Consider the following 112944-nt stretch of genomic DNA (forward strand, 5'->3'; position numbering starts at 1 on the left):
CTTGAATTCAAGTGAGTGAGTGCGGCGAATGAGAGTTTTGGGATGCATAGGTGTCCACCAAATTTAAGTGGACACCATCGTCTGGCCAAATAGATTTAACTTCAATATGGGATAACTGGACGCTCACACCGATCAAGGCAAAAAGTAACTTTACTAAATGCAGTCGAAGCCACCATCGATGTCGGTAAAAAGTCAAAACTGATTGGAATTCCGCTGAAGCATATTTCACTTTGCCGGATGCGCGCGCTTTCTCGAGGCTAGGGCCTATTGTCTGTAGATATAGAACGCAGCCAGATGTGTCCATCATGCAATACACCAAATAGGCAAGGGAGAAAGCTTTGATATTTGGTACCAGATATGCCATTACGGCCATTGCTCCCGAAATAAAAACGGGAAGTACAAGCTGAGACATATCTGGTGCCGGAATTAGTTCCTTCCAGTATTGCCGCGCCCAAAGTAGTTCTGAGAGTGCCGCAATCAAATACGCAATCGCTAGAGTAACTATCGCACCAAAGAGAACAAGTGCCGGAACTTCTTCGCCCTCGACAAGTAAACGCTGCAGCGGAGTAAATAGGGCCGAATTAGATAGAAATGTCGCTACGCCAATTGCTGAAAGTACGCCAGAAATAGGAAAAAAATGTGGGGGCGGAATTTGTTTCCTTGCTGCCTCAAACAAGAGTTTCCAAAAGCTTTTTTCTAGATTACTCATCAATTGGTCTCGTGTGACTGCACTGGGTTCAGTTTGGACGCCTAACGAGCTAAGCTGCCGTAGCAAGTCAGATTGAGTGACTGGTTAGGAATTAACGCGCTCGGAGATCAGCCGTGCAATCTTCTTTGTGGACAAGGGTGGGTCTTTGCGATGAAGCATCGCATGGCAATTTGGGCATACCGGACGGAGATCCCTTATTGGATCGACTAAATACTCTCTGCTGATTGACGACAGTGGCACAAGATGATGAACATGGATGAAGCCGCGACCGAGACGGCCGTAGGTCTCCTCGAAGGAGAAGTTGCAGACGAAGCAAATCGCCCCGTAGTGCTCCATGCAAGCAATGCGTGCGTCTGGATTGCGTTCATACTTTGAGGTGACTACGGAGTGCAGTGCGCCCTCCATCAAGGCTGCGCCTTCTCTGAGAGATCTTCTAGAAAGGGGGTAATCAAAGTTTTTGTCTACTGGAGTAAGTGCTTCAGAGTGCAACCATGTTTCCCCATTTGCGTTCGTCTTCACATACCCATCGACAACAAGTGGGAGCCAGCCCTTGGTGCCTCCATGCTTGGATGCCTGACCTTTAGCAACTGGCAATATTGCTTGCGGGGTGCGCTTGTCATTTATTACCAAGTCAACATGAGTTTGACACTTCATGTGGCCAGGACTGGTATGGGAATTCACGTGGTTGTAATGCGCGTCATTTGTTCGGAGAGGGTACTTCACAAGGTCTCCTTGCGAATTTCGCTCCCAGAGATGACTCCAAGTGTTGAAAATGATTACCTCGCCCATGTCGTGTGACCACGAGCTTCTTGGCACTGCTGTTGTGTGCCCGATGGCTTTCAACAGTTCCCTTCTAGGTATGACTCGATTCTTCATCATGACGCCTAAGGTAATGTAGACCGCAGAACCTGGCTGATACATCCAGCTCAGATCGATGCAGGTGGTATCAAAAATCCCAGCCACCCACTTGTTAAACCAAGTTCGTGAGCGAATTCGATATGTGCACTATAGCGTTAAAAAATGAGGCGACTGCCGGCCTCTACGCACCATCCTCAGGCCAGCTCAGCAATCAATTCAATTTCCACGCAGGCACCCATGGGCAGTTGGGCCACGCCAAATGCGCTGCGCGCGTGGGCACCTTTGTCGCCAAAGACTTCGCCAATCAGCTCGCTGCAACCGTTGGTCACCAGGTGTTGTTCGGTGTAGTCGGGTGTGGAGTTGACCAAGCTCATGACTTTCACAATGCGTTGCACTTTGTTCAAGTCACCCACGGCCGCGTGCAAGGTGCCCAGCAAGTCGATGGCCACTGCGCGTGCGGCGGCTTTGGCTTGTTCGGTGGTCATGTTGCGACCGAGTTGGCCCACCCAGGCTTTGCCGTCTTGCTTGGCGATGTGGCCGCTCAAGAACACCATGTTGCCGCTTTGCACAAACGGTACATAGGCTGCCGCAGGCACAGCCACGGGGGGCAGGGTGATGTGGAGGGCTTGCAGGCGGTCGTAAATGTTCACGGTGTGGTCCTAAAAAAATTTCAAGTCGAAATTTTAGAAGGCTCAGACAGCAGCGGGGCCGATTCGATGGCAAGACCGTCGATGGGGAACACGGTGACGCCCACTTCCAGGGTGTGGCTGGCGCCACCGTGGATCACGCCACGTACGGGGGAGACATCGCCAAAGTCGCGTCCGAACGCCAGGCTGACATAGTCTTCGCCCGGTGAGTTCAAGCCCCAGCGGTCGTTGGTGGGGTCGAGGTCAAACCATTGGCCTTGGGTGGTCAGTGTGTCATCCACCACATCGGGCACATAGACAGACACCCAGGCATGCGAGGCATCACTGCCAATCAGGCGGGGTTGTCCTGCGGGTGGCTCGGTCAGCAAATAACCGCTCACATAACGCGCAGCCAAGCCTTGGGTGCGCAAGCAGCACAGCAGAATGTGCGCAAAGTCTTGGCAGACGCCCTGGCGCTTGGCCAAGGCTTCGCGTGCGGGGGTGTTGACGTCGGTGCTGGCGCTGGCGTATTCAAACTCTTGATGAATGCGCGTCATCAAATCGCAGGCCGCAGCCAACACCGGTCGCTGGGGGGTGAAGCTGGCGCGTGCAAATTCAGCGAACTCGGCATGCGGGGTGACGTAGGGCGAAGCGAACACAAATTCGTTGGCAGCAACCCAAGCTGCGCCTGCGTGATAGACAAAGTGGTCTCGCACTTTTTCCCAGCTGGGCGTTTGTGCCACTTGGTTCAAGTCAAACGGTGTGGCGTGGGTTTGCACCAAGCTGCTGGCTTCCATGTGCAGTGTGCTGTGTGCCACGGGCAATGAAAAGAAGCTGCGCAGGTTGCCAAACACATCGGTGTGATCGCTGCGTGCGGCAGGCGCTGGCGCAATTTGCAAGGCCGCATTGCGTACCGTTTGCGAGGGAAGGTTGCGCGGCAACAAATGCGCCATGTGCTGGGCGGTTTCTACTTGCGGTGCGTAGTGGTAGGTGGTGGTGTGTAGGACGTGCAAAAACATGGTCAAGCTCCCACACTGTCGCTGTCTTGGGTGTGGCTGAAGTACTGCCCTGAGATGGCATCAGACACTTGCCAGGCAGCTTGCACGCAACCCAACAAGCAGGCGCGAAGTTGAGGCAACTCACCTTGTGCATCGCGTTCACACAACGCGTCGAGCTCGGTGTGTTGCACGTCGGGGACCAGCCGTGCCAAGGCATCGGGTTGCCCCATGGGCGTGCCGGCCAATTTGGACAAGCGCGCACGCAGTGAGCGTGTCACCCAAGCGAGGGAACGTGGGTTGTCGTTGTCTTGCATCAACAGCTCGACCAAGGGCGCGAGTTCACGGCTTTGCTGGTACTGGGATTGGAAGGTGATGGTGCTGTCAAACAAAGCCAGCAACGCGGTGAAGTGTGAGCTGTTGTCTAGGGTGGTGCTGAGCAAGGGGCCCGTGGCCGTGTCTTCTTTGGGCAGATCAAAAGCGCCCACCTCAACCGCCAAATCAAGGGCCGCGGCCAAGAAGCCCAAGCGCTCTACGTGCCTGCCGATACTGAGCAGCTGCCAACCATCGTCGCGTGTCATGCGGTCGGTTTGTGCACCTGTGATGGCGGCCAGCGTGGCGCTGGCGGCTTCGAGCGCCTGCAAGGCCTGGATGGCTGAAAACTCGGGCCGAGACAGGGTGTGTTTGCAGTCGGCACTGAATTGTTCGACGCAATGCACGATGGCATTCCAGTGTTCGGGGGACAAGCGTTCACGCAGCGAGGACGCGGCTTGATGCACAGCGCGCAAGTTGTAACCCACGCTGGTGGTGTGTTCGTCTTGGTCCAGGCAGGCGATCAAGGTGCGTTCGAAAACGCGCCGCCGTGTGGCCATGTTGGGTGTTGATGCACTGGCGTCGTCGGCGGTGCCGGTGGGGGCGGACGGAACGCCCACAGGGATCAAGCCCTGACGCTGGGTGAGCAGATGCAACCAGGACCACAGACTGCGTGAGGTGGGGTCTTCACCGTTCAATGCTTCCAGGCACAAGCGCACCAAGCGCACCATGTTCTCACTGCGCTCGGTGTAGCGGCCTAACCAATACAGGTTTTCTGCGGCGCGGCTGGTGACCACGCGTGGCCGATGCGTGAAGTTCACGGAGCTGGTGCTCTTGACCAGCAAGGTACTGCGATCCACATCGGCATCGGTTTGTACCCAGACATCCGCACTGCTGCCCCCGCGCTGCATGGACGCAATTTCGGCATGCGGTGCCGCAATGCGCGCCAAACCACCGGGCAAGACACGCCAGCTGTCGGGGCCGCTGCGCAGCGCAAAGACGCGCAGCATGACCGAGCGGGCGACGATGCCCTCTTGTGCGTTTTTCCAAGTCGGCATTTGCGACAGGGGCACATACGCTTGCAGGGTGTGACGATCCGGCTGGCGCGTGATGCGGCCCACCCATTCGTCACGCTGAGATTCGGTGAGTGAGCGCCCCAGGGTCGCGTCAAAACTGCCATGACTCTCAGACCCAGGGTAGGTGGGCTTGATGACCATTTGGTCGAGTTGCGGCAGCACCGACGACAAGGCAGCGCGTTCGCCGCACCACCAGGTGTCCAAGGCCGGCAGTTGCAGGGTTTCGCCGAGCAGGGTTTGGCTCAAGGCGGGCAAAAAGCCCATCAGCGCGGGTGACTCCAAGAAGGCTGAGCCGGGTGTGTTGGCCACGACCACATGGCCTGCACGCACGGCCTGTAGCAAACCCGGAATGCCCAAGGTGGAGTCGGCACGCAATTCGAGCGGATCTAAAAATTCGTCGTCCAGGCGTTTGAGCAACACATGCACGGGCTCTAAGCCACGCAAGGTGCGCAGGTACAAGCGCTCGTCGCGCACGGTCAAGTCACTGCCTTCGACCAAGGTCAGGCCCAAGTAGCGCGCCAGGTAGGCATGTTCGAAATAGGTTTCGTTGTAAGGCCCGGGGGTGAGCAGTGCCACATGGGCTTGGGCACCTGCGGGACTGTGTTGCTTGAGGGACTCGATCCACACCCGGTACGTGGCCGCTAAGCGCTGCACGTTCATGGTTTCAAACGCTTGCGGAAATTGGCGTGAAATGAGCAAGCGGTTTTCCAGCAAATAGCCCAGCCCCGAAGGCGCTTGCGTGCGCTGCGACACCACGGCCCATTGACCGTCGGGCCCGCGCGCCAAGTCAAACGCGGCAATGTGCAGGTGCGTGCCACCGACCGGTTGGATGCCATGCATGGCGCGCAAATAGCCGGGGTGACCTTGCACCAGAGCGGGCGGGATCATGGCTTGGCGAATCAGTTGCTGCGGGCCGTACACGTCGGCCATCACACGCTCCAACAGGCGTGCGCGTTGCTGAACACCGGTGTCAATCTGCTGCCAGCTTTGTGGCGTGAGGATGAGTGGGAACAGGTCAACGGCCCATGGCCGCTGAGGACCGCCTTGGTTGGCGTAAACGTTGTAAGTGATGCCGTTGTCGCGCACCTGGCGGGCCAGCGTTTGCGTGCGTCGGTCGAGGTCGTCTAGGCCGACTTGCCCCAAGTGGTCGAAGAATGTTCGCCAGGGTGCTGCCAATGCTTGAGAGGGCTGAGGCAGGGTGGCCGCAGGGGTGCTGATACCTCGACCAAGGAGAGGGCTGAGTGACTGGGACTGCGATTGCGACTGCGACTGCGACTGCGACTGAAATTGCCCCGCTGCGTGGGCCAGGGATGACGTTGGGGTTTGCGTTTGCGAGACAGGGGGCGCGGGTTCTTGGACAGATTGACTGCTCGTGCCCAGCAGCTCGTCGAAGTGCCCCTGGTCTGCGTGGTGTGACAAAGCGCTCACCACATCAGCCAAGGCTGTTGGGGGTGAGGGCTTGGCGGTTTGCGTTTGGGGTGTCTCCACAGTGGACACATTGTCTCACCGGCGCAGGCTCATCGGCGCAAGTCCAGCGTGAACGGAAACTCTTTGCTGGCAGCGACACCCACGGTGGCAGGGCCAATGTCGAGTTTGCCGGGTGTGTGTCCAAGCGGGAAGAAGCGCGACAGGCGACGGCTTTCGGCCTCGTTGGCATTGACAGGCAAGGTCTCGTAACTGAGCCCACCTGGGTGAGCCACGTGGTATTGGCAACCTCCCACGGACCGTTTCATCCAGGTGTCCACGATGTCAAAAATCAGTGGCACATGCACACCAATGGTCGGGTGCAAGGCCGATGACGGAGCCCATGCGCGGTAGCGCACACCGGCCACGTATTCGCCCACGGTACCGGTGGGTTGCAGGGGCAGGGCGCGGCCATTGACGGTGACGGTGTGGCGGCTGGGGTTCAAACCGGTGACGTGCACTTCGATGCGTTCAAGAGACGAGTCCACATAGCGCACAGTGCCGCCGCTCGACCCCTCTTCGCCCATGACGTGCCAAGGTTCCAAGGCGTTGCGCAGGGTCAAGGAGATGCCCAAGGTGTTGAGCCCCCCCGCACGTGGGAAGCGGAACTCAAAGTGGGGTGCAAACCACGCCGGGTCGAAATGAAACCCGGTGTCGCCCAGCTCGGTGAGCACATCGTCAAAGTCGGCTTTGACAAAGTGAGGCAGCAAGAAGCGGTCGTGTAGCTCGGTGCCCCAGCGTGTGGCCGGAGCTTCGTAGGGTTGCTCCCAAAAACGAGCCACCAGGGCGCGCAGCAGCAACTGCTGCACCACGCTCATGCGGGCATGGGGGGGCATCTCAAAGGCACGCAACTCCAGCAAGCCCAAGCGTCCGGTGGACGAGTCGGGTGAGTAGAGCTTGTCGATGCAAAACTCTGAGCGGTGGGTGTTGCCCGTGACGTCAATCAGCAAATTGCGCAAGCTGCGGTCGACCAACCAGGGTGGCAAGTCGACGCCGTATTTGGCGCGGTTGTTGCGGATTTCGGTCAACGCAATTTCGAGTTCGTAAATTTGGTCGTTGCGCGCTTCGTCCACGCGGGGTGCCTGGCTGGTGGGGCCAATGAACATGCCGCTGAACAAATAGCTCAGGGACGGGTGGTTGTGCCAATACAAAATCAAACTGGCCAGCAGTTCGGGTTTGCGCAAGAACGGACTGTCAGCTGGCGTGGCACCCCCCATAACCACGTGATTGCCGCCGCCTGTGCCGGTGTGGCGGCCATCGGTCATGAATTTTTCGGCAGACAGACGCGACTCGAAAGAGGCTTGGTACAAGAACTCGGTGTGCTCCACGATTTCTTGCCAGTTGTGGGCCGGGTGGATGTTGACCTCGATCACGCCGGGGTCGGGTGTGACGGCCAAAACTTTCAGGCGTGGATCGCGCGGTGGGCCATAGCCCTCCAGCACGATGCGCATATTGAGTTCTTGGGCGGTGGCCTCGATAGCGCTGAGGAGTTCCAAGTAATCTTCCAACCGCGTCAAGGGCGGCATGAAGACATACATCAAGCTCTGCGCTGCGCTGCCTGCCTTGCCTGCCAATTCGACGTTGGGGCCGTTGGCCCGAGCCGGGTCGCGGACTTCGACGCAGATGGCGGTGCGGGTGATCCACGCTGCCGACTGAAATTTGGTGGGTGGAGTGTTGGGGTCAATGGTGCCTTGCACAGGGGGGGCTTTGCCACTGCCGGCAGGGGCCATGCCTTTGACAGCAACCAAGTTCTCGGCATAGTGGTTGGCACCCAATGCCACGGTGCCGCCCTCGGCAAAGCCGCCACCCGTCACGTGGGCGTTGTAGTGGGTGAAGCGGGCGTGGTGCGCGTACTGTGCTTTCAAGGCCGCAGCATGCGGCAGTGGTTGACGCTCGGCGTAGTGGTCTTGCGTGATGGGATAAGGGTAGTCGGCTGCGGTGACCCAAGGCAATGAGTCCAGCGGCAGTCGATAGCCCATGGGAGAGTCACCTGGCACCAGGTACATGCGCTCGTCGCGCAAGAACCAAGAGCCACTGCTCCAGCGCGGGCCAGGCAGCTCAGGTTCGTTGGCTTTGAGGGGGAGCACATAGCCCACGACTTGTTTGAGTCCTTGGGTAAAGACTCGGTGCAGTCGGGCACGCTCCATCTCGTCTTCTAGACGCGAGTCAAACGGATCGACGTTGCCGGGCAGGCGGCGTTCGCGCCAGAGGTAGTACCAGGTGTCTTCAAAACCGGGGGTGATGTGTTGACCGTCCAGCCCTAGTTTGCGGGCCAAGGTGTGGGTGAATTTTTCAGCGTCTTCGCTGGTGTAGTGGCTGGGCACGCGTTCGTCGGCAAACAAGTCGGGGTTGTGCCAGCAAGGCTGCCCGTCAGCGCGCCAGTAAATGCCCAGTGCCCAGCGAGGCAACTGCTCGCCGGGGTACCACTTGCCTTGGCCAAAGTGCAGAAAGCCACCTTGGCCGTATTCGTCGCGCAGCTTGTGCACCAATTCGGTGGCAAATGCACGTTTGGTGGGCCCCAGGGCGTCGGTATTCCATTCCGGTGCGTCACGGTCATTAACGGCCACAAAGGTGGGTTCGCCACCCATGGTCAGGCGCACATCACCCTCGGTGAGGCGGCGGTCCACTTCGTCACCCAGGGCCAGCACTTCCATCCACTGGTCTTCTGTGTAGGGTTTGGTCACACGGGGGGACTCAAGCACCCGAGTGACTGTCATTTCATGGCTGAACTCAACCTCGGCTTCATCCACCAAGCCTTCAATGGGCGCAGCACTGGAAGGTTGGGGCGTGCAGGCCAAGGGAATGTGTCCTTCTCCCGCAAACAGGCCGGAGGTGGGGTCTAAGCCAATCCAGCCAGCACCGGGCAGGTAGACCTCGCACCAAGCGTGTAAGTCGGTGAAGTCGACTTCGGTGCCGCTGGGGCCATCGAGTGACTTGACGTCGGGCACCAGCTGAATCAAGTACCCCGATACAAAGCGGGCCGCCAAGCCGCATTGGCGCAACAGCTGCACCATCAGCCAAGCACTGTCACGGCATGAGCCGCTGCCCAGGGTGAGGGTTTCTTCAGGCGTTTGCACGCCGGGTTCCATGCGGATCAGGTAGTCGACGTCTTGGTGCAGTTTTTGGTTGATCTGAACCAAGAAGTCGATGGTGCGAATGGGGTCGCGTTGGAGCGCTTCCATGTCAACCGACTGGCAGTAGGCCTGAAATTGAGGTGTCAGGGGGAGCTTGTCCAAGTAGGGGGCCAGCTCCAGGGACGTGGCTTTGTCGTAGCTGAAAGGAAATTTTTCGGCGGTGGGCTCAAGGAAGAAGTCAAACGGGTTGTAGACCGCCATTTCAACCACCAAGTCGACGGTGACCTTGAATTCCGTGGTCTTTTCATGAAAAACCAAGCGCGCCTGGTAATTGGCAAAGGGGTCTTGTTGCCAGTTGATGAAGTGTGCGGGCTCTACTTTGAGCGAGTACGACACCACATGGCTGCGGCAATGCGGGGCAGGTCGCAAACGGATGACTTGTGGGCCCAGTTCTACCAGCCTGTCATAGCTGTAATGGGTGACGTGGTGGAGTGCAGCATGGATAGACATACCTCCATTAAAGCAAAACATGCGCCAAGCAGGCTGCGTCATGCTGGTGCGCTCAAGCTTTTTGTGTAGCCGCCGATACGGGAGACATGCGTACATTCCATCTCATTGCTGCTTTATCTGTTTGGGTTCTCGGGCTGTGTGGCTCGAACACTGCCTTTGCTGAGTGGAGCGAAATTGCCAAAGACGAAGACGTGGCCTATTACTTCGACAAGGATGCGGTGATGCCGGTCCATGTGTCGCGTTACGCCTGGACTTTGGTGGACTTTCCCAAGGGCGAAAAGACGTCCAACGGCGAGAGCTACAAGTCGGTGATGACACGTTGGCGCATGTTTTGTAAAACCGACATGGTGGTGCGCTTGTCGGTGAGCTATTTCGAAAAACCCATGGGCAAGGGCAAAGAGGTCGCGGCAGAGGATGCGCCTGAGTTTCGCTTGCGCGAAGCACCGATTCGCCCCAACACCTATTTGGCCGCATTGAAAAAAGAAATTTGTAGCGCTAAGCCTGCGGCTTGAGACTTGCCGCAAGTACTGCTACGCCGCATGCTTGGGGCCAGAGAACAAGCTTTTGAGCAGGCAGGTGAGTTTGTAAGCGCGCCTTGCACTGCGCCCTTATGTCTTGGCTAGATTACGAGACCTTGATGCCCCAAGGTCCACTCTGTGTTTTCTTTTCTTTCTCCCTTTTGCGTGGGTTGGTTTGTCGGCACGGCTTGGCAATTACAGGAACGCGACCTCATGGCCTGGTGGTGTTACGCCCGCTGCTGTGTGGCTGGGCTGCTGCTCTGGTGCGCCTGTTTAGGAATCAAGCCTTCTGCCCAAGCGTCTCGGAGGCATTGGCTGGCAGGCGCGCTTTGTGTGGGCGCGTTGGCGTTGGCGTTTGGTCAATCGGGTTGGCGTGCAGCCCACCACCTGCAACAAACACTGGCCCCAGACTTGGAGGGGCGCACGCTGTCGCTGGTGGGGGTGGTGTCCGCCATGCCTCAGCGCCTGGGGGACAGCTGGCGTTTTCGCTTCGATGTGGAAGACGGACCCGTGGGGGTGCCACCGCGGTTGTTGTTGGGTTGGTATGGCAACAACACCTGGGGCATAGCAACCGCAGGCACGACGCAACCACCGCCTGATTTACGTGCCGGTGACCGTTGGCGTTTTGATGTGCGACTCAAAGCACCCCATGGGCACATCAACCCGCATGGCTTTGACTACGAGTTATGGCTGTGGGAACAAAGCCTCCAAGCTACAGGCTATGTGCGCACAGGCAACAAAGACAACGCGCCTGAATGGTTGGGCCGCACGCAGAGACATTGGATTGAGCGTGCGCGACAAGGGGTGCGCGAGTCGATCGATGCCCAGGTCAGTGACCGACAGATGGCAGGCCTTGTTGCTGCGCTGTTGGTGGGCGATCAAGCGGCCATTGAACGGGCCGATTGGGATGTGTTTCGTGCCACAGGCGTGGCGCATTTGATGGCAATTTCTGGCTTGCACATCACGGGCTTGGCATGGATGGCGGCCTTGTTCATGGGGGTGTTGTGGCGGCATAGTGACCGATGGTCACCGAGCCAGCCCTGGAGCTTGTGGTTGCCCGCGCCACAGGCGGCGCATCTTTTTGGGTGTGCTGTTGCGTTGACTTATGCGCTCTTTACTGGTTGGGGTGTTCCTGCGCAACGCACGGTGTGGATGCTGGTGACGGTGAGCCTGTTGCGCTGGCAGGGGCGTCGTTGGCCGTGGCCGCACACTTGGGGCGTGGTCTGTGTGGTGGTGCTGGCGTTGGACCCTTGGGCCATGATGCAAGCTGGTTTTTGGTTGAGTTTTGTGGCCGTGGGCGTACTGTTTGCCTCTGGCAGTCCAGCGTGGGTTGAGACAGAAACGCTGAGGCAGCGTGTTTGGCAACGGGTGTTGGGTGTGCTGCGCGAACAATGGTTGATGAGTGTTTGCTTGGCTCCGTTGAGCTTGTTGCTGTTTCATCAGGTGTCAGTGGTCGGTTGGTTGGCCAACTTGGTGGCTGTACCTTGGGTGACGTTGGCGGTGACGCCTTTGTGTTTGTTGGGCTTGCTGTATGCCCCGTTGTGGTCGCTGGCGGTTTGGTTTTTGCAAGTCTTGATGGCTTGCCTGAGCTGGATGGCCGCTTGGTCTTGGGCCACCTGGTCTGCTCCTGCGGCACCTGGGTGGGTGGCGATGGCAGCCATGCTGGGCATGGGGCTGTGGGCGCTGCGTTTGCCGGGGTGGATGCGCTTAGGGGGCGTGTCTTTGGTGTTACCCCTGTTGTTTTGGCAAGCCCCTCGCCCTGAGCCAGGTACGTTCGAGTTGATTGCAGCAGACATGGGGCAGGGCCATGCGGTGCTGCTGCGTACAGCGTCACACGCTTTGTTGTACGACACCGGCCCGCGCTATTCGGCTGAAACCGATGCCGGACAGCGTGTGTTGGTGCCACTGTTGCGCAGCTTGGGGGAGCGCTTGGATGCGGTGATCATCAGCCATCAAGACAGCGATCACAGCGGTGGCGCGATGTCTGTGTTGGCCATGCAGCCACAGGCTCGGGTCTGGACGTCTATGCCTGAAAGTCACCCCCTACAAGCCCTTTACCCTATGGAACGCTGCGAGCGTGGCCAGCATTGGCGTTGGGATGACGTGCAGTTTGAAGTTTTGCACCCGGACCCAGAGGACTATGCCCGTCGTGCCAAACCCAACGCCATGAGTTGTGTGTTGCGTGTGCAAAGCGCGAGCGGTTCTTCTGCGTTGTTGGTGGGGGATATTGAAGCGCCGCAGGAGATGCGGTTGATCCAGCAAGCCTCAAGTTTGCAAGCTGACTGGTTGTTGGTGCCACATCACGGCAGTGCCACCTCCTCGACGGCTGAGTTTTTGAGCGTGGTGCAGCCTCAGGTGGCGGTGGTGCAGTCGGGTTACCGCAACCGATTTGGTCATCCACGGCCTGAGGTACTGGCACGTTATGACGCACGAGGGGTACTCGTGGTGCAGAGCGCCCGTTGTGGTGCGTCAACTTGGCACAGTGATGGCCCTATGTTGGTGCGTTGTGAGCGTGAGCAGCAACAACGCTATTGGCACCACCATTTACCATAGTCTCAAATATGGCATTTAATTTGCTAAGGTATGGGCAGGAGTTCCAAGATGCACAAGTTCGATGAAATGTATGCCCAGCTGCCCTACATACCGGAGCAGGTCAGGCCCCACTACAAAAGCTACTTGGACTGGTTAAGCCGGCAAGACCCTCAGGCGATGCGCGGACGCCGTGAGGAAGCCGAGATGATTTTTCGTCGCGTGGGCATCACCTTTGCGGTGTATGGTGACAAAGACGAAGAAGGTGCCGGCACTGAGCGCCTGATTCCGTTTGACCTGATCCCGCGTGTGATTCCGGCCCATGAGTGGCGTGACATGCAAAAGGGGCTGGTGCAACGTGTGACCGCGTTGAACCGCTTCATCTATGACATCTACCACGGGCAAGAGATCCTCAAGGCGGGTGTGATACCGACCGAGCAAATTCTCCACAACGCCCAGTTTCGCCCCGAAATGATGGGGGTGGATGTGCCACACAACGTGTATTCCAGCATCAGTGGTATCGACATCGTGCGAGCCCCTAATGCACAAGGCGAGGGCGAGTACTACGTGCTCGAAGATAACCTGCGGGTGCCCAGTGGGGTGAGCTATATGTTGGAAGACCGCAAGATGATGATGCGGCTGTTTCCCGAGTTGTTCAGTCAGCACCGTGTGGCCCCTGTGGCCCATTACCCCGATTTGTTGCTAGAGACCTTGCGCGCCAGTTGCCCTGCGACCACCGACAACCCCACGGTGGTGGTGTTGACACCGGGCATGTACAACAGCGCTTATTTTGAACATGCGTTTTTGGCGCAGCAAATGGGCGTGGAGTTGGTTGAAGGTCAAGACCTGTTTGTGAAAGACAACTTCGTGTACATGCGCACCACGCGCGGCCCCAAACGGGTGGATGTGATTTACCGGCGCGTGGACGACGACTTTTTGGACCCCAAGGTGTTTCGCTCGACATCGACCTTGGGCTGTGAAGGCTTGATGGATGTGTACCGAGCCGGACATGTGAGCATTTGCAATGCCGTAGGCACAGGCATTGCTGACGACAAGTCGATCTACCCTTATGTGCCGCAAATGATCGAGTTCTACTTGGGCGAGAAACCCATCTTGAACAATGTGCCAACTTTTCAATGCCGTAAGAAAGACGACTTGCAATACACGCTCGATCACTTGAGCGAATTGGTGGTGAAAGAAGTGCACGGCGCAGGCGGCTATGGCATGTTGGTAGGGCCCGCAGCCACCAAGGCTGAGATTGAAGACTTTCGACGCGTTTTGATGGCCAAGCCCGATGGCTACATTTCACAGCCGACCTTGAGCTTATCGAGCTGCCCGACCTATGTAGAGAGTGGCATTGCGCCGCGTCACATCGATTTACGCCCCTTCGTGCTCAGTGGAAAAACCGTGCAAATGGTGCCTGGCGGTTTGACCCGCGTCGCATTGAAAGAAGGCTCACTGGTGGTGAACTCGTCGCAAGGCGGGGGCACCAAAGACACATGGATTCTTGAGGTTTAACTATGCTGAGCCGCACCGCTGACCACCTGTTTTGGATGTCCCGCTATACCGAGCGGGCCGAAAACACTGCACGTTTGTTGGACGTGAATTACCAAACCTCGCTGTTGCCGCAATCGGCTGCTGTGGCCCAAATGGGTTGGCAGGGATTGCTCTCCATCAGTGAGTTGTTGCCTGCCTATGAGGCTTTGTATGCCGAGATCACACCTGAAAACGTGATGGCTTTCATGGTGAAAAACGAGGACAACCCGTCATCGATTATTTCTTGTCTTAAAGCCGCGCGTGAGAACGCGCGTGCAGTGCGCGGTAGCTTGACCACCGAAGTTTGGGAAACACAAAACCAAACCTGGTTGGAGATGCTGCGCAAAATCAAAGAGGGCGAGTTCGAGCGTGACCCTGGTCAGTTTTTCGAATGGGTGAAATTTCGCTCGCACCTGTCGCGCGGCGTGACGGTGGGCACCATGTTGATGGACGAGGCCTTGCACTTCATGCGTTTGGGCACATTCCTGGAACGCGCTGACAACACGGCACGTTTGGTGGATGTGAAGTTTCATGCGGTCGAGAGCGATTTTTTTGGCGCTGCCAATGCGCAAGATCAAGAATACGACTTCTACCACTGGAGTGCGATTTTGCGCAGCGTGTCGGGCTTTGAGATTTACCGCAAGGTCTACCGCGATGTGATTCAACCCGAGCGCGTGGCAGAGCTGTTGGTATTGCGCGCTGACATGCCACGCTCTTTGCATGCGTGCTTGAACGAGGTGGTGAGTAACTTGGCCATGGTGTCGTCTGACTCAGCCATTGAGAGTCGCCGTCGTTCGGGCAAGTTGTTGGCAGAGTTGCAGTACGGCAAGATTGAAGAGATCTTGGCCAATGGGCTGCATGCTTATCTGACCCAGTTCTTGGACCGAGTGAACGACATTGGCGCGAGCATCAGCCGAGAGTTTTTGGTCCCGACTTGAGCGATTGCATCGTGACCCTGACATGAGAAAAGGGCGTATGCGGTTCACCGCACACGCCCTTTGTTCTGAGGGGTGAAGCCTTAGCCGCCGCGACGCATCAGGTCGAAGAAATCCACGTTCGATTTGGTGGCTTTCATGTTTTTCAACATCAATTCCATCGACTCGATCTCGTCCATGTTGTACATGAACTGACGCAGGATGCGGGTCTTTTGCAAGATCTCAGGAGCCAGTAGCAGCTCTTCGCGACGGGTACCGCTGCGGTTGAGTTGAATGGCAGGGAACACGCGCTTTTCATACAAGCGACGATCCAAATGAATTTCACAGTTGCCGGTGCCTTTGAATTCTTCAAAGATCACCTCGTCCATGCGACTGCCGGTGTCGATCAAGGCTGTGGCAATGATGGTGAGTGAACCACCTTCTTCGACCTTGCGTGCTGCACCAAAGAATCGTTTGGGGCGCTGCAAAGCGTTGGAGTCGACACCCCCTGTCAGTACTTTGCCAGAGGAGGGCACCACGTTGTTGTAGGCGCGGGCCAGACGGGTGATGGAGTCGAGCAAGATGACCACGTCTTTTTTGAGTTCAACCAAGCGCTTGGCGCGCTCAATCACCATCTCGGCCACGTGCACGTGACGGGCGGCAGGTTCATCAAAGGTGGATGCAATCACCTCTGCTTTGACCGAACGCTGCATTTCGGTCACTTCTTCAGGGCGCTCATCTACCAACAGGACCATCATGTGGCTGTCTGGGTAGTTGGCGGCGATGGCGTGGGCAATGTGCTGCATCATCACCGTCTTGCCGCTCTTGGGCGGCGCGACCAGCAACGCACGTTGACCTTTGCCGATAGGCGCAATGATGTCGATGATGCGACCCGTGATGTTTTCTTCGCCTTTGATCTCTTGTTCGAGCTTCATCTGCTCGCGTGGGAACAGAGGGGTCAAGTTCTCGAACATGACCTTGTGTTTGTTGTTCTCAGGCAAGTCGCCGTTGACTTGGTCAAGCTTGGTCAGTGCAAAGTAGCGCTCGCCGTCTTTAGGAATACGCACTTCGCCTTCGATCATGTCGCCAGTGTGCAGGTTGAAGCGGCGCACCTGACTCGGGCTGATGTAAATGTCGTCGGTGCTGGCGGTGTAGCTGGTGTCAGGGCTGCGCAAGAAGCCAAAGCCATCGGGCAAGATTTCAAGCACGCCATCGGCAAATACTTGTTCACCTGCGCGGGCGCGTTTTTTGATGATGGCAAACATCAGCTCTTGCTTGCGCATGCGGCCGGTGTTTTCGATTTCGAGTTCTTCGGCTTGTTTCAGCACTTCAGACACGTGCAGTGCCTTGAGTTCGTTCAGATGCATCAGGTGACTCCAAGGGGAGTTCGTTAAATAAATTGGGGGGAGGTCAAAAAGTAGGCGGAAGGTGCCTCACAGACCAGAACTCGAGACCGGGATGGTATCCGTTGACCTCATGGGCGAACGGTTAGTTCAGAATTGATTATGACAGGAAAAAAGCCCACGATTTTTGCAATCAGCGGGCTTATATGGCAGATTTGAAAATCAGGCCGTGGATTCAGGCCAATTGTTGATCGATAAAGGCCGTCAGTTGTGCTTTGCTCATGGCCCCGACTTTGGTCGCTGCCAGTTGGCCGCCTTTGAACAACATCAGTGTGGGAATGCCACGGATGCCAAATTTAGCTGGGATGTCACGGTTCTCGTCCACGTTCATCTTGGCGATTTGGAGTTTGCCGGCGTAGGCGGTGGAGACTTCGTCCAGGATGGGGGCGATCATCTTGCAAGGGCCGCACCATTCTGCCCAGTAGTCCACGAGCACGGGCTTGTCCGCTTGCAAGACGTCTGCTTCAAAGGTGGTGTCGGTGATGTGTTTGATCAGATCGCTAGCCATTGTGATTCCCTCTCTAAGTTGGCGATAACGCTACAGTTGAGGCATTGTGGCAGAAAGCAAGTAACCTCATGAAAACTTTGAACATTGATGTGATCTCTGATGTGGTGTGTCCCTGGTGTTTTGTGGGCAAGCGTCGCTTGGAAGGTGCGCTGGCCTTGTGGGCCGCCGAGTATCCGGATGTGCTGCCTCAGGTGCGCTGGCACACGTTTCAGCTCAACCCCGAGATGAGTCCACAAGGCATTGATCGCGAGACCTATGTGCGTACTAAGTTTGGTGACCGTGCCGACTCTGTGTATGACCGTGTGACAGGTGTTGGCCATGAGGTAGGCATTGCGTTTGAGTTTGACCGCATTGCACGTCAACCCAACACCATCGTGCCGCACAGCCTGATTGCAGCCTCCGAGCCTGGCGCCGAACAAGAGCGCATGGTGGAGGCTTTGTTTCAGAGTTACTTTATTGACGGACGTGACTTGACCGATCCCGACGAGTTGCAATCCATTGCGAATGCTGCGGGGTTAGACCCTGAGGTGGCACAACAAGCCATTCACGACCCTGCTGTACATGCACAAACTGTAGCTTGTGACAAAGAAGCCCGCGACATGGGGGTGAGTGGTGTGCCGTTCTTTATCTTCAATGGCCGTGTGGGTGTGTCGGGGGCGCATGAGAGCCAAAGCTTGTTGCAGGCCATGCGCGAATCCTTGCAAGAGAAGGTTTGATCTCAGGCTGACCGATAGGGCGAGCGCTCGGCCAAGTGCTCCATGTAACCGTCAACACCTGCTGTTTCGCGCTCCAAGAACCTTGCCACGGCATCAGAGAACGCAGGGTGCGCCAACCAATGGGCGCTGTAAGTCGTGACAGGCATGAGCGCACGAGCCATTTTGTGTTCGCCTTGCGCTCCACCTTCAAAGCGACCCACACCATGGTTGATACACCAATTCAGGGGTTGGTAATAACAGGCCTCAAAGTGCAAGCAGTCCACACGCTCGAGTGCGCCCCAGTAGCGCCCGTAAGCCACAGCTTCGGGAGTACCCAAACCTTGCAGCGCGATCAAGCTGCTGGCAATGGGGCGTTGCTCGCGCTCAGCGATGAACAACAGCCAGTTGTCGGGCATGTCGCGCTGCATGCTGGCAAAGAACTCACGGCTGAGGTAGGGGGCATTGCCATGTTCGAGGTACGTGCGTTCATAACACTGGTAGAAAAAATCCCAGTCCTGAGTTTGAATGTCCGCGCCTTGTAGGCTGCGAAATGTGACGCCTGCGTCTGCGACGCGACGACGTTCTTGCTTGATCTTTTTGCGTTTTTCTTGGTTGAGACTGGTTAAGAACGCATCAAAGTTTGCAAAGCCTAGGTTGTGCCAATGAAACTGCACGGTCTGGCGTTGCAGCAAGCCCTGTGACCCACATGCAGTGCGGTCAGCGGGGCTTGTGAAGAGTAAATGTAAAGATGACAGATGTTGGCTTTGGCAGAGCGCCACACACGCTTTCAGCAAGGCGAGTCGGGCAAGTGCATCGCTGGCTAACAGGCGTGACCCAGGAACTGGCGTGAAGGGCACTGCGGCCAGGGCTTTGGGGTAGTAGTTCAGTCCGTGATCGGCATAAGCTTTGGCCCATGCCCAGTCGAAGACGTATTCGCCGTAAGAGTGGTCTTTGAGGTAGAGGGCGCAGCCAGCGACCAAGTTGCCATCCAACCACAGGGTGATGAATTGCGGGTGCCAGCCCGTGTCTGGTGTGGCGCTACCACTGGTGTGCAGTGCCGCCAAGTAGGCGTGTTGCATGAAGGGCGAGGGCGTGTCTTGTTGCGCACAGAGCGCATCCCAGTCTTGCTGTGCGATCTCTAGCGGGTTATCAAACACGCGAATGACATAATCACTCTGCTGTTTTGCGCTGTTTTCTGTGGACTGTGTGTCTGTTTCCATGAACCTCAAACTCTGTGTCGCTCAGTTAAATTTTGTCGTTGGTGACATGGCTGGGAATGCCCAAAAAATCATTGCGTGTGCTCAGGATGCCTATGCCCAAGGCGTGCGTTTGGTGCTGACGCCTGAACTTTCGCTGTGCGGTTATGCCGCAGAAGATTTGTTTTTGCGTCCTTCGTTCATTGCAGCGTGTGATGATGCCTTGAAAGCGGTGTCCCAGGCATTGGCCGGGTTAAAGGGCTTGCATGTGGTGGTAGGGCATCCGCATGGCGACGACCAACGTACCCGCTCGGTGTCAGTGCAACGACGCTTCAACATGGCCAGCGTGGTCTGCGAAGGAGAGGTGGTTGCACGTTATGCCAAGCGTGAACTACCCAATTACCAAGTGTTTGATGAACGGCGTTACTTCACGCCGGGCAAAGAGGCTTGTGTGTTTGAGGTGAAGGGTGTTCGTGTTGGGCTGCTGATTTGCGAAGACGCTTGGTTTGAGGCACCTGCGTTAGACGCCAAGGCTGCCGGGGCAGAGTTGTTGGCGGTGATCAATGCTTCACCTTTCCATGTGGGCAAAGGCGATGAACGTGAGCAGGCCATGCGTGTGCGTGTGCAAGCCACAGGCTTGCCTTTGGTGTATGCCCATTTGGTCGGAGGCCAAGATGAGGTGGTGTTTGAGGGGCGCTCGTTTGCCTTGAATGCCGATGGGGGCGTAGCGGCACGTGGCAAAAGTTTTCACGAAGAGCGTCTGGTGTTGACGGCGTCAGCCGGTGAGCCTTTGCGTCTTGATGGCCCGGTTGCTGCAGAAGGTTCTTTCGAGTCTGACTTGTGGCACGCCCTGGTTTTGGGGGTGCGCGACTATGTGGGTAAGAACGGTTTTCCGGGAGCATTGTTGGGCCTCTCCGGCGGTATCGATTCGGCTTTGGTGGTGGCGATTGCAGTTGACGCCCTCGGGGCCGACAAAGTACGCGCTGTGATGATGCCGTCTCCCTATACCGCCGAGATCAGCTGGGTGGACGCGCGCGATATGGCGCATCGCTTGGGGGTGCGATACGACGAGCTGTCGATCGTGCCGGAGTTTGAAGCATTTTTGAGTTCACTCCAAGCCGACTTTGAAGGCACAAGCCTTGATGCAACGGAAGAAAACATCCAGGCACGTATTCGCGGTACCTTGTTGATGGCCTTGTCCAACAAGTTTGGCGCCATCGTTTTGACGACGGGTAATAAAAGCGAAATGGCCACGGGTTATTGCACGCTGTACGGTGATATGGCGGGTGGTTTTGCCGTCATCAAAGATGTGGCCAAAACTTTGGTGTTTAAGCTCGCTCGGTGGCGCAATGCAAACGATCCATACGGAACAGGCGTTCAACCTATTCCTGAGCGCATCATCACACGTCCACCGAGTGCCGAGCTACGCCCTGACCAGAAAGACCAAGACAGTCTGCCACCCTACGAGGTGTTGGATGAGATCGTCTCGCGTTTTATGGAAAACGACCAAAGCTCAGCCGACATTGTGGCTGCGGGTTTTGCGGCCTCCGATGTGGACAAGGTGACACGCTTGATCCGCCTGAACGAATACAAACGTCGTCAATCGCCAGTCGGCATTCGCGTGACGCACCGCAGTTTCGGTAAAGATTGGCGTTATCCTATTACTAACAAGTTTCGCGCCTGAGCGCACGCTGTTTCTCGAATCTCCAAGGACTGACCATGAAGCAAATTACTGCCGTTATCAAACCATTCAAACTTGAAGAAGTCCGCGAAGCTTTGGCCGAGTGTGGTGTGACAGGTTTGACGGTGACCGAAGTCAAAGGCTTCGGGCGTCAAAAAGGACATACCGAGTTGTACCGCGGCGCGGAGTATGTGGTGGACTTTTTACCCAAGGTCAAGGTTGAGGTGGTGGTGAAGTCCACCGATGTTGATCTGTGTGTGGATGCGATCGTGCGTGCTGCGCGCACCGGCAAGATTGGCGACGGCAAGATCTTCATCACTTCGGTTGAACGCGTGGTGCGTATTCGCACGGGCGAACTCGACGAAACCGCGATTTAATTCAAAGCGCTGCGAGTTTGGCTTCGGGGGCGAAGCCAGCAGCTTGCACCAGCTCGCGCAGTAGTTCGCTTGCCACCGTACCGGTACGAATCAAATCCATTTGCCAATCACTCAAAAAGCCTTGTGTGACGCTGTTGCTGGCGAATTGCAATAAGCCGTCGTAATAGCCTTCGGTGTTGAGCAATCCAACGGGCTTGTCGTGGTAGCCCAATTGCCGCCAAGTCCAAACTTCAAAGAATTCTTCGAAAGTGCCAATCCCACCGGGTAAGGCTAAGAAGACATCAGCACGTTCAGCCATCATGTGTTTGCGTTCATGCATGGTGTCGACCACATGAAGTTCTGTGCAGGCCGTGCGTGTGTTCTCTTTGCTTTGTAGTGCTTTGGGAATGATGCCGACTACCCGCCCGCCGGCATCTGCGGTTGCTTGTGCTACCAAACCCATCAAGCCATTGTTCCCCCCGCCATACACCAACTGGCCTTGATGACGCCCAATCCAGTGACCAACTTCCTTGGCTACCTGTGCGTAAGCCGGTACCACGCCAGCGCGTGAACCACAGTAAACACAGACGGAAAAAGCAGGGGAGGATGTCATTTGAAAAAGTGTGTGTAGAGGGCTGCAGCCCAAACGCCGCTGCACAGTAACAAGCTGAGCAAGACGGCGGCGCTGCCCATGTCTTTGGCACGTTTTGAGAGTTCATGCCATTCGGGCCCCATGCGATCAATGGCCGACTCAATGCCTGTATTGAGCAATTCCACCACCATGACCAAGATCACGGTGCCAACGAGCAGCGTTGTTTCTACCCATGACTGCCCCAGCCAAAAAGCCAAAGGAATTAAGAGGAAGGATGCCAAGGCTTCTTGCTGAAAGGCTTTCTCATCCCAAGCTGCACGTAAGCCGCTGAGCGAGTAGCCCAAAGCGTGCCAGACACGATTCAGTCCGGTTCTATTTTTCTGCGGATTACTTTCTTCCATGGGCGAGACTTTAACGGCTCGCGGGGGGCTCGTTGACCAAACGTGTGCCTGCCCAGATGTCATGCCAAAACTGGCCTTGTGCTTGAAAGCGGCTGGTCAATGCCCACACCATGATCCAGCCGACGCAAATGACCAAAGTTTCTGAACCTGTGAGTTCATAAGGAGCAACGACTGCCAACGGTGGCAAGAACCAAATCCAGCTCAGCACATAACGACATAAGGCGCGTGTTTGCGTGACAGGATTTCCTGATGCACTGACCAGGCGGATGTGCCAGGTTTTCATCGCCAAGGTTTGGCCTTTGTGTCCGAACCACGTGAAGTAGATTGCAAAGACCAAAAACAAGAAAGCCTGCAATCCATGGCGGTTGTCCAAAGCATGCCGTGTCTGGCTCAAGGTGCTGAACAAATAACCCGAAATGAAAACGACACCAAACAGCAACAAACCTTCGTAAAGCCAACAGGCCATGCGTCGTAAAAGACGAGGGGCTTGCATCGACCCACGGTCGATGAACTCGGTTGACTCGCTCATTGTGCGGTGACCGAACTGTCGGGTGGGTTATTTGAGGGCGTGCTTGATGTTGCCGCTGCAGTACTTGGCAGTGGTGGCAGCAGCGTTGTGGGGGCTGCTTGTTGGGTGTCGATGCGGGGCAGGGGCTTGGTGCTTGAGCCCGTGGTGGGAGGCGCTGCCAGTTTGTTTGCAGAAATAGGTCTGACGGCTGGTGCCGCACCCAATGTGGCGTTGGGTTGTTGGGTTGCCAGTTTTTGTTTGGCTTCCGGGCTCAAGGCTTGGTAGGCCTCCCACTTGGTGCGCTTTTCGTCTTGTGGTAACTGTTTGACGTCTGCGAAATTCAAGCGTGCCAGGGTGCGTTGCTGGGGGCTGAGTGCGGCCCACTCGCGCATGCGTCCTTGGACGATGGATTTTTCATCGCTGGAGAGTTGCGCGAAATTTTGAGAGATCGCCAGCCACTTGCGTTTATGCGGCTCGGTCATGGTGGGCCACAGTTGCGCCAGTGGTGTCAACGCTTGTTGTTGTGCCGCTGTCAAATCTTGCCAAAGAGGCCGTGCACTGGCATTCGAGGTTGCTGTTTGCGTGTTGGTTGTCTGTGCCTGGACAGTCCAATGACCGTACGTCACCACAAACATCGCCAGTAACTGTGCGGTTAGTAAGAGCGTGGTTTTGGTGATGAAACGCATGCGATACGGCTCGTAGGTGACGTTATTCTTGCCGCTCGGTCGTGAGCGGCGTCTTTAAGAACTGAAGAAAGCCCGGATCGGCATAGGCCGTAGGAGGCAGATCGTCACTGAGCATGGCAGAGTCAACCTCAGCCAACTCACTCGCGCGGTTGTCGTCCAAAATATTTTGAATCAGCGCCAAACCTGCAATCAAGGCGATCAGTGGCAGCAAAGCAGCCAGGCGACTCCATAAATTGAGTCCTTCATCGCCAAAATGGAGCATGCCAACGCCGCCTTGAACAGTCACTTGCTGGCTGGTTTGTAGACGACTTTGCGTGGTCAAACGAGCAGCCACTGCACGGGTTCTGGCCGCACGCAGTCGTTCTGTGATGTCATGGGCCAGATCCATGCTCGCCGCATCCAGTCGAGCGGCGACGGCAAACCCAAATTGGTCTTGTGAATGAGGGGTTGTTGTAGATGTGGTCATGGTCGTAGCCCTTTGGCGGTGAGTGCTTTGCTGAGGGATTGGATAGCACGAGAACAGTGCGTTTTCACACTGCCCTCTGAACAACCCATGGCAGTAGCCGTCTCAGAAACGTCTAAGTCCTCCCAGTAACGCAGTAGGAAGGCTTCCCGTTGACGTGCTGGGAGATTTTGTATTTCTTCTTCTATTTCTCGCACATTGGCCGTGCTGGCGAAATTGTCTTCGGCGCTTTGGGTCAATTGCGAGTCGTTTTCGGTACTCAAAGACTCCAATAAATCGAAATCACCGTCTTCTTTACCTGAGTCAAAGTCGCTAAAGTTGCTAAACAGCGCACGGCGGGTTTTGTTACGTCGAAACCAATCCAACGTGGTGTTGGAGAGAATGCGCTGAAACAACATGGGGAGTTCACTGGCTGGCTTGTCGCCGTAGTGCTCAGCCAGTTTCATCATGCTGTCTTGAACGATGTCCAGTGCGGCCTCATCGTCCCGCACGTGGTAAACCGACCTCTTGAAGGCCCGTTTTTCAACACTTTGCAGAAAGTCTGAGAGTTCTTTTTCTGAAGCCACTAGCGCGCAGGATGAATGAATGAGCCGCGATTATGGCATTCACGTGCGGATAATTGACCCATGCTGTTCGGCTTGGCCCTTGCTTGATGCCATAATCGAAGGTTGCAATTCGACAAAAATAAGGCAAACGGGTCTCAGTTCGGCGCGAACACTCATAGGCGCTCATGGCTGATGGTCCAAAGTTTCGACGCTACCCCACAAGGGTGGGCGAAGAAGCACCCCGGGTTTTTCGTTGACGAAATTCACTAAGGTTGATCATGGAAATCAAAAACGCGCAAGCAAATTTTCCCGCTATTGCAGACGGGAAATCTCACGAATTGATGGGTGCCGAAATCCTTGTGAAGGCACTTCAAGCTGAAAACGTTCAGTACATCTGGGGTTACCCAGGTGGGTCAGTTCTCTATATTTACGACGCCTTGTACAAACAAGACACCATGCAGCACGTGTTGGTGCGGCATGAGCAGGCCGCCGTGCATGCCGCGGATGGCTACGCGCGTGCAACCGGGGAGGTCGGTGTTGCACTGGTAACGTCTGGACCCGGTGTGACCAATGCTGTGACAGGTATTGCAACAGCCTACATGGACAGCATCCCCATGGTGATCATCACCGGTCAAGTGCCCACCGCGGCGATTGGCTTGGATGCCTTCCAAGAGTGCGATACCGTGGGCATCACACGCCCAATCGTGAAACACAACTTTCTTGTCAAAGATGTTCGCGATTTGGCCGTTACCCTGAAAAAGGCCTTCCACATTGCACGCAGCGGCCGACCAGGCCCCGTGGTGGTGGATATTCCTAAGGATGTCTCGTTCAAGAAAACGACGTATGAAGGGTATCCGGCGGATGTGCAAATGCGCTCCTATAACCCTGTGCGTAAAGGCCATGGCGGGCAAATCCGCAAGGCCTTGCAATTGTTGATGGCCGCCAAGCGGCCCTACATCTACACCGGTGGTGGCGTGTTGCTGAGCAATGCTTCGGCAGAGTTGCGCAGCTTGGTCGATATGTTGGGTTACCCATGTACCAATACATTGATGGGTTTGGGGGCTTATCCGGCCAGTGATCCCAAGTTCCTGGGTATGTTGGGAATGCACGGCACCATCGAGGCCAACAATGCCATGCAGCATTGCGATGTCTTGTTGGCTGTTGGCGCACGTTTTGATGACCGTGTGATTGGCAATCCAAAGCACTTTGCTCAAAACGAGCGAAAGATTATCCATATCGACATTGATCCATCCAGCATTTCCAAACGTGTCAAAGTCGACATTCCTATTGTTGGGGATGTCAAAGACGTGTTGACCGAGATGATTGAGATGGTCAAAGAGTCGGGTCTCAAACCCGATGGGAATGCGTTGGGCGCATGGTGGGAAACCATTGATGGTTGGCGCAAACGTGATTGTTTGAAGTACGACCGCACCAACACCAGTGTCATCAAACCCCAGTACGTGATTGAAACCTTGCATCGCATGACCAAGGGAACAGACACCTACATTACCTCCGATGTTGGGCAACATCAAATGTGGGCTGCGCAATATTATGGGTTTGATGAGCCACGTCGTTGGATCAACTCAGGTGGGTTGGGCACGATGGGTGTGGGCATTCCATACGCGATGGGTATCAAGCTTGCCAAGCCCGATAGCGAGGTGTTTTGTGTCACGGGTGAAGGTTCGGTGCAGATGTGCATTCAGGAGTTATCGACCTGCCTGCAATACAACACCCCGATCAAGATCATGGCGCTAAACAACCGCTATTTGGGGATGGTGCGTCAGTGGCAAGAAATTGAATACTCTGGTCGCTACAGCAGCAGCTACATGGACGCCTTGCCTGATTTTGTCAAGCTGGCAGAGGCTTATGGCCATGTGGGAATGCTGATAGAGCGCCCCGAAGATGTTGAACCAGCTTTGCGCGAAGCGCGCAAACTCAAGGATCGCACGGTGTTCATGGACTTCAGAACAGACCCCACTGAAAACGTGTTTCCAATGGTTCAAGCTGGCAAAGGCATTACCGAAATGCTGCTTGGCAGCGAAGACCTGTGATCAGGGAGAAAAAGACATGAAACACATCATTTCCCTGATGCTCGAAAACGAACCCGGTGCTTTGTCGCGCGTGGTCGGTTTGTTCTCGGCACGTGGCTACAACATTGAATCCCTGACCGTGGCACCCACGGAAGACGCCAGCCTGTCTCGCATGACCATCCAGACCCATGGTTCAGACGATGTGATCGAGCAAATCACCAAGCACTTGAACCGCCTGATTGAAGTGGTCAAGGTCGTAGACCTGACCGAAGGTGCTTATACCGAGCGAGAGCTGATGTTGGTCAAAGTGCGTGCGGTAGGCAAAGAGCGCGAAGAAATGAAGCGCATGGCTGACATCTTTCGCGGTCGCATCATTGATGTGACGGAGAAGAGCTACACCATTGAGTTGACGGGTGATCAATCCAAGAACGATGCATTCTTGGAAGGCATTGACCGCAGTGCAATTCTTGAAACTGTTCGTACAGGTGCGTGCGGCATTGGCCGCGGTGAACGCATTTTGCGTGTTTGATTTCTAACCATTCCAAAAATTTTTTAGGAGAGACCATGAAGGTTTATTACGACAAAGACTGTGACCTGAGCCTGATCAAAGGCAAAACTGTAGCCATCATTGGTTACGGTTCCCAAGGACATGCCCATGCACAAAATTTGAATGACAGCGGCGTCAAAGTCGTTGTTGGCTTGCGCAAAGGTGGCGCTTCATGGGACAAAGTTGGCAAAGCCGGCTTGACCGTGATGGAAGTCAACGATGCAGTCAAAGCCGCTGACGTGGTGATGATCTTGTTGCCTGACGAGCAAATCGGCGAGGTCTACACCAACAACGTTGCTCCCAACATCAAACAAGGTGCTTCGCTGGCATTTGCCCACGGCTTTAACGTCCACTACAACCAAGTGATGCCACGTGCTGACTTGGATGTTTGGATGGTGGCTCCAAAGGCGCCCGGCCACACCGTGCGTAATACCTACACACAAGGTGGCGGTGTTCCGCATTTGGTGGCTGTGCATCAAGACAAAAGCGGAAAAGCCCGTGATTTGGCTTTGAGCTACGCCATGGCTAACGGTGGTGGCAAGGCCGGCATCATTGAGACCAACTTCAAAGAAGAAACCGAAACTGACTTGTTTGGTGAGCAAGCCGTGTTGTGCGGTGGTGCGGTTGAGTTGTTGAAGATGGGTTTTGAGACTTTGGTTGAAGCTGGCTATGCGCCTGAGATGGCCTACTTTGAGTGCTTGCACGAATTGAAGTTGATCGTTGATTTGATTTATGAGGGCGGTATCGCCAACATGAACTACTCCATCTCGAACAACGCCGAATTCGGTGAGTACGTGACGGGCCCTGAAGTGATCAACGAAGAGTCACGCAAAGCCATGCGTCACGCTTTGAAGCGCATTCAAAACGGTGACTATGCCAAGATGTTCATTCAAGAAGGCCGCTTGAACTATCCAAGCATGACCGCACGCCGCCGCAACACAGCCGACCATCAAATCGAGGTGGTCGGTAGCCAACTGCGCGCCATGATGCCTTGGATCGCCAAGAACAAGCTGGTCGATCAGACCCGCAACTGATCTTTTCGTTCCTCAACAACAAAGGCCACCTCGGTGGCCTTTGTTGTTCTTGCTGGGCAGTGCCAGCCTTTACACTCAACGTCTACTTTTCGGAGCCAGACCTATGTCGGACTTACACGATCACGCAGAGGAATACGTGCCTCGCAAACCCAGTAAGGGCATTTATGTGTTGCCCAATCTATTCACGTTAGCCGCCTTGTTTGGTGGTTTCTATGCCATCGTGATGGCGATGAATAACCATTTTGAAATGGCTGCCATCGGTGTTTTTTGTGCCATGGTGCTCGACAGCTTGGATGGTCGGGTGGCGCGCATGACCAATACACAGAGCGCGTTTGGCGAACAAATGGACTCGTTGGCAGACATGGTTTCATTTGGCGCGGCACCCGCATTGATTTCTTACGAATGGGCCCTCAAAGGGGTAGGCCGTTGGGGGTGGGTGGCCGCGTTTGTCTACATTTCATGCGCCGCGTTGCGCCTGGCACGCTTCAATGTCAACACAGCCGTTGTTGATCGTCGCTTTTTCCAGGGTTTGCCATCACCTGCTGCCGCTGCGCTGGTGATGGGCTTCATATGGTTAATGAACGACATGGGATATCAGGGGGCTGACGTGGTGTGGCCTATGTTTGTGATGTGTTTGTATTCCGGCTTGACCATGGTCACGAACGTGCCCTTTTACAGCTTCAAAGATGTTCAGATGAAGCGTAGTGTTCCGTTTGCAGTGATTGTGTTGTTGGCGCTGGTCATCGCCGTGATCAATATCCATCCGCCGATAGTGTTGTTCGCATTGTTCATGTTGTACGGTTTGAGTGGTTACGCCTTGTACGCATGGCGTCGTACCAAGGGCTTGCAAACCAGCGTCATCAGCACATCCACCGACGAGCCTGATGAGCAAGGTCTGCACAAGTGACAGGGTCGCGACTGAACAATTCTTTTTTGTGCTAAATTCAATACATGCAAAATTTTTCGCTGGCCCTACGACTGCTAACCCCCAACGGGCGGAGTTGGTAGCGCACGCGCGAACCCAAACAAGGCCCGTATGCACCTGCAGCGGGCCTTTTGCTTTGGGGTCGAGACACACGTTGTAGGTTTTCTGAGATTCAAGGAGTTCTGACCATGGCTGACAAGCTCATCATTTTTGACACCACTTTGCGTGACGGCGAGCAATCGCCTGGCGCTTCTATGACGCGTGACGAAAAGCTGCGCATCGCACGTCAGTTGGAACGTCTGAAAGTCGATGTCATCGAAGCAGGGTTTGCAGCCAGCTCGAACGGTGATTTTGAAGCTGTGCAAGCCATTGCCAACGCGATCAAAGACTCAACCATTTGCTCTTTGTCCCGCGCCAATGACCGAGACATCAGTCGTGCTGCTGAAGCTCTCAAAGGAGCCAACAGTGCACGCATTCATACATTCATTGCAACCTCGCCGTTGCACATGGAAAAGAAGCTGCGCATGTCACCCGAGCAAGTCCTTGAACAAGCCAAGCAAGCTGTGCGTTTTGCCCGTAATTTGGTGGGAGATATTGAGTTCAGTCCCGAAGACGGCTATCGCAGTGAGATGGACTTTTTGTGTCGTGTGATTGAAACCGTCATTGCAGAAGGGGCAACTACCATCAACGTGCCAGACACCGTGGGGTATGCCGTGCCTGAGTTGTATGGAAACTTCATCAAGACCTTGCGTGAGCGTGTACCCAACAGCGACAAAGCCATCTGGTCTGTCCATTGTCACAATGACTTGGGAATGGCCGTGGCAAACTCTTTGGCTGGCGTAAAAATTGGCGGTGCACGCCAAGTGGAATGCACGATCAATGGCTTGGGTGAGCGCGCTGGCAATTGTTCATTGGAAGAAGTTGTCATGGCTGTTAAAACACGCAAGGACTACTTCAACTTGGAGTTGGGCATTGACACACGTCAAATTGTTGCAGCCAGCCGTATGGTGAGCCAAACCACGGGCTTTGTAGTGCAACCTAACAAGGCCGTGGTTGGAGCCAATGCCTTTGCGCACGCTTCAGGCATTCATCAAGATGGCGTGCTCAAAGCCCGTGACACTTACGAAATCATGCGAGCGGAAGATGTAGGCTGGAGTGCCAACAAAATTGTTTTGGGCAAACTCAGTGGTCGCAATGCTTTCAAGCAGCGCCTGCAAGAGTTGGGTGTAGAGATGCAAAGTGAAAGTGAAATAAACACCGCGTTTGCCAAATTCAAAGAACTTGCTGATCGTAAAAGTGAAATCTTTGACGAAGACATCCTGGCATTGGTCAGTGAAGAGAGTGTTCACAACGACAAGGAGCAGTTTGCGTTTGTATCGTTGTCACAACACAGCGAAACCGGTGAACGACCACAAGCCAGTGTGGTTTTCACTGTGGGCGGTAAAGAGGTACGCGGTGAGTCTGACGGTAACGGCCCGGTCGATGCGTCACTCAAAGCAATTGAATCCCATGTCAAAAGTGGTGCCGAGATGGTGCTCTATTCCGTGAACGCCATCAGCGGCTCCACGGAGAGCCAAGGCGAGGTGACCGTGCGCCTGCAAAACAGTGGTCGCGTGGTCAACGGCGTTGGTTCTGATCCTGACATTGTGGTGGCTTCTGCCAAAGCTTATTTGGCCGCGTTGAACAAGCTGCAAAGCAAGGCTGACCGGGTGGCTGCGCAAGGTTGATTCAACGACGAGTACCTTTACTGGTTTGATCAAAAAAATCACGCAAGTCTTTGATCTTGCGTGATTTTTTATTTTTGGTAAACTGATAGCTACTTTGCATTTCAAGAACAAGGAACGACACTTGAAACAACTGCTCATCGCCACATCTTTCAGTTTTTTAGGAGCTTTGTTTGCTGTTTCGGCCCAGGCTGCAACACCGAATAAAACCAAAGCAGAAAAGTCCAAGCCGGCAGTTGTCAAGGTGCACATGCGTCGCAAGGCCGAGAAGGTCATTGCTGCAAAACCTTCGTTTGGTCAAATAGCAGGCCTGCATGCCACATCTGATCATTTGGATTTGAAATCTAGCGTGGCGTACGTCATTGACCAAGATACCCAAGAAGTTCTCTTGAGCAAAAACGACCAGGCTGTCTTGCCTATTGCATCCATTACCAAGTTGATGACAGGCGTGCTGATCAGCGAAGCCAAGCTGCCTTTAGATGAATCCATCACCATCACACAAGATGATGTTGACACGGAGAAGGGCAGTAGTTCACGCCTGCGCGTCGGAACCACATTGACACGCGGCGAGTTATTGCACCTCGCGTTGATGGCCAGTGAAAACCGTGCGGCACATGCTCTGGGCCGTACCTATCCAGGTGGGTTGTCTGTTTTTGTCAATTTGATGAACGCCAAGGCAGCCCAGCTAGGAATGCGTGATACCCGTTATGTCGAGCCCACAGGATTGTCCAGTCACAATCAGTCAAGCGCGAAAGACTTGGCAACATTGGTTGGCTCCGCGTACAACGACCCGATGCTGCGTGAACTCTCCACCTCCCCAAGCTATCAAGTTGAGGTTGGTAATCACACCTTGCAGTACAGAACGACCAATCGTTTGGTGAAAAATCCTAACTGGGATATCGGCTTACAAAAAACAGGTTATATCTCCGAAGCAGGCCAATGTTTGGTGATGCAAGCCAAAGTGGCCGGACGCAAGCTCATCATGGTGTTCTTGGACTCTGCGGGCAAACTGAGCCGTATTGCCGATGCGGAGCGCGTACGCAAATGGGTTGAAATCAACCATGCAGGTCGCCCACAAACCTGATACTGATTCAACCGTTACTCAAAAGCCGGCAGTACTGCTGGCTTTTTTACTTTCAAGCATGGCTGTCTTTGTAGCCCAGTGCGTATGAAATGGCCTGAGTGGTCATTTGTAGTTTGGGTAACCAGGTTTCATCCAGACGATCTGCCGGAGCAGAGATGGACAGGCCTGCCACCAATTTGCCTTGATCGTCGTAAATGCCAGAGGCCATGCAACGCACGCCCAACTCCAGTTCCTCGTTATCACGTGCCACTCCGTATTGACGCACTTTAGACAGTTCGCGCTCCAGTACGGGTAATTGCGTGATGCTGTTGCGGGTCTGACCACTCAAGCCCGTGCGCGTGGAGTACGCGCGCACGCGCTGCGGATCATCCATGGCTAAAAAAAGCTTGCCCACAGAGGTCAGGTGCAGTGGTGCACGTCCACCGATGGCTCTGACCACCTGCATTCCAGAACGTTCGCTGAACGCGCGTTCAACATAAACGATTTCATCGCCCTGTCGCACACTCAAATTGACCGGTTGCTGAATAAGCTTGTGCAGTTCTCGCATGGGTTGTACGGCCGCGTCTCGTACATTTAGGCGGTCCTTGACTAAATTACCCAATTCCAGCAACCGCATGCCCAGTCGATAATTTCCTGCTTCAGGCCTGTCCACAAAGCGTCCAACAGCCAGATCGTTCAAGATCCGATGAGTTGTCGATGGGTGTAAGCCCGTTCGTTCGCTGATTTCTTTGAGCGAGATGGCTTCTTCTCGTGATGCCAAGACATCAATGAGTGAAAAAATTCGCTCAATAACTTGAATGTTTGGCGTTGCAGGAACACTGGATTTACGCATCCGGTTATCTTACCTTGTGAAATCAGCAGTCTGTCCAATCACCCGCGATCAGACACTGATGCGGTTTGAAATTGGCTTTGTAGCGCATCTTGGGGCTGTCTTCTATCCAATAACCTAAGTAGGCGTAACGCAGTCCCAATTGGCGCACCTGTTCAATTTGCCACATCACGTTGTAAGTCCCATAACTGGCGCCTGCTTGTGGGTCGTAGAAGGTGTAGACAGCAGATAAGCCATCGTCAAGCAAATCCAGCACAGACACCATTCTGAGCTCACCCAACGTTTCATTTCCACTGGGCTCGCGAAACTCGACCAAGCGTGAATTGACACGGCTTTGCAAAAGAAACTGGGTGAATTGATCCACGTTATCTTGGTCCATGCCACCGCCTGCATGCCGCTGTGCTTGGTAACGTTGGTACAAAGCGTAGTGCTCTGGGATGTAGCCTAGGTTAAGGATGCGAGCTTCCAAATGTTCGTGTTGACGCCAAGCTCTGCGCTGGCTTCGGGTGGGGACATAGTCTTGTGCTTTGACACGCAAGGGCACGCATGCACGACAGCTGTCGCAATAAGGTCGGTAGGTGAACAAACCACTGCGGCGAAACCCTTGCTTGACCAAGTCCGAATAAACATCACTTTGGATCAAATGACTCGGCGTTGCGACTTGAGAGCGCGCAAATCGATTGGGTAAGTAACTGCAAGGGTAGGGCGCCGTGGCATAAAACTGCAACGCTTGAAAGGGTAAGTCTTGGAGGTGTGTCAATCGAGACCTCGTGGCAGCATCACTGTGTTCCAGTATATCGACCGATATTGCCACGCCATTGGGGGGGCTTCGCGCGCTTGAATCACGTCGTGAATGAATTGTTTGCGTGAGATCTCACGCGCGCCCAACGATCCCAAATGCTTGGTATTTTGCTGACAGTCAATCCAATGTGCGCCTTGGGCACGGGCAAACGCAACCAGAGCAGCCAAAGCGACTTTGGATGCATTGGGTTGCAAAGCGAACATGGACTCGCCAAAAATGCAACGTCCGATCGAGACGCAATACAAACCGCCGATCAACTCATCGTTAACCCAAGTCTCTACGCTGTGTGCAAATCCTGCTTTGTGCAGCGCTTCATAAGCTTGCACCATGTCATCCACAATCCATGTGCCGTTTTGACCCGGTCTTACTGCATTGGCGCAGTGGCGTATCACGCGAGAAAATGCGGTGTCGAACTTGACGTTGCAGCAGGGGTCTTGAATAAAAGCTTGCAGCGTTTTACGCATGGATCTGTGTAACTTGAAAGCTTCCACTTGGAGCACCATGCGAGGGTCAGGTGACCACCACAGCACAGGTTGTGTTTCGTTGAACCATGGAAACATGCCCTGGCTGTAGGCCTCATGAAGACGTGCGACAGACAAACCACCTCCCGCAGCAACCAACCCGGCAAGCCCTGAATCTGCTTTCAAGGCTGTATCTGCAGCAGGCAAGGGGGTTTCAGCTTCCAGCCAGGGAATCAATGGTCTATTGCGGTTCATGGGGACATTTTGAATCAAGCGATTTGAAAGCATTTTTAACCATATAGGGTCATATTTTTACGAAACATAGCCCCTTGTGTTTCATCTGCTTTGTTATCTTGGAAAACCATAGGCCAGTTGCAAATTCAACTCCCTACAATGACAAGCTTTGTGCCATCCAGCGATGGGCAACATGCTTTCAGAATCCGGAGTTTCTTATGCAACTGATGTGGGTGTCAGGGCCCACCGCCGCGGTGCGGACCATTTCTATCACCACCCGTAAGGTGATGGTTGGTGCATGTGTGTCTGCATTTTTCTTGGTGTCTTTTGGCGTTTTATTGCATTTCATTGGTTTTCGAATTGCCATTGAATTTAGCCCCAGTTTGGCCAGAAGTTTGGGTGGTGTTACCACAGAGGCTGAGCAACAACGTGTTGAGTCGGTCTATAGGGAGCGACTTGAAAAAATGCGCCAAAACCTGAGCGCCACGGTTCAAGAAATTAGGCAGCTTGAAACACTCAAAAATCGTTTCATGGATATCGCAACCCCCATCAACCTGCGCGACAAGATGGGGAAAAAAGAAGATGCACGTGGTGGCCCCTGGGTAGCGCCGCGCTTGCAAAGCAACAGCTCCAATGTTTTGAGTCAGGACCTGAGTGTTGCAGTCGATGAGTTTTCGCAGACCCAGATAGCGGTGAAAAATCTGAGTCAAAGTTGGGCGACACAACTTAATTGGCTGCATGCGCTGCCCACCGGTGTGCCGGTTGACAAAGATTTTCGCGTGACCAGTGGATTTGGTATTCGCAATGATCCTTTCACAGGTCAGTTGGCCATGCATGAGGGGCTGGATTTTGTGGCCGCAATGGGCGCCCCCGTGCTGTCCACAGCCGCAGGCACCGTCACACGCTCGGCCTGGGACGCTTCTTATGGCAATGTGGTAGAGGTCAGTCACATTGAAGGCTTCATCACCCGTTATGCTCATCTGAGCAAACGTATGGCGCAGGAAGGTCAACAAGTTCGCCGTGGTGAGGTTTTAGGGCAACTCGGTAGCACAGGGCGTTCTACAGGACCACATCTGCACTACGAAATCATGCGTCATGACCGGGTCATGAACCCAACGCAAATGCTGATTCAAATCAACGCCCAATGAGTCGCGCACCGTCAAAAAGGTCCAGCATGTTTGAAAAACTCAAAGACAAATCGTTGTCACCTTCCCAGGAGCGCTTTGACACCATCATTGGACGCACGACACAGATTTATGGTCGCTTGGTCTTGCTCGACAGCGTGCGCATCGATGGCAAAGTTGTGGGCAATATCGAAACCACGAAAGACAACAAAGTCACCGTTGCAATAGGTCTGACGGGCGAGGTTTCGGGCGACATCACGGCACACCGTGTCATGGTCGCTGGGCGCGTCGAAGGCAATATTTACGCCGCAGAGCGTGTTGAGTTCCACAAAGAGTCTGTCGTACAAGGTGATATTTCTTATGGCTCGATCGCTGTGGAACACGGTGCACGTTTGTTGGGATTGGTGATTCAAAATCCCAGCAGCGCTGCAGCAGCCAACAGCAACACCGATGCAAAAAATGTGATTCGCAAGGCCCAGGAATCAAGTGGCTGATGCGGTGTCAGGAGAGGATCGTTCCATCGACGAGTTAAGTTTGAATGGGTGTTTAACAAGCAAATATGAAACGATTTTTTGCGACATCGCTAGCGATTCTTTTGCTATGGACCCGTTTGGGGCATGCGCAAGACTGGCCGAACAAACCGATCAAATTGATCGTGCCTTTTCCTGCTGGTGGACCGACCGATATGGTCGGACGTGAGGCCGCCAACATCTTGCGTGACGAGTTCAAACAACCTGTTGTGGTGGAGAACCGTCCTGGCGGTAATGGGGGTCACGGGCCACGGCGTCTTGGCTAAAGCTGCGCCTGATGGTTACACGATAGGTCTGATGGTCATCACAGTCGCCATTGCCCCGCATGTGGGCGAAGTGCCCTTTGACACCTTCAAAGACTTCACACCCATCACCAACTTTGTGTCGATGACGCCGATCTTGATCGCGAATAAAGACACACCTTTCAATCATTTGTCTGATGTGGTCAGAGCCGCCAAGTCCCAGCCTGCTAAATATGCTTACGGAACGCCAGGACTCGCCACGGTGCCGCATTTGGCCGCTGAACTGTTGCAGCAACAAGCGGGCATATCGTTTCTTCACGTGCCGTACAAAGGTGCGACGCAACAAATTCAAGACTTGATCGGTGGCTCGACACAGCTTGACTTTCAAAGCTCTCTGGTCGTTGCCTTGCCGCAAATTAAAGCCGGAAAAGTCAAACCAATTGCGGTTTTTTCCGCCAAACGATCTGCTCAATTGCCCGATGTCCCGACTGTTGCAGAGTCGGGCTATCCCCAGCTCGTGGTCCAGCCTTGGTTTGGCATCGGTGCGCCTGCAGGTGTGCCGCCGGCAATCGTTCAAAAACTGCACGCCACTTTGGTGAAGGGCATGAACCAACCCGAGGTGTTGGAGCGTTTTGCCAGCATCGGTGCGACGGTCCAGCCTAGCGTCACACCGACAGATTTTGGCAACTTCATTCGCAAAGAACATGAACGTTGGGGCAAGGTCATTCGAGATGCCAACATTCGCACTGAATAAATAGAGCTAAATATTCGATCACCCATCTACTCATCCGTGAGTCTAAAAAAACTAGGAGACATGTCATGCAATTCACCCTCAAAGCTTCGCTGCTCAGTGCCATCACGCTGGCTCTTGTTGCCAGCGTGGCTACTGTTTCAGCGCAGAGTTTCCCCACCAAACCGGTTCGTGCCGTCGTGCCATTTTCTGCAGGTAGTGGCCCTGATTCTGTGGTCCGCATGGTGGGTGAAAAACTCAACCGTGAATTGGGTCAGCAATTGGTGGTGGATAACAAACCGGGCGCCAATGGCTGGTTGACGATTGGCGAGGTCAAACGCACCCCCGCCGATGGCTACAACCTGATGTTGGTGGATGCCACGCATATGTCCTTGCAGCAGCATCTCTACAAACAAATGCCATTTGATCCAGTGAAAGACTTTGATCTTGTGGCGCCTCTCTACACCACCAATTTTTTCATTGTGGTCAGCGCCAATTCACCCTGGAAAAGCGTGAGTGATTTGATTGCTGCGGCAAAAGCCAAAGACAACGAAATCACGTATGGCAACTGGGGCATCGGTAGCGTGGCCCATGTGGGCACCGCCATGCTGGAGAGCGCCACGGGCACCCAAATGCGCCACATTCCATTCAAAGAGTTGCCACAGCTCTACACCGCAGTCTCGACAGGTGAAGTGGACTGGGCTTTTGGCACGGCAGCTTCAGCTGGACCGCTGTACAAAGCCAAAAAAGTGAAGTTCTTGGCCTATGCGGGTACCAAGCGTTTAGCGGGTTACACCGATGTGCCAACCGTGGGTGAGGCAGGTGGCCCCAATAATTTTGAATTGAACACCTGGGTCGCTTTTTATGCACCCAAAGGCGTGCCCAAAGCAACCGTGGATCGCCTCTACAGCAGCACCCAAAAAGCCATGGCGGAGCCGGATGTGAAGGAGCGTTTGAACGCCGTAGGATTTGAGCCTTGGATGGTCGCACCCGCTGACGCCACCAAAGTTGCAGAAGCAGACCGACTGCGTTTTGCCGAAGTGGTCAAGAAGGCCAAAATTTCCGTGGATTAAGTCAACAAAATTTTGAATTGATCTCAAGCCTCTGCCGATGCAGGAGCTTTTTTTATGGGCTCCACGCCGCCATCACATGGCCGAAATAGCGTCCACCATCAATTTGATGGAGATGATGAACAAACCAATTTGAATCAATCGGAAGAACCAGGCATCGGCGATCTTTTTAGTGAGGTAGGCACCCAAGACCGTACCAATCAACGCCATGGGAATCAGAAACATGGCACTCATCAGATCTTCCATCGTGTAAGGACGTAGTTGCTGATAAGGCAAAATTTTTGCAGCATTGATGACTGCAAACACCAAGGTGGCTGTGCCCGCAAACTCGGCCTTCGGTAGGCGCTGAGGCAGCATGTACACCTGAAATGGCGGTGCACCTGCATGCGAGATGAAACTCGTGAAGCCAGCCAACGACCCCCAGAACAGACCTTTGCCCACATGGGCGGGCTGCGTGGCTTGGTTGGCTTGTTTTCTCAGCCATGTGTTCAAACAAAAGCCAATACCTATCACCCCCAACAGCAGTTTGATGGCGATATCGGAGATGTAAGACGCCGTGAGCCAGCCAATGACCACGCCCAGCACACCGGCTGGAATCAAAATCTTGAGGTTGGGCAGGCTGAAATTTTTACGGTACAGCCAAACGCCCACCACGTCAGAGATTACATAGATGGGCAGCAACAGCACCGCTGCCTTCATGGGGGAAATGACCAATGAGAGGATAGGCACCGCCAGCATGCCAATGGAGGGTAGGCCACCTTTGGATAGACCAATCAACAACGCCCCCAAATTGGTGATTAAAAAAAACTCATCAATGATCATGTGGGCCTTTGTTGAAAGTGCCTTACAACAAAAAAAGCCCCTGCGTCTCAGGGGCTTCAGTGCGTACGGCGTGACGTGCTGGAGTTCTAATTTTAGTCAAACGCCCGGCAGGGTGTGTCTTCTTGGTGCCACGCAGGTCGCTTCGATCACAATGCAGCAAAGGACTCGCGCATGACTGACACACCAAGCTCCTTGCCAACGCCCAAGCCAACACCAGGCGCGTTGAGCATGCTCTTACCCTTTCTGCGGCCCTATCGGCTGCGCCTCACCCTGGCTGGACTCTTCTTGCTGCTGGCAGCAGGCACTACCTTGGCGTTTCCCTGGGCACTTCGAATGCTGATTGATCAAGGCTTGGCTAGCCCTGATGCCAGCGATCAACTGGTCGTCCACTTTGTTGAACTCTTTTTGGTGGCGGCTGCTTTGGCTGTGTTTTCAGCCTTGCGGTTTTACTTCGTCACATGGCTGGGCGAACGTGTGACCGCAGACATTCGCAATGCGGTGTATGCGCATGTGCTCAGACAAAGTCCATCTTTCTTTGAAACGACCCAGACGGGGGAAGTCCTGTCTCGATTGACCAATGACACCACCTTGATTCAAACCGTGGTGGGATCGTCCTTGTCGATGGGGCTGCGTAACCTCATCATGGGTCTAGGCGCTTTGGCCATGTTGATTTGGACCAATCCGTTCTTGATGCTGCAAGTGCTGGCCGTGCTGGTGTTGGTGGTGTGGCCCAGCGTGATGTTGGGGCGTCGTGTCAGACGTTTGTCACGTGCCAGCCAAGACCGCGTGGCCGATGCCAGCGCCATTGCATCTGAAGTGCTCAATGCCATTCCTGTGGTGCAAAGCTACAACGCCCAAGCCAAAGAAACCCAGCGGTTCAAGATGTCCACGCAGCAAGCGGTAGGCACCGCACTCAAGCGTGCCAAAGCCCGTTCTTTGCTGGTTGGCTTCATCATCTTGACCACCAGCGCGGCCTTGTTGTGGGGGCTCTACCAAGGCACGTTGGCGGTTCAACACGGCACCACCACTGCTGGCGAGCTGGGGCAGACCGTGGTGTACGTGATTTTGTTGGCCAGTGCCTTTGCCGTGTTGGGTGAGGTGTACGGTGACCTGCTCAGAGCGGCAGGTGCTGCTGAACGTTTGATGGAGTTGCTCCATGCTGAATCTGACTTGTTGTTACCACGGCATCCTCAGCATCCGGCATGGCCTGCAGCAGGGTCGTCGGTCGTCTTGCATGCGGTCACATTCCGTTACCCATCGAGGCCTGAGCTGCCTGCCGTGAAAGACTTTGCGGCACAGGTTGATGCGGGACAAACGGTGGCAATTGTTGGCCCCAGTGGTGCGGGAAAAAGCACCATCTTCAACTTGCTGTTGCGTTTTCATGACCCTGACCAAGGCGAAATTTTGCTTGACGGTGTTGCGTTGCCCAAGATGGACTTGCATGATTTGCGCCAACGCATCGGCATCGTCCCGCAAGATGCTGTGATCTTCTCTGGGACTGCATACGACAACATTCTGTATGGTCAGCCCGATGCATCACGCGAACAGGTGTTGGCTGCAGCGAAGGCTGCATTTGCTGATGAATTCATTGAAAAGTTGCCACAAGGCTATGACACCTTTTTGGGCGAGCGAGGTGTTCGTCTGTCGGGCGGGCAGCGTCAGCGTATCTCCATCGCGCGCGCCATTTTGAAAAATCCGCCTTTGTTGTTGTTGGACGAAGCCACCAGCGCTTTAGACACACACAGCGAGCGCATGGTGCAAGCGGCGCTGAGCATGGCGATGAAAGGGCGCACTACCCTCGTGATTGCCCACCGCTTGTCCACCGTCCAGCGTGCCGATGTGATTTGGGTCATGGAGCATGGTGCGTTGGTAGAGGTTGGAAACCACGCGCAACTGCTGGAGCGCGCTGGCTTGTATGCCAATTTGGCAGCATTGCAATTTGGCAATTGAATGAAAAAAAGCCCCGGTCCTAAGACAGGGGCTTTGATTTTTCTGGCGGAGCAGGCGGGATTCGAACCCGCGGTGGGCTATTAACCCACACACGCTTTCCAGGCGTGCGACTTAAACCACTCATCCACCGCTCCGAAGCTCGGCATTGTAGCAGTGGGCGAGTACACTTCGCCGCTGTTGTTTTGTCAAAGTCCGTACTGCCCGGAGTCCCGCATGAAATTTCGCTTTCCCATCGTCATCATCGACGAGGATTTTCGTTCCGAGAACACCTCGGGTTTGGGTATCCGTGCCTTGGCCGAAGCCATTGAAGGCGAAGGCTACGAGGTCATGGGGGCCACCAGCTATGGCGACCTGAGCCAGTTCGCGCAACAACAGTCGCGTGCCAGTGCCTTCATTTTGTCGATTGACGACGAAGAATTCACACCGGGTCCCGACTTAGATCCTGCCGTACTCAATTTGCGCAACTTCATTGAAGAAGTGCGGCGCAAAAACGCCGATGTGCCGATCTATGTGTACGGTGAAACCAAAACCTCGCGTCACTTGCCCAACGACATCTTGCGCGAATTGCATGGCTTCATCCACATGTTCGAAGACACGCCTGAATTTGTGGCGCGCCACATCATCCGTGAAGCCAAGAGCTATTTGGAGAGCGTGCAACCCCCGTTCTTCAAAGCCTTGCTCGACTACGCAGAAGACGGCTCTTACTCTTGGCACTGTCCAGGCCACTCGGGTGGCGTGGCCTTTTTGAAGAGCCCCGTCGGCCAGATGTACCACCAGTTCTATGGTGAAAACATGTTGCGTGCCGACGTGTGCAACGCGGTGGAAGAGTTGGGTCAATTGCTCGACCACAACGGCGCCATTGGTGAGAGCGAGCGCAACGCGGCGCGTATCTTCAACGCAGACCATTGCTTCTTTGTCACCAACGGCACCAGCACCTCCAACAAAATCGTCTGGCACCACACCGTGGCTCCTGGTGATGTGGTGGTGGTGGATCGCAACTGTCACAAGTCGGTGCTGCACGCCATCATCATGACCGGTGCTGTGCCCGTGTTCTTGAAGCCCACACGCAACCACTACGGCATCATTGGACCCATCCCCAAAAGTGAGTTTGAACCTGCTGCCATTCAAGCCAAGATCAAAGCCAACCCTTTGCTCAAAGGCGTGGACGCCAAAAAGGTCAAACCCCGTGTGTTGACCCTCACGCAGTCCACCTACGACGGCGTGCTCTACAACACCGAGACCATCAAGAAAATGCTTGACGGCTATGTGGCCAATCTGCACTTTGACGAAGCTTGGTTGCCGCATGCTGCCTTCAACCCGTTCTACGGCACCTACCACGCCATGGGCAAAAAGCGTGAACGCCCCATGCATTCGGTGGTGTATGCCACGCAGTCCATCCACAAGTTGCTGGCGGGTATCAGCCAGGCCAGTCATGTGCTGGTGCAAGACTCGCAAAAGACCAAGTTGGACCGTCACCTGTTCAACGAAGCCTATTTGATGCACACCAGCACCAGTCCGCAGTACAGCATCATTGCTAGCTGTGACGTGGCAGCGGCCATGATGGAGCCACCCGGCGGCACCGCCTTGGTGGAAGAAAGCATTGCCGAAGCTCTGGATTTCCGCCGTGCCATGCGCAAAGTCGACGAAGAGTACGGCAAAGACTGGTGGTTCAAAGTCTGGGGCCCCGATGAGCTGGTGGACGACGGCATTGGCCGCGCTGAGAGCTGGATCATCAAAGGCACGGGCAAGTCGTCCAAATGGCACGGCTTTGGCAAATTGGCTGACGGCTTCAACATGCTTGACCCCATCAAGGCCACCATCGTGACGCCAGGGTTAGACCTGAACGGCAAGTTTGACAAGAGCGGTATTCCCGCCAGCATCGTCACCAAGTTTTTGGCAGAGCACGGTGTGATCGTTGAAAAGACGGGCCTGTACAGCTTCTTCATCATGTTCACCATCGGCATCACCAAGGGCCGTTGGAACTCTTTGTTGACAGCGTTGCAGCAGTTCAAAGATGACTACGACCGCAATCAGCCCATGTGGCGTATCCTGCCCGAGTTCTGTCAAAAGCACCGTGCGTATGAACGCATGGGCTTGCGTGACTTGTGCCAGCACGTCCACACCTTGTATGCCAAGTACGACATTGCACGGTTAACCACAGACATGTATTTGTCGGACTTGACCCCGGCCATGAAACCCAGTGACGCGTACGCACAAATTGCGCACCGCAACACCGAGCGCGTGCCCGTGGATGAGTTGCTGGGGCGCATCACGACCAGCTTGGTCACGCCTTATCCTCCCGGTATTCCTTTGCTCATTCCGGGTGAGGTGTTCAATAAGAAAATCGTGGACTATCTCAAGTTTGCACGCGAATTCAACTTGCAATGCCCTGGCTTTGAAACCGACATCCATGGCTTGGTCGAAGAGGTCGCTCCAGACGGCAAGAGGTCTTACTTTGCCGACTGTGTGAAGCAATAAAAAAGAGCGCCTCGGCGCTCTTTTTTGTGATCTGAGGTGCTGGATTTATTCGCCAGTAGGTTCGGCAATACCGCCCACCACTTGGCTGAAGCCCCCGTCCACATAGGTGATTTCAGCCGTCATACCGGCAGCCAGGTCGCTCATCAAAAATGCCGCCACATTGCCCACATCGTCAATCGTCACGTTGCGACGAATGGGGGAAGCCTCGGCGACCACACTCAAAATTTTGCCGAAGCCCTTGATGCCGCTGGCTGCCAAGGTTTTGATGGGACCTGCGCTGATGCCGTTGGCGCGCAAGCCACGACCTTTGGCACCCAAAGACTCAGCCAGATATCGCACCGAAGCTTCCAGCGAAGCTTTGGCTAAACCCATGGTGTTGTAGTTGGGGACCGTGCGAATCGCACCTAGGTAGCTCAAGGTCAACACGGCTGCGTTGTCGTTGAGGTAGGGCAGGGCTGCTTTGGCCATGGCAGGGAAACTGTAGGCGCTGATGTCGTGTGCGATTTTGAAACCTTCGCGGCTCAGGCCGTCCAAGAAATCTCCCGCGATGGCTTCGCGCGGTGCGTAACCGATGCTGTGCACAAAGCCATCAAAGGTGGGCCAATGGGTCGACAGGTCTTTGAATAACTGATCAATTTGGGCGTCATCGCCTACGTCGCAATCAAAAATCAACTTCGAGTCAAAGTCTGCGGCAAATTCGGTGATGCGGTCTTTGAAGCGCTCGCCTACATAGCTAAAAGCCAACTCAGCACCTTGGCGATGACAGGCTTTGGCGATGCCATAAGCGATGGAACGGTTGGACAACACGCCGGTGATGAGTAGTTTTTTACCAGCGAGAAAACCTGTGTGTGCAGTCATGAATGGAGCTCCGAAAAAATCTTGCAGAATTGTCGCATGCGAGGTTTGCTGTATTTGTTGCTTTTATGGGCTTGTGTGCCGTCCTGGGCCGGGCATGCCTACGCACAATTTGGCGATGTCAAATACCCCGGCACCTTTCATCACTTTGACTATGTCAACCCCGACGCGCCCAAGGGTGGGGAGCTGGTGTTGGTCTCGCCCACACGGTTGTCAAGCTTTGACAAATACAACCCGTTCACACTCAAAGGCAATGCTGCGCCTGGTTTGTCAGGCTTGGTGTTTGAAACGCTGCTGACCGGCACCCTGGATGAGCCCACCACCGCCTATGGTTTGCTGGCAGAAGATGTCAGCGTGTCGAGTGACAAACGCTCCGTCACCTTTCGCTTGCGCGCTCAGGCGCGCTTCAACAACGGTGATACCGTGTTGGCCAGTGACGTGAAGTACTCGTTCGACAAACTCACCAGCAAAGAAGCTGCACCACAGTTTCGAACCTTGTATGCAGAAGTCATCGATGCCAAAGTGATCGATGCCCGCACGGTGCGCTTTGACTTTGCACGTGCCAATCCTGAGTTGCCTTTGATCGTTGGCAACTTGCCTGTGTTCAGTCAGAAATGGGGCATGAAAGAAGGTGTGTCTCAACCGCTGGACAAAATCGTCACAAATCTGCCGATTGGCAGTGGTCCTTACAAAATCGGGCGCGTGGTGTTTGGCCGCGACATCAGCTATGACCGAGATCCAAACTATTGGGCGCGCGATGTGAACGTACGGCGTGGGCTGTTCAATTTTGATCGCATCACCTACCGACTCTACAAAGACAACACGGCTCAGTTGGAAGGTTTCAAGGCCGGGGAGTTTGATTTCATCCAATCGTTCGTCGCACGCGAATGGGCCCGCGCCTATGCTGGCAAAGCTTTCAACACGGGCCAGCTCATCAAACGCGAACTCAAACACGGCAATGCCGGCGACTTTCAGGGCTTTCTGTTCAATACCCGCTTGCCCAAATTCCAAGATGTGCGTGTGCGCGAAGCGATTGGGTTGGCGATGGACTTTGAGTGGATGAATCGCCAACTGTTCTACAACGCTTACCAGCGCGTGCGTGGCTACTTTGTGGCCAGTGATTTCGAAGCCACGGGCTTACCTGACGCCGCCGAGTTGGCTTTGCTCACGCCTTTGCGTGCACAGCTTGCGCCTGAGGTGTTCAGTGCACCTGTGCCGATGCCGCCACGCACCGAAATCGACCCTGCGTCGGGCCAGACGTTGCGCGACCATTTGCGCCAAGCCAAAGCGTTGTTGGCGCAGGCTGGGTGGACCTACCGAGAGGGTGCTTTGCGCAACGCACAAGGTGAGCCGTTTACCTTGGAGTTTTTGGACAATTCCGGTGCGATGGGGCGTGTGGTCACACCGTTTGCCAAAAACTTGGAGAAGCTGGGCTTTGTGGTGAATTACAAAGTCATCGACTTTGCGGTCTTGCAAAAGCGTTTGGACGTGTTTGATTTTGAAATCATCAGCAACCGCAATGTGGGCAGTGAATCGCCGGGGACCGAACTGATGGAACGCTTTGGCTCCAAAGCAGCAGGCACTGAGGGCTCTGGCAATTTCATGGGCATCCAGGATTCCGCCGTAGACGCTTTGCTCGAGAAGGTGATTTCATCCAAGACCAGGCCACAACTCATCACGGCTGTGCGTGCCCTAGACCGCGTGTTGCGCCACGGTCATTACGCTGTTCCCCATTGGTATGGCGGTGTGCATCGTGTGGCCTGGCGCAATGGGCGCTTCGAACAACCTGCGGTCACCCCTCGTTATTACCAGCCCGAGGCTTGGGCTGTGTCTACCTGGTGGGCCACGCGTGATAACCAAGCCACATTAGCGGCTGAAACAAGAGGACAACCCTGACATGCTCAGCTACATCCTCAAACGTTTATTGCTCATGGTGCCTACTTTGTTTGGTGTGTTGCTGATGACGTTTGCCGTCATCCAATTCGTCCCTGGTGGACCGGTGGAGCAAATGGTGTCTCAGCTGCAAGGTCGTGACAGCGGAGGCGAGGGCGCTGCTGCCAGTGGCGCTGGATACCGAGGGCGTCAGGGCGTTGACGCGGCACGGATTCAAGAAATCAAACAGCTCTATGGCTTTGACAAACCAGCCCCTGAGCGCTTTTGGCAAATGTTGCAACAGTTTGCGCGTTTTGATTTGGGTAAAAGTTTTTTCTATCCCAAAGATGTGTGGGATCTGGTGCGTGAAAAGCTGCCGGTCTCCATCAGCTTGGGACTGTGGACCTTCTTTTTGAGTTACCTCATCTCGGTTCCCTTGGGCATTGCCAAAGCCGTGCGCGCGGGCTCTCACTTTGACATGCTCACCAGTTTGCTTGTGCTGACGGGCTATGCCATTCCAGGCTTTGTGCTTGGGGTCGCCTTGCTGGTCGTGTTCGGCGGTCAATTGCAGTGGTTTCCACTGCGAGGCTTGACCTCGGCCAACTGGGAGCAACTCCATTGGGGGGCGCGCATCGTGGACTACCTCTGGCACATCGTGTTGCCTGTCACCTCCAGCGTGTTGGGCGCGTTTGCTGTCACCACCATGCTGACAAAAAACGCTTTTCTGGAAGAAATTCGCAAGCAATACGTCCTGACTGCACGTGCCAAAGGCCTGTCCGAGCGTCGCGTGTTGTGGCGCCATGTGTTTCGTAATGCTTTGATCCCCTTGGTCACGGGTTTTCCGGCGGCTTTCATTGGCGCTTTTTTCACTGGATCGTTGTTGATCGAGACCTTGTTCTCGCTCGATGGTTTGGGCCTGTTGAGCTACGAGAGCGTGATGCGCCGTGATTACCCCGTGGTGCTGGGGACTTTGTATCTGTTCACATTGATTGGCTTGTTCACCAAGCTCATCAGTGACCTTTGTTATGTCTGGGTGGACCCACGTGTCAAATTCGACTAACACCCCTCAATCACCCAGCCAACGTGCTTGGCAACGCTTTCTCCGCAACCGTTTGGGTTTTTACAGCCTGTGTTTGTTCGTCTTCATCTTCGTGTTGAGCCTCTTTGCCGAGCTGTTGTCGAACGACAAACCATTGATCGCGCGCTACCAAGGCCGCTGGTATGCCCCCATCGTTCAAACCTTGCCAGAAACCACGTTTGGCGGTGATTTTTCCACCCCGACCGATTTTTTAGACCCCTTCATCCAAAGACAATTTGCGCAACCTGGCAACTGGGCACTGTACCCACCCAACCCTTACCACCACAGCACCCTGAACTACTTTGCGAAAGAGCCCAATCCTGCTGCACCGTCGCGTGACAACTGGCTGGGCACGGATGACCGTGGCCGCGACGTGGTGGCGCGCTTGCTGTACGGCTTTCGCATCTCGGTGTTGTTTGCCTTGGCGTTGACCTTGTTTGGCACGGTGCTCGGGGTGTTGACAGGGGCCTTGCAAGGCTTCTTTGGGGGCAAAACAGACTTGGCCATGCAACGCTTCATCGAAATCTGGAGTGCCATGCCGGAGCTGTATTTGCTCATCATCTTCTCGGCCGTGTTTGACCCCAGCATCACCTTGCTGTTGGTCTTGCTGGGGCTGTTTGGTTGGATGGGCTTGTCGGACTATGTGCGAGCTGAGTTCTTGCGCAATCGCCAGCTCGACTATGTGCGTGCCGCACGCGCTCTGGGGTTATCCAACCGCCAAATCATTTGGCGTCACGTGCTGCCCAACAGCTTGACACCTGTGGTGACCTTTTTGCCGTTTCGCATGAGTGCAGCCATCTTGGCGCTGACCTCGCTTGACTTTTTGGGCTTGGGCGTTCCTCCGGGCACACCCAGCCTGGGTGAGCTGTTGGCCCAAGGCAAGAACAACATCGATGCGTGGTGGATTTCGCTCTCCACCTTTGCCGTGTTGGTGGTGACCTTGATGCTGTTGACCTTCATGGGCGATGGTTTGCGCGATGCGCTCGACCCCAGAAAGGCCGAGCGATGAGACTGCCCTTGCTTCAAGTACGCGATTTGCACATTGCATTCGGTGCCACCGAGGTGGTGCACGGCATCAGCTTCAACATCGAACATGGCGAGAAGTTGGCCCTGGTCGGGGAGTCCGGGTCTGGCAAAAGCCTCACGGCGCTCAGTCTGGTTCGTCTGGTGGAAGGTGCGGCCTTGTCTGGGCGCTGCTTGTGGACACCGCAAGATGCGGCAAGCTTGGCAGCCGTGTCTACGGACGAGATTCAAACCCGTGACTTGTTGAAACTCAAAGCACGTGAACTCGAAGCCATTCGCGGCCAAGACATTGCTTTCGTATTTCAAGAGCCCATGACCGCCTTGAATCCGTTGTTCACGGTCGGCGATCAAATTGCCGAAGTGCTGCAACTCAAGCGCGGCATGTTGCGTGATGAGACCTGGTTTGAGGTGATTCGCCTGCTCTCAGACACTGGCATTTCAGAGCCTCAGCGACGTGCGCACAACTACCCGCATCAGCTCTCAGGTGGGCAACGCCAGCGCGTCATGATTGCCATGGCCTTGGCGTGTCGTCCGCGTCTATTGGTGGCCGACGAACCCACCACGGCGCTGGACGTGTCATTGCGTGGCCAGATTTTGGATCTGCTCGATAGTTTGCAACAGCGCTACGGCATGTCGGTCTTGCTGATCACCCACGATTTGCAAGCCGTACGACGTTTTGCTGACCGCGTCTTGATCATGGAAAAAGGACAGGTGGTGGAGTCAGGGCCGGTGTCGGAGGTTCTCGAACGTCCCCAACACCCTTACACGCAACGCCTGATCGACAGCCACGCACCACGGGACGTGTTGGCTGCACGTGACGATGCGCCTGTGTGCATGCAAGCAAACAACTTGCGCGTGACCTACCCGGTGACCCGTGGTGGCTGGCGAGGTTGGCTGGGGCGCGGCGAGTTTGTGGCGGTTCATGGCCTTGATTTTGTGCTGCGTGCTGGCCAAACCTTGGGCGTGATGGGCGAGTCTGGTTCGGGCAAATCCAGCTTGGCGTTGGCTGCCTTAGGGCTGTTGCCTAGCGAAGGCACGCTGACCATTGACGGTCAGGCATGGTCAGGGCGTGCTCGTCAAGACTTGGCCTTGCGACGCAAAGTTCAAGTGGTATTTCAAGACCCGTTCTCGTCTTTGTCTCCACGCATGAATGTGCAGGAGCTGGTGTCCGAGGGCCTGCGCTTGCACAACCCACAACTCGATGAGCTGGGCTGTTTGCGCCGCCTGCTCATTACCCTGGCTGCCGTGGGTTTGACCGAGTCGGAGTTTCCGGGCTTGTTGCAACGCTATCCGCATGAGTTCTCAGGCGGCCAGCGCCAGCGCTTGGCCATCGCGCGAGCTCTGGTGGTCGATCCTGAGGTGCTGGTGTTGGACGAGCCGACCAGTGCCTTGGATGTGGCCATTCAAAAACAAGTGCTTGAGTTGCTGCAACGTTTACAGCGTGAACGTGGATTGAGCTATTTGCTCATCACGCACGACGTGACCGTGGTGCGTGCCATGGCGCATCAGGTGCTGGTCATGCAAGGCGGGCAAGTGGTGGAGTCTGGCACGGTCGACGCGGTATTGAATCAGCCTCAACATGCCTACACACGCGTGTTGGTGGCGGCTGCGCGTTAGCGCAGGGGTGGCACAGGCAACAAAGCGCCCTCTAAAGTACCGCTTTTGACCAGTTCGTTGTAGAGCAGCGCTTGATAGCGGCGGTTGAAATATGGCGTGGTCGAGTGATAAGCGGCAACACCAAACCATGTGTTGCCATACTTGGCGATGTTTTTTTTCAAATGCCAAGCAGCCACATAACTTGCGACGCATGCATCCAACAAATGTTCGGGCGCTACACCATGCTTGGCAAGTTCAGGAAAATTGCTTGAGTTCATGCCCCCCATACCCACGTCAAGGGTGCCGTTGGTGTTGCGCGTCACGGTACCTGGATTCAAACGAGTTTCCACCCGCAAAATGGCACGCAACACGTCATGGTTCACTTGGTGAAACTGTGCGGCAGGAACAATGCAGCGTTCTTGTTCGGTGCTGAACGCCCGTGGTGCCTGTGGCGCTTGGCTATGGGCGAGATCCATGACCCACAGCAGCAAGATCCATGTGATCAGGCGAGTAAGCGATAACGGGGAATGCGTGCGCATGGTGTGGGGGCAAAGCGGCGGGCAGGCCTCTGGATTGAATGCTAATAGATGCATTGTCTATGAGCCCGATGGTTTTTATCCACGTCCGGCGATCAGAGGCGTTTGGGCGCCTCGCTTGCATTGGGATTGTGTGTTGGCGGTTCTTTTCTAACAATCTCTTTGCAAATCAAGCATTTAGACGTTACAATGAGCGCTTCACGACCAAACGGGCGGGTAATTACCGCCCGTTTTTTTTGGTCGATTGTTTTTTGATCCTTTGAACTTAGGGCTTTTGTCGACGTGGCTTTGCAGCAAATAGTAGAACAAACTGTGACAGGTTTAGGTTACGACCTGGTAGAGATTGAACGCTCTGCCGGGGGGCTGTTGCGCATCACGATTGACTTGCCTTGGACGCCAGAAACGCCAGTTCAATTTGTCAACGTCGAGGATTGCGAGCGCGTGACCCGTCAGTTGCAGTTTGCACTGGAAGTGGATGGGGTGGAGTACCAGCGCTTGGAAGTGTCCTCGCCGGGCATTGATCGGCCTTTGCGTCACCAGGCGGACTTTGAGCGCTTTGTCGGCGAAGAAGTTGACCTCACGCTCAAAGCACCTATGGGCGTTGCTGCTGCCGGTCAGGTGGCAGCCAATCGCAAAAAATTCCGTGGCACCTTGGAGCGTACGGACGACGGCCTTGGCTGGCAAATCACTTGGCGTGACGCGCCCAAAGCCAAGCCCGGTCAAAAGATCAGTCAAAAAAGAGCCGAGACCCCGCTGCATGCGTTGGGTTTCACGTTGGACGAGTTGCGTGAAGCACGTCTGGCACCGATTGTGGATTTCAAGGGCAAAAAGCCCCGTTGAACTTTGGTCTTGAGAAGGAGTAGTCGTCATGAACCGCGAAATGTTGATGTTGGTTGAAGCCATCTCGCGCGAGAAAAACGTCGAGCGCGATGTGGTGTTTGGTGCAGTTGAATCTGCATTGGCACAAGCCACCAAAAAGCTCTACGAGGGTGAGGTGGACATTCGTGTGGCCATGGACCGCGACACGGGCGATTACGAAACTTTCCGCCGCTGGTTGGTGGTGCCTGACGCTGCCGGTTTGCAAAACCCAGAAGCCGAAGAACTGCTGATGGATGCACGCGAGCGTGTGCCTGATGCGGAGGAGGGTGAGTACATCGAAGAGTCGATCGAGTCCTTGCCCATTGGCCGCATTGGCGCCATGGCGGCCAAGCAAGTTATTTTGCAAAAGATCCGCGATGCAGAGCGCGAGATGCTGCTCAGCGACTTCATGTCACGTGGCGACAAAATCTTTGTCGGTGCCGTCAAGCGCATGGACAAGGGCGACATCATTGTTGAATCCGGCCGTGTCGAAGGCCGCTTGCGTCGCAGCGAGATGATCCCCAAAGAAAACCTGCGCAATGGCGACCGCGTACGCGCCATGATCATGGATGTGGACCTGACTTTGCGTGGCGCACCCATCATCTTGTCGCGCTCGGCACCTGAATTCATGGTGGAGCTGTTCCGCCAAGAAGTGCCTGAAATTGAGCAAGGCTTGCTCGAAATCAAATCGTGCGCCCGCGACCCTGGCTCGCGCGCCAAAATCGCTGTGGTGTCACACGACAAACGTGTGGACCCCATCGGCACTTGCGTTGGCGTGCGCGGCACCCGCGTGAATGCGGTCACCACCGAGCTCGCTGGCGAGCGCGTGGACATCGTGTTGTGGAGTGAGGATCCTGCACAGTTTGTGATCGGTGCCTTGGCCCCTGCCAACGTCAGCTCCATTGTGGTGGACGAAGAAAAGCACGCCATGGACGTGGTGGTGGACGAAGAAAACCTAGCCATCGCGATTGGCCGTGGCGGTCAAAACGTGCGCCTGGCCTCTGACCTGACCGGTTGGAAGATCAACATCATGGACGCTGCCGAGTCGGCACAAAAACAAGCCGACGAAACACATGGCATGCGTGCCTTGTTCATGGCCAAGTTGGACGTGGACCAAGAGGTGGCTGACATCCTGATTGAAGAGGGCTTCACCAGCTTGGAAGAGGTGGCTTATGTGCCTCTGCAAGAGATGCTCGAAATCGAGAGCTTCGATGAAGACACCGTCAATGAGCTGCGCGCACGTGCTAAAGATGCGTTGCTCACCATGGAAATTGCACGCGAAGAGAGCGTCGAAGAAGTCTCGCAAGATCTGCGCGACTTGGAGGGTTTGAACGTTGACCTCATTGCCAAATTGGCAGAGGGCGGTGTTCACACCCGTGACGATTTGGCCGATTTGGCCGTAGACGAGCTCACAGCCATCACCGGCCAAAGCGAAGAAGAGGCCAAAGCCCTGATCTTGAAGGCACGCGAACATTGGTTCGCGGGTCAAGAGTAACGGTCATGGAGAGGAACCACGATATATGTCCAGTACGACCGTTGCCGAGTTTGCGAACGAACTCAAAAAATCAACCGACACCTTGCTTGAGCAATTGAGCGCAGCAGGCGTGTCCAAATCTTCGGCCAATGATGCGCTGACCGAAGGCGACAAACAAAAGCTGTTGAGCCATTTGCAAGCCAGCCACGGCACCGTGGCCGCTGATCGTAAAAAGATCACCTTGGTGAAAAAGTCAACCAGCGAAATCAAACAGGCCGATGCTTCGGGCAAAGCCCGCACCATCCAGGTAGAAGTGCGCAAAAAACGCACCTTCGTCAAACGTGACGAGCCCGATACAGTGGAAGCACCGGCACCTGTTGTGCACGAGGTTGAAGCGGCTGCACCCGCTGCACCGCTCATCAACGAAGCTGAATTGGCCCGTCGCGAAGAAGAAGCTCGCCGTCAGGCTGAGTTGATTCGTCGCCAAGAAGAAGAGCTGGCTGAAAAGCGTCGCCAACGCGAAGCGCAAGAAGCCCAAGAGCGCGCGCAAGCCGAAGCGGCCAAAGCCGCTGCCGAAGCTGCAAAAGCCGCAAAAGCTGCTGAGGCACCAGCTTCGGCCGAGCCTGTTGCTGTCGTGGAAGACACTGCAGCTGCTAGCAAAGCCCAAGCTGAAGAAGCTGCACGCGAACAAGCGGCCGCTGCATCCAAAGCACGCGCCGATGAAGAGACTGCACGCGCCAAAGATTTGGATTCACGCCGTCGCAAAGCTTTGGCTGAAGCCGAAGCCATTCGCGCCATGATGAGCACGCCGCAAAAAGTGATGGTGGCTAAAAAGCCCGAACCCACCGCGGCTGAAACTGCCAAAGCCGCCATGAAAGGCACCCTGCATAAGCCAGCGGGAAGCCCAGGCGCTGTGGCCCGTCCAGGCGCACCTGCTGCGCCCGGTGCACCCGCAGCACCCGGTGGCAACAAAGAAGTCAAGAGCGCCAAGCTGTCATCAAGCTGGGCCGACGAACAAGCCAAGAAAAAAGAAATCAAAACCCGCGGCGACAGCAGCGGTGGTGTAGGTCGCAACAGCTGGCGTGGCGGTCCGCGTGGACGTCGTGAGCAACGTGGGGGTCGTGATGACAACCACAGCAATTCGGCACCCGTGGAAGCACGCGTGATCGAAGTGCACGTGCCCGAAACCATCACCGTGGCCGAATTGGCACACAAGATGGCGGTCAAGGCCTCTGAAGTCATCAAGCAATTGATGAAGCTCGGCCAGATGGCCACCATCAACCAGCCCTTGGACCAAGACACCGCCATGATTTTGGTGGAAGAAATGGGTCACAAAGCCATCGTGGCAGCCCTGGACGACCCGGAGGCCTTCACCGAAGAAGAAGCCTCGGCACACCACGCCGACGCGGTCACCCGCGCGCCTGTGGTCACGGTCATGGGTCACGTGGACCACGGCAAGACCTCGTTGCTGGACTACATCCGTCGTGCCAAAGTCGCTTCTGGCGAAGCTGGCGGCATTACCCAGCACATTGGTGCCTACCACGTGGAAACACCACGCGGCATGATCTCCTTCCTGGACACACCGGGTCACGAGGCCTTCACGGCCATGCGTGCCCGTGGTGCCAAGGCGACCGATATTGTGATCTTGGTGGTGGCGGCCGACGACGGCGTGATGCCCCAAACGAAAGAAGCCATCAAACACGCCAAAGCGGCGGGTGTGCCCATCGTGGTGGCCGTCAACAAGATTGACAAGCCCGGTGCCAATCCAGAGCGCGTCAAGGGCGAGCTGGTGGCCGAAGAGGTGGTCCCTGAAGAGTTCGGCGGTGAGTCGCCCTTTGTGTTGGTGTCGGCCAAAACCGGCGCAGGCATTGACGAGTTGTTAGAGCAAGTGCTGCTCCAAGCCGAAGTGCTGGAATTGAAAGCACCTGTCGACGCCATGGCCAAAGGCTTGGTGATCGAAGCGCGCCTGGACAAAGGCCGTGGTCCTGTGGCCACGGTGCTGGTTCAGTCGGGCACCCTCAGCGCGGGCGATGTCATCTTGGCAGGTCAAACCTTTGGCCGCGTGCGCGCCATGCTCGACGAGAACGGCAAGCCCATCAAGTCGGCAGGTCCTTCCATTCCGGTGGAAGTCCAAGGCCTCACCGAGGTTCCTCAAGCAGGTGATGAGTTCATGGTCATGACCGACGAACGTCGTGCCCGCGAGATTGCCACTTACCGTGCAGGCAAGGTGCGCAACACCAAGCTGGCCAAGCAACAAGCGTCGAAGCTCGAGAACATGTTCTCGGACATGACCTCGGGCGACGTGAAGATGCTGCCCATCATCGTCAAAGCCGACGTGCAAGGTTCGCAAGAAGCCTTGGCCGCTTCTTTGCTCAAGTTGTCCACCGACGAAGTCAAAGTTCAGCTGGTGTATGCCGCTGTAGGTGGCATCAGTGAGAGTGACATCAACTTGGCCATTGCGTCCAAAGCTGTGGTGATTGGTTTCAACACCCGTGCCGATGCCGGTGCGCGCAAGTTGGCCGAAGGCAACGGCGTTGAGATTCGTTACTACAACATCATTTATGACGCTGTGGATGAACTCAAAGCCGCCATGTCGGGCATGCTCACACCAGACAAAAAAGAAGAAGTCATCGGTACCGCCGAAATCCGCCAAGTGCTGCGCGTCAGCAAGATCGGCGCGATCGCGGGCTGTATGGTCACTTCGGGCTTGGTGCGTCGCACGGCGAAGTTACGTTTGTTGCGCAACAACGTGGTCGTCTTCACAGGCGAACTCGACAGTTTGAAGCGTTTCAAAGACGACGCCAAAGAAGTCAAAGAAAACTTCGAGTGCGGTTTGACCATCAAGAACTACAACGACATCGTCGAAGGCGATGTGTTGGAGTTCTTCGAAATCAAAGAGGTTGCACGCACGCTGTAAAGCGTCATTGGTATGGCACGTAAACCGAGTAGCACCCCCAACCGCAGTTTCAAAGTGGCCGACCAGATCCAACGCGATCTGGCCGAGTTGATCGCGCGCGAATTGAAAGATCCGCGCGTGGGCATGGTCACGCTGCAAGGGGTGGAAGTTACGCCCGATTACGCCCATGCCAAAGTGCACTTCAGCGTGCTCAACGGCGACGCCAAAGCGTGTGCCGAAGGCCTCAACCAAGCGGCAGGTTTCTTGCGCAATGGCTTGTTCAAGCGCTTGCACATTCACACGGTACCTACCTTGCACTTTGTCTTTGACCGCACGCCCGAGCATGCCTCAGACATGAACGCCTTGATTGCCAAGGCCGTTTCTTCCAAAGCTAAGGAAGATTGATGAGCACCGCCGGGCCGCCCCAAGGTGCGAAGGCCCCCTTGGGGGGCAGAGAACCACACGAAGTGGGTGAACGTGGGGGCAATGCTCGCGCGCCGCGCACCAGGGTGCAGCGACGCCCTGTGCATGGGGTGTTGCTGTTGGACAAGCCCTACGGACTCTCCAGCAACGATGCCTTACAAAAGGCCAAGTGGTTGCTGCGCGCCGAAAAAGCGGGCCATACTGGCACGCTGGATCCGCTGGCCACCGGTGTATTGCCTTTGTGTTTTGGTGCAGCCACCAAATTTAGCCAACTCCATTTGGATGCTGACAAATCTTACGAAGCCATTGCCGTGCTCGGCATTCAAACCAGCACCGCAGATGCCGAGGGCGATGTGATCGCCGAAAAACCCGTCGACTTCACGCCCGAGCAGTTGCAGGCCGTGCAAGAACAATTCACGGGACCGATCTCCCAAGTGCCTCCGATGCACAGTGCCTTGAAAAAAGATGGCAAAGCCTTGTACGACTACGCGCGTGCAGGCATTGAAGTCGAGCGCGAAGCGCGACCAGTCACCATCCATGCCTTGAGCCTGCAAGAGATCGAACCAGACAACGGCCATCGTCGTTTGAAGATCACCGTGACATGCAGCAAAGGCACGTACATCCGCACCTTGGGCGAAGACATTGGTCTGGCCCTCGGGTGTGGTGCGCATTTGAGCGCGTTGCGTCGCATGGTGACCGGCCCCTTCCTGGCAGACCAGTGCATCAGCCTGAGCGATTTAGAGGCCTTGCCCGAGCCTGATCGACAAGCGCGCTTGTTGCCCGTGGATGCTTTGCTTGGGGGACACACGCCTGTCACCCTGGCACCCGAAGATGCAGGGAAATTTTTAAGCGGCGTGCGCCGTCGTGGCGCTTGGCCCGACTGTGCGCGCACCGCCGTGTACGGCCAAACACCGCGTGCCCTGTTGGGCACGGCGCATGTGACCGCCGGCGAACTGATTCCGGGGCGTTTGTTGAGCCCCATCGAAATTCAATCAATCTTGGAGAGTGAAGTATGAGTAAACAAATCCGCAACATTGCCATCATTGCCCACGTTGACCACGGCAAAACCACCATGGTGGACCAGCTGCTGCGTCAGTCGGGCACCTTTGCCGAGCACGAAAAAGTGGTCGATACCGTGATGGACAACAACGCCATCGAACGCGAGCGTGGCATCACCATTCTTGCCAAGAACTGTGCCGTGAGCTGGCAAGGTACCCACATCAACATCGTCGACACACCAGGCCACGCGGACTTTGGTGGCGAGGTGGAACGTGCCCTGTCCATGGTCGACGGCGTGGTGCTGTTGATCGATGCGCAAGAGGGGCCCATGCCCCAAACCCGCTTCGTGACCAAAAAGGCCTTGGCCTTGGGGCTGCGTCCTATTTTGGTGGTCAACAAAGTGGACAAGCCCGGTGCCCGTCCTGACTTTGTGGTCAACGCAGCCTTTGACTTGTTTGACAAACTCGGTGCCACCGACGAGCAACTCGATTTCCCTGTGGTGTATGCCTCAGGCATCAACGGCTGGACCTCGCTCGAAGAAGGCGCACCTGGTGAACAGTGGGGCCCCGACATGTCGGCCCTGTTCGACACCGTGCTCAAGCACGTGCCTGCACAAAAAGGCGACCCAGCTGCGCCATTGCAACTGCAAATCTCCGCACTTGATTTCTCTACCTTCGTGGGCCGCATCGGCGTGGGCCGTATCAGCCAAGGCACTATCAAGCCCATGATGGATGTGGTGGTCATGGAAGGCCCAGATGGCAAGACCGTCAAAGGCCGCATCAACCAAGTGTTGACCTTCCAAGGTTTGGAGCGCGTGCAAGCCAGCGAAGCAGGCCCAGGCGACATCGTGTTGATCAACGGCATTGCCGACATCGGCATTGGTGTGACCATCACCGACCCTTTGAACCCCGCTCCGCTGCCGATGTTGAAGGTGGACGAACCCACGCTGACCATGAACTTCTGCGTCAACACCAGCCCCTTGGCCGGTCGTGAAGGCAAGTTTGTGACCAGCCGTCAAATCTGGGACCGTCTGCAAAAAGAACTGCAACACAACGTGGCCTTACGCGTCAAAGAAACCGACGAAGAGGGCGTGTTCGAAGTGATGGGCCGCGGTGAATTGCACCTGACCATCTTGCTGGAAAACATGCGCCGCGAAGGCTATGAATTGGCCGTGTCCAAGCCCCGCGTGGTGTACCGCGACATCGATGGCGAGCGCCATGAGCCGATTGAGTTGGTCACCGCCGACATTGAAGAAACCCACCAAGGGGGTGTCATGCAAGCTCTGGGCGAGCGCAAAGGCGAACTCGTCAACATGGAACCCGATGGCCGTGGCCGCGTGCGTTTGGAATACCGCATCCCGGCCCGTGGCTTGATTGGCTTCACCAACGAGTTCTTGAACTTGACCCGTGGCTCAGGCTTGATCTCCAACATCTTTGACAGCTACGAGCCCCACAAAGGTGAGATCGGTGGTCGTAAAAACGGTGTGCTGATTTCCATGGACGATGGTGAAATTTTCACCTACGCCTTGGGCAAGCTTGATGACCGTGGTCGCATGTTCGTCAAGGCCAATGACCCCGTGTACGAAGGCATGATTGTGGGTATCCACAGCCGTGACAACGACCTGGTGGTCAACGCCACGCGTACCAAGCAGCTCACCAACTTCCGTGTGTCCGGTAAAGAAGATGCTGTCAAGATCACGCCGCCTATTGACCTCACGCTCGAATACGGCGTTGAGTTCATTGAGGACGACGAATTGGTCGAGATCACGCCCAAGAGCGTGCGCCTGCGCAAACGCTTCTTGAAAGAGCACGAGCGCAAGCGCAACAAGTAAACACCCCGGGCTCTCAAGCCCTGGATTGATGAAAAAGCCGAAGCTTGAACCTTCGGCTTTTTCACAAGCATCATCTGCTGACAGCCAAGGAAGTTGTATGAACCCATTCACATCCGATGTATCCCACGCGCGTGTCGGCCATGTGGGCTTGATCACCCTCAGTCGCCCGCATGCGCTCAATGCCTTGTCGCTGGCCATGGTGCGTGAACTCACCCAAGTGCTCATCGACTGGCAGCATGACCCGCAGGTGTGGGCGGTTGCCGTGCGAGGCAGCAACAAGCAAGGCCCCTTCGGTGCCTTTTGTGCCGGTGGCGATATCCGTTATTTCCACCAAGCGGCTTTGGCGGGCGATGCCTCGCTGGAAGACTTCTTCACCGAGGAATACAGCCTCAACCATTTGATTCAGAACTATCCCAAGCCCTACATCGCCTTCATGGACGGCATCGTCATGGGTGGCGGCATGGGGATCAGCCAGGGCGCGGCATGGCGGGTGGTCACCGAGCGCACGCTGATGGCCATGCCTGAAACACAAATTGGTTTGTTCCCAGACGTCGGCGGTGGCTATTTTTTAAGCCGTTGCCCAGGCCACAGCGGGGAGTACCTGGCCCTCACTGGCCAGGTCTTGCACGGCGCCGATGCCTTGCGCGTGGGATTGGCCGATGTGTGCGTGCCCTCAGACGCTCTGCCTGCCTTGTGGGACGCCTTGAGCAATCCCAACTGGAGCAGTGGCGAGGTTTTGTTGGCGGGTCTGCAAGCGCAAGCAGCACACGCGCAGGGGGCACCTACTGTGCAAAACACCTCGACGCCGAGTTGGCACAACGCGCAGCTCGACAGCGTGTTTGCTTTGCCCGGTGTGGGAGAGATGGTTCAGTCCTTGACGCGCTTGGCGGCTGGTCAAACCGAGGGCTGGGCTGCACACACCTTGCAGGCACTGCGACAACGCTCGCCGCTCATGCTGGCGGTCAGCCTTGAGCAAATACGCCGAGGCCGACACTTGAGCTTGGCGAATGATTTGCGCATGGAGCGCGACTTGGTGCGCCACTGCTTTCACACCGATCACCTCCAGCGACGTGGCGCACAAACAGAAACCTTGGAGGGCATCCGTGCCTTGGCAATTGACAAAGACCGTCAACCTCGGTGGCAGCCTGCGCGTATCGAGGATGTCACACCCGACATGGTGGCGCCATTTTTTGTCAGCCCTTGGCCTGCTCAGGCCCACCCTTTGCGTCATTTGACTTGAACGCGGCTTAGCTGCGCACCGCTTTCAGCGTGGCAAGCTGTGCAGCGGAATATCTTTGGCATTGGCCAGCCGATCCAGTTGCTGCCGTGTTTGGTTGGCAAAAAATGTTGCCAAAGCTTGGTGGGTGCTGCGTTTGTGCATCTGCTGTGCGGCACCTTGAGGCAAGCCTGCGGCTTCGCACAAGCGCGCGGCAAAGTGAGGCTCTAGGGCTGCCACAGCCACACGGCCGTTTTTGCAGGCGTAAACGCGGTAGCCCGCATGGGCACCTCCCACGTCCCCGTCTGGCGTGGTCAAGCCCCAGCTGCGTGGCAAGGCCAAATAGGCCGCTGCATCGGTCAAGGCAATTTCTTGAAAGACACCACGCCCCAGCGCACGCCCAGGGCGTTGGCGCATCAGCAGGGCTTGCAACACCGCTTCGGTGGTCAACAAAGAGCCGCCCATGTCGGCATACAGGCTGGCAGGCATGTCCAAGCCATTGACCAAGCCGTTCTCGGCCAAATAGGTCAGGTCGTGTCCGGGTTCTTCGGCCCGCGCACCCGAGGCCCCCACCACGCTGACCATGCACAGGGCCGGGTATTGGCGGTGCAGCGCCCTCCAGCCGAGTCCAAGTTTGGTCAGAGCAGAGGGACGAAACGAGGTGATCAGCACACCGGTGCGTGCCAAGAGCTTGTGCAAGCGGGCTTGACCGCGCTCGGTTTTCAAGTCAGCTTGCACCACCTGCACGCTCTGGTGCATGGCCTCGTAGGCCGCCGGTTTGTACAGTCCCATCGGATCGGCAGTCGCGGCTCCTGTTGGGGCCAACGGTTCGAGCTTGGTGCAGTGGGCACCCATGCTGCGCAATCGCATGAGGGCCGCAGGGCCTGGCAGATTGAGGGCCAGACTGAGAATGCGCACCCCTTTCAGAGGGGACAAGGGGGTGCGCTTGGATGTGGCAAAAGAGGGCAGCGTCATGCGCCCGATTATCTGTGGCGAATCAGCGGCTGGCAGGGTCGAGGCCGGTCTCACGGACCAGCTTGGCCACTGAGGCAGAGCTCAGAAAACGCACCAAGTGCTTGGCCGCTTCTTGCTCTTGCGAACCTTCGACCAAAGCTGACGAGAAGAAGATGGTTTGCTGCACCGCATCGGGCAAGGTGCCCACGAAGTCGAGTTCTTTGAAGTAAATCAGTTCGCTCACTTGCTGAAAGCCCAGCTCGGCATCGCCGCGTGCCACCACCGCGCCCACGCGCTCGCTCATGATGCGTTTGGCAGTCACCTTCATTTGCTCAGCTACGCCCAGCTTGGGGAACAACTCAGTCGACAAATAGGTGCCACTGGCGCTGGCCGAGTAGGCGATGGACTTGGCTTCGAGCAAGGTTTTCTTCAGGGCTTCTACGGTGCTGATGTCGGGCTTGGGCGTGCCTTTGCGCACAGCCACACCGATTTGCGAGCGGGCCAAGTCAACGCGACTGCCTTTGACCAATTTGCCTTGCGCCATCAGGGCTTCCAGGCCACCTTCGGACAAGATCACCAGATCAAACTTTTCGCCACGCGCGAAGCGGCTGGGAATCGAGTCAGGCGCATTGCCCACCGACGCACCGAACGCGCTGATGACTTTGTTGCCGGAAGCCTGTTCGTACATGGGCACCAGTTGCTTGTAGGCCTCGGTGAATGCGCCGGAGGTGATGACGCGAATTTCTGCGGCGTGCACCAGCTGGGCTGCAAAGACAAACAGACCCAGGCCAAGCAGGCCTAAGCGGCGCGTCAACGAAGGAGCAGAGAAAGAACGGAGGTTCATGGTGTGTCTCGATTTGGTCAATGAAAAATTATTCGGCAGTGATCTTGCGCTCGCGAATCACACGGCCCCAGGTGGCTGTTTCTTTGGCCATGTAAGTAGCCAATTCATTGCGCGTACCGGGCAGCGGAGTCAGGCCGTGGCTGTTGAGTTGCTCCACCACATCCGGAGACTTGAGCACTTTGACCAATTCCACATTCCAGCGGTCCAAGATGGCCGTCGGCACTTTGGAGGAAGCAACGAACGCGTACCAGTTGGTGGCACTGAAGCCTGGATAGCCCGACTCGGCAATGGTCGGAATATTGGGCAACGAACGCAGGCGTTGTGTGCCTGTGCTGGCCAAGGGAATCAGTTTGCCGTTGTCGATGTAGGCCTGTGAGGTGGAGTAGGTCGAGAAGTAAGACGCCACACGACCACCCAACAAGTCTTGCAGGGCCGGCGCACCGCCTTTGTAGGGCACGTGGACGGTCTCGATCTTGGCCATGTCGTCGAGCAGTTCGCCGGCCAGGTGTGATGCGGAACCTGGGCCGGTGGATGCGTAGTCAAGCTTGCCGGGGTTCTTCTTGGCATAGGCAATGTACTCGGCAAAAGTCTTGATGCCTGTGCCTGCGTGGACCACCAGCACGTTGGGAAAGTTCACGCCCATGGTGATGGGTGCCAAGTCTTTGACCGGGTCATAAGGCAACTTCACCAAGTGTGGTGCGATGGTGAGTGGGCCGACCGAGCCAAACAAAATCAAGCTGCCATCGGTGGGGCCTGTGGCCGTGTATTGGTGCGCAATGTTGCCACCAGCGCCGCCCTTGTTGTCGATGACGACCGAGGCCCCGATGTTCTCGCCGAGCTTCTTGGCAATGATGCGTGCCGCTGTGTCGGCGGCACCACCAGCAGCGAAGCCGACCACCAGGGTGATCGATTTTTTGGGAGGGAAGTCTTGGGCGGTTGCGGAGAAGGCCAGCAAGCCGCTGAGCAAACAAAGACTGAGATGGCGACGTGTGGTGGTGATCATGGGAACTTTCGTGACGGTCATGACAGCCGAGAGCTTACTCGCCGCTCAAGCCGATGGTTTTGGGTTGACGTTTTTCCACGGCATAGCGCAGCAGCGCGGCGGTGCGAAACACGCCATGCGCGAACTTGCCGTAGGGCAGGGTGGCAAACAAGGCCATCACCACGCCTAGGTGAGCTGCCAGCAAAGCCGGCAAGGCCGCGCTGTCACGTGCCAACCACAGGGCCAGGCCTGTCAAGCTGGTGAAAAACAACAGGGCGATGAAGCCATAGTCCATGGGCTTTTGTGCCGCGTCCCCGTGCATGGGGTGGCGCTGCCATTTGAGTTTGAACAAACCCACGGTGCCCAGCAACAAACTCACGCCGCCGACTGCACCCAAAACTTTGGGCAGGCTTGGCAAGTCATACGGCGCTTGCCAACCCAGCACATAGTGGTAGAGCGTGGCCACGCTGGTGGCCGCAAAGCACAACATGAATCCATAGAAGGTCAGGTGGTGGGCGCGTTGACGCGACAGACTGAAAGCGTCGTCTTCGTTGTTGCAGCCTTCGCCATGGCCTCCGTCCAAGTACCGCAGACGCAGCGCGTCATGCGCAGCTTCAGCCGTGGCGGGTGATGTGAGTGCTGCGCCACTGGTGGCGGGTGTGACCTCACGCCAGAAACGGCGCACACCCAATGTCAGGGCCAGGGCAGCAAACAAGAACACGGGTGCAAACAAGCTCACCAGCAGGTTGTGCGGGAAGATTTTGTAAAAGTCGCCGCCCAAGCCTTGGGCTGTCAGCGTGCCATTGAACTGCAAGGCCAGCAGCAAGAACAAGGTCAAGCCAGCCGCCAACGCCAGCGACAGCGTGAGGCCGTTGCGCTGGTACAGCGCACCCAGGGCCGGTGGCCAGGCGTAGTCGGTGTAGGTTTGCCCGCGCAGCTGCGCCATCGATTGCGGCACGTTGACAGCAAACACATGGGGTGGTGCGTATTGGCAGGCATGCAAACAAGCGCCGCAGTTGTGGCAAAGGTTGGCCAAGTAATGCACATCGGCCTTGCCAAATTCAAGGCGGCGGGTCATCGCAGGAAACACCGCGCAAAACCCTTCGCAGTAGCGACATGCGTTGCAGATTTGCAGCTGCCGCGCCACCTCGGCTTCGGCGGTGGACAGGGGCAGAGCACCTTGCGCCAAAGCGCGTGCTTCTTGGGTCAGGGCTTCAAGCGTTTGCATGGTCTGCCCCTTGTGTGCGGCCCAGTGCCGCGCGCGCCGCATTGCTGCCCGCGATGCGGCCAAAGGCCGTGCCAATGGACATGCCAACGCCTGCTGTGTAGCCCTTGCCCAGCACATTGCCTGACATGATCTCGCCCGCGGCAAACAAGTTCTCGCTGGGCTTGTCTTGGAAACGCACAGCGGCCGTCTCGTCGGTCTTGAGTCCTAAATAGGTGAAGGTGATGCCGGGACGCAGCGCGTAGCCGTAGAAAGGTCCGGTATCGATAGGACGTGCCCAATGCGTTTTGGCAGGGGTAATGCCTTCGGTGTGGCAGTCGTCTTGCACGTTGTGGTCAAAGGTGCCGACGCGGCAGGCTTGGTTGAATTCGGTGATGGTGTGCATGAAAGTGTCTACGGGCAAGCCCAGCAAGGCAGCCAGTTCGGGCAGGGTGTCGGCTTGGATGCCGTCAAACACCGGCGGCATGAACCGACCAATCGCTTTGCTGTCGATGATGGTGTAGCCAATTTGCCCTGGTTGCAGCGCCACCAGGCGGCCCCAAATGGCGTAGCGCTTGGGCCAAAAGTCTTCGCCCTCGTCGTAGAAGCGTTTGCCTTCTTGGTTCAGCACCACACCGAGCGACACGCAGTCCAGGCGGGTGCAAATGCCGCCGTCGTATTCCGGCGCACGTGCGTCAATGGCCACCATGTGGGCTTGGGTTTTGTCGCCAATCATGTCAGCGCCATGGGCCATGAGGTCTTTGATCATGAGGCCTTGGTTGTAGCGGGTGCCACGGACCAAAAAGTTGTCCGCCGTCCATTCGCCCCATTCGTTTTGACCCCAGGCTTCGCGCAGCCACTCACGGTTGGATTCAAAGCCGCCACATGCCAACACGCAGGCTTTGGCGGTGATGCGTTCTTGGCCCACATAGGCCGCCACAAAACGCCCATCTTCCATCTCGATGTGGTCGACGGGGGCGTTGTAGCGCACCTTCACGCCCAGTTCTTCGGCGCTGCGAAAGTAGGCGTTGACCAGGGCTTTGCCCCCGCCCATGAAAAACGCGTTGGTGCGGGCCACATGCAGCGTGCCTGATAGCGGTGGCTGAAAGTGCACGCCGTGCTTGCGCATCCAGTCGCGGCAGTTAGACGATGCGCGAATCACCAAGCGGGCGAGTTTTTCGTTGGTGATGCCGCCCGTGACTTTGAGCAGGTCTTGCCAATACTCTTCTTCGGGGTAGGCCTCGACCAACACGTCTTGCGGGGCGTCATGCATGCAACGCAAGTTGCGTGTGTGCATCGAGTTGCCGCCACGCCATTCTTTGGGAGCAGCCTCCAGCAAGGTCACGCTGGCTCCCGCTTCTGCAGCCATCAGCGCTGCGCACAAGGCGGCATTGCCGCCGCCTATCACCAGTACATCGGTACTCATCCCTCGTCCTTAAAAGCCAAACAGTCGGGCTGGATTGTCTTGCAGAATTTTTTGCCGCGTCGCGGCATCGGGGGCCCAGTCTTTGAGCAAATTGAACAAGGCCACCGAACCCACTTTGTCAGCGAACGACAAATGCGGGTAGTCGCTGCCCCAGATCACGCGGTCTGCGGCTACGCCCAAGATGGCTTGTGCCATCGGCAGTGCGTCGTCAAACGCAGGGGCCGTGGCCATGCGGTAGGTGCCGGTGAACTTGATCCAGGTTTTGCCAGGGCCGTTTTTCAGCAAATCGAGCAACTGCACAAAGCCGTCTTGCTGTGGGCCTTGCGCACCCAAGAACATGCCCATGTGGGCCAAGCTGTGGTCGACTTTGAGTTGCGCCAAGGTGGGCAACATTTTGTGGGTCAACCAGCCGGGCAGCAAAAAGTCGAGGTGCCAGCCCAGCTCGGCGCAGCGCGCATCCAGGCGCTGAATGCGCGGCAGCATGTGCTCTAGTAAACCTTCTTCGTAAGGGTGCACAGGCGACACGTTGATGCGCACACCCCGCACGCCCAAATCGTTCATGACAGCGAGTTCTGCGTCTGAGATGTGCTCGTCCACATCCACAATGGCGCGTCGCAGCGCAGGGTCCATGTGACGCATGGCGTCAAACATGCAACTGTTGTCACGGCCATAGGCCGAGGGCTGCACAAACACAAAGCGTTTCATGCCTAGCAACTCGGCCAAGCCAAGGTAATCGCTCAGCTCAGCAACGGGTGGTGTGTAGCGCAAGCCACCCGCGTAGGGGTAGCGCTCGGCCGGTCCAAACACATGAAAGTGGGCATCGCAGGCAAGTGCCGGAGACTGAAACGCGGGTTCTGCGTCGTGATGTGTAAGCATGCTAATTATTTTACGCAGGCCTTACGCAGTGCCTGAACGTCTTGTCGTGCGGCGGACATCAGATACGCCACGTCGTTGCCAGCAATGATGAAGCGCGCGCCCAGTGCGGTGAGTTGGCTTTGCAATTCCAAGTCACCGCGAATACCGCCAACGCCCAAAAACTTGCCATGCTTGCGACACGCTGCGGCGGTGGTTTCGTAAGCTTCTTTGATCTTGGGGTGCTTGAGCTGTCCGGGGATACCCATCTCGGTACACAAATCGTTGGAGCCAATCAGCAGCATGTCCACGCCTTCCACGGCTGCAATGGCCTCTGCGTTCTCAATGCCTTTTGGGGTTTCCAGCATCACGATGACCACGGTATCGTGGTTGAGTCGGCTGTTGTTCTCGGCCAGGGGAATGGCTTGGTAGCCCAAGGCCGGGTTGGCGCCCATGACCGAGCGGTGTCCGATGGGTGGAAATTTGCAAGCTGCGATGATGGCTTGGGCTTGTTCTGCCGTGTTGACGTGCGGAATGATGATGCCTTGCGCACCACCATCGAGTACGCGGCTCATGTCGCTGGCCAAGTGGCCGGGTACACGCACGAAGGGCGTGATGCCGTGACCAATAGCGGCCACGCAAATGGCGGAGGTGGTGTCGTGCGAAATGGCGCTGTGCTCCATGTCGACGTAGATGGCATCAAAGCCGCACGAAGCGGCCATCGGGCCGATGTCTGCGGTACGCGCTTGGCGCAAGCCCATGCACAACACCAGCTGGTCGGCGAGCAGGGCTTGTTTGGCTTTATTTTGGTAGGTTGGTGTGGTCATGACAGTTTCTTCTTTCGGGTTATTCAACTTTGATGGCAGATTTGGTCACCACGCTTTTCCAGAGGCGTGATTCGTCTTGAACTTTCTTGCTGAACTCTGCGCTGCTGCGTGCCATGGCGCGCGCGCCTGTGGCGGCAAACACCTCGATCACTTTGGGTTGCTCCACAGCACGCGCCACGCCTTGCTGAATGCGCGTCAGCACGGCGGGCGGCAAACCAGCAGGGGCCATCAGGCCAAACCAATAGACCATCTCATAGCTGCCGTAGCCGGCTTCGGTGAAGGTCGGCACCTCGGGGATGAGTGGGTGACGCTCCTTGCCCACCACCGCCAGGCCGCGCAACTTGCCACCTTTGATGTGCTGTGCGGCGGAACCTGCGCTGGACAAACCCACATCAATGCGGCCGGCCATCAAGTCGAGCAGGGCTGCGGCGACGCCCCGGTAGGGCACATGGGTGAGTTCTGCATTGGCTTGGATGAAAAAAAGTTCAGTCGCCAAGTGCGCGGAAGAGCCTTGACCGCCTGAGCCGTAGGTCAAGGTTTTCGGACTCTTGTGGGCTTGGTCCACCAAGTCTTTCAAGGTTTTGTAAGGCGCGTCAGCTTTGACCATCAGCACTGCGGGCGCTTCGGCGATGGTGCTGATTTTGACGATGTCTTTTTCAGGGTCATACGGCAGTTTGTCGTAGAGCGCAGAGGACACGGCAAACGAGTTGTCCGTGACCAGCAAGGTGTAACCATCGGGGGCTGACTTGGCCACCATGTCAGTGCCTACTGTGCTGCCTGCACCGCCTTTGGTTTCGACAATCACGGGCTGCCCCCATTGGTTGGTCAGCTCTGCGCCGAGCGTACGCGCCGCTGTCTCGGTGAATGAGCCGGCAGCGAACGGCACGATGATGCGAATCGGTTTGCTGGGCCAAGTACTTTGTGCAAGGGCGTGGTGGGCCAACAGCAGGCCCAACAAGGCATAAAAAACGCGCAACATCAAACGGTGCATGGTGTTCCTGATGATTTAGAGGTGGAGGGTGGCGCGCAATTGCTGCGCTGTGGCTTGGATGGAAGACAACACAGGGCGGCCAAATTCGCTGCTCAAGCCCTGCAAGATATCGAAGGTGGGCAGTTGCGAGCAGGCAATGAACATGGCATCGCAACCATCGGTCATGACGTGGCGTGCCATCTGCGCCACTTCGGTGGAGGTGATGCGCCCCAATGCGTCCACGTTGGGGGCGCGCAAGCTGTCAAACGCCACTACTTCAATGCCTCCATCGGCCAAGAAGCGCTTGAGCTGATCATTGACTTCGTCGTGGTAAGGCGTGACCAAACCAATGCGTTGGGCTCCTTGCGCTTGCAAGGCTTTCACCATGGCACTGGCCGTGGTGACCACGGGCTTGCCAATCAACTGGGTAAGTTCTGCACACAACTCGGCGTCACCTTGCGCACCGGACAAAAAACTGGCGGCGGTGCAACCGTAGGCCAAAGCCTGAATGGGCTGCCCAACCAAAGTCTGTGCCAGTGCCAGCGCTTGGGCTTTGTAGGCCGGAATGGTCTCGCGCGTGAGTAGACCTTGACCACGCGGAATCTTCAGCGTTTGGCAATCGGTGCCTGTTGGCAGCCAGCCCACCAACTCCGTGGCCATGGTGGTGTTGTTGATGGGAACCATCAACGCAATGTGGGGTGGGTGGTTCATACGGGTTCGACACGACGGGTAAGGGAGTGGTCTTGTTGGCGTATGCCTGGACGCAGGGGTCGCCAGTGCAGGGCACGGATTTCGCCAAACTCCTGGGGCAAGCGCTCCCAATGCCAGCCGCCATCTTGGCTGGCGAACACCTGGCCTAAGTTGGTACAGGCCCACAGATGCATGGGTTGCAAGGGATGGGTGGCCACGGTCCAGACGGTGCTGTTGACGGTGCCGGGCAACTGCACCTCTTGCCAGTGTGCGCCGTAGTCTTCGCTGATCAGCAGGCGCCCCCGGTTGCCAGGAGGGCCATTGCCGTTGGTAAGAAACACCACGCCGGTGTGATCGAGTCGGGGCACGATGGCGCGGGTGTATTGCCAGGGAGAGTCGATGGTTTGGAACTCCCAATGCAAACCGCCATCGGTGCTGCGGTGCAGACCTTGGTTGGTGGTGGCGTACATCAGGCGTTGGTGATTGGGTTGGTCGAGGATGGCGATGCCATGCACATCCGCAGAAATCAGTCCTTGATCGCGTGCATGCCACGTGTCACCGTCGTCATGACTGACAAAGATGCCGCCAATTTCAACGCTCAGCCACACCGTGTGTGCATCCAGGGGATCAAACAAAATTTGCGTGACCCGCGTGGCCCCCATGTTGAGGGTGGAGAACTGTTGCAAGCCTGGAACTTGGAGCGCTTGCCAAGTTTTGCCTCCGTCACGGCTGCGACAAATGCCCGCTGGGCGGCTGCCGACAAACCACAGTTGAGGGTCTTGCGGGTGGATGGCTGCCACCCAAACGTCTTGCAGTGGTGACGCGATGGCGGTCCACCGCGCACTGGCTTCGTGCCATTGGAACAAACCCATGTCGGTGCCAGCCAGCAGCCAGTCGGGATGCTCTGGGTGACTGGCGAAACTCCACACACGGGCTTCGAGGTACATGCCCGAATGGCTGTTGGGGTGCACCCAGTTCAGGCCACCGTCCTCGCTGAACCAAGCTGAGTGCCCAGCGGTGCCGACATAGACATGCGGTTGCAAATTCATACTCAGTTGAAGCCTTGCACGGGGTGGTAAATTGCGTGCGCTGGATGATAGAGACTATAAAAACTGCAACCGTCATGAAGGAGACAGCCGTGCTGAAGATCAAACAATGGGGAGTTGGAGGGGCCTTATTTTTGGGGTGTGTGCTGGGCGCTTTCGCACAAGCCTTCCCTCAAAAACCGGTGCGCGTGGTGATTGGTTTTCCGCCCGGTGGTGGCATCGACATGGTGGCTCGCTTGATGGCGCCCAAGCTGTCTGAGTCGCTCGGGCAATCGGTGCTGGTGGACAACCGTCCGGGTGCCAACGGTGTGCTGGCGATGGACCACGTGGCCAAATCAGCGCCCGATGGCCACACCCTGTTTTTGGGTACGTTGGGCAACTTGAGCATCAACCCTTCGTTCTATGCCAACTTGCCGTTCAATGTGGACAAACAATTTGTGCCGGTGACCGAGGTGGCTTCGTTGTCGTTTGTTTTGTTTGCGAACCCAGCGGTTCCTGCCAACACTTTGTCTGAGTTGGTGTCGTACGCCAAGGCCAATCCAGGTGTGCTGAATTACTCGTCCAGCGGGGCAGGGGGCTTGCCGCATTTGGCGGGTGAGTTGTTCAGTTCCGCCGTAGGCTCGAAGATGGTCCACGTGGCCTACAAGGGCAGCGCACCCAGCATCAGCGATGTGATGGGCGGGCAGGTGCAGATGACGTTTGAAGCCGCAGCAGCGGGCGCTCAGCAGCTCAAAGCAGGTCGACTCAAGGCCTTGGGTGTGACGGGCAACAAACGCGTCGCTTTCTTGCCCGATGTACCTGCGGTGCAAGAAGTGGTGCCGGGCTTTGAGGTGCTCAATTGGTATGGCTTGGTGGCGCCCGCAGGCACACCCAAGGAGACCATTCGCAAGTTACAGCAAGAGATTGCCAAGGTGATGGCACTGCCCGAGATTCGCGACAAGATGCTGGCCATGGGCACCGACCCGGTGGGGTCAACGCCAGAAGAGTTTGGTCAGTACATCAAGTCTGAGACGCTCAAGTGGGGACGCATCATTCGGGACGGCAATATTCGCCCCGATTGAAGCGTCACTCATTCCCCAAAGTTCAGCGGTAGACCCACGTAGTTTTCCGCCAATGAGCGAGAGGCGGCCTCGCTGTGTACCAAGTAGTCCAGCTCAGCCTCTTGCACTTTTTGACCAAACCCTGCGGTGTCTGGAAACTGGTGCATGAGTGAGGTGAACCACCACGAAAAACGTTCGGCCCGCCAAATACGACGCAAGCAGCGTTGCGAGTAGTGGTCAATGCCGGCTTCGCTTTTCTCGGCGTAGTACTCGGTCAAGGCGTGGCTGAGGTACTTCACATCGGTGGCGGCCAGGTTCAAGCCTTTGGCGCCCGTGGGGGGCACGATGTGGGCGGCGTCACCTGCTAAGAACATGCGGCCAAAACGCATGGGCTCAGCCACAAAGCTGCGCAGAGGGGCAATGCTTTTTTCAATTGAGGGGCCTGTGACCAAGTTGGCTTGGGCCTCAGGGTCGAGGTGGTTTTTCAAATCAGCCCAGAAGCGTTCGTCTGACCAGTCCTCCACCTTGTCGGTCAAAGGCACCTGCACGTAGTAGCGGCTTCGAGTGGCACTGCGCATGGAGCACAGGGCGAAGCCACGGTCGGTGTTGGCATAGATCAGTTCATGAGAGACGGGCGGCACATCGGCCAAGATGCCCAGCCAGCCAAAGGGGTAAACCTTTTCGTATTCGGTGATGGATCCTTCGGGCACGCTGGCACGGCACACGCCGTGAAAGCCATCACAGCCCGCAATGAAATCACACTCTAAGGTGTGGCTTTGACCATCTTTTGTGTAGGTCACACGGGGGTTGGCGCTGTCGAAATCGTGCACATGGACGTCGTGTGCGTCGTAGATGGTGGTCAGCCCTTTGGTGGCCCTGTCATCCATCAAATCACGGGTGACTTCGGTTTGACCATAGACCACCACGTTTTTGCCACCGGTGAGTTTGTTCATGTCGATGCGGTGGCGTTTGCCTGCAAACAGCAATTCAATGCCGCCATGCACCAGACCCTCATGGTGTAAACGTTGGCTCACGCCCACCTCATCGAGCAAATCGACCGTGACCTGCTCCAAAACTCCCGCGCGGATACGACCCAGCACATAGTCACCGCTTTGGCGCTCTAGGATGATGTTGTCGATGCCCGCTTTGTGCAGCAAGGCTCCGAGCAAAAGGCCTGATGGGCCGGCACCGATGATGGCGACTTGTGTACGCATGGTGTATCTCCGTTTTGAATGCAGCAAAGCATAAAGTGCTGCGGCCTCTTGTGTATGTCATGCAAAGTCAGCTTTGTGCGATGATTGGATTGATTGTGCGATAGTCGCGCAAAGAGGACGGTGTATGTCGATAGCCAAAGCGGATGTGATTGAGGGGATGGTCAAAGGCATGGCTGTGCTGGAGAGTTTTGACACAGAACGCCAGCGGCTGAACGCCACCTTGGCGGCACAACGCGCAGGCATCACGCGCGCTGCTGCACGTCGACACTTGTTGACCCTGCATCACTTGGGTTATCTGGAATCCGATGGCAGCTACTTCTGGTTGGCTGCCAAGGTGATGCGTTTTTCGGGCAGCTACTTGGCTTCGTCACGGTTGCCACGTGTGATACAGCCAACCCTGAACCGCCTGGCGGCCCAAGCGCAACATTCGTTTTCAGCCGTGGTGCTAGATGGAGAAGAGGTGGTCATCATTGCCCGCAGTGACGGGGCCCGTGTGCTGGCGTATGGCTTGCACTTGGGCGCACGTCTACCCGTGCATGCCACGTCCACAGGGCGCGTGTTGTTGGCAGGTAAAACAAAGACGGAGTTCAATGCCTGGCTGAAGGGACGCAGTTTGTCGCGTTTGACAGGCCACACGGTCACAGACCCCAAGACCCTGCGTGAGCAGGTGGCCCAGGCGCAAATCAACGATTACGTCATCAGCTGTGAAGAGCACGAGCTAGGGGTGAGTGCCATGTCTGTGCCTTTGCGCAACGCACAAGGCAAAGTGGTGGCAGCGCTGAACGTGGTGTTGCCGTCCCATGCCATGACAGCGGCCCACATACGGCAGCAATTCTTGCCCTTGTTGCAAGGAGCTGCGCAAGAGTTGCGTGCTTTGTTGTGAGTGATCAGGCGCGCAGCTTGAAGCGTTGAATTTTCCCCGTAGCCGTTTTGGGCAGCTCGTGGACAAACTCAACCCAACGGGGATATTTGTAGGGTGCCAATTGCGATTTGACGTGTTGTTTCAAATCATCGGCGCTGAGCTGCTGCCCCGATTTGAGAACCACAAAAGCCTTGGGTTTGATCAACCCATCGGTGTCGGCCAAGCCCACGACCGCAGCTTCCAAAATGCTGGGGTGCGTCATGAGCGAAGCTTCGACTTCGAAGGGTGATACGTAAATGCCACCGACCTTGAGCATGTCGTCACTGCGGCCACTGTAGGTGTAGTAACCGTCAGCGTCGCGGATGTATTTGTCCCCACTGCGTGTCCACTCGCCCGCAAAGGTGGCCTTGGTTTTCGCCCGGTTATTCCAGTACATGAGGGCAGCGCTGGGGCCGCTGATTTGGAGTTCTCCAATGTCACCGTCTTGGCATTCTTGGCCATCTTCTCCCACGATCCGCAGGGCATAACCCGGCACAGCTTTTCCTGTGGTGCCATAGCGCACCTCACCAGGACGGTTGCTCAAAAAGATGTGCAGCATTTCGGTGGAACCAATGCCGTCCAAGATTTCGCTGCCGTATTCAGCCGTCCATTTTTTGCCAATCTCTGCGGGCAAGGCCTCGCCTGCGCTGGTGCACACACGCAGCTTCAAAGCCGATTTGGCCGGGCGTTGTGGGTCTGCCAACAAGGAGGCATACAAAGTAGGCACACCGTAAAAAATGGTCGGTTGATACTTGGTCAAGATGCCAAATACATCGGCTGTTGTGGGGCGGGCAGGCAGCAAGATGGTGGTGGCTCCGACGGCCATGGGAAATGTCAGCGCATTGCCCAGACCGTAGGCAAAAAACAGTTTGGCGGCTGAGTAAACAACGTCCGAAGCTTGGATGCCTAAAACGCCTTTGCCATACAACTCGGCGGTTTGAATCAAATGGCTGTGCAGATGCACGGTGCCTTTAGGGGCACCTGTTGATCCGCTGGAATAGAGCCAAAAGCACATGTCGTCAGCACTGGTGCTCAAGCAAGAAGGTGTGGCATCCGCTTGGGCAATGAGTGACTCCAATGATTGATCTGCGCCAGCGTGGGTTGCGTCTGACACGATGACAGTTTTCAAGTCGGGGAGTTGGCCGATCAAGCCCTCAAACGCAGGGCGAAGAGCACTCGATACCACCAAGACTTGTGCGCGGGAGTCACGCAGCATGTACTCAAAATCTTTGGCTGTCAGCAATGTGTTGGTAGCAACTGGCACCACGCCAGCCAGGATGCAACCCAAAAACACCACGGGCCAAGCTGGTGTATCCAGCATGCACAGCATGAGCCGGGTTTCTGGTGCGAAGCCTTGCGAACGCAGGGCGTTGGCAAAACGGTGAGCTTGTTCGGTCAGTTCGCCATAGGTCAGCGTCTGACCCGACAGGGCGTCGATGAAAGCCACTTTGTGAGGGTGTGAGGTGTTACGCGCCAGCAGATCCTGGGCTGCGTTGTATGAATGAGGTATGTTGACGAGGGGTTGCATGGTGTCTCCTGCACTAAATTGCAACTTTATCTAATTTCGGCAATATATTTCATCGTGGTTTCCCCGTGGTCAACTCAGGCTACAATAGTCAGCTTCGGGGCGTAGCGCAGTCTGGTAGCGCATCTGGTTTGGGACCAGAGGGTCGTAGGTTCGAATCCTATCGCCCCGACCATTCATGAAATAGGCCCCTCACGGGGCCTTTTTTCATGGTAACTGCCCGTAGCTCAGTTGGATAGAGCAACAGCCTTCTAAGCTGTGGGTCGGGGGTTCGATCCCCTCCGGGCAGGCCAAGCGTCTTGATTCAGTTGAACAACCAATCAGGGTTCAACGCGACATAACAGTTCTTTTCACCCAACAGTTGCCCTTCTGGCGAGACGCAAAACGAGCCACGTTGGTATTTGTGCTGATCCGTCAAAACATAAGAACGATAAATCTCTTTGCTGTGTTTGCCGGTTTTGTCCTTGGGGTACAGCATCACAAGACGTGTCGCACCACATTCACCTTTTTGCATGCATTGCACAGCCGCTTTGTCGTCTACATAGAACTCTAGGTAAACCGCCCCTGGAAATTTGGTGTTCGGCTTGGCCACTTTGACCATACAGGGTAGTTCTTGTGCATGGGGCAAGCCCATGCGGTCGGCGAAGGTGTTCATTTCGCCGAGAAGGATTTGACGGTATTTCGTGCTCACGACATCGCGACATAAAAAATAGTCAGCGGTCTTGGTCGTTCGAGAAACAGCCGTGAACGGGCGGTTGTTGCCATCGAGCTTGATGATGGCCTTGTCATAGAGCGCACTGACGGTGGGTTCTTCCTTTTTGGCTTCTTTGCCATGTGCATTGCCATGGCCGCCGCCATGACCGTCATCTTTCTTTTTGTCGTCTTTTTTCTTTTCTTCTTTTTTAGGCTCTTTGTGGTCATCCCCGCCATGACCATCGTCTTTCTTTTTTTCTTCTGGCTTGGCGTGCGGATCTTTGCCATGCGCATCTTTGGATTCTGCCTTGGGGGCTGGCTTCGGTTCTTCTTTGGCAACGGGTTTGGGCTCTTCAAAAGCTTCTTTGACCACCCGTTTGTAGGTGTAGCCGCGCCCGGTTTCTCCCTCTTCATCGACGTACTTGAATTTCTTTTCTTCCTTGACAGGCTCGGCCTTCTTGGGGTCGTTGGCCCAGGATGGCGTGCTCAGACAGCCTATCAAAGCGATCAGACAAGAGGCAACAGCAAGGGGGGAGAAATAGGTCGACAACTTCATACCAAACAGGGCTTATCCCCAGAAGATCGACACCTCAAGAGCAGGCTTTAACGCAGGGGATGAATAAAGTGCTCAGTCAACGGTGTAGCAGGTGGTGTCACTGTGCAATTTGCCCTTGTCCGTCACGCAGTGTTGTGCAATGAGTTTGCGTGACATGTCGGAGAGAAAGTAGGAGCGGTACAAGACTTCACCCTTAGGAATCAAGGTGATGCTGCGAAAGACAGGGCATTGCTCGTTGCGTACGCAAGCCGTCAAGCGCTGATTGTTGGTGTAGAGGTGGATGCTGATACGACCGGGGGTCAAACTCTTCGCAGTCCCAATACTGACCACACAGGCATCGCCTTTGACAAAAGGAATTTCATTGAGTTCTGCAAAGTAGTTCATTTCAGCGACGACAAGCTCGCGAAACCAAGGTGCGACGATGCCCTCGCACTCGAAGTATTCGAGTTTGATGGTGTGGGCGATGGCCTCGGTGTAAGGCCTATTTTTAGGGCCCAGCAGTAGCATGGGTTCTTTGCCTGACTGAGGTGGGCGTGCCAGCAATGCGCGCGAGGCAGTGGGCGGGGCCGGCTTGCTGAAATTGGGTTCGGAACTGGTGGACTCCTCTCCCTTTTTGATCGGATAAGGCTTGTATCTAGGTTCGGGTTTGTCTTGTGCGAAGGCAGTTGTCCATACCGTCAGGAGCAAACAGGTCAGCAGGCAAAACTTCTTGAACATAGTGGGAGTTATCGGTTGTAAGAAGGTCAACTTTATCAGCATCGACGCATGTGCCGAGTGCAACTCAAGTAAAGTGATGCCAAACCGATCAACAAGATCATGAATACAAAAATCTGGGGATATGCCTTCTTGCTTCTGGCTTTGGTTGGGTGCGGAGGCGGCGGCGGTGGCACAGTCTCCACACCTGGTGCAACAGGTGCTAGTGTGAACGTGAGTGTGTTTGCTGCTGGCAACTTATTGAGTGAGCCTCGGCACATGGTGTTTGATGGCACCGATCTTTATGTCGCCAATTACGGTGGCAATAACATTGTGAAGATTGACAGCACAGGTGCTCAGTCTGTTCGCATGACGGGTATCTCACACCCATTTGGCGTTGCAACGGATGGTGAGGACTTGTTTGTCACAGGTACGGTTTCGGGAACCGGACTTGGTATTTATCCCTTCACCATCAATGGTGGCAGTTTGCGCGCCTTGATCGCGACTTGTAATTGCTACGGTGTCGCCGCGACTGCTGGCGTCCATTTGTCATCTGGCACAGGTCGGTTGTACGCCGTAGACTTAACCACCCGAAAGGTGAACGTTTATTCAAGTGCAGGCGCTGTCGCAAGCCTGGACGTGGTGGGCGTGCCAACGGGCTTATCGATCAACAACGGTTTTACATACACCACACTGTTTGACAGCAGTGTCAATCCCGTCATTAAAAAAATAGACAACACGACCAACACGGTCAGTGACTTTGTAAATTCGAGCCAACTGGATCGACCCAACGGCATAGCCGTTGATCCTGCAACGGGGAATGTGTATGTCGTTAATCAGGGAACTTCTGGCTCAAGCAGTCTTTTAAAAATCACCCCCGCCGGGGTTGTTTCTCAGTATCTATCAGCGTCGGATGGTCTCTGTGCCGCAACGGGTGTTGCCATCCGTAGCGGCAGCTTGTATGTCAGCAATGGTCCGTGTGTCAGCGCAACGACGCCTGAGACCACCAACTTTATTTTGAAAGCCTCGTTGACTTAACGATTTTCAGCGCGCTTTGTATTGGGTGCTGCCAAACAACACCTCACGCGATTTGTCATCCGTGATGGGTTTGCGCAAATCGGCCAACACCTGAACACCGCGTTGCACGGCAGGACGAGCGCTGATACGGTCAAACCAGTCTTTGAGGTGCGGATAGTCTGCCCAGTCGATGCCTTGGTTTTGCCAGCTGCGCAGCCAAGGGAAGATGGCGATATCGGCAATGCTGTAGCTGTTGCCAGCGATGAACTTGGTTTTTCCCAACTGCTTGTTCATCACACCATACAAACGCTTGGCTTCGTTGGTGTAACGGTTGACGGCGTACTCAATTTTTTCGGGTGCGTAAATTCGAAAGTGGTGTGCCTGGCCCAGCATGGGACCCACACCACCCATTTGGAACATCAGCCATTGCAACACCTCGTATTTGGCGCGGTCACTTTTGGGTAAAAACTTGCCCGTCTTTGCCGCCAAGTACAGCAAGATGGCGCCTGATTCAAAGAGGCTGATCGGTTTACCGTCGGGACCGTGTGGATCGACCAATGCAGGAATTTTGTTGTTTGGACTGATCTTCAAGAACTCCGGCTTGAATTGGTCACCTTGACCAATGTTGACAGGATGGGCCAACCAGTCACGTCCAAGTTTGAGCCCACATTCTTCGAGCATGATGTGGACCTTGTGTCCGTTGGGGGTAGGCCATGAGTAAACGTCGATCATTTCAATTCCTTAACAGCCACGGGTGATGGGCATTTCAACTTCCTGGGGTGCCGAGACAATGTGTCTCGCCAGTTCGAGTTTAGCGATGGCGTTGCGATGCACTTCATCGGGGCCATCGGCCAAACGCAGCGTGCGTTGGTGAGCATAAGAGTAGGCGAGGGGAAAGTCATCTGACACACCCGCAGCGCCATGCGCTTGAATGGCCCAGTCAATGATTTGTGTCGCCATGGTTGGGGCAATGACTTTGATCATGGCGATTTCAGCACGCGCCACTTTGTTGCCCACGGTGTCCATCATGTAGGCGGCTTTGAGGGTCAACAAGCGAGCTTGCTCAATCATGATGCGTGCGTCGGCAATTCGTTCATGCCACACACCTTGCGCCGATACAGGTTTGCCAAAGGCGACACGGCTATTGAGTCGACGACACATCAACTCCAGCGCGCGCTCGGCAGCACCAATGGTGCGCATACAATGATGAATGCGTCCTGGTCCTAAGCGACCTTGCGCAATTTCAAAACCACGGCCTTCACCCAGTAGTAAGTTGCCCACAGGCACGCGAACATTTTTGAGGACCACTTCCATGTGACCATGTGGTGCGTCGTCGTAGCCAAACACGGTCAGGGGCCGCTCAACGGTGACGCCAGGGCTGTTGCTGGGTACGATGATCATGCTTTGTTGTGAGTGACGTGGGGCCTCAGGGTCGGTCTTGCCCATTACGATGTAAACCGCACAACGAGGATCTCCTGCGCCGGAGCTCCACCATTTGCGGCCATTGATGACGTAGTGGTCACCATCGCGCTCAATACGGCACTGGATGTTGGTGGCGTCAGACGATGCGACCTCGGGTTCAGTCATCAAAAATGCCGAACGAATTTCGCCCCGCAGCAAAGGCTCCAGCCATTGGTCTTTGAGTGATTCACTGGCGTAGCGCTCAAAGGTTTCCATGTTGCCCGTATCGGGTGCCGAGCAATTGAAGACTTCAGCAGCAAAAGGCACCCGCCCCATGATTTCGCACAAAGGTGCGTATTCAAGATTGGACAAGCCTTGGGGTGCGCGCGGGCTGTGCGGCAAGAACAAGTTCCACAAGCCTGCGGCTTTGGCCTTGGGTTTGAGCTCTTCCACAATTTGGGTGGGTACCCAGGCGTTGCCCTTGGCGCGGTTTTGTGCAATCTCAGCATAAAACCGTTTTTCGTTGGGATAGATGTGTTCATCCATGAATGCGAGTAGGCGTGCTTGCATGCCCTTGACTTTGTCGGTGTAGTCGAAATTCATGGTGATTTCCTTGGTGTTGTCTTGTTGTGCGTGATCACGCTTGTTGTGCAAATTTCCAGGCCAACTCGGCCATGGGTCGAGCGCCAGCGCCCGATGCTTTGGCTTGTGTGCTGGAGGCGGTACCAGCTTCCACGCGCTTGGCAATGCCTTGCAAAATGGCTGCAATGCGAAACATGTTGTAGGCGAGGTAGAAATTCCAGTCGGTTTTCAGATCTTGTGGTTTGGCTAACCCTGTGCGGTCGCAATAGCGATGGATGTATTCAGATTCGGTGGGAATGCCCAAGGCGGCGACGTCAACGCCGCCAATGCCACGAAAGGTGCCCGGTGGAATATGCCAAGCCATGCAGTGGTAGCTGAAGTCAGCCAAGGGATGACCAATGGTGGAAAGTTCCCAGTCCAACACAGCCAACACTTTGGGTTCGGTGGGGTGGAACATCAAATTGTCGAGACGGTAGTCGCCATGCACGATGCTGACTTTGCTGGCATCCAAGGCGCTGGCAGGCATGTGCGCAGGCAGCCAAGCCATCAGCTGATCCATTTCTGCAATGGGCTGCGTGACAGAGGCCACATATTGTTTGCTCCAACGACCAATTTGACGCTCGAAGTAATTGCCGGGCTTACCGTAATTGCTCAGCCCACGTTCAGCAAAAGGCACAGTGTGCAGTGCCGCGATGACACGGTTCATTTCGTCATAGATGGCGCCACGCTCTTGGCGGTTCATGGTGGGGATTGTTTGATCCCACAGCACGCGCCCTTGCACAAACTCCATGACATAAAACGCCCGCCCGATGATGGACTCGTCTTCACACAACACATGCATTTGGGCCACGGGTACATCGGTGCCATACAGACCGCCCATGACCTTGAACTCACGCTCTACCGCATGGGCTGAGGGCAGTAGCTTGGCCACTGGGCCAGGCTTGGCCCGCATCACGTAGCTTTTGCTGGGGGTGATGAGTTTATAAGTAGGGTTGGATTGGCCGCCTTTGAACATCTCCACGCTCAAAGGACCTGCAAAACCTTGCAGGTGTTGACTTAGCCAAGTTTGTAAGGTTCCCACATCAAAGCTGTGGGCATCGCTGACAGCACGGGTGCCGACAAATGCGTCATCCCGGCTCATACGACGGCCTTATTCAGTGATCGGCTTCGCTGATGTGAAGCAAAGCTTCTCGGTTGCGAATGACCAATCCACCTGCTTCGATGCGAATGGCTTCTTCGCGCTCCATGGCCTTGAGCTCTTGGTTGACACGTTGACGCGAAGCACCCAGCAATTGAGCCAGTTCTTCTTGTGCCAGGTGCAAACCAATGCGCGTTTCTTGTGCGTTGGTCAGGCAAGGCACACCGTAACTGCGAGCCAGGTGCAGCAGTTGCTTGGCCAAGCGCGAACGCAAGGGCAGGGTGTTGAGGTCTTCCACCAAACCAAAGAGTTGGCGAATACGACGCGCTTGCAAACGCAACATGGCTTCGTAGAACTCGACGTGTTGCGTCAAGATTTTTTGGAAGTCGGCTTTGGCCACACACAAGATGGTGGTGTCGCCATGCGCGTACACATCGTGGGTGCGACGATCGCCATCCAAAATTGCCACGTCGCCAAACCAAATGCCAGGCTCCACATAAGTGAAGGTGATTTGCTTGCCCGACAGTGAGGTTGAGCTCACGCGTACGGCGCCTTTGGCGCAGGCCATCCACTCTTCGGGCGCATCGCCGCGCGCTGCGATCAGGTCGCCGTCTTTGCATCGTTTGACGTAAGCGCATCGAAGAATGTCGTGTCGAAGTGAAGGAGAAAGGGATGAGAACCAACGACCTGCGTTGATTGACTCGCGTTCTTCGATATTAAGAATGGGATCGTCCATAAACTGTCTTGTGTGTGACCTAATGTTGATAAATTGTCGCTCGGGCGACCTGTTCAAGATTTGTAAATTGGTTTTTCTTTGTGAAGAAATGCGGCGATACCGATGCCCGCGTTAGCGTGGTGTAAGTTCTTCACGAAGTGATCTCGTTCTTGAGACAAGTGCACCGTCATGTTGTGCGTGCTGGCATCGTTGAGCAATTCCTTGATGCTAGACATGGCGTTGGGTGCGCGTGCATTGAGACGCTCAGCCAATTGCAGCGCCTGATCGAGCGCGTTGCCACTGTCGACCACTTGATTGACCACGCCAAGTGCATGCAAGCGTTCAGCGCCAATGCGCTCTCCCAGCAAGAGCATTTCCGACGCCAATTGGCGCGGCAGTGCCTGAGCCAAGCTCCAGCTACCGCCACCGTCGGGTGACAAGGCGATGCTGCTGTAGGCCATGACAAAAATACTGTCGCGTGCAGCGACCACCAAGTCGCACATCAGCACCAAGGAGAAACCAGCGCCTGCTGCTGCGCCTTCAACGGCTGCGATCACAGGCTTGGGAAAGGTGCGGATGGCTTCGATCCAGCTGTGCAAACCTTCAATGCTCTGAGCTTGTACGTCAGGCGCTTTGTCGCGGTTGCCTTGCAAGCGCTGCAAGTTGCCCCCTGCGCAAAAGTTAGCACCTTCACCGGTGATGATGACGCTGCGGATTTCGGGGTTGGTCTCTGCGACATTGAGCGCCTCAATGCCGGCGGCATACATCTCAGGCCCTAGCGCGTTGCGCAGCGAGGGATCGGACAGGGTCAAGATCAGGGTCTGACCTTGGCTGGTGCTTTTGAGTTGTGCAGTCATCGCAGTACAGCGCTCAAGACTCGACGTGGCTCAGACTGAGGCCAATCGCACCGCGTCGACGCAACCAAGGGCTGGGGCGATAGCGTGGATCTCCATAGACCGTCTGCACATTGAAGAGAACTTCCAAAATTTCGGTAGGACCGAACTTGTCGCCCATCATCAAGGGCCCCATGGGGTAACCCAAGCCAAGGGTGACGGCTGTTTCTAAGTCTTGTGGTGTGCACACGCCTTGTTGGCAAATGTCACAGGCAATGTTGACGATGGTGGCAACCACACGTTGGGTCACAAAGCCACCACTGTCGCGGATCACGCTCACGGGCTTGCCATCGCGCGCGAACAGGGCGTGCGCGGCGTCGCGCATGTCGGCTCGTGTGGCGGGGTTGGTCGCTAATACGCGACGTTTGGTGATCTTGTCGTCGATCAAGAAATCAATGCCAATGGTGCGCGCTGGGTCAAGCCGCTCGACGATGGCCACCGTGGTGACATCAAAACCTAGGGGTGCCACGATGGACAAGGCCTGTGCCGAGGGGGAGGCACCCGTTTCAATCTTGGCGCCCAAGTCTTTGAGCAATTGCAACAACTCGGCACGCCGCACCGCACGGGTAGAGACCCACACAGGGGGCATGTCAGACACAACAGGCACGGGTGGCTCGGGAGGCACTTGCGCCACACCCTCGATGTATTTGTAGAAACCTTCCCCCACTTTTTTGCCGACGATGCCACCGGCCAAGCGTTGGGCGGTGATGACGCTGGGGCGGTAACGTGGTTCCTCGTAATACTGCTGGTAGATCGACTCCATGACGGGATGCGACACATCGAGTGCCGTCAAGTCCATCAACTCGAAGGGGCCAAGTTTGAAACCCACTTGGTCTTTCAAAATGCGGTCAATGGTGGCGAAGTCAGCAATGCCCTCCGAGACGATGCGCAAGGCTTCCGTGCCGTAGCCACGACCGGCATGGTTCACGATGAAGCCGGGCGTGTCTTGCGCTTGTACAGCTTTGTGGCCCATTTGTGTGGCGTAATGGGCCAAGTCTTGACAGATGGAAGGCTTGGTTTTGATACCCGCAATGACTTCGACCACTTTCATCAAGGGCACGGGGTTGAAGAAGTGGTAGCCCGCAAATTGCTCAGGACGCTTCAGCGCCGAAGCGATGGCCGTGACAGACAACGACGAGGTGTTGGTGACCAGCACTGCGGTGGGTTGCACCAAAGCTTCCAGTTCAGCGAAGAACGATTTCTTGATGTCCAAACGTTCAACGATGGCTTCAATCACCAAGTCGCAATCAGCCAAGTCCGCCAGTTGAGCGGCGGGTTGAAGTGCTTGTTTGTACTGAGCCACTTGTTCTGGACTGATGCGCTGCTTTTCAGCCATCTTCTCCCATTGCGCCCCTACGGCAGCGATGGCTTTGGACACCGCATCGGCCTGCATGTCAAACAGTTTGACGCGGCTGCCTGCCTGCGTCGCAATTTGCGCAATGCCGCGCCCCATGGCTCCGGCGCCGACGACGCCTACAGTTTTGTAAATCGGATTCATGCGCAAGATTATGACCGAGCTGCGCCACGCCTTTGCAGTGTGAGAGGGGGCTCAAGACGTCTTGCAAGCGCGGATTTGTCCAGGGAGCTGTGCCAGAATGTTTTGCAAGACATTCAACTTTGGAGATACATATGACCCTCAAGCTGTGCGGCTTTTCTGTGAGCAATTACTACAACAAACTCAAAATTCAGCTTCTTGAAAAGAGCATCCCATTTGAAGAAGAGTTGGTCTGGGTCAACCCCGTCGATCCTGAGATTTATCTTCGCTCTCCCATGGGTAAGGTTCCTTTTTTGGAAACGTCTCAAGGCTGTCTGAGCGAATCGACGGTGTGTGCCGAATACATCGAAGCGGCCTATCCCCAGTCACCGTTGTTGCCGACAGACCCCTTCGCCGCAGCCAAAGTGCGTGAGTTGATTGTTTATTTAGAGTTGCACATTGAGTTGGTGGCACGTGAGCTCTATGGCCAGGCTTTTTTTGGCGGCAAAGTCAATGAGGCAACCCAAGAGCGCGTGCGCAAACAATTGACCAAAGGCGTGGAAGGTTTTGCCAAACTCACCAAGTTTTCGCCTTATGTGGCGGGTGACAGCTTCACATTGGCAGATTGCTCGGCCATCGTGCACTTGCCTGTGGTGTCATTGGCGACCAAGTTGGTGCTGGGTGAAGACCTGTTGGCTGGCTTGCCCGTCAAAGAGTACAGCAAGCGCATGGCGGAGAGAACCTCGGTGCAGCAAGTCAATGCAGACAGAAAAATCTGCTCCGAGTTGATGGCTGCGCGGTACGCCAAGCCCGCGTCCTGAGACATCAGCCTAGCGTGCGGATGTGTGGCGTGCAGCACGCATGGCCTGAAAGCTCAGCGCCAAAGCCAGCACCATGCCACTCCAGCCAAACCAGTGCAGATGTTCTATGGCGTGGTTGCTGATGAGCCACCCGCCGCCGGCTGCACCAATCGCCTGTCCCAGGTAAATGGCCGAGGTGTTGAGGGCAACAGAGCCGGAAGCCAAAGCCGGTGCGAGTTGAATCAACCGGGCTTGTTGTGCCGAATTGCAAGCAAACATCCCCAAGCCCCAGGGCACCAGGATCAAAGCAGCCAACCACACGTTGCTGCCTAATGACCAAAGCAATAGGCTGATTGACATCAAGAGCAAACACAGGTTCACGGCACGTGCGCTACCCATGCGGTCAATGTGACGCGAAATGAGCAGGTTGCCTAGCAAGCCACATGCACCAAAGCAGGCAAAAAGGGCACTCAGCTCGCCGGGGCTGGTTGCCAGGGTTTGTTTGAAATAGGGGGCGAAGTAAGCGGTCAAAACGAACTGTCCTGATGCGCTCAAGACAGTGACACCCACGGTCATCATCAAGGGCATGGAGCCAAACGTTTGACGCCATGCCGACAAAGACATGACGGGCGGTGACAAACCCTTGGGTATCACGATCCAAACCCACATGGCGCTGATCAAAGCCAGGCACGACTGTAAGCCAAACACAACCCGCCAGCCATAGACTTCGCCAACCCAAGCGGCTGATGGCATACCAACGACAGAGGCGACAGACCAACCGATGAAGATGAACGTGATGGCCCGTCCGCGATTTGCTGGGCTGGCTAATTGACCGATGCACGCGGCAGCTTGCGGGGTGAAGATGGCAGGGGCGACCATCGCCAACACACGCATCCACAAGATATATTGAAAACTCGACATCAGCACGCACAGTGCATGGGCGAGCCCATACCAGAGCATGACCCAGCCGAGCAGTTGTCGTCGATCACGTTTACCCAAAATGGTGGCAAAGACAGGTGCACTCAAACACATCAGCACCGAGCCTGCTGTGATCAGAAAGCCGGCCTGCGCCACTGAAATTTGCAGGTCACGGCTGATGTCGTTCAGGGAGCCTGGAACCATCAGAACACCCAACCCGATGACAAAATTTCCGAAAAGGAAACACCACAAAACGGCCGGCGTGGCGCGATTCATGGTCAACGCCGAACTTGCAGTGCGCCTGGGTTGACGATGTTGGTGGGCGTGCCTTTGATGAAGTTCACCACGTTGTCAAATGCAGTGCCGAAATACAACTCGTAGCTGTCTTGTTCCACATAGCCAATATGCGGCGTGCAGATGCAGTTTTCCAAACGCAACAATGCATGGCCTTGCAAAATAGGCTCACTTTCAAACACATCGATGGCGGCCATACCGGGTCGGCCTCGATTGAGTCCTGCGAGCAAGGCATCGGGTTCAATCAACTCGGCTCGTGAGGTGTTGACCAGCAAGGCGGTAGGCTTCATGCGTTGCAAGTCGGCGGCAGTGACAATTCCGCGTGTGGCCTCATTCAGACGCAGGTGCAGACTCACGACATCCGATTCGGCAAAAAACTCTTCACGTGAAGCGGCAACATTCAAGCCTTCTTTCAAACCACGTTCGCGCGAAGCTTCACTGCCCCACAACAAAACACGCATGCCAAAAGCTTTGCCATAGCCAGCCAGTAATTGACCAATCTTTCCGTAGCCCCATATGCCCAGGGTTTTTCCTCGCAACACCTGGCCCAAACCAAAGTTTGTGGGCATAGAGCCAGCTTTCAGCCCTGCTTGCTGCCAAGCACCATGCTTCAAGTGGCTGATGTATTGAGGAATGCGACGCATCGCGGCCATGATCAGGGCCCAAGTCAACTCAGCAGGCGCAACGGGCGAGCCAAAGCCTTCGGCGACCACGATGCCACGCTCGGTACAGGCGGCCACATCAACATGGCTGCCGACTTTGCCTGTTTGTGAAATGAGTTTGAGGTTAGGCAACTTCTCGATCAATTGACGTGTAATTTGGGTGCGCTCACGGATGAGGACCAAAATTTCAGCATCTTTGAGACGAACGGAGAGTTGGCCGATGCCTTTGATGGTGTTGGTGTAGACCTTGGCTTGATACGGGTCAAGCTTGGACGCGCAGTTCAGTTTGCGGACGACGTCTTGGTAGTCGTCTAGGATAACGATGTTCATGTTGCAATTGTGCCTTGTCACTCGATGGGGCAATTGTCGCTCGGAGTACTCCATGTCTATTTCTATGTCTTCTGCCAGCGTGCCTGTTTTTCAAACGATGTTGACCAATTTGAGCCATTTGCTGGCCAAAGCCCAAACCTATGCGGAAACAAAAAAATTTGATCCCGTTGTTTTGACCCAGTACCGATTGGCTCCAGACATGTTGCCGTTCACGCGACAGGTTTTGATTGCCTGCGATGCCTCTAAGTTGTGCGTTGCGCGTTTGTCGGGCTTGGAAGCTCCGAAGTTTGACGACACCGAGACCACTTTATCTGAGTTGATGGTGCGTATCCAAAAGACCATCGATTGGATCAAAACAGTGCCTGCCTCTGCGCTAGATGGCAGTGAGCTCAAAAGCATCACCTTTCCAGTAGGCAAGGACAAAACACGCACCATGACCGGGGAAGACTATCTCAAGCATTGGGCTTTGCCCAACTTGTTTTTCCATGTCACCACGGCGTATGCGATCTTGCGACACAACGGTGTGGACCTTGGCAAGGCTGATTACTTGCTTGGCCCAAATGCCTGATTGCCGTTGAGTCACACGCTTCTGGGGAGCGCCAAGCTTCATCCCAGTGCGTGAGTGTGTTCAATGTCTGTTTTCTAATTCGGCCAAGCGGTCAAGTTCAGCGCATACATCGGCCATGCGACCAGAAATGACCATGCGGCCTGCGTTGTGGCGGCTTTGTTGGGCTTCCATCACGCGTGCCACGCGCAGTGGTAGAGGACGTTTGGCGGAGGGGGTGCTTTGCAAAGCTTGTGCAGGCAAAAAGCTTCGGACAGTGTTTTGCAGCGGGTTCAGCAGGCGGTAAGCGCCAAAGAGGGCAAGGCTCATGGTAGATCTCTCTTTACATCAACATGGTGTTACGAATCAATCCGACAGCGAGACCTTCAATTTCAAAGGGCTCACCAGGTTCGACCACGATGGTTTGGTAGTCGGGGTTTTCTGCTTCTAGCTCGATGCGAGTGGCTGTACGGCGAAAACGTTTCACCGTGACTTCATCGCCAAGTCTGGCCACGACAATTTGCCCGTTTCTTGCGTCACGCGTAGATTGCACTGCCAATAAATCCCCATCCATGATGCCGGCGTCTCGCATGGACATGCCACGGACTCTGAGCAAGTAGTCTGGTTTGTGCTGGAACAAGCTGCTCTCAACGTAATAAGTTTGGTCCACATGCTCTTGGGCCAAGATCGGCGAGCCTGCAGCAACTCGCCCGACCAAAGGCAGGGCCAGTTGGGCCAAACTTTGCAAGGGCAGGGTGAACTGCTGAGACAAAGAGTTTTGCATGGAGCGCAGGTTTTGGCCTTTCAGGCGAATGCCGCGCGAAGTGCCGCTTACCAATTCGATCACGCCTTTACGAGCCAAAGCTTGCAGATGTTCTTCGGCTGCGTTGGCAGATTTAAATCCCAGCTCGTTGGCGATTTCAGCCCGCGTAGGAGGTGATCCCGTGTTGGCAATAGCCGATTGAATCAGCTCCAAAATTTGTTGCTGTCGTGGGGTGAGTTTTGGCGTGTCATTCATCGATGCGGCTCCTGCACAATGTGAGTGTCTTGAATACAACTGTCTGCATATCCAGTAACTGTATTTTTAACCAGCTTTTTAGGTTTGGCAAGCGATGAATGTGAAAAAAAGCAAAAAAATCGTGGTTTTGGCCACAGGTGGGACGATTGCCGGCTGGGCAGACGATGTCGATCGAGCACAAAACTACCGGGCAGGACAGATCGGAGTGGCTCAATTGCTAGACAAACTCGAGGCGAGTGCTCATACCCTTGTCTCTGAACAACTGGCCCAGATAGACAGCAAAGACGTGGACGATGAGTTGTGGCGCTGCCTGGCTGAACGTGCCGCGCATTGGCTGGCGCAGTCCGATGTGCAAGGGGTCGTTGTGACGCATGGCACAGACACTTTGGAGGAGACAGCTTATTTTTTGCAAACTCTGTTGCGCCCTACAAAGCCGTTGGTATTGACATGTGCCATGCGAGCAGCCAACGCGCCAGACAGCGATGGTCCTCGTAATCTACAAGATGCCATCGCTTTGGCCGCAAGTCCAAGTGCGATCGGTGTGCTGGTCGTATGCGCTGGTGAAGTGCACGCCGGGCAGGAGGTTCAAAAGCTGCACAGCCAGCGCTTGAACCCATTCAGTTCGGGTGAATTAGGACCGATCGGTCGCATGCAAGCGGGACGCTTCGAGCGATTGCGTGATGTGTGCGTGACCGCCGAACAGGGGGCCATGCCCACGCTGAGTGATGTTCTGGCCTGTGCGCCCTGGCCTCGTGTGGTCTTGGTATTGAGTCACGCAGGCGTGACAGGCGAGATGGTGGAGGCTGTGCTTGCCAGCCAGCCGCCCGATGGTTGGGTGGTTGCGGGCACAGGCAACGGCACCGTCCACAAAGCCTTGCAAGCTGCATTGGAAAAAGCACACACCCGAGGAGCCATGGTTGTGCGTGCGTCACGATGTGCATTGGGGGGCGTGCAAGACCGAACGGATGATGTGTTTGCACATGCCGGCACATTGACTGCGGTGCAGGCTCGCGTAGCTTTAATGTTGGTTTTGATTGCCAAGAAAAAGGCCGCTTAAGAGCGGCCTTGAGCGGGGTCAAGCACAGGTTTTAGCTGGCCAAGGCTGCGAACGCACGCTCTTTGATTTCGTCTACTGAACCGATACCGGCAATGGCGCGGTACTGAGGTGCCGCAGCGTCTCCCGTTTTAGCCCAGTTGGCGTAGTAGTCGACCAAGGGGCGCGTTTGGGCACTGTAGACATCGAGACGTTTTTTGACAGTTTCTTCTTTGTCGTCATCGCGCTGGATCAGTGGTTCACCCGTGACATCGTCTTTGCCTTCAACTTTGGGTGGGTTGAATTTGACATGGTAAGTGCGTCCACTGGCGACGTGGGCACGACGTCCGCTCATGCGATCGATGATGGCGTCAAATGGCACATCAATTTCTAGCACGTAATCAAGTTTGACGCCAGCAGCCTTCATTGCGTCAGCTTGAGGAATGGTGCGTGGGAAGCCATCGAACAAAAATCCTTTGGCGCAATCGGCCTGCGTGATGCGCTCTTTGACCAAGCCAATGATGATGTCGTCACTGACCAAGCCGCCAGCGTCCATCACTTTTTTAGCTTCAATACCCAATGGGGTGCCCGCCTTGACGGCAGCACGAAGCATGTCACCGGTTGAAATTTGGGGAATGCCATATTTCTGGCAAATGAAGGTGGCCTGTGTGCCCTTACCGGCACCTGGGGCGCCCAACAAAATCAGTCTCATGCTTCTTCCTAGAATTTGCTTGTTTGTTCTCTGGTGAGGATAGCATGCGATCCCCTTGCAAAGTCTTACGCGGCGCTCTCAAAAAGAGCACGAACGCGAGCCAAGTCTTCCAACGTGTCAACACCCGGTCCAGGTGAGTCCGTGGTGACGTGGACTGCAATTTTGTGGCCGTGCCACATGGCCCGCAGCTGCTCCAAGGACTCCGTAAGCTCAATCGGTGCTTGGCTCAATGTAGGAAATTGGCGTAAAAAACCAACCCGGTAAGCATAAAGCCCCACATGACGCAAAGGTGCGGGATCAGGCAGGCGGGTGATTCCTTGTGCGAAGCCATCACGCCACCAAGCAATGGGGGCACGACTGAAGTACAGCGCCGTATTGCGTGCATCCAGCACTACTTTGACAACATTGGTGTTACGTAAGTCGTCAACAGTGTCGATGGCGTGCGCCAACGTGCTCATGCTGCAATCTGGACGTGATTGGAGAAGGGCCGCGGCGGCATCGACAGAGCTTGGATCGATCAGAGGCTCATCACCTTGCACATTGACAACGATGTCTTGGTCGTGCAGTCCTAACAGCGTACAAGCCTCTGCCAGGCGATCACTCCCAGAAGGGTGATCGTCGCGGGTCAGGATGGCTTCGATGCCATGTGATGCGCAAGCAGACCGAATGCGCTCATCATCAGCGGCAACCACAATCCGTGAAGCACTGGACTGTGTGGCTCTTTGAGCCACACGAACCACCATGGGCAAGCCCGCAATGTCTGCCAAGGGTTTATCGGGCAGGCGTGAAGAGCCCATGCGAGCTGGGATCAAAACACAAAAAGACATTCAGGATTCCAGCTCTTGGTCGGTCAATACGCGTGCTTCATGTTCAAGCAGCACAGGGATGCCATCGCGCACTGGGTAAGCCAATCGGGCACTGCGAGAAATTAACTCTTGTCGCTCGCGGTTGTAGTCGAGTGGGCCTTTGGTCACAGGGCAGACCAGCAGTTCAAGTAGTTTGGAGTCCATGGTGCGATGATAACTTTGAGTCCAAGCGTGCATCAATGGCTTGCAGCAATTCGGGTGGCAAGGTCGTGAGCAGCGGGACGGCCCAAACGGTGGGATGCAAGGGCCATAGCTTGACGGCATCTTTCTCTGTGCACAACACATCACCTAAGCGCTCATTGATAACCACGTCGCGCATGTCAGCGTGATCTGCCAGCGCTTGGGTATTCGTCAACGACAGGCCTTGCGCCGCGAGCATGTCAAAAAAGACCTGAGGTTTGGCAATACCCGCAATGGCTTGCACAGGTGTCATCCGCCAATCTTGCAAGCTGCGCTGCGTGCCGTCTGCGCGTACCGCAAAGTGAGCCAGTTGCTTGCGCACTTGGTAGCGCGGCGAAGAGGGCGTGGCAGCGCTGGTGAGTTCAAACCGATTGACATCAAGCGCAGCAGCACGCGGCCATGGCTCACGCAGAGGGCCGGCAGGCAGCAGCCAGCCGTTGCCGACATCTCGTTCATCAAACACACACACCTCAATATCGCGTGCCAAAGCCAAGTGCTGCAAACCGTCGTCACACACCAGCACTTGGATGTTTGGGTATTTTTGCAACAAGGCTTCGCCAGCTGCTGCGCGGTCAGCAGCGACCCAAACGGGCACGCCACAGCGGCGGGCAATCAGCAGTGGCTCGTCACCCACATCTTGCGCTTGACTACTGGCGTGAACCTCTCGCTGATCGCGTGTTGTGCGTCCATAACCGCGCGACAGTACGCCGACATGGAGACCGCGTTGGCGCAAGTGCTCCACCAGCGCCATCACCACCGGTGTTTTACCGACGCCTCCCACCAAGACATTGCCAACGACCAAGACGGGCACGGGTAAGTGTTGGGATTTGAAAACGCCCAAGCGATAAAGCCACTGCCGACTCCTGACCAGGCATCCAAAACAGGCAGATATGGGCCACAAGATGCAGGCTAAAAGCCCTCGCTTGAGCCATGCCTGTGTCAGGACCTTGCGCATGTGGTCTTTAATCGGATTTGCCAGCCAGCTGGGCGGCAAAAGTGAGTTGGCTCAAGCCGTTGCGACGCGCTGCCTCCATGACCAGCATCACAGACTGATGGCTGGCTTGGGCATCTGCACTGATGACGACCATCGGGCTTTCTAAACCTTGCGTTGCTTGCGTGAGTGCTTGGCTCAGGCTTTGCACATCGCGCCCAGGAATTAGGGTTCGGTTCACGCTGTAACGACCATCGCTACTCACTGACACCAAAATTTCGCTAGGACGGTCTTTTTGCAGTGCAGCGTCGGCGACAGGAAGGTTCAACTGCATTTCAGTGAACTTGCTGTAGGTGGTGGACAGCATCAAAAAAATAAGGACCACCAACAGCACATCAATGAACGGGATCAGATTGATCTCGGGTTCGGGAGAGTTAGATCGATGAAATTTCATGCGGCGTTCACGAACTCAACGGAGTTTGTTGCGCAAGGAGAGCAAATGGCGGGCAAAGCGCTCGGCATCGAGTTCAAGCCCTAAGACATAAGCGTCCACGCGCGCACGTAAATATCGCCAAAACATCAAGCTGGGAATGGCCACGATCAAACCAAAAGCTGTGTTGTACAAGGCCATCGAGATACCTTGCGCGAGTTGCGCGGGGTTGCTGCCACCTGGTGTTTGTGCGCCAAAAATATCAATCATGCCAATCACTGTGCCCAACAAACCCAGCAGCGGTGCCGCAGAAGCGATGGTGGCCAAGGCGGAGAGGTTTTTATCCAGTTCGTGCGCAGCTTGACGACCCGCAACCTCCATGCTGTAGCGTAAATCTACATCATTGATACTTTGATTAGCTTGCAAGGCATGCCAACCACTGGCCAAGACCTGGCCCAAAAAGGAGTGGTGCTCAAGCTGAGCCATCACATCGACGCTGGGCAGACTGTGTTGCGAGGCCAAAATAGCTTGGTCGAGTAGCCCTTGCGGTGCCACCAAATGCACGCGCAAACTGAGCAATCGTTCGATGATCAGGGCCAGGGCCACCACGGAACAGCCTAATAAGGGCCAAATCGGCCAACCAGCCGCTTGTATGATCGACAGCAATGCGCAACTCCAATGAAACGACGTCGCGATTATCGCCCACCGTTTCATGCACATTTACTGTGGATAACTTTGTGGGTAAGTTTCAATGCAAGCGCCTACAAGCCGCATGAATGGCCGTTTCCTACAAAATGATTGAATTTTCAGCGCAAAAAATGCCAATGAAATCAAAAACTTACACCGACAGCTCGACATTGTTGGTCGATTTGATCTCTCATCCACTCAAGGTTTCGTTCTGTGGATGAGTTCAGCTTGTCAGGTCCGGAAACCATCGGTTTGACGCCGCGAATTTGGGCGGTTGGCGCGCTGTGCCGCGCCATTGCTGATGCTTTGGAAGCGCGTTTCAATCCAGTTGCGGTACGCGGAGAGATTTCGGGCTTCACACGCGCATCCAGCGGGCATTGCTACTTTTCGCTCAAGGACGCACAAGGCCAATTGCGTTGTGCCATGTTCAAACGTGCCGCCCAGTTGTTGGATTTTTCTCCGGCAGACGGTGAGCTGGTCGAGTTGCGGGGGCGCCTGGGTGTGTATGAACCCCGTGGTGAGTTGCAACTGATCGTGGAGAACATGCGTCGTGCGGGCCAAGGTGCGTGGTTTGAGCAGTTCTTGCGGCTCAAAGCCAAGCTAGAGGCCGAGGGCTTGTTTTCTGTAGATCGCAAGCGTGCGATTGCCAGCCAGCCGCGCTGTATTGGGGTCGTCACCTCCTTGGGGGCTGCGGCTTTGCATGATGTGGCGACAGCTTTGCAACGACGGGTGCCACATATTGCGGTACTGCTTGCTCCATCGCCCGTACAAGGCCCTGAAGCGGCACCTGGGTTGGTCCGCGCTATTCAAGCCTTGATTGAGCAACCCCAAATGGATGTGATTTTGTTGGTTCGAGGTGGCGGATCGATGGAAGACCTGTGGGCTTTCAACGACGAAGCCCTGGCACGCACGATTGCGCAAAGCCCGGTCCCCGTGATTGCTGGTTTAGGGCACGAAACAGACTTCACCATTGCCGACTTTTGCGCTGATTTACGTGCCCCCACGCCGACAGCTGCCGCCGAATTGTGCGCCACCTCACGCCAAGAATTGCTGGACAATTTACAAGCTTGGGCAAACGTCATTCAGACCCTGATGGGACGCCAACTGGACACCCAGACACAACGCTTGGATAGGGCGCAAGCTCGTCTGGGACGGCCTTCACAAGGTCTGACACACGAAAAAATGCAATTGCTGGGCATGCAGCAAAGGCTACAAACAGGTTTGCAAAATCATCTACAACGCCAGCAGCACGCCTTGACGAACTTGGCAAACAGTTTCAACCGAAGTCTGGAGCAAGCACCACATCAAGCGCGCGAGCGCTTGCAGCGTGCCGCTTTGCGGCTTGAGCTATTGGATCCTAAATTGGTGCTGCAACGTGGGTTTGCCTGGTTAAGCAACACCGATGGGCGTGCCGTCACATCCGTCAAGCAAACCCAGATTGGGCAGCCCTTGCAAGCAACCCTTGCGGATGGCGTGGTTGAATTGCAGGTCACTGCATCACGTGAGATATAGTTTTTACAATCCGTTTTTTTCACCTCAGAGGACTTCATGGAACATACGCTCCCCGCATTGCCATACGCCATCGACGCATTGGCTCCCCATTACTCTCAAGAAACCTTGGAGTTCCATCATGGCAAGCACCACAACGCTTATGTGGTCAACCTCAACAACCTGCAAAAAGGTACTGAGTTTGAAAGCATGTCGCTGGAAGAGATCGTGAAGAAATCCAGCGGTGGCATTTACAACAACGCCGCCCAAATCTGGAATCACACCTTCTTTTGGAGCTGCATGAAACCACAAGGCGGCGGCGAGCCCACAGGTGCTTTGGCTACAGCCATCAACGCCAAGTTCGGCAGCTATGCAGCGTTCAAAGAAGCTTTCGTCAAGAGCGCTGTCGGTAACTTTGGCTCAGGCTGGACTTGGTTGGTCAAAAAAGCCGACGGCTCTGTGGACATCGTCAACACGGGCGCAGCAGGTACCCCGGTGACTAGTGCTGATAAAGCCTTGTTGACTGTGGACGTGTGGGAACACGCCTACTACATCGACTACCGCAATATGCGCCCTAAGTTTGTTGAAACCTTCCTCGACAAACTCGTGAACTGGAGTTTTGCTGAGAGCAACTTCGCCTAAATTCTGCGTATTTAGAAACAAAAAAGCCGACTCAAGGGTCGGCTTTTTTGTTGTGGCAACTTATTTCAGGGTTTGAACGGTGCACCACCCAAGCGAGTGCCGGCTTTGAAACCTTTTTTGGCAAACCAGCCTTGGTGCATTTCCAGCACGAAACGCACAGGCTTGGTTGAGCAGTGCGCGTCGGTAGTTTGTGGCTTCATATCAGCCAAGTTCACGATGGTGCCGTCATCGGCGACAAAAGCCGCGGTAAGAGGTAACAGCGTGTTTTTCATCCAAAAGCACTGCGCACTGGGCTGCTCAAACACAAACAACATGCCTTCGTGTGTAGGCATCTCCGCGCGGTACATCAGCCCGATGCTGCGTTGTTCAGGCGTTTGTGCCACCTGCGCGTCAATTTGGTACATACCTGCCTGCAACTTGATGCGGGGCAAGTTGGTTTGTGGCACATCTTGGGCCATCGCAACCAAGCTGGTGAATGTGATCAGGAGAATATGGATGAGGCGTTTCATGTGCTCATTATCTGGTGGTCTGGTGTCGCCAAAGCTGAGTCCTGTAAGTCGATGTCGTGAGTCGTGTCACTAGAATCAGGCCGAAATTTCACCATTCGGAGCGCTATCCATGTCTTACTTGCACATTCAAGTGCCAGCCCAAGGTCAAAAAATCACGGTCAACGCCGACATGTCGTTGAATGTGCCTGATCAACCCATCGTGCCTTTTATCGAGGGCGATGGTGTGGGGCAAGACGTCACCCCGGTCATGCGCCAGGTGGTGGATGCTGCGGTGGCGCGTGCCTACGGCGGCAAGCGGCAAATCCATTGGATGGAAGTGTTTGCCGGCGAGAAGTCAACACGTGTGTATGGCGCCGATGTGTGGCTGCCTGACGAAACCACCCAGGTCTTACGCGATTACGTGGTTTCGATCAAAGGCCCACTCAATACCCCCGTGGGTGGTGGCATTCGTTCATTGAATGTGGCCTTGCGTCAAGCCTTGGATTTGTATGTTTGTTTGCGCCCTGTTCAGTATTTCAAAGGCGTTCCGTCCCCATTGAAGGAGCCTGAAAAGACCAACATGGTCATTTTTCGAGAGAACTCTGAAGACATATATGCGGGCATTGAGTACGCAGCCGAAAGCGTAGAAGCCAAGAAATTGATTGCGTTTTTGAACCAGGAGATGGGGGCTACCACGATTCGTTTTCCCAACACCTCGGCCATTGGTATCAAGCCCGTGTCCATTGAGGGCACAGAGCGATTCATCCGCAAAGCCATCCAATACGCGATTGACCATGACAAACCCAGTGTGACCATCGTGCACAAGGGCAACATCATGAAATTCACCGAAGGCGGTTTTCGTGACTGGGCGCTGGCTTTGGCGCAAAAGGAATTCGACGCCAAGCTGATCGACGGCGGGCCGTGGTGCCGCATCACCAACCCTAAAACGGGCAAAGGCATCATCATCAAAGACGTGATCGCGGATGCTTTCTTGCAGCAAATTCTGATGCGTCCTGCCGAGTACTCTGTGGTGGCAACCTTGAACCTGAACGGCGACTACATTTCCGACGCGGTGGCCGCGCAAGTGGGGGGCATTGGCATTGCGCCGGGCGCCAACTTGTCTGACACCGTGGCCTGTTTTGAAGCGACTCACGGTACCGCGCCCAAGTACGCCGGCAAGGATTACGTCAATCCGGGCTCCATGATCTTGTCGGCTGAAATGATGTTGCGTCACATCGGCTGGACCGAGGCAGCAGACCGCATCATTGACGCCATGGAGGCCGCCATTGCAGCCAAACGGGTGACCTATGACTTTGCGCGACTGATGGATGGTGCCACCCAAGTGAGCTGCTCAGGCTTTGGCCAAATCATGATTGACCACATCTAAACCTTGTGCGTTTTAGCAAAGCAATTAAGCCCTGCCTAGGCGGGGCTTTTTGCCACAGGGGCATCGATAGAATCACCCCATGCCCAGCAAAAAACCAACGCCCAAAGTTCAATTGCCCGACCGCGACGATGGCGGTTCGGTTGTTTTAGAGCGTCGCACCCAACGCACCGAGCCACCCCAAATGTTTCAGGTGGTGATGCTCAATGATGACTTCACACCGATGGAGTTCGTGGTCATGGTGTTGCAAGAGTTTTTCTCGAAAGACCGCGAAAGTGCGACGCAGATCATGCTCAAGATTCACCTGGACGGCAAAGGCGTTTGCGGGGTGTACAGCAAAGACGTTGCGGCCACCAAGGTGGAGCAAGTCATGGATGCCGCCCGCAAAGCGGGTCATCCACTGCAATGTTTGAGTGAGCCTGTTGAATAAATGGCTTTCGTTTCCATATACAGTCAAAGCACAGTTGCAAGCCGGAAGGAAAACACATGATTGCCCAAGAACTTGAAGTCAGCTTGCACATGGCCTTTGTAGAGGCCCGTCAGCAGCGCCATGAATTCATCACAGTTGAACACTTGTTGTTGGCTTTGCTCGACAACCCCAGTGCCGCAGAGGTACTGCGTGCCTGTTCTGCCAACATCGATGACCTGCGCAAGTCGCTAGCCAACTTCATCAAAGACAACACGCCCCAGGTCGCAGGTACCGAAGAAGTCGACACGCAGCCCACCTTGGGTTTCCAGCGTGTGATTCAGCGCGCCATCATGCACGTGCAATCCACGGGCAATGGCAAAAAAGAAGTCACAGGCGCCAACGTCCTGGTGGCTATTTTTGGTGAAAAAGACTCGCATGCCGTGTACTACTTGCACCAGCAAGGTGTCACGCGACTTGACGTCGTGAACTTCATTGCCCACGGCATCAAAAAGACAGACCCGCCCGAGCCAGTCAAAGGCTCAGACATCCCTCAAGGGGAGGGTGAAGAAGGGGGGGCGCCCGAAAGGAATGAAAAAGCATCCCCTTTGGAGCAGTTCACTCAAAACCTCAACCAAATGGCCAAAGACGGCAAGATTGATCCGTTGATTGGCCGTGAATACGAGGTCGAGCGCGCCATCCAAATCCTGTGCCGTCGTCGCAAAAACAACCCCCTCTTGGTGGGTGAGGCTGGCGTGGGTAAAACCGCCATTGCCGAAGGCTTGGCATGGCGCATCACACAAAACGATGTGCCCGAGATCTTGGCTGAAGCCGTGGTGTATTCCCTGGATATGGGGGCACTGCTTGCTGGAACCAAATACCGTGGGGACTTTGAGCAACGTCTCAAAGGCGTGATCAAGTCACTACAAGGCAAGCCCAACGCAATTTTGTTCATCGACGAAATTCACACATTGATTGGTGCAGGCGCTGCCTCGGGCGGTACTCTGGATGCGTCCAACTTGCTTAAGCCTGCGTTGTCTAGTGGTCAACTCAAGTGCATCGGTGCCACCACGTTCACCGAATACCGCAGCATCTTCGAAAAAGATGCGGCTCTGAGCCGTCGTTTCCAAAAAATCGATGTGGTGGAACCTACCATCGAGCAAACGGTGGACATCTTGAAAGGGCTGAAGTCACGCTTTGAGGAACACCACAACGTCAAGTACGCCGTGGCCGCCTTGCAAGCGGCGGCTGAGTTGAGCGCCAAGTACATCAATGACCGCCATTTGCCTGACAAGGCGATTGACGTGATCGACGAGGCGGGTGCGGCTCAGCGTATCTTGCCTGTGTCTAAACGCAAGAAAACCATCAGCAAGGCTGAGATTGAAGACATCGTGGCCAAGATCGCCCGTATTCCACCGGCCAACGTGTCCAACGACGATCGCGGCAAGTTGCAAACACTGGAGCGCGACCTGAAGAGCGTCGTCTTCGGCCAAGACAAAGCGCTGGAAGTACTGGCCTCTGCGGTCAAGATGGCGCGCTCTGGCCTGGGTAAAAACGACAAGCCGATCGGTGCTTTCTTGTTCAGCGGCCCCACCGGCGTGGGTAAAACCGAAGCTGCTAAGCAGTTGGCCTACATCATGGGTATCGACTTGATTCGCTTTGACATGTCTGAGTACATGGAGCGCCACGCAGTGAGTCGACTGATTGGTGCGCCTCCTGGCTATGTCGGCTTTGACCAAGGTGGTTTGCTGACCGAAGCCGTCACGAAAAAGCCGCACTGCGTGTTGTTGCTCGACGAAATCGAGAAGGCTCACCCGGACATCTTCAACGTGTTGTTGCAGGTGATGGACCATGGCACGTTGACTGACAACAATGGCCGCAAAGCCGACTTCCGCAATGTGATCTTGATCATGACCACCAATGCGGGGGCTGAAACCATGAACAAGGCCACTATTGGCTTTACCAACCCACGGCAAGCGGGCGATGAAATGGGCGACATCAAACGCTTGTTCACGCCGGAGTTCCGCAACCGTTTGGATGCCATTGTGGGCTTCAAGGCCCTGGACGAAAACGTCATCATGCGTGTGGTCGACAAGTTCTTGCTCCAGTTGGAAACCCAACTGGCAGAAAAGAAAGTGGACGTTACCTTCAGCGACAAGTTGCGCAAACACTTGGCCAAGAAAGGCTTTGACCCCTTGATGGGTGCCCGTCCGATGCAGCGTTTGATTCAAGACACCATTCGTCGCGCCTTGGCCGATGAACTCTTGTTCGGTCGCTTGACCGAAGGTGGCCGCTTGAGTGTGGACATTGACGACAAAGACGAGGTGTTGCTAGACATTCAGCCTTTGCCCAAGAAAGAAAAAGGAACCAAAGTCGAGCCTAATTCGTCGGAAGAAACCGCTGCCGGTTGAACCTAGGTGACGCACAACGGATAAGCGGCTGACAACAGCCGCTTTTTCTTTGGTTTTCACAAGATAGGCTCACGTAAAATCGCACCCAGTTTCAATCTGCAAAGGACATCACGTGGCGGGACATAGCAAGTGGGCCAACATTCAGCACCGCAAGGGGCGACAAGACGAAAAGCGTGGCCGCATCTGGACCCGACTCATCCGTGAAATCATGGTGGCAGCCCGCTTAGGGGGTGCTGACTTGGACATCAATCCACGCTTGCGACTGGCCATTGAAAAGGCTAAAGCGGCCAATATGCCTGCGGACAACATCAAGCGCAACATCGACAAAGCCACCGGCAACCTGGAAGGCGTGAACTACGAAGAGATTCGCTACGAGGGTTATGGCATTGGCGGCGCCGCCATCATTGTGGACACCATGACTGACAACAAGGTGCGCACCGTGGCTGAGGTGCGACATGCGTTCAGTAAACACGGCGGTAACTTGGGCACCGAAGGCTCGGTATCGTTCCAGTTCAAACACTGCGGCCAGTTGATTTTTGCACCCGGAAGTAACGAAGACCAGATCATGGAAATTGCGTTGGAAGCAGGTGCAGACGATGTCATCACGGGTGACGACGGTGCCATTGAGGTGCTGACTGGAGCCACAGAGTTTGAGTCGGTGCAAAAAGCACTGGAGGCGGCGGGTCTCAAACCAGAGGTGGCTGAGGTGACTTGGCGTCCCGAAAACACGATTGAACTCAGCAGCGACGACGCCATCAAAATGCAAAAAATACTGGATGTGTTGGAAGACCTTGACGATGTGCAAGAGGTCTATCACAACGCCGAATTATGAAAATATTGGTCATTGGCGGCGGTGGCCGCGAACACGCACTGGCATGGAAACTTGCCCAGTCACACAAAGTTCAAGCCGTGTATGTCGCGCCTGGCAACGGCGGCACAGCACGCGATAAGCGACTACAAAACGTTGCCCTGACGGATGTCAAGGCTTTGCGCGAATTCGCCCAGTCAGAACGCATCGAGCTCACCGTGGTGGGGCCAGAAACGCCATTGGCCGCTGGCGTGGTGGATGAGTTTCGCGCCCATGGCCTGCGTATCTTTGGTCCCACGCAAGCAGCGGCTCAGCTGGAAAGCTCCAAAGCTTTCAGCAAAGCCTTTATGAAGCGTCACAGCATCCCCACCGCGGAATACGAAACCTTCACAGACCCCGCCGCTGCGCACGACTATGTCAATGCCAAAGGCGCCCCCATCGTGGTCAAGGCCGATGGCTTGGCTGCAGGCAAGGGCGTGGTCGTGGCCATGAATCTGGCAGAGGCCCATGAAGCGATTGACTTCATGCTGGTCGACAACACTTTGGGCGTCACCCACAATGCGGGTGGCGCGCGTGTCGTGATTGAAGAGTTTTTACAAGGCGAAGAAGCCAGCTTCATCGTGATGTGTGATGGTAAAAACGTGTTGCCTTTGGCCACCAGTCAAGATCACAAACGCTTGCTGGATGCCGACGAAGGGCCCAACACCGGCGGCATGGGGGCGTATTCTCCAGCACCTGTCGTCACGCCAGAGGTGCATGCGCGCGCCATGCGTGAAATCATTTTGCCAACCATCCGTGGCATGGAGAAAGACGGCATCGTATTCACAGGCTTTTTGTACGCGGGCCTGATGATTGACGCCCAAGGTAAACCCAAAACACTGGAATTCAACTGCCGAATGGGTGACCCCGAAACCCAACCCATCATGATGCGTTTGAAGACGGATCTGGTGGATGTCTTGATGGCTGCCACGGACCCGAATGCACAGATTCGATTCGACGACTTAGAGCTCGAGTGGGATCGTCGCAGCGCGGTTGGCGTGGTCATGGCAGCACATGGTTACCCCATGCATCCACGCAAAGGCGACGTCATTTCAGGCCTCCCACAAGACGCTGACGATGTGGTGGTGTTCCATGCCGGCACAGAAATGAGTGGTGGTCACGTGCGTACTTCGGGTGGACGGGTGCTTTGTGTGACGGCGTTGGGTGGCACCTTGAAACAAGCTCAGCAGCTTGCGTACGAGACCGCACAAGACATTCACTTTGATGGACAGCAATACCGCCGCGACATTGGCTATCGCGCCATTGCTCGCTGAACTACGCGTAGCCAGCGCATGACGCAAACCTTGACTTTGCCTTTGCCCATTCAATTCAAAGGTAGCCGCCTCGCCCGTGCTCTGTTGTGGCTAGGGGGATGGCGCTTTACCTTTGAAGGTCTGCCAAGCTTGCAAGGCGTCATCATTGGTTATCCCCATACCAGCAATTGGGATTTCGTGGTGATGGTCTTGGTGAAATGGGGCATCGGTCTGCCAATTCAATTTTTGGCCAAAGACAGTCTCTTTCGAGTGCTCTTATTTGGTCGATGGCTGGCTTGGCTAGGTGGCGTGGCCATTGACCGCTCTTCATCGAAAGGTTTGGTCGCTCATTTGGTCGCGATGTTCAAGCAGCATCAACAAGACAACCGATACCTCTGGTTGGCATTGTCGCCCGAGGGCACACGCCGCCTCACCGAGGGTTGGCGCAGTGGGTTTTATCAAGTGGCTTTGTTAGCCAGCGTACCCTTGTGTTTGGTGCGCATTGACTACGGCCAAAAAACGGTGCACTTCTCGAACTTTATGCATTTGACTGGCGATGAGGCGGCAGACTATGCACAGATTGCTCGCGTTTACGAGGGTGTGATCGGCTTTCATGCAGCACAAGCTGCACCCATTCAACCGCTCAAGCAGTTGTCTTCCCCCACAACAAGGATTTCTCCATGACTCCCATAGCCGCGACTGTGCGCGAATACCTGATGGGCTTGCAAGCCCGTATCGTCGGCACCATTGCCCAAAAAGACGGCGGTATGTTTGTGTCTGATGCCTGGGAGAAAGGACCGACTGAACAACTCCAAGGCCATGGCATCACCCAAATCCTAGAAAACGGCGCTGTGTTTGAACGTGCAGGTTGTGGTTTTTCTCACGTGCGTGGTCCGAAGCTACCTCCTTCAGCCACCCAACACCGCCCTGAACTTGCTGGCGCACCGTTTGAGGCCATGGGGGTGTCCTTGGTATTTCATCCACGCAACCCCTATGTGCCAACAGCCCACATGAATGTGCGCATGATTGTGGCAACACCCGCCAACGGTGACCCGGTGGCATGGTTTGGCGGGGGCATGGACCTGACGCCGTATTACGGCTTTACAGAGGATGCGGTGCATTTCCATGCGACTTGCCGAGAGGCCTTGCAGCCTTTTGGAGCCGAGCTTTACCCACGTTTCAAGACCTGGTGTGACGACTACTTTTGCCTGAAGCACCGCAACGAACAGCGTGGGGTTGGCGGGGTGTTCTTTGACGACTTTTCGGAGTTGGGTTTTGACGGCAGTTTTGCCATGCTGCGCAGCGTAGGCGATGCTTTCTTGCCTGCCTACATGCCGGTCGTCGAGCGGCGTGAACATATGGTTTATGGCGAGCGTGAACGTGCCCATCAACTTTACCGTCGTGGCCGTTATGTGGAGTTCAACTTAGTGTGGGACCGTGGCACACACTTTGGCTTGCAGTCGGGTGGACGCACCGAATCCATCTTGTTGTCCATGCCTCCTCTGGTCAGCTGGTCCTACCAACACCAAGCCGAGCCAGGCACCCCGGAGCACGCATTGACACATGAATTTTTGGTACGTCGTGATTGGCTGACGTGACACGCATTGGCATCTTTGGCGGGGCATTCGATCCGCCACACATCGCCCATATCGCCCTGGCGCGTGCCGCTGTGGCTCAGTTTCACTTAGACGAACTGCGCGTGATCCCTACGGGATCGGCGTGGCACAAGAGCCGATCACTCTCCAGCGGCACGCACCGCTTGGCCATGGCTCATTTGGCGTTTGATGAGATCGACAAGGTCCACGTGGACAGCCGAGAAATTGACCGCGATGGCCCCACCTACACGGTCGACACATTGACGGCGCTCAAAACCGAGCATCCGCGAGCCATGTTTTATTTGTTCATTGGCGAGGACCAGGCGCTTGCGTTTAAAACTTGGCACCAATGGCCTGCGATTCTTGATATGGCCACGGTGGTTGTCGCTCAACGTGCAGGCTTGTTGGATGCCGAAAAATCTAGCCGCGCAGCTCAATGGCACAATGGGGTATCTGCCAACGTGCAAAGCTTGGATATGCAGCCTGTGGCTGTGAGTGCGACCGAGATCCGGTCACACCTTGCCAACGCAGCGCCAATGCCTCCGTGGTTACCTGCCTCTGTGCAGCGCTACATTGACCAACATCGCCTCTATACAACACACGCCAATGACTGAATCCACCGCTAAAAAAGATGTTCAAAAACTCCAACGATGCATCGTCGATGCCTTGGAAGACGTCAAGGCGCAAGGCCTGGCTGTTTTTGACACCGAGCACTTGTCGTCTTTGTTTGAGCGCGTCATCATCGCCTCAGGGACATCCAACCGCCAAACCAAAGCCTTGGCAGCCAGCGTGCGTGACAAAGTGCGTGAGGCGGGTTTTCCCAAGCCACGCATTGAGGGCGAAGACAATGGTGAGTGGATCATTGTGGACTGTGGCGCTGCGGTCGTGCATGTGATGCAGCCCAACATCCGCCAGTACTACAACTTGGAAGAAATTTGGGGCGAAAAGCCTGTGCGTTTGAAGTTTGGTGCGCCTAAACCTGCTGCACCTGTGGTCGAGCCGAAAGTAATTGCGAAAAAGCCAGCGGCTAAAAAAACACCTGCCAAAAAAACCACAGCCAAAAAAGTTGGGGCGTCGCAATCTGTTGCCACCAAAACTGCTAGTAAATCCAGCACCAAACCTGTCTCTAAGCCTGTGACCAAAGTGGTGGGCAAGCCTGTTGCGCGAAAAACCACAGCCAAACCTGTAGCGAAGAAATCTGCGGCTAAAAAGACTGTTGCACGCAAGGCATGAAGCTGTGGGTGGTTGCAGTCGGCCAGCGTGTGCCCGACTGGGCGCAAACGGCGTGGGATGACTATGCCAAACGCTTTCCGTCTGAATTAAAACTTGAGCTCAAAGCGGTCAAAACAGAACCGCGTGGCTCCAAAACCTTAGAGACGCTGTATGCGGCTGAACGCGAACGCATTGAAGCGGCCATTCCACGTGGTTGTCGCATCGTGGCGTTGGATGAGCGTGGCACGAATCTCACCACGCTCGACTTGGCGCAAAAACTCAAACACTGGCAACTTGAAGCAGACGACGTCGCTTTGGTCATTGGTGGCCCAGATGGCTTAGATCCTGAATTCAAAAAGATGGCCCACGAGCGCATTCGCCTCTCAGACTTGACTTTGCCGCATGCGATGGTCCGTGTCTTGTTGGTCGAGCAGCTCTACCGCGCTTGGTCCATCAACGCCAATCACCCCTACCATCGCGAGTGATCTGATGTCCGTGCCCCCCTTTGTTTATTTAGCTTCCCAAAGTCCAAGACGTCGCCAATTGCTCGACCAATTGGGGGTGGCCTATGAGTTGCTGTTGCCCGACGATACAGAAGATGCCGAGGCCTTAGAAGCAGTTCTGCCCTCTGAAACCCCAAAGGCTTATGTGCAACGCGTGACATTGCTTAAGCTTGGAGCAGCATTGACTCGCATGAAGCGACGCGGCTTACCAGCCGCACCTGTGTTGTGCTCAGACACCACCGTCGCGTTGGGGCGCACTATTCTTGGCAAACCCGACGATGCCAACCATGCCCAACAGATGTTGGGCTCCTTGAGTGGTCAGACGCATCGGGTCCTGACCTCTGTCGCTATTGGTTCTGCGCGGAAACACGTTCAGGCATTGAGCGTTTCAAACGTGCGTTTTGCAACGTTGACGCGCACACAAATTAAAAGTTATGTTGCCAGTGGCGAGCCCATCGGAAAAGCAGGGGCCTACGCCGTGCAAGGCAGAGCTGCCGCGTACATTGAGCACATCAGCGGCAGCTACTCTGGCATCATGGGACTGCCCATGTTCGAGACCGCGCAGTTGTTGCGTGAGTTCGGTTTCAAGGTGTAACCCTCTAGGCTCGCCATGCAACAAGACATTCTGATCAACTGGTCGCCACAAGAAACCCGCGTCGCCGTGGTGGAGAGTGGCGCCGTGCAAGAGCTCCATGTCGAACGAACCCTGGAACGCGGCCTAGTTGGCAATGTGTATTTAGGGCGCGTTTCACGCGTGTTGCCAGGTATGCAGTCGGCGTTCATCGACATCGGCTTAGAGCGTGCAGCGTTCTTGCACGTGGCGGACTTGATGAGCAGTGTGGCTGCCCGTCATGCAGAAACAGATGGTGGTGCAGTGGCGACCGCTATCCCCATTGAAAAGCAAGTGTTTGAAGGTCAGTCCTTGATGGTGCAAGTCATCAAAGACCCGATTGGCACCAAAGGCGCTCGCTTGTCGTCGCAAATCAGCATTGCTGGACGTTTGCTGGTGTTTTTGCCGCAAGATCAACACATTGGGGTGTCACAAAAAATACCCGCCGAACAGCGTGATAACTTGCGTCGCCGTTTGCAAAAACTGGCCGAAGAAGCATCTCCGAATGGTCAAACTGGTGGCTATATCCTGCGTACCAATGGTGAAGACGCCACTGATACCGAGCTGGGTGAAGACATGGCCTACTTGCGAAAAACATGGAGTCGTATCAAAGAAGCCTCCATGCGCTTACCACCCATGTCTTTGCTGCATCAAGACTTGAGTTTGTTGCAACGTGTTTTGCGCGATTTGGTCAGTGATGTCACACAAACCATTCGCATTGACTCGAACGAACAGTTCAATGCGCTGCAAGCGTTTGGTGCCGAGTTCATGCCTGCTGCAGCGAGTAAGTTGCAACTCTACAAAGGTGAGCGCCCCATCTTTGATTTGTTTGGCATTGACGAAGAAGTCGCCCGTGCGCTGGGTCGACGCGTTGACTTGAAGTCAGGTGGTTATCTCATCATCGACCAAACCGAGGCCTTGACCACCGTGGATGTGAACACGGGTGGTTTTGTCGGGGCACGTAATTTTGACGAGACAATTTTCAAAACCAATTTGGAAGCAGCAGGTGCCATCGCACGGCAATTGCGATTGCGCAATCTGGGTGGCATCATCGTGGCTGACTTCATCGACATGCTGCGAGAAGATCACCGCGATGCAGTTTTGAACGAGTTTCGCAAACAACTCGCCCGTGATCGCGTGAAAACCATGGTCAGTGGTTACTCGGCGCTCGGGTTGGTTGAAATGACGCGCAAGCGCACTCGCGAATCCTTGGCGCACATGCTGTGCGAACCTTGTCCTGTGTGTGAAGGCAAAGGCAGCGTCAAAACTGCACGCACGGTGACCTACGACATCTTGCGAGAAATTTTGCGTGAGGCACGCCAGTTCAACCCGCGAGAATTTCGCATCATTGCCGCACCCAGCGTCATCGATGTGCTGCTGGACGAGGAAAGTCAGCACCTGGCCGGTTTGAGCGATTTCATCGGTAAACCTATTTCCTTGCGCAGCGAAATGGCCATGGCGCAAGAGCAATACGACATCGTGCTGTTATGACCACGAGCCCTAAATTCGCAGTCTTGGTGTTCACAAGAGACCTGGATCGCTATTCGGTGATGATGTTGCAAGAGTTACAGCAGATGGGACATACAGTCAACGTCGTCGTGGAGCCCCCGAGTAAGCCTAATGCACGTGATTGGTCTAGCGAGGTCTCTATTGTCGATCGCGTCAAACTGCAAGGTCGTTTCGACAAAGTAGCCGCGAAACGTTATGCCGATTTGCTTGCTCAATACAAGGCTGATGTTTGCTTGTGCTACACCAGCCGAGCTCTTTCAGTCGCGCTCACGGCCAAGCGTCATGCTAGATTCAAGACACCCATTGTGGGCACGCGTGGCGCCATTGGTGGTGTTAGCGCGTTTTACATACAGGATTGGTTTACTTATTTGTCACCACGTCTGGATGCTGTGGTGTGCATGTCTCAGGCGATTGCCAATAAGTTAAACAAAGAAGCACGTTTGTTGTATTCTAGACATCCGGGGCGATTTGAAGTGATTTATCCGGGTTACGGACAACTCATGCGGACTCACCCATGGCCACAGCCGCGTCATCGCCAGTCAACAGATATACCTCGTTTGTTGTGCATTGCCAATGACCGCCCCATCAAAGGCTTGGCGGTCTTGCTGGATGCGATGGAGACGCATATCACCGCCCAACAGTGGCATCTCGATATTGTGGGGGAGTGTGGTGCTGCAATTCGTGCCAAAGTCAACCAATCAACCGAGCTGTCTCGCCATGTCACTGTGCATGGTTACCGAACAGATGTGCCTGACTTTTTACAAGCTGCACACATTTATATTCAGCCGACGATGCAACCGGGCGAGGGCATTGGCAACTCCATGGCAGAGGCGATGTCTTATGGCCTACCTGTCATCACAAGCAATGTGGGTGGAGGCATTGAACTCACAACACATGAAAAAACGGGACTCCACTTTGACGTGGGTAATGCATCCTCTTTGGCTAGGTGCATTGAACGCTTGATCCAAGACCCCGTGTTGTGCGATGTCATCGGCCAAGCCGCTGCAGCCAGCTTGCAACAACGCTTTAGCCTGCAACAAGAAGCAACGGCATTTTTGAGCTTGTTCAGTGCGTTGGCAACGCCACTCCATTTGGAATGACACCGTCAGCTTGACTTGTTTTGTACAAGTTGGCGTAGACACCCGCGGCTGCCAGCAACACATCGTGTTGCCCCATTTCAACCACGCGACCGTGTTGCATCACGACAATCACATCTGCATGCTCAATGGTTGAGAGCCTGTGTGCAATGACCAATGAGGTACGCCCCTCCATCAGCACTTTGAGCGCATTCTTCACTGCCTGTTCGGAGGCCGTGTCCAAAGCCGATGTGGCTTCATCCAAAATCAGAATTGGGGCATTTTTATAAATGGCGCGCGCAATGGCCAAGCGTTGGCGTTGCCCGCCCGAGAACTGCGTCGCGTTGTGGCCGACCCAGGTGTTTTCTTGCTGTGGCAAGCTGCGCACAAAATCGTCTAGGTTTGAGGCTTCCAGCGCTTGCCATATGCGCGCGTGATCAATCTTGGTACCCAAGGCAATGTTGTGGGCCACGGTGTCATTGAACATCACCACGTCTTGACTGACATAGGCCATGTGTTGACGCAACGCTGCCAAAGACCATTCTTTCAGCGCCACCCCATCCAGCGTGACACGTCCCGAGCTAGGTTCTAAAAAGCGGGGCAGCAAATTAGCCAAGGTGGTTTTACCCGAGCCCGACGCGCCCACCAAAGCCACGGTTTGCCCGGGCTGAATGTGCAGGGTGACGCCGTCCAAAGCGGGCTCCGTTGCCGAAGGGTATTGCAAACGCACATGGTCGAAAAAAATGTCGCCTCGAACCTTCGAACTGGTGTGACGGCCTTGTGATTCGTCAGGGGTGTTGTCCAACAGTTCGAGTCCGCGCTCCAATGCGGTGACGCCGCGCGTCAACATGCCCGTGACTTCAGAGAGATGTTTGATAGGAGAAATCAACATCAACATACCCGTGATGAACGAAGCAAAACTGCCTACCGTCACGGCGTCGGCGTGAGCACTGGCGGTGCTTTGCCACAGCGCCACCGTGATCACAGTCGACAGGGCCAATGCGGCCAGCATTTGAATCAAAGGTGTCATGACTGAATTGGCGACCACCGCCTTCAACGCTAACTGACGCAGCTTTTCGTTGAATGAGGCAAATCGTTGCGCTTGGTCATCTTGGGCGTTGTGCAGGCGCACCATGCGGTAAGCCAGCACGTTTTCTTCCACCACATAGGCCAGCTCTTCGGTGGCATCCTGGCTGGCGCGGGTCACGCGGTCGAGGCGAGCAGACAGGTGTTTGACCACCCAGGCCACGGGTGGCACGATGGCAAACACAATCAGTGTGAGTTTCCAATTCAAAAACACCAAATAGCCCATCAGGGCAATCAATGTGACCAAATCTTTGGCAAACGACAGCAGGGTCGATACCAGCAACGACGCACCGTTGTTGACTTCATACACCATGGTGTTTGTCAGGCCGCTCGCATGCTGGGTCTGAAATAGCTGCGGATCAGCGCTCAGCAGCTTTTCAAACAAACGCTGGCGAATCCGCTCCATCGAGGCATTGGTCACACGTGCCAAACAATAAGCGGCCACAAAACCGGCCACACCGCGCACAGCGAACAACAGCAGCAACACCACTGGAATTTGCCAAAGCGCGAAAGCTCCTTGCTGAAAACCGTTGTCCAACAACGGTTTCATCAACGCTGGAATCGCAGGCTCGGTAGCCGATCCGATCAAAATACCCACAATCGCCAAGGCCATGGTGCCGGGATGTCCTGAAAACCAAGGCGCCACGCGGCGCAATCTTTGCCACAAAGAAGCCGATGCAACGGATGAGGGGGCAAGAGTCATGGTGGGGGTGTTTGTCAGGACAGCAAATTGAGCATTATCGCCACTCGTATAGCCACTAAAATTCAGCCCCATCCTTAAGAAACGCCTTTTAGGCGAATCCAAAATTCACCATGACTTTTTCTCGACGTAATGTTTGGCAAATGCTGCTTGGCGCGCTGCTCTTTGGAATCGCCGCCTTGCCTGCAATGGCGCAGTTTCGTGTGGAAGTATCCGGCGTTGGCTTGACCCAAGTGCCCATTGCGTTTGGTCCATTTCGTGGCGAGGAGTCCTCACCGCAAAAAATAGCCAGCATCGTGCAGGCCGATTTGGAGCGCAGCGGCCAATTTCGCGGCTTGGCTTCAGGCAAAACCATCGATGAAACTGAACGCCCTGATCTCAGTGCCATGCGTCAACTCGGCGCCGATGCGTTGTTAACCGGCAGCGTTGGAAAAATGGCCGATGGCCGCTTTGATGTGCGCTTGCGACTGTGGGATGTGGTGCGAGGCCAAGACTTGGGTGCCATGAGTTACGTGGTGGTAGCCGGCGACTTACGCCTCGCATCGCACCGTATTTCAGACTTTGTGTATGAAAAACTCACCGGTGATCGCGGCATTTTTTCGACACGTATTGCCTACGTGACCAAGGCCGGTGCGCGCTACAACTTGTGGGTAGCTGACTCGGATGGTGAAAACGCACAGTCGGCACTTGCCAGCCCAGAACCTATCATTTCGCCAAGCTGGTCACCCAGCGGCAGTCAGTTGGCCTATGTCTCATTCGAGTCGCGCAAACCCGTCATTTATGTCCACGACGTGTCTTCCGGCAAGCGTCGTGTGGTGGCCAATTTCCGGGGTTCCAACAGTGCGCCAACCTGGGCACCAGACGGTCGCTCATTGGCGGCCACACTCAGCCGTGATGGGGGTTCGCAACTGTTCATGATCGATGCGCAGGGTGGCGAACCACGCCGGTTGACCCAATCGTCTGGCATCGACACTGAACCGGTGTTTTCGCCAGATGGCAGCGCCATTTATTTCGTCAGTGACCGTGGCGGTGCGCCGCAAATCTACCGCATGCCAGCTATGGGAGGGCCGGCCAACCGCGTCACATTCAACGGGACTTACAACATTTCACCCGCACTGAGTGCCGATGGTCGATGGCTGGCTTACATTTCGCGCGTGGGTGGGGCTTTTAAGCTGTACGTGATGGACTTGGCCAGTGGCAACGCAACCGCCATCACAGACACCACTGCCGACGAACGACCTAGCTTTGCCCCCAACAGTCGTTTGCTGGTCTATGCCACACAACAAGGCGGTCGCGAAGCCTTGATGACAACCACCTTGGATGGTCGCATCAAGGCACGTCTGTCAGGACAAGGCGGGGACCTGCGTGAACCGCACTGGGGCCCTTACGCCAAGGCGCAACCTTAAAATTTTCATCTTCTTCAAACTTCATCACCATGAAAAAATACCTCTTACTTTTTGCTTTAACAGCTCTGTTGGCTGGCTGCGCTTCGGGCGTCAAGCTCGACGACGTGCCCGTGGATGAACGCTCGGGTTCGGGCTCTGCCGCGTCAGGCAATGCCGGTGTCGCTGGGCTGGATGCCCGCGGACTTGGCGGCGTTGGCAACATCGTCAAAGCGGGTCCTGCTGGCGTGGAAACCGTCATTTACTTCGACTACGACAGCTACAGCGTCAAGCCTGAGTTTCAAAGCATGCTCGACGCACATGCCCGTTTCCTGCGCGCGGACAAAAACCGCAAAGCTGCCATTGAAGGACACACCGACGAACGTGGTGGCCGTGAATACAACCTGGCCCTGGGGCAAAAGCGCGCCGAAGCTGTGCGTCGTGCGCTGACCGTCTTAGGGGTGCCTGACAGTCAAATTGAAGCCGTGAGCTTTGGCAAAGAAAAGCCTGCCGTCCAAGGCATGGACGAGTCGGCATTTGCCAAAAACCGCCGCGCTGAGATCAGCTACCGATGACTACACCACGCGCACTCAAGGCCCACGCCATCGGCTGGGCGATCGCCTGTCTGTTGATGCCCAGCGCCAACGCCGCTTTGTTTGAGGACGACGAGGCGCGCCGAGCCATTTTGGATTTGCGCCAACGTGTGGAACGCCAAAATGAAGAAATGCAGCAAGTGCAGCGCAGCTTGCTGGAACAGCAAAATCAATTCGAGGCCGTGCGCTCGGAGATCGCCCGTTTGCGCGGTGAAAAAGAGCAACTCTCTCAAGAGTTGCGTCAACAACAAGAAGCTTCCAAGATCGTCACACAAGTCTTGGAAGAACGCTTGCGCAAGTTTGAACCCGTCAAAGTGAAATTCGATGGCGTGGAGTTTTTGGCTGAACCTGCTGAAATCAAAGCGTACGAGCAAGCCCTGGCTGTTTTCCGACAAGGTGACTTCGTCAATGCCAGCTTGGTCTTTTCAGACTTTCTCAGACGCTATCCCAGCAGTGGTTATGCAGCTTCTGCTTGGTTTTGGCTGGGCAATGCCCAGTATGCCAATCGCGACTACAAAGAAGCCATACGTAACTTCAGTGCATTGCTGAACAAATCAGCCGAGCATCCCCGTGCGCCTGAGTCCATGCTTTCAATTGCCAATTGCCAGCTGGAACTCAAAGACATCAAGTCTGCTCGCAAAACGCTGGACGATCTGATTAAAAACTACCCACAGTCCGAAGCAGCCGGTGCGGCCCGTGAACGATTGAGCAAACTGAAATGAACGACGTCACCACTCTGACCCAACAGGTCCTGCTGGCCTTTTTCATCATCGCAGTCGCCGTTGGGGTCATCAGCCAGCGGACCCACTTTTGCACCATGGGTGCCATTGCCGATGTGGTCAACATGGGCGACTGGACCCGCGCACGGCAGTGGATGTTGGCGATCGGTGTGGCCATGATTGGTTTTGCCGCATTGGTTCAGTTGGACCTGATTGACGCAAGCAAAACCCTCTACGCCAACAACCGCTTCATGTGGTTGTCCTCTGCGGTAGGTGGATTGATGTTTGGTTACGGCATGGTCATGGCTTCGGGGTGTGGCAACAAAACCTTGGTGCGCATAGGCGCTGGCAACCTCAAATCGCTGGTGGTATTTTTGGTCTTGGGGTTGAGCGCCTTTGCCACCCTCAAAGGCATCACCGCTGTGGTTCGTGTCAACACCGTCGACGCTGTGGCGCTGAGCATGCCCAATGGTGCCGACTTAGGCGCCTTGATTGCAGCTGTAACCGGCCACACCTCCAAACTGACGGCCATCTGGAGTGGCTATGCGTTGGGCACTGTGTTGGTGTTGT

The 112944-nt window shown here is 55.4% G+C and carries 109 protein-coding genes, 3 tRNA genes and 1 pseudogene (1 of these 113 only partly in view); 59 read left to right on the forward strand and 54 right to left on the reverse strand.

Annotated features, from left to right (window positions below; translation table 11 throughout):
- Positions 1–7: 7 nt before the first annotated feature.
- The 6 genes from B9Z39_RS16870 to B9Z39_RS05145 form a co-directional block, all read right to left on the reverse strand.
- Positions 8–709 (reverse strand): hypothetical protein, encoded by a 702-nt coding sequence (locus tag B9Z39_RS16870; RefSeq protein WP_146183283.1) that lies wholly within the window; start codon positions 707–709, stop codon positions 8–10.
- A gap of 84 nt (positions 710–793) precedes the next feature.
- Positions 794–1432 (reverse strand): HNH endonuclease, encoded by a 639-nt coding sequence (locus tag B9Z39_RS05125; RefSeq protein WP_199221170.1) that lies wholly within the window; start codon positions 1430–1432, stop codon positions 794–796.
- Between the two features lie 329 nt (positions 1433–1761).
- Positions 1762–2217, reverse strand: coding sequence for a RidA family protein (locus tag B9Z39_RS05130; protein ID WP_108300957.1), 456 nt, complete (start codon positions 2215–2217; stop codon positions 1762–1764).
- A 20-nt stretch (positions 2218–2237) separates the two neighbouring features.
- Positions 2238–3212 carry a transglutaminase family protein gene (locus B9Z39_RS05135; protein WP_100144637.1) on the reverse strand — a complete coding sequence of 325 codons (975 nt, stop codon included), beginning with the start codon at positions 3210–3212 and terminating at the stop codon, positions 2238–2240.
- A gap of 2 nt (positions 3213–3214) precedes the next feature.
- Positions 3215–6064 carry a circularly permuted type 2 ATP-grasp protein gene (locus tag B9Z39_RS05140; protein WP_199221171.1) on the reverse strand — a complete coding sequence of 950 codons (2850 nt, stop codon included), beginning with the start codon at positions 6062–6064 and terminating at the stop codon, positions 3215–3217.
- Between the two features lie 29 nt (positions 6065–6093).
- Positions 6094–9624 (reverse strand): DUF2126 domain-containing protein, encoded by a 3531-nt coding sequence (locus B9Z39_RS05145; RefSeq protein WP_108300959.1) that lies wholly within the window; start codon positions 9622–9624, stop codon positions 6094–6096.
- An 86-nt stretch (positions 9625–9710) separates the two neighbouring features.
- Here B9Z39_RS05145 and B9Z39_RS05150 point away from each other — a divergent pair, with 86 nt between their 5' ends.
- From B9Z39_RS05150 to B9Z39_RS05165, 4 genes are all read left to right on the forward strand, one after another.
- On the forward strand, positions 9711–10136 hold the full coding sequence (locus tag B9Z39_RS05150; RefSeq protein WP_108300960.1) for a surface-adhesin E family protein: 426 nt from the start codon (positions 9711–9713) through the stop codon (positions 10134–10136).
- Between the two features lie 144 nt (positions 10137–10280).
- Positions 10281–12695 carry a DNA internalization-related competence protein ComEC/Rec2 gene (locus B9Z39_RS05155; protein ID WP_233248921.1) on the forward strand — a complete coding sequence of 805 codons (2415 nt, stop codon included), beginning with the start codon at positions 10281–10283 and terminating at the stop codon, positions 12693–12695.
- Positions 12696–12743: 48 nt separating this feature from the next.
- Positions 12744–14189 carry a circularly permuted type 2 ATP-grasp protein gene (locus tag B9Z39_RS05160; RefSeq protein WP_100144645.1) on the forward strand — a complete coding sequence of 482 codons (1446 nt, stop codon included), beginning with the start codon at positions 12744–12746 and terminating at the stop codon, positions 14187–14189.
- Positions 14190–14191: 2 nt separating this feature from the next.
- Positions 14192–15145, forward strand: coding sequence for an alpha-E domain-containing protein (locus tag B9Z39_RS05165; protein ID WP_108300961.1), 954 nt, complete (start codon positions 14192–14194; stop codon positions 15143–15145).
- An 80-nt stretch (positions 15146–15225) separates the two neighbouring features.
- Here B9Z39_RS05165 and rho read toward each other — a convergent pair whose 3' ends face one another.
- Positions 15226–16488: a transcription termination factor Rho gene (rho, locus tag B9Z39_RS05170; RefSeq protein ID WP_100144649.1), complete on the reverse strand. Its 1263-nt coding sequence runs from the start codon at positions 16486–16488 to the stop codon at positions 15226–15228.
- Between the two features lie 211 nt (positions 16489–16699).
- The gene (trxA, locus tag B9Z39_RS05175) at positions 16700–17032 is read right to left on the reverse strand and encodes a thioredoxin TrxA (protein ID WP_108300962.1); all 333 of its coding nucleotides are present in this window, start codon (positions 17030–17032) and stop codon (positions 16700–16702) included.
- Positions 17033–17100: 68 nt separating this feature from the next.
- Here trxA and B9Z39_RS05180 point away from each other — a divergent pair, with 68 nt between their 5' ends.
- Complete coding sequence (locus B9Z39_RS05180) at positions 17101–17748, forward strand: DsbA family protein (RefSeq protein ID WP_108300963.1); 648 nt, start codon at positions 17101–17103, stop codon at positions 17746–17748.
- Positions 17749–17750: 2 nt separating this feature from the next.
- Here the strand turns inward: B9Z39_RS05180 and B9Z39_RS05185 are convergent, their stop codons facing one another.
- Complete coding sequence (locus B9Z39_RS05185; RefSeq protein ID WP_108300964.1) at positions 17751–18947, reverse strand: GNAT family N-acetyltransferase; 1197 nt, start codon at positions 18945–18947, stop codon at positions 17751–17753.
- Here B9Z39_RS05185 and B9Z39_RS05190 point away from each other — a divergent pair.
- Both B9Z39_RS05190 and B9Z39_RS05195 read left to right on the forward strand, forming a co-directional pair.
- Positions 18946–20607 (forward strand): NAD+ synthase, encoded by a 1662-nt coding sequence (locus B9Z39_RS05190; RefSeq protein WP_108300965.1) that lies wholly within the window; start codon positions 18946–18948, stop codon positions 20605–20607. The genes B9Z39_RS05185 and B9Z39_RS05190 overlap by 2 nt on opposite strands.
- Before the next feature lie 35 nt (positions 20608–20642).
- Complete coding sequence (locus B9Z39_RS05195; RefSeq protein WP_100144660.1) at positions 20643–20981, forward strand: P-II family nitrogen regulator; 339 nt, start codon at positions 20643–20645, stop codon at positions 20979–20981.
- A gap of 1 nt (position 20982) precedes the next feature.
- Here the strand turns inward: B9Z39_RS05195 and B9Z39_RS05200 are convergent, their stop codons facing one another.
- Genes B9Z39_RS05200 through B9Z39_RS05225 form a run of 6 tightly spaced genes read right to left on the reverse strand, consistent with a single transcriptional unit; the run spans position 20983 to position 24176 of the window.
- The gene (locus tag B9Z39_RS05200; RefSeq protein WP_100144662.1) at positions 20983–21573 is read right to left on the reverse strand and encodes a TIGR00730 family Rossman fold protein; all 591 of its coding nucleotides are present in this window, start codon (positions 21571–21573) and stop codon (positions 20983–20985) included.
- Complete coding sequence (locus tag B9Z39_RS05205; protein ID WP_108300966.1) at positions 21570–21953, reverse strand: diacylglycerol kinase; 384 nt, start codon at positions 21951–21953, stop codon at positions 21570–21572. The genes B9Z39_RS05200 and B9Z39_RS05205 overlap by 4 nt, the downstream gene beginning before the upstream one ends.
- 10 nt (positions 21954–21963) lie before the next feature.
- A complete protein-coding gene (locus B9Z39_RS05210) occupies positions 21964–22482 on the reverse strand; it encodes an RDD family protein (protein WP_233248922.1) in 519 nt (172 codons plus the stop codon).
- The gene (locus B9Z39_RS05215; RefSeq protein ID WP_108300968.1) at positions 22479–23147 is read right to left on the reverse strand and encodes a DUF3106 domain-containing protein; all 669 of its coding nucleotides are present in this window, start codon (positions 23145–23147) and stop codon (positions 22479–22481) included. The genes B9Z39_RS05210 and B9Z39_RS05215 overlap by 4 nt, the downstream gene beginning before the upstream one ends.
- A gap of 22 nt (positions 23148–23169) precedes the next feature.
- On the reverse strand, positions 23170–23613 hold the full coding sequence (locus B9Z39_RS05220) for a DUF3619 family protein (protein WP_108300969.1): 444 nt from the start codon (positions 23611–23613) through the stop codon (positions 23170–23172).
- A complete protein-coding gene (locus B9Z39_RS05225; RefSeq protein ID WP_100144672.1) occupies positions 23610–24176 on the reverse strand; it encodes an RNA polymerase sigma factor in 567 nt (188 codons plus the stop codon). Before B9Z39_RS05225 ends, B9Z39_RS05220 begins: the two co-directional genes overlap by 4 nt.
- Positions 24177–24433: 257 nt before the next feature.
- On the opposite strand from B9Z39_RS05225, the gene B9Z39_RS05230 reads away from it, so the two are divergent.
- The 6 genes from B9Z39_RS05230 (at position 24434) to B9Z39_RS05255 (ending at position 31499) form a co-directional block, all read left to right on the forward strand.
- Positions 24434–26206, forward strand: coding sequence for an acetolactate synthase 3 catalytic subunit (locus tag B9Z39_RS05230; RefSeq protein WP_100145112.1), 1773 nt, complete (start codon positions 24434–24436; stop codon positions 26204–26206).
- A 16-nt stretch (positions 26207–26222) separates the two neighbouring features.
- The gene (gene ilvN / locus B9Z39_RS05235; RefSeq protein WP_100144674.1) at positions 26223–26714 is read left to right on the forward strand and encodes an acetolactate synthase small subunit; all 492 of its coding nucleotides are present in this window, start codon (positions 26223–26225) and stop codon (positions 26712–26714) included.
- A gap of 35 nt (positions 26715–26749) precedes the next feature.
- On the forward strand, positions 26750–27766 hold the full coding sequence (gene ilvC, locus B9Z39_RS05240) for a ketol-acid reductoisomerase (protein WP_100144676.1): 1017 nt from the start codon (positions 26750–26752) through the stop codon (positions 27764–27766).
- A 103-nt stretch (positions 27767–27869) separates the two neighbouring features.
- Positions 27870–28673: a CDP-diacylglycerol--serine O-phosphatidyltransferase gene (gene pssA / locus B9Z39_RS05245; RefSeq protein WP_100144678.1), complete on the forward strand. Its 804-nt coding sequence runs from the start codon at positions 27870–27872 to the stop codon at positions 28671–28673.
- Positions 28674–28879: 206 nt separating this feature from the next.
- A complete protein-coding gene (locus B9Z39_RS05250; protein WP_100144680.1) occupies positions 28880–30418 on the forward strand; it encodes a 2-isopropylmalate synthase in 1539 nt (512 codons plus the stop codon).
- Positions 30419–30539: 121 nt separating this feature from the next.
- The gene (locus B9Z39_RS05255; protein WP_143474137.1) at positions 30540–31499 is read left to right on the forward strand and encodes a serine hydrolase; all 960 of its coding nucleotides are present in this window, start codon (positions 30540–30542) and stop codon (positions 31497–31499) included.
- A 52-nt stretch (positions 31500–31551) separates the two neighbouring features.
- On the opposite strand, the gene B9Z39_RS05260 is transcribed toward B9Z39_RS05255, so the two are convergent.
- The 3 genes from B9Z39_RS05260 to aat are packed head-to-tail and all read right to left on the reverse strand — an operon-like array spanning position 31552 to position 33846.
- Positions 31552–32331: an IclR family transcriptional regulator gene (locus B9Z39_RS05260; protein ID WP_100144682.1), complete on the reverse strand. Its 780-nt coding sequence runs from the start codon at positions 32329–32331 to the stop codon at positions 31552–31554.
- Positions 32332–32353: 22 nt separating this feature from the next.
- Positions 32354–33088, reverse strand: a complete 735-nt coding sequence (locus B9Z39_RS05265; protein WP_100144684.1) for an arginyltransferase — start codon at positions 33086–33088, stop codon at positions 32354–32356.
- Complete coding sequence (gene aat / locus B9Z39_RS05270; RefSeq protein WP_100144686.1) at positions 33085–33846, reverse strand: leucyl/phenylalanyl-tRNA--protein transferase; 762 nt, start codon at positions 33844–33846, stop codon at positions 33085–33087. The genes B9Z39_RS05265 and aat overlap by 4 nt, the downstream gene beginning before the upstream one ends.
- Before the next feature lie 74 nt (positions 33847–33920).
- Here aat and B9Z39_RS05275 point away from each other — a divergent pair, with 74 nt between their 5' ends.
- From B9Z39_RS05275 to B9Z39_RS05295, 5 genes are all read left to right on the forward strand, one after another.
- Positions 33921–34973 carry a M23 family metallopeptidase gene (locus tag B9Z39_RS05275; RefSeq protein WP_146183284.1) on the forward strand — a complete coding sequence of 351 codons (1053 nt, stop codon included), beginning with the start codon at positions 33921–33923 and terminating at the stop codon, positions 34971–34973.
- Between the two features lie 26 nt (positions 34974–34999).
- Positions 35000–35443 carry a polymer-forming cytoskeletal protein gene (locus B9Z39_RS05280; RefSeq protein WP_158236123.1) on the forward strand — a complete coding sequence of 148 codons (444 nt, stop codon included), beginning with the start codon at positions 35000–35002 and terminating at the stop codon, positions 35441–35443.
- Positions 35444–35508: 65 nt separating this feature from the next.
- Positions 35509–35745: a hypothetical protein gene (locus B9Z39_RS05285; RefSeq protein ID WP_108300970.1), complete on the forward strand. Its 237-nt coding sequence runs from the start codon at positions 35509–35511 to the stop codon at positions 35743–35745.
- A 31-nt stretch (positions 35746–35776) separates the two neighbouring features.
- Positions 35777–36475 (forward strand): tripartite tricarboxylate transporter substrate binding protein, encoded by a 699-nt coding sequence (locus tag B9Z39_RS05290; RefSeq protein ID WP_233202473.1) that lies wholly within the window; start codon positions 35777–35779, stop codon positions 36473–36475.
- Positions 36476–36540: 65 nt separating this feature from the next.
- On the forward strand, positions 36541–37524 hold the full coding sequence (locus B9Z39_RS05295; RefSeq protein ID WP_108300971.1) for a tripartite tricarboxylate transporter substrate binding protein: 984 nt from the start codon (positions 36541–36543) through the stop codon (positions 37522–37524).
- Positions 37525–37596: 72 nt separating this feature from the next.
- Here the strand turns inward: B9Z39_RS05295 and B9Z39_RS05300 are convergent, their stop codons facing one another.
- A complete protein-coding gene (locus tag B9Z39_RS05300; protein ID WP_100144698.1) occupies positions 37597–38343 on the reverse strand; it encodes a sulfite exporter TauE/SafE family protein in 747 nt (248 codons plus the stop codon).
- 171 nt (positions 38344–38514) lie between these two features.
- Here B9Z39_RS05300 and B9Z39_RS05305 point away from each other — a divergent pair, with 171 nt between their 5' ends.
- A complete protein-coding gene (locus B9Z39_RS05305) occupies positions 38515–40293 on the forward strand; it encodes an ABC transporter transmembrane domain-containing protein (RefSeq protein ID WP_100145116.1) in 1779 nt (592 codons plus the stop codon).
- A gap of 43 nt (positions 40294–40336) precedes the next feature.
- Here B9Z39_RS05305 and B9Z39_RS05310 read toward each other — a convergent pair.
- Positions 40337–40427: transfer RNA gene (locus B9Z39_RS05310), tRNA-Ser, on the reverse strand.
- A gap of 79 nt (positions 40428–40506) precedes the next feature.
- Here B9Z39_RS05310 and B9Z39_RS05315 point away from each other — a divergent pair.
- A complete protein-coding gene (locus tag B9Z39_RS05315) occupies positions 40507–42771 on the forward strand; it encodes an arginine/lysine/ornithine decarboxylase (RefSeq protein ID WP_100144700.1) in 2265 nt (754 codons plus the stop codon).
- Positions 42772–42816: 45 nt separating this feature from the next.
- Here B9Z39_RS05315 and fabI read toward each other — a convergent pair whose 3' ends face one another.
- Positions 42817–43629: an enoyl-ACP reductase FabI gene (gene fabI / locus B9Z39_RS05320; protein WP_100144702.1), complete on the reverse strand. Its 813-nt coding sequence runs from the start codon at positions 43627–43629 to the stop codon at positions 42817–42819.
- 36 nt (positions 43630–43665) lie between these two features.
- On the opposite strand from fabI, the gene B9Z39_RS05325 reads away from it, so the two are divergent.
- From B9Z39_RS05325 to B9Z39_RS05340, 4 genes are read left to right on the forward strand one after another with little or no spacing between them, the layout of a single operon-like run.
- A complete protein-coding gene (locus B9Z39_RS05325; protein ID WP_108300972.1) occupies positions 43666–45522 on the forward strand; it encodes an extracellular solute-binding protein in 1857 nt (618 codons plus the stop codon).
- 1 nt (position 45523) lies between these two features.
- Positions 45524–46558 (forward strand): microcin C ABC transporter permease YejB, encoded by a 1035-nt coding sequence (locus tag B9Z39_RS05330; RefSeq protein ID WP_100144706.1) that lies wholly within the window; start codon positions 45524–45526, stop codon positions 46556–46558.
- A complete protein-coding gene (locus B9Z39_RS05335) occupies positions 46524–47585 on the forward strand; it encodes an ABC transporter permease (RefSeq protein ID WP_108300973.1) in 1062 nt (353 codons plus the stop codon). The genes B9Z39_RS05330 and B9Z39_RS05335 overlap by 35 nt, the downstream gene beginning before the upstream one ends.
- Positions 47582–49216, forward strand: coding sequence for an ABC transporter ATP-binding protein (locus B9Z39_RS05340; protein ID WP_108300974.1), 1635 nt, complete (start codon positions 47582–47584; stop codon positions 49214–49216). The genes B9Z39_RS05335 and B9Z39_RS05340 overlap by 4 nt, the downstream gene beginning before the upstream one ends.
- Here the strand turns inward: B9Z39_RS05340 and B9Z39_RS05345 are convergent.
- Positions 49213–49671 (reverse strand): lytic transglycosylase domain-containing protein, encoded by a 459-nt coding sequence (locus tag B9Z39_RS05345; RefSeq protein WP_158269458.1) that lies wholly within the window; start codon positions 49669–49671, stop codon positions 49213–49215. The genes B9Z39_RS05340 and B9Z39_RS05345 overlap by 4 nt on opposite strands.
- 342 nt (positions 49672–50013) lie before the next feature.
- On the opposite strand from B9Z39_RS05345, the gene rimP reads away from it, so the two are divergent.
- From rimP to B9Z39_RS05380, 7 genes are all read left to right on the forward strand, one after another.
- Complete coding sequence (rimP, locus tag B9Z39_RS05350; protein ID WP_100144714.1) at positions 50014–50571, forward strand: ribosome maturation factor RimP; 558 nt, start codon at positions 50014–50016, stop codon at positions 50569–50571.
- A gap of 28 nt (positions 50572–50599) precedes the next feature.
- Positions 50600–52084 carry a transcription termination factor NusA gene (gene nusA / locus B9Z39_RS05355; RefSeq protein WP_108300976.1) on the forward strand — a complete coding sequence of 495 codons (1485 nt, stop codon included), beginning with the start codon at positions 50600–50602 and terminating at the stop codon, positions 52082–52084.
- 25 nt (positions 52085–52109) lie between these two features.
- The gene (gene infB / locus B9Z39_RS05360; RefSeq protein ID WP_108300977.1) at positions 52110–54980 is read left to right on the forward strand and encodes a translation initiation factor IF-2; all 2871 of its coding nucleotides are present in this window, start codon (positions 52110–52112) and stop codon (positions 54978–54980) included.
- 12 nt (positions 54981–54992) lie between these two features.
- On the forward strand, positions 54993–55364 hold the full coding sequence (rbfA, locus tag B9Z39_RS05365) for a 30S ribosome-binding factor RbfA (RefSeq protein ID WP_108300978.1): 372 nt from the start codon (positions 54993–54995) through the stop codon (positions 55362–55364).
- Positions 55364–56398: a tRNA pseudouridine(55) synthase TruB gene (gene truB / locus B9Z39_RS05370; RefSeq protein WP_108300979.1), complete on the forward strand. Its 1035-nt coding sequence runs from the start codon at positions 55364–55366 to the stop codon at positions 56396–56398. The genes rbfA and truB overlap by 1 nt, the downstream gene beginning before the upstream one ends.
- On the forward strand, positions 56395–58212 hold the full coding sequence (gene typA, locus B9Z39_RS05375; protein ID WP_108300980.1) for a translational GTPase TypA: 1818 nt from the start codon (positions 56395–56397) through the stop codon (positions 58210–58212). The genes truB and typA overlap by 4 nt, the downstream gene beginning before the upstream one ends.
- Before the next feature lie 97 nt (positions 58213–58309).
- Positions 58310–59452, forward strand: coding sequence for an enoyl-CoA hydratase/isomerase family protein (locus B9Z39_RS05380; protein ID WP_108300981.1), 1143 nt, complete (start codon positions 58310–58312; stop codon positions 59450–59452).
- Positions 59453–59476: 24 nt separating this feature from the next.
- On the opposite strand, the gene B9Z39_RS05385 is transcribed toward B9Z39_RS05380, so the two are convergent.
- The 10 genes from B9Z39_RS05385 to B9Z39_RS05430 are packed head-to-tail and all read right to left on the reverse strand — an operon-like array spanning position 59477 to position 69226.
- Entirely contained in the window at positions 59477–60403 is a 927-nt protein-coding gene (locus B9Z39_RS05385; protein WP_108300982.1) for a CoA transferase, read from the reverse strand.
- 22 nt (positions 60404–60425) lie between these two features.
- The gene (locus B9Z39_RS05390) at positions 60426–61226 is read right to left on the reverse strand and encodes a substrate-binding domain-containing protein (RefSeq protein ID WP_100144735.1); all 801 of its coding nucleotides are present in this window, start codon (positions 61224–61226) and stop codon (positions 60426–60428) included.
- Between the two features lie 28 nt (positions 61227–61254).
- On the reverse strand, positions 61255–62229 hold the full coding sequence (locus tag B9Z39_RS05395; protein WP_108301212.1) for a tripartite tricarboxylate transporter substrate binding protein: 975 nt from the start codon (positions 62227–62229) through the stop codon (positions 61255–61257).
- A 34-nt stretch (positions 62230–62263) separates the two neighbouring features.
- A complete protein-coding gene (gene tcuB, locus B9Z39_RS05400) occupies positions 62264–63436 on the reverse strand; it encodes a tricarballylate utilization 4Fe-4S protein TcuB (protein ID WP_108301213.1) in 1173 nt (390 codons plus the stop codon).
- Positions 63423–64838: an FAD-dependent tricarballylate dehydrogenase TcuA gene (gene tcuA / locus B9Z39_RS05405; protein ID WP_108300983.1), complete on the reverse strand. Its 1416-nt coding sequence runs from the start codon at positions 64836–64838 to the stop codon at positions 63423–63425. Before tcuA ends, tcuB begins: the two co-directional genes overlap by 14 nt.
- Before the next feature lie 9 nt (positions 64839–64847).
- Positions 64848–65714, reverse strand: a complete 867-nt coding sequence (locus B9Z39_RS05410; protein ID WP_100144741.1) for an amidohydrolase family protein — start codon at positions 65712–65714, stop codon at positions 64848–64850.
- A 5-nt stretch (positions 65715–65719) separates the two neighbouring features.
- Positions 65720–66517 carry an HpcH/HpaI aldolase/citrate lyase family protein gene (locus B9Z39_RS05415; protein WP_108300984.1) on the reverse strand — a complete coding sequence of 266 codons (798 nt, stop codon included), beginning with the start codon at positions 66515–66517 and terminating at the stop codon, positions 65720–65722.
- Between the two features lie 19 nt (positions 66518–66536).
- On the reverse strand, positions 66537–67508 hold the full coding sequence (locus tag B9Z39_RS05420; protein WP_108300985.1) for a tripartite tricarboxylate transporter substrate binding protein: 972 nt from the start codon (positions 67506–67508) through the stop codon (positions 66537–66539).
- 15 nt (positions 67509–67523) lie between these two features.
- Complete coding sequence (locus B9Z39_RS05425; protein ID WP_108300986.1) at positions 67524–68198, reverse strand: aspartate/glutamate racemase family protein; 675 nt, start codon at positions 68196–68198, stop codon at positions 67524–67526.
- Entirely contained in the window at positions 68195–69226 is a 1032-nt protein-coding gene (locus B9Z39_RS05430) for a sialidase family protein (protein ID WP_108300987.1), read from the reverse strand. The genes B9Z39_RS05425 and B9Z39_RS05430 overlap by 4 nt, the downstream gene beginning before the upstream one ends.
- A gap of 89 nt (positions 69227–69315) precedes the next feature.
- On the opposite strand from B9Z39_RS05430, the gene B9Z39_RS05435 reads away from it, so the two are divergent.
- A complete protein-coding gene (locus tag B9Z39_RS05435; protein WP_158269459.1) occupies positions 69316–70284 on the forward strand; it encodes a tripartite tricarboxylate transporter substrate binding protein in 969 nt (322 codons plus the stop codon).
- A gap of 8 nt (positions 70285–70292) precedes the next feature.
- On the opposite strand, the gene pobA is transcribed toward B9Z39_RS05435, so the two are convergent.
- On the reverse strand, positions 70293–71477 hold the full coding sequence (pobA, locus tag B9Z39_RS05440) for a 4-hydroxybenzoate 3-monooxygenase (protein ID WP_108300989.1): 1185 nt from the start codon (positions 71475–71477) through the stop codon (positions 70293–70295).
- Positions 71478–71601: 124 nt separating this feature from the next.
- Between pobA and B9Z39_RS05445 the strand changes: the two genes are divergently transcribed.
- The gene (locus B9Z39_RS05445; protein ID WP_108300990.1) at positions 71602–72360 is read left to right on the forward strand and encodes an IclR family transcriptional regulator C-terminal domain-containing protein; all 759 of its coding nucleotides are present in this window, start codon (positions 71602–71604) and stop codon (positions 72358–72360) included.
- A 4-nt stretch (positions 72361–72364) separates the two neighbouring features.
- On the opposite strand, the gene B9Z39_RS05450 is transcribed toward B9Z39_RS05445, so the two are convergent.
- The gene (locus tag B9Z39_RS05450) at positions 72365–73906 is read right to left on the reverse strand and encodes a benzoate-CoA ligase family protein (RefSeq protein ID WP_108300991.1); all 1542 of its coding nucleotides are present in this window, start codon (positions 73904–73906) and stop codon (positions 72365–72367) included.
- A gap of 95 nt (positions 73907–74001) precedes the next feature.
- Between B9Z39_RS05450 and B9Z39_RS05455 the strand changes: the two genes are divergently transcribed.
- Positions 74002–74078, forward strand: a tRNA-Pro gene (locus tag B9Z39_RS05455).
- Between the two features lie 41 nt (positions 74079–74119).
- Positions 74120–74196: transfer RNA gene (locus B9Z39_RS05460), tRNA-Arg, on the forward strand.
- 11 nt (positions 74197–74207) lie between these two features.
- Here the strand turns inward: B9Z39_RS05460 and B9Z39_RS05465 are convergent.
- Positions 74208–75152, reverse strand: a complete 945-nt coding sequence (locus B9Z39_RS05465) for a hypothetical protein (protein WP_108300992.1) — start codon at positions 75150–75152, stop codon at positions 74208–74210.
- Between the two features lie 72 nt (positions 75153–75224).
- Positions 75225–75659 carry a hypothetical protein gene (locus tag B9Z39_RS05470; protein WP_100144761.1) on the reverse strand — a complete coding sequence of 145 codons (435 nt, stop codon included), beginning with the start codon at positions 75657–75659 and terminating at the stop codon, positions 75225–75227.
- Positions 75660–75968: 309 nt separating this feature from the next.
- Here B9Z39_RS05470 and B9Z39_RS05475 point away from each other — a divergent pair, with 309 nt between their 5' ends.
- Entirely contained in the window at positions 75969–76883 is a 915-nt protein-coding gene (locus B9Z39_RS05475) for a hypothetical protein (RefSeq protein ID WP_146183285.1), read from the forward strand.
- Positions 76884–76889: 6 nt separating this feature from the next.
- Here B9Z39_RS05475 and B9Z39_RS05480 read toward each other — a convergent pair whose 3' ends face one another.
- From B9Z39_RS05480 to B9Z39_RS05505, 6 genes are read right to left on the reverse strand one after another with little or no spacing between them, the layout of a single operon-like run.
- Positions 76890–77594, reverse strand: coding sequence for a glutathione binding-like protein (locus B9Z39_RS05480; protein ID WP_100144765.1), 705 nt, complete (start codon positions 77592–77594; stop codon positions 76890–76892).
- 9 nt (positions 77595–77603) lie between these two features.
- A complete protein-coding gene (locus B9Z39_RS05485) occupies positions 77604–78866 on the reverse strand; it encodes an acyl-CoA dehydrogenase family protein (protein ID WP_100145120.1) in 1263 nt (420 codons plus the stop codon).
- A 34-nt stretch (positions 78867–78900) separates the two neighbouring features.
- Positions 78901–79986 carry a phosphotransferase gene (locus tag B9Z39_RS05490; protein WP_108300994.1) on the reverse strand — a complete coding sequence of 362 codons (1086 nt, stop codon included), beginning with the start codon at positions 79984–79986 and terminating at the stop codon, positions 78901–78903.
- Positions 79987–79999: 13 nt separating this feature from the next.
- A complete protein-coding gene (locus tag B9Z39_RS05495) occupies positions 80000–80719 on the reverse strand; it encodes a Crp/Fnr family transcriptional regulator (RefSeq protein WP_100144768.1) in 720 nt (239 codons plus the stop codon).
- A 53-nt stretch (positions 80720–80772) separates the two neighbouring features.
- Entirely contained in the window at positions 80773–81555 is a 783-nt protein-coding gene (locus B9Z39_RS05500; protein ID WP_108300995.1) for an oxepin-CoA hydrolase, alternative type, read from the reverse strand.
- Positions 81556–81568: 13 nt separating this feature from the next.
- A complete protein-coding gene (locus tag B9Z39_RS05505) occupies positions 81569–83089 on the reverse strand; it encodes a 3-hydroxyacyl-CoA dehydrogenase (RefSeq protein ID WP_108300996.1) in 1521 nt (506 codons plus the stop codon).
- 131 nt (positions 83090–83220) lie between these two features.
- Here B9Z39_RS05505 and B9Z39_RS05510 point away from each other — a divergent pair, with 131 nt between their 5' ends.
- On the forward strand, positions 83221–83886 hold the full coding sequence (locus tag B9Z39_RS05510; RefSeq protein ID WP_108300997.1) for a glutathione S-transferase: 666 nt from the start codon (positions 83221–83223) through the stop codon (positions 83884–83886).
- 9 nt (positions 83887–83895) lie between these two features.
- Here B9Z39_RS05510 and B9Z39_RS05515 read toward each other — a convergent pair whose 3' ends face one another.
- Positions 83896–85059, reverse strand: a complete 1164-nt coding sequence (locus tag B9Z39_RS05515) for an MFS transporter (protein WP_108300998.1) — start codon at positions 85057–85059, stop codon at positions 83896–83898.
- A 2-nt stretch (positions 85060–85061) separates the two neighbouring features.
- Positions 85062–86069: a D-2-hydroxyacid dehydrogenase family protein gene (locus B9Z39_RS05520; protein ID WP_100144779.1), complete on the reverse strand. Its 1008-nt coding sequence runs from the start codon at positions 86067–86069 to the stop codon at positions 85062–85064.
- 52 nt (positions 86070–86121) lie between these two features.
- On the opposite strand from B9Z39_RS05520, the gene B9Z39_RS05525 reads away from it, so the two are divergent.
- Entirely contained in the window at positions 86122–86637 is a 516-nt protein-coding gene (locus tag B9Z39_RS05525) for a DUF1993 family protein (protein WP_100144780.1), read from the forward strand.
- Between the two features lie 60 nt (positions 86638–86697).
- Here the strand turns inward: B9Z39_RS05525 and B9Z39_RS05530 are convergent, their stop codons facing one another.
- Positions 86698–86943 (reverse strand): hypothetical protein, encoded by a 246-nt coding sequence (locus tag B9Z39_RS05530; protein ID WP_100144782.1) that lies wholly within the window; start codon positions 86941–86943, stop codon positions 86698–86700.
- Between the two features lie 13 nt (positions 86944–86956).
- The gene (lexA, locus tag B9Z39_RS05535) at positions 86957–87631 is read right to left on the reverse strand and encodes a transcriptional repressor LexA (RefSeq protein ID WP_100144784.1); all 675 of its coding nucleotides are present in this window, start codon (positions 87629–87631) and stop codon (positions 86957–86959) included.
- Positions 87632–87725: 94 nt separating this feature from the next.
- On the opposite strand from lexA, the gene B9Z39_RS05540 reads away from it, so the two are divergent.
- On the forward strand, positions 87726–88688 hold the full coding sequence (locus B9Z39_RS05540) for an asparaginase (protein ID WP_100144786.1): 963 nt from the start codon (positions 87726–87728) through the stop codon (positions 88686–88688).
- A 31-nt stretch (positions 88689–88719) separates the two neighbouring features.
- Here the strand turns inward: B9Z39_RS05540 and adk are convergent, their stop codons facing one another.
- The 6 genes from adk to B9Z39_RS05570 form a co-directional block, all read right to left on the reverse strand.
- Complete coding sequence (adk, locus tag B9Z39_RS05545) at positions 88720–89376, reverse strand: adenylate kinase (protein WP_100144788.1); 657 nt, start codon at positions 89374–89376, stop codon at positions 88720–88722.
- 65 nt (positions 89377–89441) lie between these two features.
- Positions 89442–90203, reverse strand: a complete 762-nt coding sequence (kdsB, locus tag B9Z39_RS05550; RefSeq protein ID WP_100144790.1) for a 3-deoxy-manno-octulosonate cytidylyltransferase — start codon at positions 90201–90203, stop codon at positions 89442–89444.
- Complete coding sequence (locus B9Z39_RS05555; protein ID WP_100144792.1) at positions 90204–90386, reverse strand: Trm112 family protein; 183 nt, start codon at positions 90384–90386, stop codon at positions 90204–90206.
- Entirely contained in the window at positions 90367–91377 is a 1011-nt protein-coding gene (gene lpxK / locus B9Z39_RS05560) for a tetraacyldisaccharide 4'-kinase (protein WP_108301214.1), read from the reverse strand. The genes B9Z39_RS05555 and lpxK overlap by 20 nt, the downstream gene beginning before the upstream one ends.
- Positions 91378–91384: 7 nt before the next feature.
- The gene (locus B9Z39_RS05565) at positions 91385–91807 is read right to left on the reverse strand and encodes a biopolymer transporter ExbD (protein ID WP_100144794.1); all 423 of its coding nucleotides are present in this window, start codon (positions 91805–91807) and stop codon (positions 91385–91387) included.
- 15 nt (positions 91808–91822) lie between these two features.
- Positions 91823–92449: a MotA/TolQ/ExbB proton channel family protein gene (locus B9Z39_RS05570; RefSeq protein ID WP_100144796.1), complete on the reverse strand. Its 627-nt coding sequence runs from the start codon at positions 92447–92449 to the stop codon at positions 91823–91825.
- 234 nt (positions 92450–92683) lie between these two features.
- Here B9Z39_RS05570 and xseA point away from each other — a divergent pair, with 234 nt between their 5' ends.
- Both xseA and B9Z39_RS05580 read left to right on the forward strand, forming a co-directional pair.
- Positions 92684–93982: an exodeoxyribonuclease VII large subunit gene (gene xseA, locus B9Z39_RS05575; RefSeq protein WP_233248924.1), complete on the forward strand. Its 1299-nt coding sequence runs from the start codon at positions 92684–92686 to the stop codon at positions 93980–93982.
- Positions 93983–94018: 36 nt separating this feature from the next.
- Positions 94019–94600 (forward strand): superoxide dismutase, encoded by a 582-nt coding sequence (locus tag B9Z39_RS05580; protein ID WP_108300999.1) that lies wholly within the window; start codon positions 94019–94021, stop codon positions 94598–94600.
- 65 nt (positions 94601–94665) lie between these two features.
- Here B9Z39_RS05580 and B9Z39_RS05585 read toward each other — a convergent pair whose 3' ends face one another.
- Entirely contained in the window at positions 94666–95109 is a 444-nt protein-coding gene (locus B9Z39_RS05585) for a DUF192 domain-containing protein (protein WP_108301000.1), read from the reverse strand.
- A 109-nt stretch (positions 95110–95218) separates the two neighbouring features.
- Between B9Z39_RS05585 and icd the strand changes: the two genes are divergently transcribed.
- The 14 genes and pseudogenes from icd to B9Z39_RS17145 all read left to right on the forward strand — a co-directional run bounded on the left by icd (position 95219) and on the right by B9Z39_RS17145 (position 107918).
- Positions 95219–96475 carry an NADP-dependent isocitrate dehydrogenase gene (gene icd / locus B9Z39_RS05590; protein ID WP_108301001.1) on the forward strand — a complete coding sequence of 419 codons (1257 nt, stop codon included), beginning with the start codon at positions 95219–95221 and terminating at the stop codon, positions 96473–96475.
- A gap of 79 nt (positions 96476–96554) precedes the next feature.
- Positions 96555–96902 (forward strand): ATP-dependent Clp protease adapter ClpS, encoded by a 348-nt coding sequence (clpS, locus tag B9Z39_RS05595; protein WP_100144804.1) that lies wholly within the window; start codon positions 96555–96557, stop codon positions 96900–96902.
- 56 nt (positions 96903–96958) lie between these two features.
- Complete coding sequence (gene clpA, locus B9Z39_RS05600; protein WP_108301002.1) at positions 96959–99289, forward strand: ATP-dependent Clp protease ATP-binding subunit ClpA; 2331 nt, start codon at positions 96959–96961, stop codon at positions 99287–99289.
- Between the two features lie 112 nt (positions 99290–99401).
- On the forward strand, positions 99402–100121 hold the full coding sequence (locus B9Z39_RS05605) for a YebC/PmpR family DNA-binding transcriptional regulator (protein ID WP_108301003.1): 720 nt from the start codon (positions 99402–99404) through the stop codon (positions 100119–100121).
- The gene (gene purD / locus B9Z39_RS05610) at positions 100118–101410 is read left to right on the forward strand and encodes a phosphoribosylamine--glycine ligase (protein ID WP_108301004.1); all 1293 of its coding nucleotides are present in this window, start codon (positions 100118–100120) and stop codon (positions 101408–101410) included. The genes B9Z39_RS05605 and purD overlap by 4 nt, the downstream gene beginning before the upstream one ends.
- Positions 101411–101428: 18 nt before the next feature.
- Positions 101429–102073 (forward strand): 1-acyl-sn-glycerol-3-phosphate acyltransferase, encoded by a 645-nt coding sequence (locus B9Z39_RS05615; protein ID WP_108301005.1) that lies wholly within the window; start codon positions 101429–101431, stop codon positions 102071–102073.
- A complete protein-coding gene (gene hemF / locus B9Z39_RS05620) occupies positions 102070–102987 on the forward strand; it encodes an oxygen-dependent coproporphyrinogen oxidase (protein ID WP_108301006.1) in 918 nt (305 codons plus the stop codon). Before B9Z39_RS05615 ends, hemF begins: the two co-directional genes overlap by 4 nt.
- Positions 102984–103598, forward strand: coding sequence for a nicotinate (nicotinamide) nucleotide adenylyltransferase (gene nadD / locus B9Z39_RS05625; protein ID WP_108301216.1), 615 nt, complete (start codon positions 102984–102986; stop codon positions 103596–103598). The genes hemF and nadD overlap by 4 nt, the downstream gene beginning before the upstream one ends.
- The gene (gene rsfS, locus B9Z39_RS05630; RefSeq protein ID WP_108301007.1) at positions 103591–104217 is read left to right on the forward strand and encodes a ribosome silencing factor; all 627 of its coding nucleotides are present in this window, start codon (positions 103591–103593) and stop codon (positions 104215–104217) included. The genes nadD and rsfS overlap by 8 nt, the downstream gene beginning before the upstream one ends.
- Positions 104214–104681 carry a 23S rRNA (pseudouridine(1915)-N(3))-methyltransferase RlmH gene (gene rlmH / locus B9Z39_RS05635; RefSeq protein ID WP_100144818.1) on the forward strand — a complete coding sequence of 156 codons (468 nt, stop codon included), beginning with the start codon at positions 104214–104216 and terminating at the stop codon, positions 104679–104681. The genes rsfS and rlmH overlap by 4 nt, the downstream gene beginning before the upstream one ends.
- Before the next feature lie 10 nt (positions 104682–104691).
- A complete protein-coding gene (locus B9Z39_RS05640; protein ID WP_100145129.1) occupies positions 104692–105294 on the forward strand; it encodes a nucleoside triphosphate pyrophosphatase in 603 nt (200 codons plus the stop codon).
- A 15-nt stretch (positions 105295–105309) separates the two neighbouring features.
- Positions 105310–106800: a ribonuclease G gene (rng, locus tag B9Z39_RS05645; protein ID WP_100144820.1), complete on the forward strand. Its 1491-nt coding sequence runs from the start codon at positions 105310–105312 to the stop codon at positions 106798–106800.
- A gap of 59 nt (positions 106801–106859) precedes the next feature.
- Positions 106860–107294, forward strand: a pseudogene (locus B9Z39_RS17250) (glycosyltransferase family 4 protein); the annotation flags it as partial.
- Between the two features lie 24 nt (positions 107295–107318).
- Positions 107319–107918, forward strand: coding sequence for a glycosyltransferase family 4 protein (locus B9Z39_RS17145; protein WP_233248925.1), 600 nt, complete (start codon positions 107319–107321; stop codon positions 107916–107918).
- On the opposite strand, the gene msbA is transcribed toward B9Z39_RS17145, so the two are convergent.
- Positions 107884–109683: a lipid A export permease/ATP-binding protein MsbA gene (msbA, locus tag B9Z39_RS05655; protein ID WP_199221172.1), complete on the reverse strand. Its 1800-nt coding sequence runs from the start codon at positions 109681–109683 to the stop codon at positions 107884–107886. The two genes, B9Z39_RS17145 and msbA, sit on opposite strands and share 35 nt — an antisense overlap.
- A 140-nt stretch (positions 109684–109823) precedes the next feature.
- On the opposite strand from msbA, the gene tolB reads away from it, so the two are divergent.
- The 4 genes in view from tolB to B9Z39_RS05675 are tightly spaced (at most 29 nt apart) and all read left to right on the forward strand, a layout consistent with a single transcriptional unit that may run on beyond the window.
- Positions 109824–111086 carry a Tol-Pal system beta propeller repeat protein TolB gene (tolB, locus tag B9Z39_RS05660; protein ID WP_233202493.1) on the forward strand — a complete coding sequence of 421 codons (1263 nt, stop codon included), beginning with the start codon at positions 109824–109826 and terminating at the stop codon, positions 111084–111086.
- Positions 111087–111115: 29 nt separating this feature from the next.
- A complete protein-coding gene (gene pal, locus B9Z39_RS05665; protein ID WP_100144828.1) occupies positions 111116–111637 on the forward strand; it encodes a peptidoglycan-associated lipoprotein Pal in 522 nt (173 codons plus the stop codon).
- A complete protein-coding gene (gene ybgF, locus B9Z39_RS05670) occupies positions 111634–112377 on the forward strand; it encodes a tol-pal system protein YbgF (protein ID WP_100144830.1) in 744 nt (247 codons plus the stop codon). Before pal ends, ybgF begins: the two co-directional genes overlap by 4 nt.
- Positions 112374–112944, forward strand: partial view of a YeeE/YedE family protein gene (locus tag B9Z39_RS05675; protein ID WP_100144832.1) — the 5' portion only. It continues 542 nt past the right edge of the window; only the first 571 of its 1113 coding nucleotides appear in the window; it begins with the start codon at positions 112374–112376; its stop codon lies beyond the right edge, outside the window. The genes ybgF and B9Z39_RS05675 overlap by 4 nt, the downstream gene beginning before the upstream one ends.

This window comes from Limnohabitans sp. JirII-29 (assembly GCF_003063395.1).
Taxonomy (GTDB): Bacteria; Pseudomonadota; Gammaproteobacteria; order Burkholderiales; family Burkholderiaceae_C; genus Limnohabitans.

Bases quoted from the DNA above. Each gene is read 5' to 3' on its own strand.
- B9Z39_RS16870 (WP_146183283.1), bottom strand. From the start codon at position 709: ATGAGTAATCTAGAAAAAAGCTTTTGGAAACTCTTGTTTGAGGCAGCA.
- B9Z39_RS05135 (WP_100144637.1), bottom strand. From the start codon at position 3,212: ATGTTTTTGCACGTCCTACACACCACCACCTACCACTACGCACCGCAA.
- B9Z39_RS05145 (WP_108300959.1), bottom strand. From the start codon at position 9,624: ATGTCTATCCATGCTGCACTCCACCACGTCACCCATTACAGCTATGAC.
- B9Z39_RS05150 (WP_108300960.1), top strand. From the start codon at position 9,711: ATGCGTACATTCCATCTCATTGCTGCTTTATCTGTTTGGGTTCTCGGG.
- B9Z39_RS05160 (WP_100144645.1), top strand. From the start codon at position 12,744: ATGCACAAGTTCGATGAAATGTATGCCCAGCTGCCCTACATACCGGAG.
- B9Z39_RS05165 (WP_108300961.1), top strand. From the start codon at position 14,192: ATGCTGAGCCGCACCGCTGACCACCTGTTTTGGATGTCCCGCTATACC.
- rho (WP_100144649.1), bottom strand. From the start codon at position 16,488: ATGCATCTGAACGAACTCAAGGCACTGCACGTGTCTGAAGTGCTGAAA.
- trxA (WP_108300962.1), bottom strand. From the start codon at position 17,032: ATGGCTAGCGATCTGATCAAACACATCACCGACACCACCTTTGAAGCA.
- B9Z39_RS05180 (WP_108300963.1), top strand. From the start codon at position 17,101: ATGAAAACTTTGAACATTGATGTGATCTCTGATGTGGTGTGTCCCTGG.
- B9Z39_RS05190 (WP_108300965.1), top strand. From the start codon at position 18,946: ATGAACCTCAAACTCTGTGTCGCTCAGTTAAATTTTGTCGTTGGTGAC.
- B9Z39_RS05185 (WP_108300964.1), bottom strand. From the start codon at position 18,947: ATGGAAACAGACACACAGTCCACAGAAAACAGCGCAAAACAGCAGAGT.
- B9Z39_RS05195 (WP_100144660.1), top strand. From the start codon at position 20,643: ATGAAGCAAATTACTGCCGTTATCAAACCATTCAAACTTGAAGAAGTC.
- B9Z39_RS05200 (WP_100144662.1), bottom strand. From the start codon at position 21,573: ATGACATCCTCCCCTGCTTTTTCCGTCTGTGTTTACTGTGGTTCACGC.
- B9Z39_RS05205 (WP_108300966.1), bottom strand. From the start codon at position 21,953: ATGGAAGAAAGTAATCCGCAGAAAAATAGAACCGGACTGAATCGTGTC.
- B9Z39_RS05210 (WP_233248922.1), bottom strand. From the start codon at position 22,482: ATGAGCGAGTCAACCGAGTTCATCGACCGTGGGTCGATGCAAGCCCCT.
- B9Z39_RS05215 (WP_108300968.1), bottom strand. From the start codon at position 23,147: ATGCGTTTCATCACCAAAACCACGCTCTTACTAACCGCACAGTTACTG.
- B9Z39_RS05220 (WP_108300969.1), bottom strand. From the start codon at position 23,613: ATGACCACATCTACAACAACCCCTCATTCACAAGACCAATTTGGGTTT.
- B9Z39_RS05230 (WP_100145112.1), top strand. From the start codon at position 24,434: ATGGAAATCAAAAACGCGCAAGCAAATTTTCCCGCTATTGCAGACGGG.
- ilvN (WP_100144674.1), top strand. From the start codon at position 26,223: ATGAAACACATCATTTCCCTGATGCTCGAAAACGAACCCGGTGCTTTG.
- ilvC (WP_100144676.1), top strand. From the start codon at position 26,750: ATGAAGGTTTATTACGACAAAGACTGTGACCTGAGCCTGATCAAAGGC.
- pssA (WP_100144678.1), top strand. From the start codon at position 27,870: ATGTCGGACTTACACGATCACGCAGAGGAATACGTGCCTCGCAAACCC.
- B9Z39_RS05250 (WP_100144680.1), top strand. From the start codon at position 28,880: ATGGCTGACAAGCTCATCATTTTTGACACCACTTTGCGTGACGGCGAG.
- B9Z39_RS05260 (WP_100144682.1), bottom strand. From the start codon at position 32,331: ATGCGTAAATCCAGTGTTCCTGCAACGCCAAACATTCAAGTTATTGAG.
- aat (WP_100144686.1), bottom strand. From the start codon at position 33,846: ATGAACCGCAATAGACCATTGATTCCCTGGCTGGAAGCTGAAACCCCC.
- B9Z39_RS05280 (WP_158236123.1), top strand. From the start codon at position 35,000: ATGTTTGAAAAACTCAAAGACAAATCGTTGTCACCTTCCCAGGAGCGC.
- B9Z39_RS05285 (WP_108300970.1), top strand. From the start codon at position 35,509: ATGAAACGATTTTTTGCGACATCGCTAGCGATTCTTTTGCTATGGACC.
- B9Z39_RS05290 (WP_233202473.1), top strand. From the start codon at position 35,777: ATGGTCATCACAGTCGCCATTGCCCCGCATGTGGGCGAAGTGCCCTTT.
- B9Z39_RS05295 (WP_108300971.1), top strand. From the start codon at position 36,541: ATGCAATTCACCCTCAAAGCTTCGCTGCTCAGTGCCATCACGCTGGCT.
- B9Z39_RS05300 (WP_100144698.1), bottom strand. From the start codon at position 38,343: ATGATCATTGATGAGTTTTTTTTAATCACCAATTTGGGGGCGTTGTTG.
- B9Z39_RS05305 (WP_100145116.1), top strand. From the start codon at position 38,515: ATGACTGACACACCAAGCTCCTTGCCAACGCCCAAGCCAACACCAGGC.
- B9Z39_RS05315 (WP_100144700.1), top strand. From the start codon at position 40,507: ATGAAATTTCGCTTTCCCATCGTCATCATCGACGAGGATTTTCGTTCC.
- fabI (WP_100144702.1), bottom strand. From the start codon at position 43,629: ATGACTGCACACACAGGTTTTCTCGCTGGTAAAAAACTACTCATCACC.
- B9Z39_RS05325 (WP_108300972.1), top strand. From the start codon at position 43,666: ATGCGAGGTTTGCTGTATTTGTTGCTTTTATGGGCTTGTGTGCCGTCC.
- B9Z39_RS05330 (WP_100144706.1), top strand. From the start codon at position 45,524: ATGCTCAGCTACATCCTCAAACGTTTATTGCTCATGGTGCCTACTTTG.
- B9Z39_RS05335 (WP_108300973.1), top strand. From the start codon at position 46,524: ATGTCTGGGTGGACCCACGTGTCAAATTCGACTAACACCCCTCAATCA.
- B9Z39_RS05340 (WP_108300974.1), top strand. From the start codon at position 47,582: ATGAGACTGCCCTTGCTTCAAGTACGCGATTTGCACATTGCATTCGGT.
- B9Z39_RS05345 (WP_158269458.1), bottom strand. From the start codon at position 49,671: ATGGATCTCGCCCATAGCCAAGCGCCACAGGCACCACGGGCGTTCAGC.
- nusA (WP_108300976.1), top strand. From the start codon at position 50,600: ATGAACCGCGAAATGTTGATGTTGGTTGAAGCCATCTCGCGCGAGAAA.
- infB (WP_108300977.1), top strand. From the start codon at position 52,110: ATGTCCAGTACGACCGTTGCCGAGTTTGCGAACGAACTCAAAAAATCA.
- rbfA (WP_108300978.1), top strand. From the start codon at position 54,993: ATGGCACGTAAACCGAGTAGCACCCCCAACCGCAGTTTCAAAGTGGCC.
- truB (WP_108300979.1), top strand. From the start codon at position 55,364: ATGAGCACCGCCGGGCCGCCCCAAGGTGCGAAGGCCCCCTTGGGGGGC.
- typA (WP_108300980.1), top strand. From the start codon at position 56,395: ATGAGTAAACAAATCCGCAACATTGCCATCATTGCCCACGTTGACCAC.
- B9Z39_RS05380 (WP_108300981.1), top strand. From the start codon at position 58,310: ATGAACCCATTCACATCCGATGTATCCCACGCGCGTGTCGGCCATGTG.
- B9Z39_RS05385 (WP_108300982.1), bottom strand. From the start codon at position 60,403: ATGACGCTGCCCTCTTTTGCCACATCCAAGCGCACCCCCTTGTCCCCT.
- B9Z39_RS05390 (WP_100144735.1), bottom strand. From the start codon at position 61,226: ATGAACCTCCGTTCTTTCTCTGCTCCTTCGTTGACGCGCCGCTTAGGC.
- B9Z39_RS05395 (WP_108301212.1), bottom strand. From the start codon at position 62,229: ATGATCACCACCACACGTCGCCATCTCAGTCTTTGTTTGCTCAGCGGC.
- tcuB (WP_108301213.1), bottom strand. From the start codon at position 63,436: ATGCAAACGCTTGAAGCCCTGACCCAAGAAGCACGCGCTTTGGCGCAA.
- tcuA (WP_108300983.1), bottom strand. From the start codon at position 64,838: ATGAGTACCGATGTACTGGTGATAGGCGGCGGCAATGCCGCCTTGTGC.
- B9Z39_RS05410 (WP_100144741.1), bottom strand. From the start codon at position 65,714: ATGCTTACACATCACGACGCAGAACCCGCGTTTCAGTCTCCGGCACTT.
- B9Z39_RS05415 (WP_108300984.1), bottom strand. From the start codon at position 66,517: ATGACCACACCAACCTACCAAAATAAAGCCAAACAAGCCCTGCTCGCC.
- B9Z39_RS05420 (WP_108300985.1), bottom strand. From the start codon at position 67,508: ATGCACCGTTTGATGTTGCGCGTTTTTTATGCCTTGTTGGGCCTGCTG.
- B9Z39_RS05425 (WP_108300986.1), bottom strand. From the start codon at position 68,198: ATGAACCACCCACCCCACATTGCGTTGATGGTTCCCATCAACAACACC.
- B9Z39_RS05430 (WP_108300987.1), bottom strand. From the start codon at position 69,226: ATGAATTTGCAACCGCATGTCTATGTCGGCACCGCTGGGCACTCAGCT.
- pobA (WP_108300989.1), bottom strand. From the start codon at position 71,477: ATGCGTACACAAGTCGCCATCATCGGTGCCGGCCCATCAGGCCTTTTG.
- B9Z39_RS05445 (WP_108300990.1), top strand. From the start codon at position 71,602: ATGTCGATAGCCAAAGCGGATGTGATTGAGGGGATGGTCAAAGGCATG.
- B9Z39_RS05450 (WP_108300991.1), bottom strand. From the start codon at position 73,906: ATGCAACCCCTCGTCAACATACCTCATTCATACAACGCAGCCCAGGAT.
- B9Z39_RS05465 (WP_108300992.1), bottom strand. From the start codon at position 75,152: ATGAAGTTGTCGACCTATTTCTCCCCCCTTGCTGTTGCCTCTTGTCTG.
- B9Z39_RS05470 (WP_100144761.1), bottom strand. From the start codon at position 75,659: ATGCTACTGCTGGGCCCTAAAAATAGGCCTTACACCGAGGCCATCGCC.
- B9Z39_RS05475 (WP_146183285.1), top strand. From the start codon at position 75,969: ATGAATACAAAAATCTGGGGATATGCCTTCTTGCTTCTGGCTTTGGTT.
- B9Z39_RS05480 (WP_100144765.1), bottom strand. From the start codon at position 77,594: ATGATCGACGTTTACTCATGGCCTACCCCCAACGGACACAAGGTCCAC.
- B9Z39_RS05485 (WP_100145120.1), bottom strand. From the start codon at position 78,866: ATGAATTTCGACTACACCGACAAAGTCAAGGGCATGCAAGCACGCCTA.
- B9Z39_RS05490 (WP_108300994.1), bottom strand. From the start codon at position 79,986: ATGAGCCGGGATGACGCATTTGTCGGCACCCGTGCTGTCAGCGATGCC.
- B9Z39_RS05495 (WP_100144768.1), bottom strand. From the start codon at position 80,719: ATGGACGATCCCATTCTTAATATCGAAGAACGCGAGTCAATCAACGCA.
- B9Z39_RS05500 (WP_108300995.1), bottom strand. From the start codon at position 81,555: ATGACTGCACAACTCAAAAGCACCAGCCAAGGTCAGACCCTGATCTTG.
- B9Z39_RS05505 (WP_108300996.1), bottom strand. From the start codon at position 83,089: ATGAATCCGATTTACAAAACTGTAGGCGTCGTCGGCGCCGGAGCCATG.
- B9Z39_RS05510 (WP_108300997.1), top strand. From the start codon at position 83,221: ATGACCCTCAAGCTGTGCGGCTTTTCTGTGAGCAATTACTACAACAAA.
- B9Z39_RS05515 (WP_108300998.1), bottom strand. From the start codon at position 85,059: ATGAATCGCGCCACGCCGGCCGTTTTGTGGTGTTTCCTTTTCGGAAAT.
- B9Z39_RS05520 (WP_100144779.1), bottom strand. From the start codon at position 86,069: ATGAACATCGTTATCCTAGACGACTACCAAGACGTCGTCCGCAAACTG.
- B9Z39_RS05525 (WP_100144780.1), top strand. From the start codon at position 86,122: ATGTCTATTTCTATGTCTTCTGCCAGCGTGCCTGTTTTTCAAACGATG.
- B9Z39_RS05530 (WP_100144782.1), bottom strand. From the start codon at position 86,943: ATGAGCCTTGCCCTCTTTGGCGCTTACCGCCTGCTGAACCCGCTGCAA.
- lexA (WP_100144784.1), bottom strand. From the start codon at position 87,631: ATGAATGACACGCCAAAACTCACCCCACGACAGCAACAAATTTTGGAG.
- B9Z39_RS05540 (WP_100144786.1), top strand. From the start codon at position 87,726: ATGAATGTGAAAAAAAGCAAAAAAATCGTGGTTTTGGCCACAGGTGGG.
- adk (WP_100144788.1), bottom strand. From the start codon at position 89,376: ATGAGACTGATTTTGTTGGGCGCCCCAGGTGCCGGTAAGGGCACACAG.
- kdsB (WP_100144790.1), bottom strand. From the start codon at position 90,203: ATGTCTTTTTGTGTTTTGATCCCAGCTCGCATGGGCTCTTCACGCCTG.
- B9Z39_RS05555 (WP_100144792.1), bottom strand. From the start codon at position 90,386: ATGGACTCCAAACTACTTGAACTGCTGGTCTGCCCTGTGACCAAAGGC.
- lpxK (WP_108301214.1), bottom strand. From the start codon at position 91,377: ATGCGCAAGGTCCTGACACAGGCATGGCTCAAGCGAGGGCTTTTAGCC.
- B9Z39_RS05565 (WP_100144794.1), bottom strand. From the start codon at position 91,807: ATGAAATTTCATCGATCTAACTCTCCCGAACCCGAGATCAATCTGATC.
- B9Z39_RS05580 (WP_108300999.1), top strand. From the start codon at position 94,019: ATGGAACATACGCTCCCCGCATTGCCATACGCCATCGACGCATTGGCT.
- B9Z39_RS05585 (WP_108301000.1), bottom strand. From the start codon at position 95,109: ATGAAACGCCTCATCCATATTCTCCTGATCACATTCACCAGCTTGGTT.
- icd (WP_108301001.1), top strand. From the start codon at position 95,219: ATGTCTTACTTGCACATTCAAGTGCCAGCCCAAGGTCAAAAAATCACG.
- clpS (WP_100144804.1), top strand. From the start codon at position 96,555: ATGCCCAGCAAAAAACCAACGCCCAAAGTTCAATTGCCCGACCGCGAC.
- clpA (WP_108301002.1), top strand. From the start codon at position 96,959: ATGATTGCCCAAGAACTTGAAGTCAGCTTGCACATGGCCTTTGTAGAG.
- purD (WP_108301004.1), top strand. From the start codon at position 100,118: ATGAAAATATTGGTCATTGGCGGCGGTGGCCGCGAACACGCACTGGCA.
- B9Z39_RS05615 (WP_108301005.1), top strand. From the start codon at position 101,429: ATGACGCAAACCTTGACTTTGCCTTTGCCCATTCAATTCAAAGGTAGC.
- hemF (WP_108301006.1), top strand. From the start codon at position 102,070: ATGACTCCCATAGCCGCGACTGTGCGCGAATACCTGATGGGCTTGCAA.
- rsfS (WP_108301007.1), top strand. From the start codon at position 103,591: ATGACTGAATCCACCGCTAAAAAAGATGTTCAAAAACTCCAACGATGC.
- rlmH (WP_100144818.1), top strand. From the start codon at position 104,214: ATGAAGCTGTGGGTGGTTGCAGTCGGCCAGCGTGTGCCCGACTGGGCG.
- rng (WP_100144820.1), top strand. From the start codon at position 105,310: ATGCAACAAGACATTCTGATCAACTGGTCGCCACAAGAAACCCGCGTC.
- B9Z39_RS17145 (WP_233248925.1), top strand. From the start codon at position 107,319: ATGCGGACTCACCCATGGCCACAGCCGCGTCATCGCCAGTCAACAGAT.
- msbA (WP_199221172.1), bottom strand. From the start codon at position 109,683: ATGACTCTTGCCCCCTCATCCGTTGCATCGGCTTCTTTGTGGCAAAGA.
- tolB (WP_233202493.1), top strand. From the start codon at position 109,824: ATGCTGCTTGGCGCGCTGCTCTTTGGAATCGCCGCCTTGCCTGCAATG.
- pal (WP_100144828.1), top strand. From the start codon at position 111,116: ATGAAAAAATACCTCTTACTTTTTGCTTTAACAGCTCTGTTGGCTGGC.
- ybgF (WP_100144830.1), top strand. From the start codon at position 111,634: ATGACTACACCACGCGCACTCAAGGCCCACGCCATCGGCTGGGCGATC.